The sequence below is a fragment of the Clostridium sardiniense genome (assembly GCF_019753795.1).
GTDB lineage: Bacteria > Bacillota > Clostridia > Clostridiales > Clostridiaceae > Clostridium > Clostridium sardiniense.
Genome location: NZ_JAIKTU010000003.1, coordinates 173015 through 288357, shown reverse-complemented (window position 1 = coordinate 288357; position 115343 = coordinate 173015). Strand labels below are relative to the sequence as shown.

121 protein-coding genes, 1 riboswitch and 1 other annotated feature (2 of these 123 running past the window's edge) are annotated in these 115343 nt (G+C 30.8%); of the genes, 114 read left to right on the top strand and 7 right to left on the bottom strand.

All coding sequences use genetic code 11. From position 1 onward, the window contains the following. From tuf (K5V21_RS04850) to K5V21_RS04575, 56 genes are all read left to right on the top strand, one after another. Window positions 1-960, top strand: the 3' portion of a protein-coding gene (gene tuf, locus K5V21_RS04850; protein ID WP_221859607.1) for an elongation factor Tu. Its footprint begins 234 nt before the window's first position; only the last 960 of its 1194 coding nucleotides appear in the window; its start codon lies off the left edge, out of view; it ends in the stop codon at window positions 958-960. A gap of 203 nt (window positions 961-1163) precedes the next feature. Next, complete coding sequence (gene rpmG, locus K5V21_RS04845; RefSeq protein WP_027099171.1) at window positions 1164-1313, top strand: 50S ribosomal protein L33; 150 nt, start codon at window positions 1164-1166, stop codon at window positions 1311-1313. 51 nt (window positions 1314-1364) lie between these two features. Continuing rightward, window positions 1365-1592, top strand: coding sequence for a preprotein translocase subunit SecE (gene secE, locus K5V21_RS04840; protein WP_204596783.1), 228 nt, complete (start codon window positions 1365-1367; stop codon window positions 1590-1592). A gap of 32 nt (window positions 1593-1624) precedes the next feature. Beyond that, window positions 1625-2146 carry a transcription termination/antitermination protein NusG gene (gene nusG, locus K5V21_RS04835; RefSeq protein WP_204596782.1) on the top strand — a complete coding sequence of 174 codons (522 nt, stop codon included), beginning with the start codon at window positions 1625-1627 and terminating at the stop codon, window positions 2144-2146. Window positions 2147-2227: 81 nt separating this feature from the next. Continuing rightward, on the top strand, window positions 2228-2653 hold the full coding sequence (gene rplK / locus K5V21_RS04830) for a 50S ribosomal protein L11 (protein WP_204596781.1): 426 nt from the start codon (window positions 2228-2230) through the stop codon (window positions 2651-2653). Window positions 2654-2707: 54 nt separating this feature from the next. Beyond that, window positions 2708-3397 carry a 50S ribosomal protein L1 gene (gene rplA, locus K5V21_RS04825; RefSeq protein WP_204596780.1) on the top strand — a complete coding sequence of 230 codons (690 nt, stop codon included), beginning with the start codon at window positions 2708-2710 and terminating at the stop codon, window positions 3395-3397. Window positions 3398-3439: 42 nt separating this feature from the next. Further along, window positions 3440-3575 (top strand) — a sequence feature (ribosomal protein L10 leader region). A gap of 33 nt (window positions 3576-3608) precedes the next feature. Then, the gene (rplJ, locus tag K5V21_RS04820; protein WP_204596779.1) at window positions 3609-4112 is read left to right on the top strand and encodes a 50S ribosomal protein L10; all 504 of its coding nucleotides are present in this window, start codon (window positions 3609-3611) and stop codon (window positions 4110-4112) included. Between the two features lie 51 nt (window positions 4113-4163). Next, window positions 4164-4526 (top strand): 50S ribosomal protein L7/L12, encoded by a 363-nt coding sequence (gene rplL / locus K5V21_RS04815; RefSeq protein WP_204596778.1) that lies wholly within the window; start codon window positions 4164-4166, stop codon window positions 4524-4526. A 367-nt stretch (window positions 4527-4893) separates the two neighbouring features. Then, the gene (rpoB, locus tag K5V21_RS04810; RefSeq protein WP_221859613.1) at window positions 4894-8607 is read left to right on the top strand and encodes a DNA-directed RNA polymerase subunit beta; all 3714 of its coding nucleotides are present in this window, start codon (window positions 4894-4896) and stop codon (window positions 8605-8607) included. A 20-nt stretch (window positions 8608-8627) separates the two neighbouring features. Further along, a complete protein-coding gene (gene rpoC / locus K5V21_RS04805) occupies window positions 8628-12164 on the top strand; it encodes a DNA-directed RNA polymerase subunit beta' (RefSeq protein WP_221859611.1) in 3537 nt (1178 codons plus the stop codon). Between the two features lie 220 nt (window positions 12165-12384). After that, window positions 12385-12759: a 30S ribosomal protein S12 gene (gene rpsL / locus K5V21_RS04800; RefSeq protein ID WP_204596775.1), complete on the top strand. Its 375-nt coding sequence runs from the start codon at window positions 12385-12387 to the stop codon at window positions 12757-12759. A 149-nt stretch (window positions 12760-12908) separates the two neighbouring features. Further along, a complete protein-coding gene (rpsG, locus tag K5V21_RS04795) occupies window positions 12909-13379 on the top strand; it encodes a 30S ribosomal protein S7 (protein WP_204596774.1) in 471 nt (156 codons plus the stop codon). A gap of 74 nt (window positions 13380-13453) precedes the next feature. Continuing rightward, a complete protein-coding gene (gene fusA / locus K5V21_RS04790) occupies window positions 13454-15526 on the top strand; it encodes an elongation factor G (RefSeq protein WP_221859609.1) in 2073 nt (690 codons plus the stop codon). A gap of 170 nt (window positions 15527-15696) precedes the next feature. Continuing rightward, the gene (tuf, locus tag K5V21_RS04785; RefSeq protein WP_221859607.1) at window positions 15697-16890 is read left to right on the top strand and encodes an elongation factor Tu; all 1194 of its coding nucleotides are present in this window, start codon (window positions 15697-15699) and stop codon (window positions 16888-16890) included. Window positions 16891-17379: 489 nt separating this feature from the next. Next, complete coding sequence (rpsJ, locus tag K5V21_RS04780; RefSeq protein ID WP_021876938.1) at window positions 17380-17688, top strand: 30S ribosomal protein S10; 309 nt, start codon at window positions 17380-17382, stop codon at window positions 17686-17688. A gap of 77 nt (window positions 17689-17765) precedes the next feature. After that, the gene (gene rplC / locus K5V21_RS04775) at window positions 17766-18395 is read left to right on the top strand and encodes a 50S ribosomal protein L3 (protein WP_221859605.1); all 630 of its coding nucleotides are present in this window, start codon (window positions 17766-17768) and stop codon (window positions 18393-18395) included. 25 nt (window positions 18396-18420) lie between these two features. Next, window positions 18421-19041: a 50S ribosomal protein L4 gene (gene rplD, locus K5V21_RS04770; RefSeq protein WP_221859603.1), complete on the top strand. Its 621-nt coding sequence runs from the start codon at window positions 18421-18423 to the stop codon at window positions 19039-19041. Beyond that, window positions 19041-19334, top strand: coding sequence for a 50S ribosomal protein L23 (rplW, locus tag K5V21_RS04765; protein WP_204596718.1), 294 nt, complete (start codon window positions 19041-19043; stop codon window positions 19332-19334). The genes rplD and rplW overlap by 1 nt, the downstream gene beginning before the upstream one ends. 64 nt (window positions 19335-19398) lie before the next feature. Continuing rightward, window positions 19399-20232 (top strand): 50S ribosomal protein L2, encoded by an 834-nt coding sequence (rplB, locus tag K5V21_RS04760; protein WP_221859601.1) that lies wholly within the window; start codon window positions 19399-19401, stop codon window positions 20230-20232. Between the two features lie 62 nt (window positions 20233-20294). Then, a complete protein-coding gene (rpsS, locus tag K5V21_RS04755; RefSeq protein WP_204596716.1) occupies window positions 20295-20570 on the top strand; it encodes a 30S ribosomal protein S19 in 276 nt (91 codons plus the stop codon). A 25-nt stretch (window positions 20571-20595) separates the two neighbouring features. After that, window positions 20596-20928, top strand: coding sequence for a 50S ribosomal protein L22 (gene rplV, locus K5V21_RS04750; RefSeq protein WP_221859599.1), 333 nt, complete (start codon window positions 20596-20598; stop codon window positions 20926-20928). Between the two features lie 19 nt (window positions 20929-20947). Then, on the top strand, window positions 20948-21613 hold the full coding sequence (rpsC, locus tag K5V21_RS04745; protein WP_221859597.1) for a 30S ribosomal protein S3: 666 nt from the start codon (window positions 20948-20950) through the stop codon (window positions 21611-21613). 23 nt (window positions 21614-21636) lie between these two features. Continuing rightward, on the top strand, window positions 21637-22071 hold the full coding sequence (gene rplP / locus K5V21_RS04740) for a 50S ribosomal protein L16 (protein ID WP_204596713.1): 435 nt from the start codon (window positions 21637-21639) through the stop codon (window positions 22069-22071). Then, a complete protein-coding gene (gene rpmC / locus K5V21_RS04735) occupies window positions 22071-22283 on the top strand; it encodes a 50S ribosomal protein L29 (protein WP_039312823.1) in 213 nt (70 codons plus the stop codon). Before rplP ends, rpmC begins: the two co-directional genes overlap by 1 nt. Window positions 22284-22304: 21 nt before the next feature. Beyond that, entirely contained in the window at window positions 22305-22559 is a 255-nt protein-coding gene (rpsQ, locus tag K5V21_RS04730; RefSeq protein ID WP_039312826.1) for a 30S ribosomal protein S17, read from the top strand. A 32-nt stretch (window positions 22560-22591) separates the two neighbouring features. Then, window positions 22592-22960, top strand: a complete 369-nt coding sequence (gene rplN / locus K5V21_RS04725; protein WP_204596712.1) for a 50S ribosomal protein L14 — start codon at window positions 22592-22594, stop codon at window positions 22958-22960. Between the two features lie 16 nt (window positions 22961-22976). After that, window positions 22977-23291 carry a 50S ribosomal protein L24 gene (gene rplX, locus K5V21_RS04720; RefSeq protein WP_204596711.1) on the top strand — a complete coding sequence of 105 codons (315 nt, stop codon included), beginning with the start codon at window positions 22977-22979 and terminating at the stop codon, window positions 23289-23291. 22 nt (window positions 23292-23313) lie between these two features. Further along, window positions 23314-23856 (top strand): 50S ribosomal protein L5, encoded by a 543-nt coding sequence (gene rplE / locus K5V21_RS04715; protein WP_204596710.1) that lies wholly within the window; start codon window positions 23314-23316, stop codon window positions 23854-23856. A gap of 12 nt (window positions 23857-23868) precedes the next feature. Then, a complete protein-coding gene (locus K5V21_RS04710) occupies window positions 23869-24054 on the top strand; it encodes a type Z 30S ribosomal protein S14 (protein WP_204596709.1) in 186 nt (61 codons plus the stop codon). Between the two features lie 32 nt (window positions 24055-24086). Next, the gene (gene rpsH, locus K5V21_RS04705) at window positions 24087-24485 is read left to right on the top strand and encodes a 30S ribosomal protein S8 (RefSeq protein ID WP_204596708.1); all 399 of its coding nucleotides are present in this window, start codon (window positions 24087-24089) and stop codon (window positions 24483-24485) included. A 59-nt stretch (window positions 24486-24544) separates the two neighbouring features. Next, entirely contained in the window at window positions 24545-25084 is a 540-nt protein-coding gene (gene rplF / locus K5V21_RS04700; protein ID WP_204596707.1) for a 50S ribosomal protein L6, read from the top strand. Window positions 25085-25107: 23 nt separating this feature from the next. After that, window positions 25108-25467, top strand: coding sequence for a 50S ribosomal protein L18 (rplR, locus tag K5V21_RS04695; protein WP_204596706.1), 360 nt, complete (start codon window positions 25108-25110; stop codon window positions 25465-25467). A 19-nt stretch (window positions 25468-25486) separates the two neighbouring features. Next, window positions 25487-25984: a 30S ribosomal protein S5 gene (rpsE, locus tag K5V21_RS04690; protein ID WP_221859595.1), complete on the top strand. Its 498-nt coding sequence runs from the start codon at window positions 25487-25489 to the stop codon at window positions 25982-25984. A 12-nt stretch (window positions 25985-25996) separates the two neighbouring features. Then, window positions 25997-26176, top strand: coding sequence for a 50S ribosomal protein L30 (rpmD, locus tag K5V21_RS04685; RefSeq protein WP_204596704.1), 180 nt, complete (start codon window positions 25997-25999; stop codon window positions 26174-26176). Window positions 26177-26196: 20 nt separating this feature from the next. Next, window positions 26197-26637 (top strand): 50S ribosomal protein L15, encoded by a 441-nt coding sequence (gene rplO, locus K5V21_RS04680; protein WP_204596703.1) that lies wholly within the window; start codon window positions 26197-26199, stop codon window positions 26635-26637. A 2-nt stretch (window positions 26638-26639) separates the two neighbouring features. After that, entirely contained in the window at window positions 26640-27917 is a 1278-nt protein-coding gene (secY, locus tag K5V21_RS04675; protein ID WP_221859593.1) for a preprotein translocase subunit SecY, read from the top strand. 24 nt (window positions 27918-27941) lie between these two features. After that, complete coding sequence (locus K5V21_RS04670; RefSeq protein WP_204596701.1) at window positions 27942-28592, top strand: adenylate kinase; 651 nt, start codon at window positions 27942-27944, stop codon at window positions 28590-28592. Beyond that, window positions 28592-29341, top strand: a complete 750-nt coding sequence (gene map, locus K5V21_RS04665; RefSeq protein WP_221859592.1) for a type I methionyl aminopeptidase — start codon at window positions 28592-28594, stop codon at window positions 29339-29341. Before K5V21_RS04670 ends, map begins: the two co-directional genes overlap by 1 nt. A gap of 79 nt (window positions 29342-29420) precedes the next feature. After that, window positions 29421-29702 carry a KOW domain-containing RNA-binding protein gene (locus K5V21_RS04660; RefSeq protein WP_221859590.1) on the top strand — a complete coding sequence of 94 codons (282 nt, stop codon included), beginning with the start codon at window positions 29421-29423 and terminating at the stop codon, window positions 29700-29702. Between the two features lie 7 nt (window positions 29703-29709). Then, window positions 29710-29928, top strand: coding sequence for a translation initiation factor IF-1 (infA, locus tag K5V21_RS04655; protein ID WP_204596698.1), 219 nt, complete (start codon window positions 29710-29712; stop codon window positions 29926-29928). Window positions 29929-29967: 39 nt separating this feature from the next. Continuing rightward, on the top strand, window positions 29968-30081 hold the full coding sequence (rpmJ, locus tag K5V21_RS04650; protein WP_039312872.1) for a 50S ribosomal protein L36: 114 nt from the start codon (window positions 29968-29970) through the stop codon (window positions 30079-30081). 236 nt (window positions 30082-30317) lie between these two features. After that, window positions 30318-30683: a 30S ribosomal protein S13 gene (rpsM, locus tag K5V21_RS04645; protein WP_204596697.1), complete on the top strand. Its 366-nt coding sequence runs from the start codon at window positions 30318-30320 to the stop codon at window positions 30681-30683. A gap of 15 nt (window positions 30684-30698) precedes the next feature. Beyond that, window positions 30699-31088 carry a 30S ribosomal protein S11 gene (gene rpsK / locus K5V21_RS04640; RefSeq protein ID WP_204596696.1) on the top strand — a complete coding sequence of 130 codons (390 nt, stop codon included), beginning with the start codon at window positions 30699-30701 and terminating at the stop codon, window positions 31086-31088. A gap of 28 nt (window positions 31089-31116) precedes the next feature. After that, window positions 31117-31737 carry a 30S ribosomal protein S4 gene (gene rpsD / locus K5V21_RS04635; RefSeq protein WP_204596695.1) on the top strand — a complete coding sequence of 207 codons (621 nt, stop codon included), beginning with the start codon at window positions 31117-31119 and terminating at the stop codon, window positions 31735-31737. A gap of 93 nt (window positions 31738-31830) precedes the next feature. Then, window positions 31831-32778, top strand: coding sequence for a DNA-directed RNA polymerase subunit alpha (locus K5V21_RS04630; RefSeq protein WP_204596694.1), 948 nt, complete (start codon window positions 31831-31833; stop codon window positions 32776-32778). Window positions 32779-32790: 12 nt separating this feature from the next. Then, window positions 32791-33132 carry a 50S ribosomal protein L17 gene (gene rplQ / locus K5V21_RS04625; RefSeq protein ID WP_221859588.1) on the top strand — a complete coding sequence of 114 codons (342 nt, stop codon included), beginning with the start codon at window positions 32791-32793 and terminating at the stop codon, window positions 33130-33132. Between the two features lie 222 nt (window positions 33133-33354). Then, complete coding sequence (locus tag K5V21_RS04620) at window positions 33355-34200, top strand: energy-coupling factor transporter ATPase (protein ID WP_221859586.1); 846 nt, start codon at window positions 33355-33357, stop codon at window positions 34198-34200. Next, entirely contained in the window at window positions 34185-35060 is an 876-nt protein-coding gene (locus K5V21_RS04615) for an energy-coupling factor transporter ATPase (RefSeq protein WP_221859583.1), read from the top strand. Before K5V21_RS04620 ends, K5V21_RS04615 begins: the two co-directional genes overlap by 16 nt. Then, window positions 35061-35861 (top strand): energy-coupling factor transporter transmembrane component T family protein, encoded by an 801-nt coding sequence (locus K5V21_RS04610; RefSeq protein ID WP_221859581.1) that lies wholly within the window; start codon window positions 35061-35063, stop codon window positions 35859-35861. Between the two features lie 15 nt (window positions 35862-35876). Further along, the gene (gene truA / locus K5V21_RS04605) at window positions 35877-36614 is read left to right on the top strand and encodes a tRNA pseudouridine(38-40) synthase TruA (protein WP_221859579.1); all 738 of its coding nucleotides are present in this window, start codon (window positions 35877-35879) and stop codon (window positions 36612-36614) included. Between the two features lie 162 nt (window positions 36615-36776). Next, window positions 36777-37211, top strand: coding sequence for a 50S ribosomal protein L13 (gene rplM, locus K5V21_RS04600; protein ID WP_204596688.1), 435 nt, complete (start codon window positions 36777-36779; stop codon window positions 37209-37211). A gap of 28 nt (window positions 37212-37239) precedes the next feature. Further along, entirely contained in the window at window positions 37240-37632 is a 393-nt protein-coding gene (rpsI, locus tag K5V21_RS04595; protein ID WP_204596687.1) for a 30S ribosomal protein S9, read from the top strand. 337 nt (window positions 37633-37969) lie between these two features. Next, window positions 37970-39574, top strand: a complete 1605-nt coding sequence (locus tag K5V21_RS04590; RefSeq protein WP_221859680.1) for a Na/Pi cotransporter family protein — start codon at window positions 37970-37972, stop codon at window positions 39572-39574. Between the two features lie 152 nt (window positions 39575-39726). After that, complete coding sequence (locus tag K5V21_RS04585; protein WP_221859577.1) at window positions 39727-40419, top strand: N-acetylmuramoyl-L-alanine amidase; 693 nt, start codon at window positions 39727-39729, stop codon at window positions 40417-40419. Window positions 40420-40565: 146 nt separating this feature from the next. Continuing rightward, window positions 40566-41408 carry a fumarate hydratase gene (locus K5V21_RS04580; RefSeq protein WP_221859575.1) on the top strand — a complete coding sequence of 281 codons (843 nt, stop codon included), beginning with the start codon at window positions 40566-40568 and terminating at the stop codon, window positions 41406-41408. Between the two features lie 18 nt (window positions 41409-41426). Continuing rightward, the gene (locus tag K5V21_RS04575; RefSeq protein WP_204596684.1) at window positions 41427-41984 is read left to right on the top strand and encodes a Fe-S-containing hydro-lyase; all 558 of its coding nucleotides are present in this window, start codon (window positions 41427-41429) and stop codon (window positions 41982-41984) included. 81 nt (window positions 41985-42065) lie between these two features. Here K5V21_RS04575 and K5V21_RS04570 read toward each other — a convergent pair whose 3' ends face one another. Beyond that, window positions 42066-42923: a YitT family protein gene (locus K5V21_RS04570; protein WP_221859573.1), complete on the bottom strand. Its 858-nt coding sequence runs from the start codon at window positions 42921-42923 to the stop codon at window positions 42066-42068. A 261-nt stretch (window positions 42924-43184) separates the two neighbouring features. Here K5V21_RS04570 and K5V21_RS04565 point away from each other — a divergent pair, with 261 nt between their 5' ends. Beyond that, on the top strand, window positions 43185-43352 hold the full coding sequence (locus tag K5V21_RS04565) for a hypothetical protein (protein WP_204595599.1): 168 nt from the start codon (window positions 43185-43187) through the stop codon (window positions 43350-43352). 88 nt (window positions 43353-43440) lie between these two features. Here the strand turns inward: K5V21_RS04565 and K5V21_RS04560 are convergent, their stop codons facing one another. Together K5V21_RS04560 and K5V21_RS04555 are read right to left on the bottom strand one after the other, a co-directional pair. After that, the gene (locus tag K5V21_RS04560) at window positions 43441-45015 is read right to left on the bottom strand and encodes a putative ABC exporter domain-containing protein (protein WP_204595598.1); all 1575 of its coding nucleotides are present in this window, start codon (window positions 45013-45015) and stop codon (window positions 43441-43443) included. Next, the gene (locus K5V21_RS04555; protein WP_221859571.1) at window positions 45015-45755 is read right to left on the bottom strand and encodes an ABC transporter ATP-binding protein; all 741 of its coding nucleotides are present in this window, start codon (window positions 45753-45755) and stop codon (window positions 45015-45017) included. Before K5V21_RS04555 ends, K5V21_RS04560 begins: the two co-directional genes overlap by 1 nt. A 182-nt stretch (window positions 45756-45937) precedes the next feature. On the opposite strand from K5V21_RS04555, the gene K5V21_RS04550 reads away from it, so the two are divergent. From K5V21_RS04550 to K5V21_RS04510, 9 genes are all read left to right on the top strand, one after another. Then, window positions 45938-46621, top strand: a complete 684-nt coding sequence (locus K5V21_RS04550; protein WP_221859568.1) for a response regulator transcription factor — start codon at window positions 45938-45940, stop codon at window positions 46619-46621. Continuing rightward, window positions 46599-48470 carry a sensor histidine kinase gene (locus tag K5V21_RS04545; RefSeq protein WP_221859566.1) on the top strand — a complete coding sequence of 624 codons (1872 nt, stop codon included), beginning with the start codon at window positions 46599-46601 and terminating at the stop codon, window positions 48468-48470. The genes K5V21_RS04550 and K5V21_RS04545 overlap by 23 nt, the downstream gene beginning before the upstream one ends. A gap of 48 nt (window positions 48471-48518) precedes the next feature. Beyond that, a complete protein-coding gene (locus K5V21_RS04540; protein WP_221859564.1) occupies window positions 48519-48875 on the top strand; it encodes a Spx/MgsR family RNA polymerase-binding regulatory protein in 357 nt (118 codons plus the stop codon). A gap of 142 nt (window positions 48876-49017) precedes the next feature. Next, window positions 49018-49182: a hypothetical protein gene (locus K5V21_RS04535; RefSeq protein ID WP_204595593.1), complete on the top strand. Its 165-nt coding sequence runs from the start codon at window positions 49018-49020 to the stop codon at window positions 49180-49182. A 261-nt stretch (window positions 49183-49443) separates the two neighbouring features. Continuing rightward, window positions 49444-51672, top strand: a complete 2229-nt coding sequence (locus K5V21_RS04530; RefSeq protein WP_221859562.1) for a ribonucleoside-diphosphate reductase subunit alpha — start codon at window positions 49444-49446, stop codon at window positions 51670-51672. 20 nt (window positions 51673-51692) lie between these two features. Further along, window positions 51693-52730 (top strand): ribonucleotide-diphosphate reductase subunit beta, encoded by a 1038-nt coding sequence (locus K5V21_RS04525; protein WP_204595591.1) that lies wholly within the window; start codon window positions 51693-51695, stop codon window positions 52728-52730. A 257-nt stretch (window positions 52731-52987) separates the two neighbouring features. Beyond that, entirely contained in the window at window positions 52988-55234 is a 2247-nt protein-coding gene (locus K5V21_RS04520; RefSeq protein ID WP_221859561.1) for a glycoside hydrolase family 31 protein, read from the top strand. Window positions 55235-55255: 21 nt separating this feature from the next. Beyond that, entirely contained in the window at window positions 55256-56041 is a 786-nt protein-coding gene (locus K5V21_RS04515; RefSeq protein ID WP_221859560.1) for an endonuclease/exonuclease/phosphatase family protein, read from the top strand. A gap of 182 nt (window positions 56042-56223) precedes the next feature. After that, window positions 56224-58662 carry a glycoside hydrolase family 38 N-terminal domain-containing protein gene (locus K5V21_RS04510; RefSeq protein ID WP_221859558.1) on the top strand — a complete coding sequence of 813 codons (2439 nt, stop codon included), beginning with the start codon at window positions 56224-56226 and terminating at the stop codon, window positions 58660-58662. Between the two features lie 52 nt (window positions 58663-58714). On the opposite strand, the gene K5V21_RS04505 is transcribed toward K5V21_RS04510, so the two are convergent. Together K5V21_RS04505 and K5V21_RS04500 are read right to left on the bottom strand one after the other, a co-directional pair. Then, window positions 58715-60019 (bottom strand): glycoside hydrolase family 125 protein, encoded by a 1305-nt coding sequence (locus K5V21_RS04505; RefSeq protein ID WP_221859556.1) that lies wholly within the window; start codon window positions 60017-60019, stop codon window positions 58715-58717. A 25-nt stretch (window positions 60020-60044) separates the two neighbouring features. Further along, window positions 60045-60725 (bottom strand): DUF624 domain-containing protein, encoded by a 681-nt coding sequence (locus tag K5V21_RS04500; RefSeq protein WP_221859554.1) that lies wholly within the window; start codon window positions 60723-60725, stop codon window positions 60045-60047. A gap of 206 nt (window positions 60726-60931) precedes the next feature. Here K5V21_RS04500 and K5V21_RS04495 point away from each other — a divergent pair, with 206 nt between their 5' ends. The 25 genes from K5V21_RS04495 to K5V21_RS04375 all read left to right on the top strand — a co-directional run bounded on the left by K5V21_RS04495 (window position 60932) and on the right by K5V21_RS04375 (window position 95992). Continuing rightward, window positions 60932-62674 carry a sensor histidine kinase gene (locus K5V21_RS04495; protein WP_221859552.1) on the top strand — a complete coding sequence of 581 codons (1743 nt, stop codon included), beginning with the start codon at window positions 60932-60934 and terminating at the stop codon, window positions 62672-62674. A 4-nt stretch (window positions 62675-62678) separates the two neighbouring features. After that, entirely contained in the window at window positions 62679-64199 is a 1521-nt protein-coding gene (locus tag K5V21_RS04490; protein WP_221859551.1) for a response regulator transcription factor, read from the top strand. A 205-nt stretch (window positions 64200-64404) separates the two neighbouring features. Beyond that, window positions 64405-65499 (top strand): ABC transporter permease, encoded by a 1095-nt coding sequence (locus K5V21_RS04485; protein WP_221859549.1) that lies wholly within the window; start codon window positions 64405-64407, stop codon window positions 65497-65499. Window positions 65500-65519: 20 nt separating this feature from the next. Then, window positions 65520-66473: a carbohydrate ABC transporter permease gene (locus tag K5V21_RS04480; RefSeq protein WP_204595582.1), complete on the top strand. Its 954-nt coding sequence runs from the start codon at window positions 65520-65522 to the stop codon at window positions 66471-66473. A 69-nt stretch (window positions 66474-66542) separates the two neighbouring features. Further along, window positions 66543-69674: an alpha-mannosidase gene (locus K5V21_RS04475; RefSeq protein ID WP_221859547.1), complete on the top strand. Its 3132-nt coding sequence runs from the start codon at window positions 66543-66545 to the stop codon at window positions 69672-69674. A gap of 127 nt (window positions 69675-69801) precedes the next feature. Next, window positions 69802-72219, top strand: a complete 2418-nt coding sequence (locus tag K5V21_RS04470) for an FN3 associated domain-containing protein (RefSeq protein ID WP_221859545.1) — start codon at window positions 69802-69804, stop codon at window positions 72217-72219. A gap of 29 nt (window positions 72220-72248) precedes the next feature. Beyond that, window positions 72249-75947, top strand: a complete 3699-nt coding sequence (locus K5V21_RS04465) for an endo-beta-N-acetylglucosaminidase (RefSeq protein ID WP_221859543.1) — start codon at window positions 72249-72251, stop codon at window positions 75945-75947. Between the two features lie 60 nt (window positions 75948-76007). Continuing rightward, window positions 76008-77843, top strand: a complete 1836-nt coding sequence (locus tag K5V21_RS04460; protein WP_221859541.1) for a beta-N-acetylhexosaminidase — start codon at window positions 76008-76010, stop codon at window positions 77841-77843. Between the two features lie 123 nt (window positions 77844-77966). Further along, complete coding sequence (locus K5V21_RS04455) at window positions 77967-79418, top strand: ABC transporter substrate-binding protein (RefSeq protein WP_221859678.1); 1452 nt, start codon at window positions 77967-77969, stop codon at window positions 79416-79418. A gap of 187 nt (window positions 79419-79605) precedes the next feature. Beyond that, window positions 79606-80490: an ROK family protein gene (locus K5V21_RS04450; RefSeq protein ID WP_204595577.1), complete on the top strand. Its 885-nt coding sequence runs from the start codon at window positions 79606-79608 to the stop codon at window positions 80488-80490. Between the two features lie 107 nt (window positions 80491-80597). Next, window positions 80598-81080 (top strand): hypothetical protein, encoded by a 483-nt coding sequence (locus K5V21_RS04445; RefSeq protein WP_221859539.1) that lies wholly within the window; start codon window positions 80598-80600, stop codon window positions 81078-81080. A gap of 18 nt (window positions 81081-81098) precedes the next feature. Then, on the top strand, window positions 81099-82208 hold the full coding sequence (locus tag K5V21_RS04440) for an ABC transporter ATP-binding protein (RefSeq protein ID WP_221859537.1): 1110 nt from the start codon (window positions 81099-81101) through the stop codon (window positions 82206-82208). Between the two features lie 59 nt (window positions 82209-82267). Beyond that, window positions 82268-83209, top strand: a complete 942-nt coding sequence (locus tag K5V21_RS04435) for an ROK family protein (RefSeq protein WP_204595574.1) — start codon at window positions 82268-82270, stop codon at window positions 83207-83209. Between the two features lie 452 nt (window positions 83210-83661). Next, window positions 83662-85281 carry a phosphoenolpyruvate--protein phosphotransferase gene (ptsP, locus tag K5V21_RS04430; RefSeq protein ID WP_221859535.1) on the top strand — a complete coding sequence of 540 codons (1620 nt, stop codon included), beginning with the start codon at window positions 83662-83664 and terminating at the stop codon, window positions 85279-85281. Between the two features lie 335 nt (window positions 85282-85616). Continuing rightward, window positions 85617-86153, top strand: coding sequence for a chromate transporter (locus K5V21_RS04425; RefSeq protein ID WP_221859533.1), 537 nt, complete (start codon window positions 85617-85619; stop codon window positions 86151-86153). After that, complete coding sequence (locus K5V21_RS04420; protein WP_221859531.1) at window positions 86154-86684, top strand: chromate transporter; 531 nt, start codon at window positions 86154-86156, stop codon at window positions 86682-86684. Between the two features lie 235 nt (window positions 86685-86919). Beyond that, on the top strand, window positions 86920-87576 hold the full coding sequence (locus K5V21_RS04415; RefSeq protein WP_245000641.1) for a biliverdin-producing heme oxygenase: 657 nt from the start codon (window positions 86920-86922) through the stop codon (window positions 87574-87576). A gap of 124 nt (window positions 87577-87700) precedes the next feature. Next, window positions 87701-88897 carry a beta-aspartyl-peptidase gene (iadA, locus tag K5V21_RS04410; RefSeq protein WP_221859529.1) on the top strand — a complete coding sequence of 399 codons (1197 nt, stop codon included), beginning with the start codon at window positions 87701-87703 and terminating at the stop codon, window positions 88895-88897. Window positions 88898-89124: 227 nt separating this feature from the next. Beyond that, window positions 89125-90006: an ABC transporter ATP-binding protein gene (locus K5V21_RS04405; protein ID WP_221859527.1), complete on the top strand. Its 882-nt coding sequence runs from the start codon at window positions 89125-89127 to the stop codon at window positions 90004-90006. A gap of 3 nt (window positions 90007-90009) precedes the next feature. Continuing rightward, complete coding sequence (locus tag K5V21_RS04400; protein ID WP_221859525.1) at window positions 90010-90825, top strand: ABC transporter permease subunit; 816 nt, start codon at window positions 90010-90012, stop codon at window positions 90823-90825. Between the two features lie 184 nt (window positions 90826-91009). Beyond that, complete coding sequence (locus K5V21_RS04395) at window positions 91010-91789, top strand: hypothetical protein (protein WP_221859523.1); 780 nt, start codon at window positions 91010-91012, stop codon at window positions 91787-91789. 101 nt (window positions 91790-91890) lie between these two features. Continuing rightward, a complete protein-coding gene (locus tag K5V21_RS04390) occupies window positions 91891-93453 on the top strand; it encodes a nitrite/sulfite reductase (protein WP_221859521.1) in 1563 nt (520 codons plus the stop codon). Between the two features lie 86 nt (window positions 93454-93539). Further along, window positions 93540-93842, top strand: a complete 303-nt coding sequence (locus tag K5V21_RS04385; protein ID WP_221859519.1) for a hypothetical protein — start codon at window positions 93540-93542, stop codon at window positions 93840-93842. A 222-nt stretch (window positions 93843-94064) separates the two neighbouring features. Continuing rightward, the gene (locus tag K5V21_RS04380) at window positions 94065-94508 is read left to right on the top strand and encodes a hypothetical protein (RefSeq protein ID WP_221859517.1); all 444 of its coding nucleotides are present in this window, start codon (window positions 94065-94067) and stop codon (window positions 94506-94508) included. 26 nt (window positions 94509-94534) lie between these two features. Further along, window positions 94535-95992, top strand: coding sequence for an NADP-dependent glyceraldehyde-3-phosphate dehydrogenase (locus K5V21_RS04375; RefSeq protein ID WP_221859515.1), 1458 nt, complete (start codon window positions 94535-94537; stop codon window positions 95990-95992). A 30-nt stretch (window positions 95993-96022) separates the two neighbouring features. On the opposite strand, the gene K5V21_RS04370 is transcribed toward K5V21_RS04375, so the two are convergent. Both K5V21_RS04370 and K5V21_RS04365 read right to left on the bottom strand, forming a co-directional pair. Next, on the bottom strand, window positions 96023-96637 hold the full coding sequence (locus K5V21_RS04370) for a cell wall hydrolase (protein ID WP_204595562.1): 615 nt from the start codon (window positions 96635-96637) through the stop codon (window positions 96023-96025). A 61-nt stretch (window positions 96638-96698) separates the two neighbouring features. Further along, window positions 96699-97703, bottom strand: a complete 1005-nt coding sequence (locus K5V21_RS04365; protein ID WP_221859513.1) for a hypothetical protein — start codon at window positions 97701-97703, stop codon at window positions 96699-96701. 163 nt (window positions 97704-97866) lie between these two features. On the opposite strand from K5V21_RS04365, the gene cdaA reads away from it, so the two are divergent. The 23 genes from cdaA to fliF form a co-directional block, all read left to right on the top strand. Continuing rightward, window positions 97867-98721, top strand: coding sequence for a diadenylate cyclase CdaA (gene cdaA / locus K5V21_RS04360; protein WP_221859511.1), 855 nt, complete (start codon window positions 97867-97869; stop codon window positions 98719-98721). Then, window positions 98691-99995 carry a CdaR family protein gene (locus K5V21_RS04355; protein WP_221859509.1) on the top strand — a complete coding sequence of 435 codons (1305 nt, stop codon included), beginning with the start codon at window positions 98691-98693 and terminating at the stop codon, window positions 99993-99995. Before cdaA ends, K5V21_RS04355 begins: the two co-directional genes overlap by 31 nt. Before the next feature lie 12 nt (window positions 99996-100007). Next, a complete protein-coding gene (locus tag K5V21_RS04350; protein ID WP_221859507.1) occupies window positions 100008-101606 on the top strand; it encodes an NAD(P)/FAD-dependent oxidoreductase in 1599 nt (532 codons plus the stop codon). A gap of 186 nt (window positions 101607-101792) precedes the next feature. After that, window positions 101793-102701 carry a phosphate butyryltransferase gene (gene ptb / locus K5V21_RS04345; RefSeq protein WP_221859505.1) on the top strand — a complete coding sequence of 303 codons (909 nt, stop codon included), beginning with the start codon at window positions 101793-101795 and terminating at the stop codon, window positions 102699-102701. Between the two features lie 26 nt (window positions 102702-102727). Further along, window positions 102728-103795 (top strand): butyrate kinase, encoded by a 1068-nt coding sequence (gene buk / locus K5V21_RS04340; RefSeq protein WP_204595556.1) that lies wholly within the window; start codon window positions 102728-102730, stop codon window positions 103793-103795. Between the two features lie 125 nt (window positions 103796-103920). After that, complete coding sequence (locus tag K5V21_RS04335; RefSeq protein ID WP_341534808.1) at window positions 103921-104601, top strand: lytic transglycosylase domain-containing protein; 681 nt, start codon at window positions 103921-103923, stop codon at window positions 104599-104601. Window position 104602: 1 nt separating this feature from the next. Beyond that, window positions 104603-105025 carry a YaaR family protein gene (locus K5V21_RS04330; RefSeq protein WP_204595555.1) on the top strand — a complete coding sequence of 141 codons (423 nt, stop codon included), beginning with the start codon at window positions 104603-104605 and terminating at the stop codon, window positions 105023-105025. A gap of 11 nt (window positions 105026-105036) precedes the next feature. Beyond that, window positions 105037-105345, top strand: coding sequence for a FliM/FliN family flagellar motor switch protein (locus tag K5V21_RS04325; protein ID WP_221859503.1), 309 nt, complete (start codon window positions 105037-105039; stop codon window positions 105343-105345). 135 nt (window positions 105346-105480) lie between these two features. Further along, a complete protein-coding gene (gene flgM, locus K5V21_RS04320) occupies window positions 105481-105750 on the top strand; it encodes a flagellar biosynthesis anti-sigma factor FlgM (protein ID WP_221859501.1) in 270 nt (89 codons plus the stop codon). Between the two features lie 5 nt (window positions 105751-105755). Beyond that, window positions 105756-106163, top strand: coding sequence for a flagellar protein FlgN (locus tag K5V21_RS04315; RefSeq protein ID WP_221859499.1), 408 nt, complete (start codon window positions 105756-105758; stop codon window positions 106161-106163). 9 nt (window positions 106164-106172) lie between these two features. Then, window positions 106173-107483, top strand: coding sequence for a flagellar hook-associated protein FlgK (gene flgK, locus K5V21_RS04310; RefSeq protein WP_221859497.1), 1311 nt, complete (start codon window positions 106173-106175; stop codon window positions 107481-107483). 13 nt (window positions 107484-107496) lie between these two features. Then, a complete protein-coding gene (locus tag K5V21_RS04305) occupies window positions 107497-108411 on the top strand; it encodes a flagellin N-terminal helical domain-containing protein (protein WP_221859496.1) in 915 nt (304 codons plus the stop codon). A 10-nt stretch (window positions 108412-108421) separates the two neighbouring features. After that, window positions 108422-108799 carry a flagellar assembly protein FliW gene (gene fliW, locus K5V21_RS04300; protein WP_204595549.1) on the top strand — a complete coding sequence of 126 codons (378 nt, stop codon included), beginning with the start codon at window positions 108422-108424 and terminating at the stop codon, window positions 108797-108799. Between the two features lies 1 nt (window position 108800). Continuing rightward, window positions 108801-109013, top strand: a complete 213-nt coding sequence (gene csrA, locus K5V21_RS04295; protein WP_204595548.1) for a carbon storage regulator CsrA — start codon at window positions 108801-108803, stop codon at window positions 109011-109013. Between the two features lie 10 nt (window positions 109014-109023). Beyond that, the gene (gene fliS / locus K5V21_RS04290; RefSeq protein WP_204595547.1) at window positions 109024-109410 is read left to right on the top strand and encodes a flagellar export chaperone FliS; all 387 of its coding nucleotides are present in this window, start codon (window positions 109024-109026) and stop codon (window positions 109408-109410) included. A 15-nt stretch (window positions 109411-109425) separates the two neighbouring features. Continuing rightward, the gene (gene fliD, locus K5V21_RS04285) at window positions 109426-110907 is read left to right on the top strand and encodes a flagellar filament capping protein FliD (protein ID WP_204595546.1); all 1482 of its coding nucleotides are present in this window, start codon (window positions 109426-109428) and stop codon (window positions 110905-110907) included. Between the two features lie 11 nt (window positions 110908-110918). After that, on the top strand, window positions 110919-111242 hold the full coding sequence (locus K5V21_RS04280; protein ID WP_221859494.1) for a hypothetical protein: 324 nt from the start codon (window positions 110919-110921) through the stop codon (window positions 111240-111242). A gap of 98 nt (window positions 111243-111340) precedes the next feature. Then, window positions 111341-112501: a flagellin N-terminal helical domain-containing protein gene (locus tag K5V21_RS19500; RefSeq protein WP_221859491.1), complete on the top strand. Its 1161-nt coding sequence runs from the start codon at window positions 111341-111343 to the stop codon at window positions 112499-112501. A gap of 86 nt (window positions 112502-112587) precedes the next feature. Further along, entirely contained in the window at window positions 112588-113736 is a 1149-nt protein-coding gene (flgL, locus tag K5V21_RS04270) for a flagellar hook-associated protein FlgL (protein ID WP_221859489.1), read from the top strand. Between the two features lie 279 nt (window positions 113737-114015). Next, a riboswitch (cyclic di-GMP riboswitch) is annotated at window positions 114016-114098 on the top strand. Between the two features lie 173 nt (window positions 114099-114271). Further along, window positions 114272-114595: a flagellar basal body protein gene (locus K5V21_RS04265; protein WP_221859487.1), complete on the top strand. Its 324-nt coding sequence runs from the start codon at window positions 114272-114274 to the stop codon at window positions 114593-114595. 5 nt (window positions 114596-114600) lie between these two features. Beyond that, on the top strand, window positions 114601-115005 hold the full coding sequence (gene flgC, locus K5V21_RS04260; RefSeq protein WP_221859485.1) for a flagellar basal body rod protein FlgC: 405 nt from the start codon (window positions 114601-114603) through the stop codon (window positions 115003-115005). A gap of 12 nt (window positions 115006-115017) precedes the next feature. Next, window positions 115018-115317: a flagellar hook-basal body complex protein FliE gene (fliE, locus tag K5V21_RS04255; RefSeq protein ID WP_221859482.1), complete on the top strand. Its 300-nt coding sequence runs from the start codon at window positions 115018-115020 to the stop codon at window positions 115315-115317. Between the two features lie 25 nt (window positions 115318-115342). Continuing rightward, window position 115343, top strand: partial view of a flagellar basal-body MS-ring/collar protein FliF gene (gene fliF, locus K5V21_RS04250; RefSeq protein WP_221859480.1) — a 1-nt sliver only. The gene runs 1538 nt beyond the window's last position; just 1 of its 1539 coding nucleotides falls inside the window; only part of the start codon is in view: it crosses the right edge, with 1 base visible at window position 115343; its stop codon lies off the right edge, out of view.

Genomic DNA, 115343 nt, shown 5'->3' with positions numbered 1-115343 from the left:
CACGTTGACTGTCCAGGACATGCTGACTACGTTAAGAACATGATCACAGGAGCAGCTCAAATGGATGGAGCTATCTTAGTTTGTTCAGCAGCAGATGGTCCAATGCCTCAAACAAGAGAGCATATCCTACTAGCTTCAAGAGTTGGTGTTGACCACATCGTAGTATTCTTAAACAAAGCAGATATGGTTGATGACGAAGAATTATTAGAATTAGTAGAAATGGAAATCAGAGAGTTATTAAGCGAATACAACTTCCCAGGAGATGATATTCCAGTAATAACAGGATCAGCTTTAAAAGCTTTAGAAAACCCAACAGATGCAGAAGCAACAGCTTGTATCGATGAATTAATGGCAGCTGTAGACAGCTACATCCCAACTCCAGAAAGAGCAACAGATAAGCCATTCTTAATGCCAGTAGAAGATGTATTCACAATCACTGGTAGAGGAACAGTTGCAACAGGAAGAGTTGAAAGAGGTATCTTACACGTTGGAGACGAAGTTGAAATCGTAGGTATCAAGGAAGAAACTAAGAAAGTTGTTGTTACAGGAATCGAAATGTTCAGAAAGTTATTAGACGACGCGCAAGCTGGAGATAATATCGGAGCATTATTAAGAGGTATCCAAAGAACAGAAATCGAAAGAGGTCAAGTATTAGCTAAACCAGGTTCAGTTAATCCTCACAAGAAGTTCGTAGGTCAAGTATACGTACTTAAAAAAGAAGAAGGTGGAAGACATACTCCATTCTTCGATGGATATAGACCACAATTCTACTTCAGAACAACTGACGTAACAGGTTCAATCAAATTACCAGAAGGAATGGAAATGGTAATGCCAGGAGACCACATCGACATGAACGTTGAATTAATCCATCCAGTAGCTATGGAAGAAGGATTAAGATTTGCCATCAGAGAAGGTGGAAGAACTGTAGGTTCAGGAGTTGTTACTAGCGTAATCGAATAGTCAACAAAAGAATAAAAAAGATTGAAATTGTCAAACGTACTTTAATAAGGACTGGGTAAATTACCTAGTCCTTTACAAAGGACATATTATTGACAGTTTAAATAAATTGTGATAATGTGAGAAAGTAACTCATAAAGTCACGAAATAGATACAGTAAGAGGTATGTCTCTTAGAATATATATTTAAAACTGGAGGTGCAGACCGTGAGAGTAAAGATAACTTTAGCATGCACAGAGTGTAAACAAAGAAACTATAACTCAATGAAGAACAAGAAAAACAACCCAGACAGAATGGAAATGCAAAAATATTGTAAATTCTGTAAGAAGCACACTCTTCATAGAGAAACAAAATAGTTAGCGATTAAGTAACGACACAGACTTACAAAAATATAAGGATGTGAAATTATGACTGGTAATAATGTAAAGACTAAAAAAGCTGCCTCTAAAGGCGGTGTGTTCAAATTCTTTAAGGATGTAAAAGCGGAATTCAAAAGAATAACGTGGCCATCTAAGAATGAGACAAAAAAAGCATTGATTGCAGTTCTTGGATTCGCTGTAGTATATATTGTACTTGTAGGCGGATTCGATTATATTTTTCAAAACCTCTTTGAAGTAGTTTTGAAACTTAAGTAAAAGGAGGTTTGGGTGTTTAATCACCGATTAATATGAGTGAAAGAGCAAGATGGTACGTAGTACATACGTATTCTGGATATGAAAACAAGGTCAAAGTTAACATAGAGAAAGTTGTTGAAAATAGACATCTTGAATCATTAATTCACGACATCCAAATACCAATGGAAGAAGTAATTGAAGAGAAAGATGGAAAACAAAAAGTTTCTCTTAAGAAAAAATTCCCAGGATATGTAATAGTAAAGATGCTAATGACAGACGAATCTTGGTATGTTGTTAGAAACACAAGAGGCGTAACTGGCTTTGTGGGACCTGGATCTAAACCAGTTCCTCTTACTGACTACGAGATCGAATCAATGGGAGTTGTAGAACTTCCAAAAGAAACAGATCTTGAAGTAGGTGAAAGTATAAGAGTTATCTCAGGACCACTTAGAGAATTCGTGGCAACAATTCAAGAGATAAATCTTGAAAAGCAAAAAATTAAAGCTTTAGTTGATATGTTCGGTAGAGAAACGTTAGCTGAGCTAGATTTTAATCAAGTAGAAAAATTAGTTTAATAAATTAACTAATCTTTTAATCAAGTGGGAGGACAAAAAAATTATTGTCCGTATATACCACAGTATAGGAGGAATAACAAAATGGCTAAGAAAGTAACTGGAATGATTAAACTTCAACTTCCTGCAGGAAAGGCAACTCCAGCACCACCAGTTGGTCCAGCATTAGGACAACATGGTGTAAACATAATGGGATTCTGTAAGGAGTTCAATGCAAAAACTGCTAATCAAGCTGGATTAATAATACCAGTAGTAATCACAGTTTACCAAGACAGATCTTTTAGTTTTATCTTAAAGACTCCTCCAGCTGCAGTTCTAATAAAGAAAGAATTAGGACTTGAAAGCGGATCAGGAGTTCCAAACAGAACAAAGGTTGGAAAGATAACTAGAGAACAATTAAAGAAAATCGCAGAAACAAAAATGCCTGACTTAAATGCTGCAAACATCGAGAGTGCAATGAGAATGATCGAAGGTACAGCTAAGAGTATGGGTGTAACTATTGAAGAGTAATTCACAAAAATAGTGGGAGGTAAGAACCGCTAATACCACAAAGGAGGCTTATTAATGGGAAAGAAATATGTTGAAAGTGCAAAGTTAATAGATAAAAGTGCTTTATATAATCCAGCAGAAGCTTTAGAGCTTGCTGTTAAAACTGCAAAAGCTAACTTCGATGAAACAATCGAATTACATGTTAGACTTGGGGTAGATCCAAGACATGCTGACCAACAAGTAAGAGGGGCAGTAGTATTACCAAACGGAACAGGTAAAACTGTAAGAGTTTTAGTTTTCGCAAAGGGAGATAAAGCTAAAGAAGCTCAAGAAGCGGGAGCAGATTTCGTTGGAGCTGAAGAATTAGTTCAAAAGATCCAATCAGAAAACTGGTTCGACTACGATGTAGTTGTAGCTACTCCAGATATGATGGGTGTAGTTGGTAGAATCGGTAGAGTCTTAGGACCTAAGGGATTAATGCCAAACCCTAAATCAGGAACAGTAACATTTGATGTTGCTAAAGCAATAGCTGAAATCAAAGCTGGTAAGGTTGAGTACAGAGTAGATAAAACTGCTATAGTACACTGCCCAATCGGAAAGAGATCATTCGGAGCTGAGAAGTTACACGAAAACTTCAAGACTTTAATGGAAGCTTTAGTTAAAGCTAAACCAGCTGCAGCTAAAGGACAATACATTAAGTCAGTTACTGTAACAAGCACAATGGGACCTGGAGCAAAGGTTAACCCAGTAAAAGTTACAGAATAATTGTTGACTTAACGTAAGTTCAGTGATATAATAAATTTTGTTGAAAAATGAAATATTGTTCCGTAGACAGTAGGTGCGGCTTGCCGCGTAACGTGTAACTACCTACCGAGGGGTTCTGTAAACATATGTTTATCATGGGTCTTCCTCTGTCTACGGGAAGACCTTTTATAATACGAAAAAGCAGTTAATACTGTGAGGAGGTGGACACACAGTGAACAAGAATAGACAATTAAAGGAAGCAAGAGTTGCTGAGATTAAGGAAAAGTTAGAAAAGGCGCAAAGCGTTGTTTTAACTAGCTACCAAGGTCTAACTGTTGAAGAAGACACAGAATTAAGAAAGAACTTAAGAGAAGCTGGAGTAGAATACAAAGTATACAAAAATAGTTTGGTTACTTTAGCTGCTAAGGAGTTAGGTTTAGACGGTATGGAAGTATACTTAGAAGGACCAGTTTCAATAGCATTCGGATACGAAGATGCTACAGCTCCAGCAAGAATCTTAAATGATTTCGCTAAGAATCACAAGAAGTTAGAACTAAAAGCAGGTGTAGTTGAAGGAGAAATCTACGATCAAGAAATGATCACAAAGATCGCTTCAATCCCATCAAAAGAAGTTCTTATTGCAAAACTTCTTGGAAGTATCAAGGCTCCATTATCAAACCTTGCATACTTATTAAATGCAATAAAAGAAAAAAAAGAAGCTGAATCAGCTGAATAATTAACTATACATAGTTAATTTTGTTTTAAAAAATTTGGAGGTGCAATTAAAATGACAAGAGAAGATATCATTCAAGCTATAAAAGAAATGAGCGTTTTAGAATTAAATGAATTAGTAACTGCTTGCGAAGAGGAATTTGGAGTAAGCGCTGCTGCGCCAGTAGCAGTAGCAGGAGCAGTAGCTGGAGCAGCTGCTGAAGAAAAGACTGAATTTGACGTAGTTTTAGCTAGCGCTGGAGCTAACAAAATCAAGGTTATCAAAGCTGTAAGAGAATTAACTGGATTAGGATTAAAGGAAGCTAAAGAAATAGTTGACGGAGCTCCTAAGACACTTAAGGAAGCTGTAGCTAAAGAAGAAGCTGAAGACATGAAAGCTAAATTAGCTGAAGTTGGAGCTGAAGTAGAATTAAAGTAATTTTACTTTAATTAAATTTCAAAATGTATATAAAAGGTGCTAGCATTAGCACCTTTTTATATTCTAAGGTTAAAATTGAAACTATATAAATTATCCTATTATAAAACTGGATATTTTATATAGTTTTATTTATAGAAATAGATATATTTGTATCTGTTATATAAGTAGAAAAAATATTGACATTGATAAAATGTTATGATACTATCATTTAATGTACTATTCATTATGGATAAGTATAATTTATTGGAAAAAACAGTATAACTGTGTTGAAATTGGTTATACTAAAAAGATGACGCTGTCCGAAAGCAAAAGTCCCTAGGGAAGTTATGCTTTTGGTTATTTTAGTTTATACAAGGGGTGAAAATTCATGGTACATCCTGTCCAATCTGGAAAAAGAACAAGAATGAGTTTTGGTAAAGTTAAAGATGTAACTGAAATGCCAAATCTTATAGAAGTACAATTAGATTCTTATGAATGGTTCCTAAAAGAGGGTCTACACGAAGTATTTGACGATATAAATCCTATAGGAAACTTCACTGGAAACTTAGTACTTGAGTTTGTAGATTACAAGCTTGATATGGATAATATTAAGTACACTGTGGAAGAGTGTAAGGAGAGAGATTCAACTTATGCTGCACCACTAAAAGTCTCAGTGAGACTAACAAATAATGAAACTGGTGAAATAAAAGAACAAGAAGTATTCATGGGAGACTTCCCATTAATGACTGAGCAAGGTACTTTTATTATTAATGGTGCTGAAAGAGTTATTGTCAGCCAATTAGTAAGATCACCAGGTGTATACTATAGCCAAAACAGAGATAAGAGTGGTAAGAAACTATTCTCAGCAACTGTTATCCCAAATAGAGGAGCTTGGCTTGAGTATGAAACAGATTCTAACGATATAATATCAGTTAGAATTGATAAAACAAGAAAACTTCCAATCACAATTTTAGCTAGAGCTATGGGATTTGGAAGTGATCAAGAGTTATTAGACTATTTTGGTGAAGAAGAAAGATTCAAAGCTACAATAGAAAAAGATAACACTAAGACTAAAGAAGAAGCTTTACTTGAAATCTACAAGAGATTAAGACCAGGTGAGCCGCCTACAGTTGATAGTGCTGTATCTCTAATAGACTCATTATTCTTTGATGCTAAAAGATATGATTTATCAAGAGTTGGTAGATATAAGTTCAATAAGAAGTTAGCTATTAACTTAAGACTTGCAAATCAAGTTGCTGCAGTTGATATAGTAAATCCATCAACTGGAGAAATAATGGTAGAGCAAGGACAAAAGATATCAAGAGAAATGGCAGAAAATATACAAAATGCTGGAATCAATTCAGTAGATATATTAATTGAAGACAAAGTTATTAGAGTAATAGGTAATCACTTTGTTGACTTATCAAAGCATGTTTCATTTGATATAAGCGAACTTAATATTAAAGAGTTAGTTCACTATCCAACATTAAAAGAAATACTTGATAACTTCAGTGATGAAGAAAGTATTAAAGAAGAAATTAAGAAGAATATTACAAGATTAGTTCCAAAACATATTGTAAGAGATGATATATTTGCAACAATTAGTTATGAAATAGGATTAGCTTACAACATTGGATATGTAGATGATATAGACCACTTAGGTAATAGAAGATTAAGATCAGTTGGAGAATTACTACAAAATCAATTTAGAATTGGTTTATCAAGAATGGAAAGAGTAGTTAAAGAAAGAATGACTATTCAAGACCAAGAGGCAATTACTCCTCAAATGTTAATCAATATTAGACCAGTTGCTGCAGCTATTAAAGAATTCTTTGGTAGTTCACAATTATCACAATTCATGGATCAAACAAATCCATTATCAGAATTAACTCATAAGAGAAGATTATCTGCATTAGGACCTGGAGGACTTTCAAGAGAAAGAGCCGGTTTCGAAGTTAGAGACGTTCACCACTCACATTATGGTAGAATGTGTCCTATCGAAACTCCAGAAGGACCTAATATAGGTCTTATCAACTCATTAGCTACATATGCTAAGGTTAATGAATATGGATTTATTGAAACACCTTATAGAGTTATTGATAAAGAAAATAAGAGAGCAACTGATGAAATAAGATACTTCACTGCAGATGAAGAAGACCAATATCTAGTAGCCCAAGCAAATGAGCCTTTAGATGAAAATGGTCACTTTGTACACGATAAAGTAACTGTTAGATACATGGAAGAAGTTATCGTAGTACCTGCTAATGAAGTTGACTTAATGGACGTTTCACCAAGACAAATCGTATCTGTTGCAACAGCTATGATTCCTTTCTTAGAAAATGATGATGCTTCAAGAGCTCTTATGGGATCTAACATGCAACGTCAAGCAGTTCCACTATTAAAGCCACAAGCTCCAATAGTTGGTACAGGAATAGAATTTAGAGCAGCAGCAGACTCAGGAGTACTACCAAAGGCTAAAAATGCAGGGGTGGTAAGCTACGTAAGTGCTAGTGAAATTAAAGTTAAGAGAGATGTTGATGGCGGTGTTGATACTTACAAGTTATTAAAGTTCAAGAGAAGTAACCAAGGTACTTGTATAAATCAAAGACCTTTAGTAAGTGCTGGAGAAATGGTATTTAAGAACCAAGTTCTAGCTGATGGTCCATCAACAGATTTAGGAGAAATAGCATTAGGTAAGAACATCAGAATGGGATTCATAACTTGGGAAGGTTATAACTACGAAGATGCTATGCTTATTTCAGAAGAATTAGTAAGAGAAGACGTATTTACGTCAATTCATATAGAAGAATACGAATGTGAAGCAAGAGACACTAAATTAGGACCTGAAGAAATAACTAGGGATATTCCTAATGTAAGTGAAGATGCTTTAAAAGACATCGATGAAAGAGGAATAATCAGAATTGGTGCTGAAGTAAGATCAGGAGATATCCTTGTTGGTAAAGTAACTCCAAAGGGTGAAACTGAATTAACAGCAGAAGAAAGATTATTAAGAGCTATCTTCGGTGAAAAAGCAAGAGAAGTTAGAGATACTTCATTAAGAGTTCCACATGGAGAAGCAGGTATAATAGTAGATATTAAAGTATTTACTAGAGAAAACGGTGATGAATTAAATCCAGGTGTTAATGAACTTGTAAGATGCTATATAGCTCAAAAGAGAAAAATATCAGTTGGAGATAAGATGGCTGGACGTCATGGTAATAAAGGGGTTATTTCAAGAGTACTTCCTGAAGAAGATATGCCGTTCTTACCAGATGGAAGACCACTTCAAATCTGCTTAAATCCATTAGGGGTTCCATCACGTATGAATATCGGTCAGGTACTAGAAGTTCACTTAGGATGGGCAGCTAGCGCACTAGGATGGCACATTGCTACTCCAGTATTCGATGGTGCAACTGAAGAAGATATAGAACAATGCTTAAGAGATGCAGGTTATAATGCAAACGGAAAAACTCCTCTATATGATGGTAGAACAGGAGAAGCATTTGATAATGAAGTTACAGTTGGTATAATGTACATCTTAAAACTTGCTCACTTAGTTGATGATAAGATCCATGCAAGATCAACTGGACCATACTCATTAGTTACTCAACAACCACTTGGAGGTAAAGCTCAATTTGGTGGTCAAAGATTCGGAGAAATGGAAGTTTGGGCACTAGAAGCATATGGTGCTGCTCATACATTACAAGAAATCTTAACTGTTAAGTCAGATGATGTTGTTGGTAGAGTTAAAACTTACGAAGCAATAGTTAAGGGTGAAAATATCCCAGAACCAGGAGTTCCAGAATCATTTAAGGTTCTTATAAAGGAATTACAGGCACTTTGCTTAGATGTTAGAGTTCTTAATGATGACAATGAGGAAGTAAGACTTAAAGAGTTTAGCGAAGAAGATGATTCAGCAAATTTAGAAGTAAACATTGAGGGAACAGAAGAGTTTGTTGAAAAACAACCAGTAATAGAAACTGAAGACAGCTACACTTCAGAAGTAGAAGCGGAAGCTGAAGAAGAAGAAGAGTATGAAGGTTTTCAGTTAGAAGAGTTTCAAGATAACTTAGAGCTTGATGATTTTAACGATGAACACTAATTTTGAAGGGAGGATTACCCTTGTTTGAATTAAATAATTTTGATGCCATACAAATAGGCTTAGCATCCCCTGAACAAATCAGAGAATGGTCAAGGGGAGAAGTTAAAAAACCAGAAACAATAAACTACAGAACTTTAAAGCCAGAGAGAGACGGTTTATTCTGTGAGAGAATATTCGGACCAATGAAAGATTGGGAATGTCACTGTGGAAAATATAAGAGAGTTAGATATAAAGGTATAGTTTGTGACAGATGTGGAGTAGAAGTTACTAAAGCTAAAGTAAGAAGAGAAAGAATGGGGCATATTGAACTTGCTGCCCCAGTTTCTCACATTTGGTACTTTAAAGGAATTCCATCAAGAATGGGATTAATACTTGACATGTCACCAAGATCATTAGAAAAGATCTTATACTTTGCTTCATATGTTGTAATTGATCCTAAGGAAACACCGTTATTAAAGAAACAACTTCTTAACGAAAAAGAGTATAGAGAAGCTGTAGATAAATATGGTGAAGAAAGCTTCGTAGCTGGAATGGGTGCTGAAGCAGTCCAAGATCTTTTAGGTGAAATTGACTTAGAAAATGGTTCAAAAGAACTAAAAGAAGAGTTAAAACATAGTACAGGTCAAAAGAAAGTAAGAATAATCAGAAGATTAGAAGTTGTAGAATCATTCAGAGCATCAGGAAATGATCCAAGATGGATGATCATAAATGTAATACCTGTAATCCCACCAGATTTAAGACCTATGGTTCAATTAGATGGTGGAAGATTTGCAACATCAGATTTAAATGACCTTTACAGAAGAGTTATAAACAGAAATAATAGATTGAAAAAATTATTAGATCTAGGAGCACCTGATATAATCGTTAGAAACGAAAAAAGAATGCTTCAAGAAGCTGTAGATGCTCTTATCGATAATGGTAGAAGAGGAAGAGCTGTTACTGGTCCTGGAAACAGACCATTAAAATCTCTTTCAGATATGCTTAAAGGTAAGCAAGGTAGATTTAGACAAAACTTACTTGGTAAGAGAGTTGACTATTCTGGTAGATCAGTTATCGTTGTTGGACCAGAATTACAAATGTACCAATGTGGTCTTCCAAAAGAAATGGCTCTTGAATTATTCAAGCCATTTGTAATGAAGAAGTTAGTTCAAGATGGAGTAGCACATAACATAAAGAGTGCTAAGAGAATGGTAGAAAGAGTTATGCCACAAGTATGGGATATCTTAGAGCAAGTAATTGCAGATCATCCAGTATTACTTAACCGTGCTCCTACTCTTCACAGACTTGGTATTCAAGCGTTCCAACCTGTACTAGTAGAAGGAAGAGCTATTAAGCTTCACCCATTAGTATGTACAGCTTACAACGCTGACTTCGATGGTGACCAAATGGCGGTTCACGTGCCATTATCAGTTGAAGCTCAAGCAGAAGCAAGATTCTTAATGCTTGCAGCTGGAAACATAATGAAACCATCAGATGGTAAGCCAGTTTGTGTACCTACTCAGGATATGGTTCTTGGTTCTTATTACATGACTATGGAAAAGGACGGGGCTTTAGGTAGTGGTAAGTACTTTATGTCAAAAGATGAAGCTATAATGGCTTATGAAGTTAAAGCTATAGAGATTCATGCAGACATATTTGTAAGAATGTTTAGAGAAATCGATGGAGAAATGAAATCAGGAATAATTAAGACTACTGTAGGTAAATTAATATTCAATGAATCAATTCCTCAAGATTTAGGATTTGTTGATAGAAGCAATCCAGAAGAAGCATTCAATTTAGAAGTTGATTTCTTAATCACTAAGAAATCATTAGGAAAAATAATAGATAAGTGTTATATGAAGCATGGTCCAACAGACACTTCAATAATGCTTGATAAGATAAAAGCTTTAGGATATCACTATTCATCAATTGGAGCGGTAACAGTTGCTGCATCTGATATGATAGTACCTCAAGAAAAGTATGATCTATTAAAAGAAACTGATGAAACAGTAGATAAAATAGAGAAGATGTATAAAAGAGGGTTTATATCAGAAGATGAAAGATATGAAAGAGTTATAGAAAAATGGACTAAGACAACAGAAGATGTTGCCAATGCACTAATGGATAGTTTGGATAAATGGAATCCAATATTCATGATGGCTGATTCTGGAGCCAGAGGTTCTAAGTCACAGATAAAACAATTAGCAGGTATGAGAGGTCTTATGGCTAGTCCATCAGGTAAAATCCTTGAATTACCAATCAGAGCATCATTCAGAGAAGGTCTTGATGTCCTTGAGTACTTCATCTCAACTCACGGAGCTAGAAAGGGTAATGCCGATACAGCTCTTAAGACTGCCGATTCAGGATACTTAACAAGAAGACTTGTTGACGTATCACAAGACGTTATAGTAAGAGAAGAAGATTGTGGAACTAACGAAGGAATAGTTGTTAGTGAAATAAAAGAAGGTAATGAAATTATCGAAGAATTAAAGGAAAGATTAACTGGAAGATATACAGCAGAAGATATTATGCATCCAGAAACTGGCGAAGTTTTAGCTTCAAAAGATGATTACATGGATGGAGAATTAGCTGAAAAGATCAGCAATGCTGGTGTTAAGAAAGTTAAGATCAGATCAGTATTTACATGTGGATGTAAAATTGGTGTTTGTGCTAAATGTTATGGTATGAACATGGCAACAGCTCAAAAGATTAATATCGGTGAAGCTGTTGGTATAATAGCAGCACAATCAATCGGAGAACCGGGTACACAGCTTACAATGAGAACATTCCATACAGGTGGGGTTGCATCAGCTGGAGATATCACACAAGGTCTTCCTAGAGTTGAAGAATTATTTGAAGCTAGAAAACCAAAAGGTCTTGCGATTGTTAGTGAAATAAATGGTACTGTAAGAGTTGAAGAAACTAAGAAAAAGAGAATGGTTCATGTAATGGGAGCAGATGGAGAAGAAATAAGTTATGATATTCCATTTGGTTCAAGAGTTAAGGTTTCAAATGATGATTACATCGAAGCTGGAGACGAAATTACAGAAGGTTCAGTAAATCCTCATGACATCATGGCTATTAAAGGCGTTGATGGAGCGAGAAGATATCTTTTATCAGAAGTTCAAAAAGTTTATAGATTACAAGGTGTTGATATCAATGATAAGCACTTAGAAGTAGTTGTTAAACAAATGACTAGAAAAGTAAAAGTAACTGAATCAGGAGATACAGATCTTTTACCAGGTACTACAATTGATATGTTTGATTTTGCAGAAGAAAATAATAGAGTAAGAGAGTTTGGCGGAGAAGAAGCTAAGGGAGACCAAGTTCTACTTGGAATAACTAAGGCTGCTCTTGCAACTGATAGTTTCTTATCAGCTGCATCATTCCAAGAAACTACAAGAGTTCTTACAGAAGCTGCAATTAAAGGAAAGATTGATCCACTTGTGGGATTAAAAGAAAATGTTATAATAGGTAAATTAATTCCTGCTGGTACTGGAATGATGAGATATAGATCAGCAAGATTAGACGTTGAAGATGATACAATTGAAGAAGATATCGTGGTAAATGTTGAATAGGAATTAATTTTGTTGACATGTGTATTCTTAAATGTTAAAATACGTGTTGTATGTTTAATAAAATATACAGCCAAATAATTGCCTACATTACTTCATTGAGGCAAAGTTAAACTTTGTCTCGTGAGGTTTTTTATAGTAAGACTGTAAAAATTGTAGACAACATAAATTCGTTTTATCTAATAATTTTTATATAGATAAATAAAATTCAGGAGGTGAAAGAATGCCAACTATAAGCCAATTAGTTAGAAAAGGAAGAAAAGTTGCTGCGAACCAATCAACAGCTCCAGCACTAAAAAACTGTCCACAAAAAAGAGGAGTATGTACAGTTGTTAAAACATCAACTCCTAAAAAGCCTAACTCAGCCCTAAGAAAGGTTGCTAGAGTAAGACTTACAAACGGATACGAAGTTACTGCATACATTGGTGGTGTAGGACACAACTTACAAGAGCATAGCGTTGTTCTTATAAGAGGTGGAAGAGTAAAAGACCTTCCTGGGGTTAGATACCATATCGTAAGAGGAGCACTTGACTGTGCTGGTGTAGCTAACAGAATGCAAGGAAGATCAAAGTACGGTGCTAAGAGACCTAAGAAATAGGTTTTCTTAAATTAATGTAGTGCTTATCTTTAGTGTTTACATAGATTTATGAATTAAGTTTATATAGATGATGAGAGAAGCACTTTGCGATATCGACCGATATCGAGTACCGATGAACTTAAATTTAAATTGTTAAGGAGGGAAGAAAAGTGCCAAGAAAAGGACATATAGCAAAAAGAGACGTTTTAGCTGATCCAGTGTACAACTCAAAGGTTGTTACAAAGTTAATCAACGGAATCATGCTTGACGGTAAAAAGGGAGTAGCGCAAAAAATATGCTACCAAGCGTTTGAAACTATGGCTGAGAAGACTGGTAAAGATGCTTTAGAAGTATTCGAAGAAGCTATGAACAACGTAATGCCATTATTAGAAGTAAAGGCAAGAAGAATAGGTGGGGCAACTTACCAAGTTCCAATAGAAGTTAGAGCAGAAAGAAGACAGACTTTAGGTATCAGATGGATGCTAGCTGCTGCTAGAAAAAGAGGCGAAAAGTTAATGTGCGAAAGATTAGCAGGAGAATTATTAGATGCTGCTAATAACACAGGAGCTGCTGTTAAAAAGAGAGAAGATACTCATAAAATGGCTGAAGCTAACAAAGCATTCGCTCACTACAGATACTAATTTCAAGACTGTTTTGGCCTCAGCCAAAACAGTTTTGTTGAATTTAAAATTACTCATTGAGAGGAGGAATTATTATGTCAAGAGAATTTCCTTTAGATAAGTTTCGTAATATAGGAATCATGGCTCATATAGATGCTGGTAAGACAACAACTACTGAGCGTATATTATTCTACACTGGTAGAACACATAAAATTGGAGAAACACATGATGGTGCTTCACAAATGGACTGGATGGCACAAGAGCAAGAAAGAGGTATAACAATTACTTCTGCTGCTACATTCTGTCAATGGAAGGGATATGCGATAAACATAATCGATACTCCTGGACACGTAGATTTCACTGTTGAAGTTGAAAGATCATTAAGATGTCTAGATAGTGCTATAACTGTTTTAGATGCAAAGAGTGGGGTTGAACCACAAACAGAAACAGTTTGGACACAAGCTGATAACTATGGAGTACCAAGAGCTATCTATGTAAATAAGATGGATGCTACTGGAGCTGATTTCTATGCTTGTATCAATTCAGTAAGAGATAGATTAAAAGCTAATGCTATAGCTATCCAAATTCCAATAGGTGCAGAAGAAAACTTCGCAGGTATGATCGACCTTATAGAAGATGTAGCACTTATACACAAAGATGACTTAGGAAAAGACATCGAAAGAGGAGAAATCCCAGCTGAATTAAAAGATAAAGCAGAAGAATACAGAAACATTATGATAGAAGCAATCGCTGAAACTGATGAAGAGTTAATGATGAAGTACCTAGATGGTGAAGAATTAACTAAAGAAGAGTTAAAGCTTGCTTTAAGAAAAGCTACTATCAATAATGAAATAGTTCCTGTAATCTGTGGTTCATCATACAAAAACAAAGGTGTTCAAGAAATGATTGACTTAGTAGTTGATTATTTACCATCACCTATAGATATACCAGCAGTAAAGGGTATATCAGTTGATGATCCAGATGTAGAATTAGAAAGAGAAGCTAGCGATGATGCTCCAATGTCAGCATTAGCATTTAAGATTGCTACTGACCCATTCGTAGGAAGACTTGCATTTACAAGAGTTTACTCAGGTATAATGGAAAGTGGTACTTACGTTCTTAACTCAAGCAAGGGTAAGAAAGAAAGAATCGGTAGATTAGTTAAAATGCACGCTAACTCAAGAGAAGAAATAAGCGAATTAAGAGCTGGAGATTTAGGAGCAGTAGTTGGATTAAAGAATACAACTACAGGAGATACTTTATGTGATGAAGCAAATCCAATTATCCTAGAAAGTATGGAATTCCCAGAACCAGTTATCTCAATTGCAATTGAACCAAAAACTAAGGCTGGTCAAGAAAAAATGGGTATTGCTTTAGCTAAGTTAGCTGAAGAAGATCCAACATTCAAGACTTGGACTAACCAAGAAACTGGTCAAACAATCATCGCTGGTATGGGTGAATTACACTTAGATATCATCGTTGATAGATTACAAAGAGAATTCAAAGTTGAATGTAACGTAGGGGCTCCACAAGTTGCTTACAAAGAAACTATCAAGAAAGCTGTTAAAGCTGAAGGTAAGTTCGTAAGACAATCTGGTGGTAGAGGACAATACGGACACTGCTGGATCGAAATGATTCCAACAGAAGGAGAATATGAATTCGAAAACGCTATCGTTGGGGGATCAATTCCAAGAGAATACGTTCCTGCAGTAGATAACGGTATTCAAGAAGCAGCTGAAAGTGGTGTTATAGCTGGATTCCCAACTATAAACTTCAAAGTAAAATGTTTCGACGGTTCATACCATGATGTCGATTCATCAGAAATGGCATTCAAGATTGCTGGATCAATGGCATTCAAGAACGCTATGAAAAAGGCAGATCCTACATTATTAGAACCTTCAATGAAGGTTGAAGTAATTGTACCAGAAGAGTACATGGGAGACGTTATCGGTGATATCAACTCAAGAAGAGGTAGAATGGAAGGTATGGAACAAAGAAATGGACGTCAAGTTATAAGAGCGTTCGTTCCATTATCAGAAATGTTTGGATATGCAACTACATTAAGATCTAAAACTCAAGGTAGAGGAACTTATGTAATGGTATTTGATCACTATGAAGAAGTACCTAAGAGCATTCAAGAAGAAGTAGCAGGAAAGAAAGCTAAGTAATTCTTGATAAAATTATAAATAAGAGAGAGCTACATTTATGTAGTATCTCTCACTTAAATAGATTGAAAATATTTATACTAAATGGTGTAAATATTTCATACCAAATATTTTTAAATATATAAAACGGTACAATAATGACGATATGTCATTGCAATGAAGGAGGAATAACAATGTCAAAAGCAAAATTCGAAAGAAGTAAACCACACGTTAACATTGGAACAATAGGTCACGTAGACCACGGTAAGACTACATTAACAGCAGCTATTACAACTGTATTAGCTAACAAGGGGTTCGCTGAATCATTCAAATATGATGAAATAGATAAGGCTCCAGAAGAAAAAGAAAGAGGAATCACAATCAACACAGCTCACGTTGAGTACGAAACAGAAAACAGACACTATGCTCACGTTGACTGTCCAGGACATGCTGACTACGTTAAGAACATGATCACAGGAGCAGCTCAAATGGATGGAGCTATCTTAGTTTGTTCAGCAGCAGATGGTCCAATGCCTCAAACAAGAGAGCATATCCTACTAGCTTCAAGAGTTGGTGTTGACCACATCGTAGTATTCTTAAACAAAGCAGATATGGTTGATGACGAAGAATTATTAGAATTAGTAGAAATGGAAATCAGAGAGTTATTAAGCGAATACAACTTCCCAGGAGATGATATTCCAGTAATAACAGGATCAGCTTTAAAAGCTTTAGAAAACCCAACAGATGCAGAAGCAACAGCTTGTATCGATGAATTAATGGCAGCTGTAGACAGCTACATCCCAACTCCAGAAAGAGCAACAGATAAGCCATTCTTAATGCCAGTAGAAGATGTATTCACAATCACTGGTAGAGGAACAGTTGCAACAGGAAGAGTTGAAAGAGGTATCTTACACGTTGGAGACGAAGTTGAAATCGTAGGTATCAAGGAAGAAACTAAGAAAGTTGTTGTTACAGGAATCGAAATGTTCAGAAAGTTATTAGACGACGCGCAAGCTGGAGATAATATCGGAGCATTATTAAGAGGTATCCAAAGAACAGAAATCGAAAGAGGTCAAGTATTAGCTAAACCAGGTTCAGTTAATCCTCACAAGAAGTTCGTAGGTCAAGTATACGTACTTAAAAAAGAAGAAGGTGGAAGACATACTCCATTCTTCGATGGATACAGACCACAATTCTACTTCAGAACAACTGACGTAACAGGTTCAATCAAATTACCAGAAGGAATGGAAATGGTAATGCCAGGAGACCACATCGACATGAACGTTGAATTAATCCATCCAGTAGCTATGGAAGAAGGATTAAGATTTGCCATCAGAGAAGGTGGAAGAACTGTAGGTTCAGGAGTTGTTACTAGCGTAATCGAATAGTAGTAATTACTTTATATATAAAAGTAGTAAGGGAGACGTCCTTTACTACTTTTTTATTTTTCTTTTTAGTTTTTGTATATATTGTATTATTTAATGAAATAATTAAAAAATATGAGTAAAAGTTTACAAGGGGGCATCTAAAAATTAACTTTATAAAATACTTGATATTTATATAAAATACTATTAAAATAAAAAAAGCGAATTAATTCTAACGGAAAAAATTTAAAAAATAATTTAAATTTTATAAGAAAAAATTACTTGAAAAACATAAAATTTAATAGTATAATATAGAAGTTGTATAGCATGCGGCGATGAATCAAGAGGTTGCCGGACTTCCGGGTAATTCTTGATGAGTATGTCAGGATCTAGAATCCGACGACAGGGACTCTATATTTCTTTCCAAAAGTTATGAAACACCAGGAACAGTTTATAGAAGAACCGCTGTTGTGCGTTAGAAGTAAAGCGTACATGAAAAGGAGGGAAACCAAGATGTCAAAACAAAAAATAAGAATCAGATTAAAAGCTTTTGATCACACAATATTAGATCAATCAGCAGAAAAAATCGTTGAAACTGCAAAGTCAACAGGAGCTAAGGTTGCAGGTCCAGTACCACTACCTACTGAAAAAGATGTTGTTACTATATTAAGAGCAGTTCACAAATATAAGGACTCAAGAGAGCAGTTCGAAATAAGAACTCACAAGAGACTTATAGATATCGTTAATCCATCACCTAAGACTGTTGATGCATTAATGAGATTAAATCTACCAGCAGGTGTAGATATCGAAATAAAGCTATAATAGCAAAATTATAATAAAGACATTGAACTATTATGATTGCCTAGCAATCCGCTAATAAGTTTTGGAGGTGTAAATACATGAAAAAAGCTATAATTGGTAAGAAGATAGGAATGACTCAAATTTTCGATGAAAATGGTAAAGTAATTCCAGTAACAGTTGTAGAAGCAGGTCCATGTGTTGTAACTCAAAAGAAAACTATCGAAAACGATGGTTATGATGCAATACAAGTTGGTTTTGGAGACGTAAGAGAAAAATTAGTTAACAAGCCAAAAAGAGGACACTTCACAAAAGCAGGAGTTTCATTAAGAAGAACTCTAAAAGAATTCAGATTAGAAAATGCTAGTGAATATGAAGTAGGCCAAGAAATAAAGGCTGACGTATTCGTAGTAGGAGATAAGGTTGACGTATCAGGAGTTTCTAAAGGTAAGGGATTCCAAGGCGTTATCAAAAGATGGAACCAACAAAGAGGACCTATGTCACACGGTTCTAAGTTCCATAGAGCACCAGGTTCAATGGGAGCAGCTTCTGATCCTTCAAGAACATTCAAGAATAAGAAGATGCCAGGACACATGGGTGCTGTAAATACTACAGTATTAAACTTAGAAGTAGTTAAAGTAATAGCTGAGAAAAACTTAATACTAATCAAGGGCGGAATTCCAGGTCCAAACAAGAGCAAAGTAGTAATAAGAAATACAGTTAAGGCTTAATTTCTTAAGGAAAGGAGGAAGCAGGATGCCTACAGTAGGATTATTCAATAAAGAAGGTAAAAAAGTTGGAGATTTCCAATTAAACGAAAATATATTCGGAACTGAAATAAACGAAAACGCTATGCACCAAGTAGTTGTTGCATTATTAGCTAACAAGAGACAAGGAACTCAATCAGCTAAAACAAGAGCTGAAGTTAGAGGAGGCGGAATCAAGCCTTGGAGACAAAAAGGAACTGGTAGAGCAAGACAAGGTTCAATCAGAGCTCCACAATGGATCAAGGGTGGTATTGTATTCGCACCAAAGCCAAGAGATTACAGAATGGCTATACCAAAGAGCATGAAGAGAGTTGCTATGATGTCAGCATTATCAACTAAAGTTCAAGACGGACAAATGGTTGTTGTTGAAGATTTAGCATTCGATTCAATCAAAACTAAGAATGTAGTTAACATGCTAAACACAATGGAAGCTAAGAAGACTTTAATCGTAACAGCTGAGTCAAACGAAGTTGTTTATAAGTCAGCTAGAAACATTGATGGAGTAGCGGTTATACCTGCAAACAACATCAACGTTTATGACTTACTTAAGTTTGAAAAAGTAGTTATGACTAAAGATGCTGTATCAAAGATTGAGGAGGTGTACGCATAATGAATTTAACAAGCCATGATATAATAAGAAAGCCTGTTATTACTGAAAAGAGTATGGCAGCAATGGCAGAAAATAAGTACACTTTCATAGTTCACATAAGTGCTAATAAATCTCAAATAAAGAGAGCAGTTGAAGAAGTTTTTAATGTTAAAGTTGCAGACGTAAAGACTAGCAGAACTATGGGAAAAACTAAGAGAATGGGCGTACATGTAGGAAAGAGAGCTGACTACAAGAAAGCTATCATTACATTAGCTGAAGGCAGCACTATTGAATTCTTCGAAGGAATGCAATAGACGTCAGTAAGGTGATTTATTGGTGATTATTCACCAGATAAGCTGAAAGAAGGAGGGAAATTAAATGGCAGTTAAAACATTTAGACCTATGACACCATCAAGAAGAAATATGACTATGCCAACATTTGAAGAAATAACTACAAATGAGCCAGAGAAGTCATTATTAGTTTCTTTAAAGAAAACTGGTGGTAGAAATGCACAAGGTAAAATAACTGTAAGACACCACGGTGGTGGCGCTAAGAGAAAATACAGAATAATTGATTTCAAGAGAAATAAGGACGGTATTCCAGCAAATGTTGCTACAATAGAATACGATCCAAATAGATCAGCATATATCGCATTAGTTGTATACGCAGATGGAGATAAGAGATACATAATCGCTCCAGCAGGATTAAAAGTTGGAGATAAGGTTGTATCAGGAGCAGACGCGGATATCAAACCAGGTAATGCATTACCATTATTAAATATCCCAGTAGGTACATTCATACACAATATCGAATTACAAGCTGGAAAAGGTGGCCAATTAGTAAGAGCTGCTGGTTTATCAGCACAATTAATGGCTAAAGAAGGTAAGTATGCTACATTAAGATTACCTTCAGGAGAAATGAGATATGTTAGAATAGAGTGTAGAGCTACAATTGGTTCAGTTTCAAACTCAACTAACGATATCGTTAAGATAGGTAAAGCTGGTAGAAAAAGACACATGGGAATCAGACCAACAGTTAGAGGTTCTGTAATGAACCCTTGCGATCACCCTCACGGTGGTGGAGAAGGTAAATCTCCAGTAGGTAGACCAAGTCCAATGACTCCATGGGGTAAACCAGCACTTGGATACAAGACTAGAAAGAACAAGAAGTACTCAGATAAGTTAATTATTAAGGGTAGAAATAAGAAATAGTTTGAAGAGAATATCCATTCTCTTCAAGGCTAGAGCCTAAGAAATGAAGGGAGGCAAATATAGTGAGTAGATCAATTAAAAAAGGACCTTTCGTCCATGCAGGACTTTTAAAGAAAGTAGAAGAAATGAATGCTAATGGTGAGCAAAAAGTTGTTAAAACTTGGTCAAGAAGTTCAACAATTTTCCCTCAAATGATAGGACACACAATAGCTGTTCATGATGGAAGAAAACATATCCCAGTTTACATTTCAGAGGATATGGTAGGACACAAATTAGGTGAATTTTCACTAACTAGAACATACAGAGGACACGATGATAAATCATCAAAAAGAAAGTAGTAGAGCCTGGAAAGGAGGATCATAAATGGAAGCTAGAGCTATAGCTAAATATGTAAGAATGTCTCCAATAAAGGTAGGAGCTGTTCTTGATTTAATAAGAGGAAAAGATGTAAGAGAAGCAAGTGCTATTTTACAATACACTCCAAGAGAAGCTGCAGTTGCTATCAACAAAGTGTTAAAGTCAGCTGTTGCAAATGCTGAAAACAATCATGGATTAGAAGCTGATAGATTATTTGTATCAGAGGCATACGTAGGTCACGGTCCAACATTAAAGAGATTTAGACCAATGGATCATGGTAAAGCATTCAGAATAAATAAGAGAACAAGTCATATAACACTAGTTGTTAAAGAAAGATAGAAGAAGGAGGGAAATCGAAGTGGGTCAAAAAGTACATCCTCACGGACTTAGAGTAGGTGTTATCAAGGGATGGGATGCAAAATGGTATGCAAACAAAAAAGATTTTGCTGACAATCTAATTGAAGATAACAAAATAAGAGAATTCGTTAAAAAAGAACTTTTCTCAGCTGGAATCTCAAAGATAGAAATCGAAAGAGCAGCTAAGAGAGTTAAGTTAAATATATACACTGCTAAACCAGGTGTTGTCATCGGAAAAGGCGGTTCAGGTATAGAAGCTTTAAAGAAAAAATTAACAAACTTTGTAGCAGGAAAGAATATTCTTATAAACATAGTTGAAGTTAAGAACGTTGAATCAAACGCTCAATTAATGGCTGAAAATATAGCAGCACAATTAGAAAAGAGAATATCATTCAGAAGAGCTATGAAGCAAGTTATCCAAAGAGGAATGAAGCAAGGAGTTAAAGGAGTTAAGACTGCTTGTTCAGGAAGATTAGGTGGAGCTGAAATAGCTAGAACTGAGCAATATCATGAAGGTACAATTCCACTACAAACTTTAAGAGCAGATATCGATTACGGATTTGCTGAAGCTGATACAACTTACGGTAAAATCGGAGTTAAAGTTTGGGTTTATAATGGAGAAGTTCTTCCAACTAAAAAAGTTGAAAAGGAAGAAGCTAACGCATAAGCATAAGAAAGGAGGAATAAATCATGTTAATGCCTAAAAGAGTAAAGCATCGTAAGGTACAACGTGGTAGAATGAAAGGTAAAGCAACAAGAGGAAATTTCCTAGCTTATGGAGATTTCGGTATTCAAGCTACTACTTGTGGATGGATCACAAGTAACCAAATAGAAGCTGCCAGAATTGCTATAAATAGATATATAAAAAGAGGAGGAAAACTTTGGATAAAGATTTTCCCAGATAAACCAGTTACTGAAAAGCCAGCTGAAACAAGAATGGGTTCAGGTAAAGGATCACCAGAGTACTGGGTTGCAGTAGTTAAACCAGGTAGAGTATTATTCGAATTATCTGGAGTTAATGAAGAAGTTGCAAGAGAAGCTATGAGACTTGCATCACACAAACTTCCTGTAAGAACTAAGTTTGTTACAAGAAGAGATTTTGAGGAAATGGGTGGTGAAGAATAATGAAGGCTAGAGAATTAAAAGAATTAAGAGCAAGTAATCCTCAAGATTTAAAAGCTAAATTAGGAGAACTTAAAGCTGAGTTATTCAACTTAAGATTCCAATTAGCTACAGGACAATTAGAAAATCCTATGAGAATAAGAGAAGTAAAGAAATCTATAGCCCAAATAAAAACCATCTTAAGACAAGAAGAGTTAAGGGTTGTTGAACAGTAATCTGGAAGGAGGTAAGCCTTAATGGAAAGAGGACTAAGAAAAAAGAAGATCGGTAGAGTTGTTTCTGATAAAATGGATAAAACTATCGTAGTTGCTATTGAAACTAAAGTAAGACATCCACTATACGGAAAAACTGTTAACAGAACTACTAAGTTCAAAGCTCATGATGAAAAGAATGAAGCTCAAGTTAATGATAGAGTATTAATAATGGAAACAAGACCTTTATCAAAGGATAAAAGATGGAGACTTGTTGAAATAGTTGAAAAAGCTAAATAATATGGCTTAAAGACCGAAAGGAGGGTAATCTAATGATACAACAACAAACTAGATTAAAAGTTGCTGACAACTCAGGAGCTAAGGAAATAATGTGCATCAGAGTATTAGGCGGATCTAAGAGAAAGTACGGTAACATTGGAGACATAATAGTTGCCAGCGTTAAAAGTGCAACACCAGGCGGAGTTGTTAAAAAAGGTGACGTTGTAAAAGCTGTTATTGTTAGATCAGTAAAAGGAATAAGAAGAGCAGACGGTTCATACGTGAGATTTGATGAAAACGCTGCTGTTATAATAAAAGACGATAAGCAACCAAGAGGAACACGTATCTTTGGACCTGTTGCTAGGGAGCTAAGAGATAAAGAATTTAATAAAATATTATCATTAGCACCAGAAGTTCTATAAAGAGGAGGTGGCTAACTTGAAAATACATGTAAGAAAGAACGACACAGTTGTAGTTATATCAGGAAAAGATAAAGGTAAAACAGGTGAAGTTTTAAAAGTATCCCCAAAAACTGGTAAAGTGCTAGTTCAAGGAGTTAACATAGTAAAGAAGCACCAAAAGGCAGGTAGAACTCAAGCTGAAAGTGCTATAATAGAAAAAGAAGCTGCAATAAACAGCTCAAAGGTAATGTTATATTGTACAAAGTGCAAAAAAGCTACTAGAATTAGCAACAGAATATTAGAAGACGGAGCTAAGGTTAGAGTGTGCAAGAAGTGCGGAGAAACATTCTAGAAATTGAAAGGAGGTTAACAATATGACAAGACTTCAAGACAGATATGAAAAAGAAATAATTCCGGCTATGATGGAAAAGTTCGGATATGAAAATATAATGCAAGTTCCAAGACTTGAAAAGATAGTAATCAACATGGGTGTTGGTGAAGCTAAAGATAATCAAAAAGTTTTAGAATCAGCTGTTAGCGATTTAACTATAATAACTGGTCAAAAGCCAATATTAACAAGAGCTAAGAAATCAGTTGCTAACTTCAAGATAAGAGAAAACATGGCATTAGGATGTAAAGTTACATTAAGAAAGGCAAAGATGTATGAATTTGCTGATAAGTTAATGTCAATTGCTTTACCAAGAGTTAGAGACTTTAGAGGGATTTCAGCTAAATCATTTGATGGTAGAGGAAATTACTCACTAGGAATTAAAGAGCAATTAATATTCCCAGAAATAGAGTACGATAAGATCGACAAAGTAAGAGGAATGGATATAATCTTCGTTACAACTGCAAACACTGACGAAGAAGCAAGAGAATTATTAAGATTCCTTGGCATGCCATTTGCTCAACAATAAGGAGGGGTATCTATGGCACGTAAAGCGATAATAGAAAAGTGGAGCAAAGAACCTAAGTATAAGACTAGAGCTTATACTAGATGTAGAATATGTGGAAGACCACATTCTGTATTAAAGAAATTCGGTATATGCCGTATCTGTTTCAGAGAACTTGCATACAAAGGCCAAATCCCTGGTTGTAGAAAAGCAAGCTGGTAATACTGAAGATATAGCGAAAGGAGGCACATTAAATGGTTATGACAGATCCTATAGCAGATTTGCTAACTCGTATAAGAAACGCAAATGCTGTTAAACATGAAGTAGTAGAGGTACCTTCTTCTAACGTAAAGAAGGCCGTTTCAAATATATTATTACAAGAAGGATACATCAAGGAAATTGATGAATACAATGATGGAGTAGTTCCAATGTTAAGAATAACTCTTAAATATGGAGCTAACAACGAAAGAGTAATAACTGGATTAAAGAGAATATCAAAGCCAGGATTAAGAGTATATTGTAAAAAAGACGAAACTCCTAGAGTTCTTAATGGTTTAGGAATCGCTGTTATTTCAACTTCAAAAGGAATAATGGTAGATAGAGAAGCTAGAAAGAACAACATAGGTGGAGAAGTTCTTTGCTACGTTTGGTAGAAATTAATAATAATTAATAGATGAATATATGCATGTAGAGAAAAACAGGAGGTGCAATTATGTCAAGAGTAGGTAGATTACCAATAGCTATACCTGCTGGCGTAACTGTTACAGTAACACCAGAGAACGTTGTTACTGTAAAAGGCCCAATGGGTGAGCTAGTAGAAGCTATGCACAAAGACATGAATATCGCAGTTGAAAACAACGAAGTAGTTGTAACTAGACCTAGCGACGTTAAGGAGCATAGAGCTCTTCACGGATTAACAAGAGCACTTATAAACAACATGGTTGAAGGAGTTACTAAAGGATTCCAAAAGACTTTAATCTTAAACGGTGTTGGTTACAGAGCTCAAAAGCAAGGAAAGAAACTTGTAATGAACCTTGGATATTCACATCCAGTTGAAATAGAAGCAGTTGAAGGTGTTGAATTTGAAACACCTGAAGCTACAAAGGTAGTTGTAAAAGGAATCAACAAGCAAAAAGTTGGAGAAGCAGCTGCTAAGATCAGATCATGGAGAAAGCCAGAACCATACAAGGGTAAAGGTATAAGATACGAAGGCGAAGTGATCAGACGTAAAGAAGGTAAAACTGGTAAGTAATAAAAGAAAGGAGTGAGCTTTATATGTTCAAGAAAGCAGACAGAAAAGCTAGCAGAAAGAGACGTCACCTTAGAGTACGTAAGAAAGTTTTCGGTACTCCTGAAAGACCAAGACTTTCAGTATACAGAAGTGAAAAAAATATTTACGCACAAATAATTGATGATATAAATGCTGTAACAATTGTTGCTGCTTCAAGCTTAGAAAAAGATTTCTCAGCTAAAGGTGGAAACAAAGAAGGCGCTAAATTAGTGGGCGAATTAGTTGGTAAGAAAGCTGCCGATAAGGGAATAACAGAAGTTGTTTTCGATAGAGGTGGATTCGTATATCACGGAAGAATTCAATCATTAGCTGAAGGTGCTAGAGAAGCAGGCTTAAAATTCTAAGAAACGAGGAGGGAAATAAATGAGAATCGATCCTAGTACACTAGACCTTAAAGAAAAGGTTGTTAACATAAATAGAGTTACTAAGGTTGTTAAGGGTGGTAGAAACTTCAGATTCGCAGCTCTAGTTGTTGTCGGAGACGAGAACGGACACGTTGGAGTTGGAATGGGAAAATCTATCGAAATACCTGAAGCAATTAAAAAAGGAATAGAAGATGCTAAGAAGAACTTAGTTTCAGTTTCAATGGTTGAAACTACTATTCCTCATGAAATCCACGGTAAATTTGGAACAGGAGATGTTCTTATAATGCCAGCTAAAGAAGGTACAGGAGTTATCGCTGGAGGTCCAGCTAGAATAGTACTTGAATTAGCTGGAATCAAGGATGTTAGAGCTAAGTCATTAGGTTCAAACAATCCTAATAACATGGTTAAAGCAACAATCAATGGATTAGCAAACTTAAGAACAGCTGAAGAAATAGCTAAATTAAGAGGAAAATCTGTTGAGGAAATATTAGGTTAGGAGGGAAATTGCATGGCTAAGTTAAGAATTACATTAGTAAAGAGCTTAATCGGTAGAAAGAAAGACCATATCGCTACTGCAAACGCCCTTGGACTTAAGAAAATAGGTAAAACAGTAGAGCATGAGGGAACTCCTCAAATAAACGGTATGGTTAAAAAGATAAGCTACATGTTAAATGTAGAAGAAGTATAAAAAGAGGAGGTGCACTGAGTATGAAACTTCATGAATTAAAGCCAGCAGCTGGAAGCAGAAAGGCTCCTAAGAGAGTCGGAAGAGGAACTGGTTCAGGTTTAGGAAGAAACGCTGGTAAAGGTGAAAAAGGACAAAACGCTAGATCAGGCGGTGGAGTTAGACCAGGATTCGAAGGGGGTCAAATGCCATTATACAGAAGACTTCCTAAGAGAGGATTCACTAATATCTTCGCTAAAAAGATCGTTAGCATAAACATAGATAGATTAAATATTTTTGAAAATGGAACAGAAGTTACTCCAGAATTATTATTAGAAACAAGAGTTATTTCAAAAGTAATGGACGGAGTTAAGATTCTTGGAAACGGAAACTTAGAAAAGAACTTAACTGTAAAAGGATGCAAGTTCTCAAAATCTGCTATCGAAAAGATCGAAGCAGCTGGAGGAAAAGTTGAGGTGAAATAAGAATGCTATCAACCCTACGTAACGCCTGGAAGGTACCTGAATTGAGAAAAAGATTTTACTGGACAATATTTTTAGTGGCAATCTTTAGGATGGGAAGTCATATTCCTGTTCCTGGGATTAGCGCTGATTATTTGAAAGGAATGACTCAATCAGGAAACTTAATGGGTTTCTATGATTTAATATCAGGTGGAGCCTTTAGTAGATTTAGTATTTTTGCTCTTGGTGTAATGCCATACATCAATGCATCAATTATAACTCAGTTATTAACAATAGCTATACCATCATTAGAACAACTTTCAAAAGAAGGTGAAGATGGTAGAAGAAAGATACAAAATGCCACTAGGTATTTATCGATTGTTATAGCAGTTATTCTTGCATTTGGTATGTATGCAACAATTTCCCAAATGGGAGCAACAATAGGTATGAAAACTGTACAAATGATAGTAGTCATACTAGCTTTAGTTGTCGGATCAACATTCTGTATGTGGTTAGGAGACCAAATCACTGTTAAAGGTTTCGGAAATGGTGTTTCAATCCTAATCTTTGTAAATATAGTTTCAAGATTACCAATGACAATTAGATCTATGTTGATGTTAGAAAACTCAGGAGATATAAGTATTGTTGAAATAGCATTATTCATAGTATTTGCTGTATTAGCGCTTGCTGGAGTAGTATATTTTTCACTTGCAGAAAGAAGAATCCCTGTTCAGTATGCAGGAAAAGCAGTTGGTAATAAGGTGATGAGAAGTCAATCAACTCACATTCCTTTAAGTATAGTTGGATCTGCTGTTATAGCGATTATATTCTCTATGTCAGTAATGCAATTCTTACCAACAATTGCAGGTTTCTTCCAAAGCCATGAATGGGCAAAATGGGTTACAAGTAGCCCAATGAGTATTTTTAATAGTAAGACTTGGATGTATCCAGTTGTTTATTCACTATTAACTATATTCTTTACTTGGTTCTACACTCAAGTAACATTTAAGCCAGATGAAATGTCAGAGAATCTGCATAAATCTGCTGGATTTATACCAGGTGTTAGACCAGGCGAGCCTACAACACAATACTTTGAAAGTATTCTTAATAGAATTTCTTTCATCGGAGGAATATTTGCAGCACTACTTGCTGTAACACCAATAGTTATAGATAACTATACTGCATTCAAAGGAATACAATTTGGGGGAACAGCACTTCTTATTGTAGTGAGTGTTGCTCTAGATTTCACAAGAAAGCTAGAATCACAAATGATAATGAGACACTACAAAGGATTTCTTAAATAAGATTAAATAATGGAGATGATGCCCGTGAAGATTATTTTACTAGGTCCTCCTGGAGCAGGAAAAGGAACACAGGCAAAATCAATTAGTAATAGATATTCAATTCCTCACATTTCAACAGGAGATATTTTCAGAAAGAATATTTCAGAAAATACTCCATTAGGAATTGAGGCAAAAAAATATATGGATAACGGACAATTAGTACCGGATTCAGTTACTATAGATATGGTTAAAGATAGACTTCAAGATGATGACTGTAAGAATGGATACCTACTTGATGGGTTTCCAAGAACAGTTGCTCAAGCTGAAGCCTTACAAGAATTCTTAGATAGTAGAAACGAGAAGTTAGATACAGCTTTATGTATCGAAGTTCCAAGTGAGTTTATACTTGAAAGAATGACTGGTAGAAGAGTTTGTCCATCATGTGGAGCAAGTTACCACATTAAATTTAACCCACCAGCGGTTGAAGGAAAATGTGATCTTTGCGGAAGTGATATAGTACAAAGAAAAGACGATACAGAAGAAACTGTAAAAGAAAGACTTGATGTGTACGAAAGACAAACACAACCACTAATTGATTTTTATAAGAATAAGAACTTACTTTCAACAGTTGATGGCACTCAAGCAATCAATGAAGTGTTTGAAAGTATCTGCAAGATTTTAGGGAGTGCTAAATAATGATCTTAATTAAAGATGATTTGGCCCTTGACCTGATGAGAAAAGCAGGAAAAATAGTAGGTGAGACATTACTACTATTAGAAAATGAAATTAAGCCAGGTATAAGTACTAAAGAATTGGATAGAATAGCAGAAGAATTCATAAGAGAGCAAGGAGCTATACCTTCATTCAAAGGTTTGTATGGATTTCCAGCTTCATTATGTATTTCTGTAAATAATCAAGTAGTTCATGGTATTCCCGGAGGCTACATCCTTAAAGATGGTGATATAGTCAGTATAGATTGTGGAGCTTATCTTGATGGATTCCATGGAGATGCAGCAAGAACTTTTCCAGTAGGAAATGCTTCAGAAGATGCAAAAAGACTTATACAGGTAACAAGAGATTGTTTCTTTGAGGGAATTAAGTTCGCTCAAATTGGTAATAGATTAACAGATATATCACATGCGATACAGAGCCACGTTGAAGCAAACGGATTTTCCGTTGTGAAAAGTTTTGTAGGACACGGGATAGGCAGAGATCTACATGAAGATCCTGAAGTACCAAACTTCGGTAGACCAGGTAGAGGTCCAATACTTACAAAGGGCATGGTTCTAGCTATAGAGCCAATGGTTAATGAAGGATCCTTTAGAGTAAGAACTTTAAAAGATAATTGGACGGTTGTAACAAGTGATGGAAGCCTATCAGCACATTACGAAAATACAGTTGCGATTTTACCAGATGGTCCCGAAATACTAACACTAATTAAATAAAAGTGTTGCTTAGTTATAAATTTGCAAAGTGATATTACGATGCTTATTTATTTCTAAGGTAATCATCGAGGTGAAAAATTTGCAAAACAATGACTTGATTGGGAAAGTTGTACTTTCTTTAGCTGGTAGAGATAAAGATCATTTATATATAGTAACAAATGTAATTGATGAAAATTATGTATTGCTTGCAAATGGTGATACTAAAAAGATCAGGGAACCTAAGAAGAAAAAGGTTAAGCATTTAGAGTTCTTAGAAAATATAGATGATGAGATAAGAGCAGCCATAATCAGTGAGAGAAAAGATACTGACTTAAAAATTAAGAGATTTTTAAAATTAAGAGGCATTGTTAAGGAGGGTTGATTACCTTATGTCAAAAGATGATGTTATAGAAATGCAAGGAGTCGTTGTAGAATCCTTACCAAACGCTAACTTCCAAGTTGAACTTGAAAGTGGGCACACAATTCTAGCACATATATCAGGAAAATTAAGAATGAACTTCATAAGAATTTTACCTGGAGATAAAGTTACAGTGGAGCTTTCTCCATATGACTTAACAAGAGGTAGAATTACTTGGAGAGCAAAATAAGATAGTAAGATCTATCAAATATTACAAGGAGGGTTAGCGATGAAAGTAAGACCATCAGTTAAGCCTATTTGCGAAAAGTGCAAAGTAATTAGAAGAAAAGGAAGAGTAATGGTAATCTGTGAAAATCCAAAGCACAAGCAAAAACAAGGCTAATATAAATAAATATTAGACAAAAAATACAAATTAGGTATTTAAAATTTATTGACTTTTTTGTCAAAGTCACATATCATTATATAGGCATTTAATTAAATAATTAGATTTTAGGAGCGGCTGATGATAGAGAACAAATTCTCTATTAACCTAAAATTTTATTATATATATATTATATTTTTGATAATCAAAAATAATAAACTTTTAGGCATTTCAATTACCAGGAGGTGTAAATTTTAATGGCAAGAATAGCAGGTGTTGACCTACCAAGAGAAAAAAGAGTTGAAATAGGTTTAACTTATATTTATGGAATAGGATTACCTACTTCACATAAGATATTAGAAGCTACAGGAATAAACCTTGACACAAGAGTTAAGGATTTAACTGAAGATGAAGTAAACGCGCTAAGAACTTATATTAAGGAACTTACAATTGAAGGTGACTTAAGAAGAGAAGTAGCATTAAACATCAAGAGATTAGTAGAAATCGGATGTTATAGAGGAATTAGACATAGAAAAGGTCTTCCAGTAAGAGGACAAAAAACTAAGACTAATGCGAGAACAAGAAAAGGTCCTAAGAAGACTATCGCAAATAAGAAGAAGTAGTTAGGAGGGAAAGCAATGGCAAAGGTTAAAAAGACTAGAAGAAAAAGAGACAGAAAAAACGTTGAGCATGGTGCTGCACACATCAAGTCAACTTTCAACAACTCAATAGTTACTTTAACAGACGCACAAGGAAATGCGTTATCATGGTCAAGTGCTGGAGCTCTAGGTTTCAGAGGATCAAGAAAAAGTACTCCATTCGCAGCTCAAATGGCAGCAGAAACTGCTAGTAAAGCAGCAATGGAACACGGTTTAAAGAGCATTGAAGTTTATGTAAAGGGACCAGGAGCTGGAAGAGAAGCAGCTATAAGATCTTTACAAGCAGCAGGATTAGAAGTAACTTTAATCAAAGATGTTACTCCAATCCCACACAATGGATGTAGACCACCAAAAAGAAGAAGAGTCTAGTATTTGATTCATACAGGAGGTGTAATTAATGGCAAGATATACTGGAGCTACATGTAGATTATGTAGAAGAGAAGGCATGAAGTTATTCCTTAAAGGGGATAGATGTTATACAGATAAATGTGCTTTCACAAGAAGAAGTTACGCACCAGGACAACACGGAGCAGCTAGAAAGAAATTATCTAACTACGGTGTACAACTTAGAGAAAAGCAAAAAGCTAGAAGAATATACGGAGTGTTAGAAGGTCAATTCAGATCATACTATGAAAAGGCTGAACACATGAAGGGTATCACTGGTGAAAATTTATTAATGTTATTAGAGTTAAGATTAGATAACGTTGTTTATAGATTAGGATATGGTGCTTCAAGAAACGAAGCAAGACAATTAGTTAACCACGGACATTTCTTAGTAAATGGTAAGAGAGTTGACATTCCTTCATTCAAAGTATCAGTTAACGATGTAATAACTGTTGCTGAAAAGAGCAGAGGAAGCGAAAAGTTCAAGACTTTCGTTGAAAATCCAAAGACTTTACCAAAATGGTTAGAAGCTAACGTTGAAAACTACGAAGGCAAAGTAGTTGCTGTACCAGTAAGAGAAGATATTGACGTACCAGTTAATGAAACTCTTATCGTTGAGTTATACAGCAAATAATTGTAATATTTGTTAGAGCAATAAACTTAAAGCAAATATAGAATCAGTTGCCCTCAGAATAAGGTTGCCAGTTTAAAAATAAGGAGGGTTCGTATGTTAGAAATCGAAAAGCCAATAATTGAATGTGTAGAAGCAAATGAAGACGGTACTTATGGTAAGTACGTTGTAGAGCCATTAGAAAGAGGATATGGTATAACTTTAGGGAATGCCCTAAGAAGAATATTATTATCATCATTACCTGGAGTTGCAACTACTTCAGTTAAAATTGATGGTGTGCTTCATGAGTTTTCTACTATACAAGGAGTTAAGGAAGATGTTACTGAAATTATTCTTAACATCAAAGCTTTAGCTTTAAGAATGAACGGTGAAGGTCCAAAGACTATATATATAGATGCAAAAGGACCTGGTGTTGTTACAGCAGCAGATATAAAGACTGATGGAGATGTTGAAGTTGTGAATAAAGACTTACATATCGCAACTTTAGACAATGATGGAAGACTTTATATGGAGCTAACTGTAAATAGAGGTAGAGGATATGTTACTCAAAATAAAAATAAGAGTGACGATCTACCAATATCAGCAATAGCTGTTGATTCAATATATACACCAGTTAAGAGAGTTAACTTTAAAGTAGAAAATACTAGAGTTGGTCAAATTACTGACTACGATAAGTTAACACTTGAAATTTGGACTAATGGAACTATTAAGATTGATGAGGCTATAAGTTTATCATCAAAAATCTTAATAGAGCATTTCAAATTATTCATGTCATTAACAGATGAAACTAATGATGTTGAAATAATGATTGAAAAAGAAGAAGATAAAAAGGAAAAAGTACTAGAAATGACTGTAGAAGAGCTAGATTTATCAGTTAGATCATATAACTGTTTAAAGAGAGCAGGTATAAATACAGTTCAAGAGCTTGCTAACAGATCAATGGATGATATGATGAAGGTAAGAAATCTAGGAAAGAAATCCTTAGAAGAAGTTGAAAAGAAGCTTAAAGAATTAGGCTTAAGCTTAAAGTTAAGCGACGAGTAAGGAGGTAAATCCATGGCAGTTAATCGTAAGTTAGGTCGTCCAGCGGACCAAAGAAGAGCTATGCTTAGAAACCTAGTAACTAGTTTCTTAAAGCATGGTAAGATTGAAACAACTGAAACTAGAGCTAAAGAAACTAGAAGTTTAGCTGAAAAGATGATCACTCTTGCTAAAAGAGGAGATCTTCATGCTAGAAGACAAGTTTTATCTTTCGTACAAGAAGAAGCTGTAGTTAAGCATTTATTTGATAATATAGCTCCACAATACACTGAAAGAAACGGTGGATATACAAGAATGTATAAAAAAGGCCCTAGAAGAGGGGACGGAGCTGAAATAGTTATACTTGAATTAGTTTAATTATTTGAGGGGGATTAAGAGCAATCTTAATCCCCGTTTTGTTATATTTAAAAGTATTTTATATAGAGAAGTAATGATTTAAATATTCTGAATAAGGTTGAAAGTTGAAATTAATGTTATATAATAATGTTAAGTGTATATACAGTAACCATTAAATTTGTATATAGAATATAATTTAGATAGCAATATAATAGTGAATGAGTTATTAATATGGAGGACCAAATGAGTCAAGAAATGATTAAATGTGAGAATTTAGTTTTTAAATACACATCACATGAAGATGGTATGGAAAGGTACGCTATTAATGGTGTAAATTTAACAGTTGAAAAGGGAGAGTTCTTAGTTGTATTAGGGCATAATGGATCAGGAAAGTCAACATTAGCTAAGCATATGAATGCACTACTTTTACCTACTGATGGTATTGTATATGTTGATGGACTTAATACTAAGGATGAAGATAATGTATGGGACGTTAGAGCAAAAGCTGGGATGGTATTTCAAAATCCTGACAACCAAATGGTTGCTACAATAGTAGAAGAAGATGTTGCTTTTGGACCAGAAAACCTAGGAGTTGATCCTAAGGAAATAAGAAAACGTGTAGATGAGAGCTTACAGAAGGTTGGAATGAGTGAATATAAAAGACACGCTCCGCACCTTTTATCAGGGGGACAAAAGCAAAGAGTTGCTATAGCAGGTATTCTTGCAATGCAACCTGAATGCATAATTTTTGATGAGCCAACTGCAATGCTAGATCCATCAGGAAGAAAAGAAGTATTAAATAATATTAAAGAGATTAATAAACAATATGGTATTACAATAATTCTTATAACTCATTACATGGATGAAGCTGCTGAAGCAGATAGAATTGTTGTTATGGATGATGGTAAATTAATAATGGGTGGCACTCCTAAGGAAGTATTTTCACAAGTAGAACTTATGAAAAAAATAGGATTAGATGTTCCACAAGTAACTGAACTTAGTTATGAGTTAAACAAAGAGGGAATAAAGTTAGATAATAAAATAATAAATGTAGATGAGATGGTGGAAGCGTTATGTCAATTAAAATAGAGAATTTAACACATATATATATGCCTAATGGTCCTTTTGAAAAAAAAGCATTGGATGATGTAAACATAGATATAAAAGATGGAGAATTTATTGCTTTAATAGGACATACAGGATCAGGTAAATCAACTTTAATACAACATATGAATGGATTATTAGAAGCTACATCAGGAAAGATAATTGTTGATGGAGAAGATATAACAGAAAAAGGGGTTAAGCTTTCTGATGTAAGAAAGAAAGTTGGATTAGTATTCCAATATCCCGAATATCAACTTTTTGAAGAGACAATCGAAAAAGATATATCTTATGGACCAACAAATCTTGGACTAGACGAAGATGAAATACATAGACGAGTAATGAAATCAATGGAGATGGTAGGTCTTGATTATGAAACTTATAAGGAGAAATCACCTTTTGATTTGAGTGGAGGACAAAAAAGAAGAGTTGCTATAGCGGGTGTTATTGCTATGGAACCAAAAACTCTTATACTGGATGAACCTACAGCTGGACTTGATCCTAAAGGAAGAGATGATATATTAGCTCAAATCAAACTTCTTCATACAAAATATAAAATGACGATAATACTAGTTAGCCATAGCATGGAAGATGTAGCTAAGCTTGCAGAAAGAGTTATTGTTATGAACAAAGGAACTGTGGCCTTACAAGGAACTCCTTCTGAAGTATTCAAGGAAGTCGATACTTTAGAAAAAATTGGACTTGGAGTACCACAAGTTACTTATCTTATGAGAGAACTTAGAAGAAGAGGTTTTAAGGTAAGTGATGAAGTGTATACTATAGAACAATGCAAAAAAGAATTAGTAAGATTATTTGGAAATAAGTCAAAAAGTCAGGGGGATGAATAGGTGATAAAGGATATAACTATAGGGCAATACATACCAGGGAGCTCATTTACTCACAAGCTAGATCCTAGAACGAAGATATTAATATCTCTGTTATTTATTGTTTCTCTATTTTTAATAGATAAATTTGTAGGATATATTTTAGTTGTTGCATTTATAGCTGCAGTAATAATTAATTCTAAAGTACCGCCAAGATTTATATTAAAAGGGCTAAAACCTATTATCTTCTTAGTAGCATTTACTTCAATATTGAATGTATTTATGATAAAGGGAAGTCCTGATACATTATTATTTCATTTTGGATTTTTAAATATATATGTTGAAGGTATTAGAACAGCATTATTTATGGCATTAAGATTAATATTCTTAGTAGTTGGTACATCATTATTAACTCTAACAACATCTCCTATAGAACTTACAGATGGCATAGAGATCCTTCTTAGACCTATAGGTAAGGAAATAGCACATGAACTTGCAATGATGATGACTATAGCATTAAGATTTATACCAACTCTTATGGATGAAACTGATAAGATTATGAAAGCACAAAAGGCAAGAGGTGCAGATTTTGAATCAGGTGGAATTATTCAAAAAGCAAAGAGTTTGGTACCACTTTTAGTACCACTATTTATAAGTTCATTTAGAAGAGCTGATGAACTTGCAATGGCAATGGAGGCTAGATGTTATAGAGGTGGTTCGGGAAGAACTAGAATGAAACAATTAAAGTTTTCTAAGGATGATGCAATAGCATGGGGGATATTTGGAATATTATTTATAGCTAGTATAGTAATTAGAATACTTTAAGTTTTAGGTGAGATTATGAAAAATATAAAATTAACAATTGAATATGATGGAACTAATTATCTAGGGTGGCAAAAGCAAAAAAGTAGTAAAAACACAATTCAAGAAACGATAGAAATAGCAATTTCCAAGATAGTTAAAAATGAAGTAGCTATTACAGGGAGCTCTAGAACTGATTCAGGGGTGCATGCTAAAGGTATGGTAGCAAACTTCTATACAGACAGCAATGTGCCGCCAGAGAAGTTTAGAGAAGCTATAAATACAAAATTACCAGATGATATTGCTATTGTAAAATCAGAAGAAGTTTCAGAAGAGTTTCATTCAAGATATGATAGTAAAGGAAAGACATATTGCTATACCCTAATAAATAGAGTAGAGAAGGTAGCACTATATAAAAACTTTTCTTATCATGTTAGAGAATCTCTAAATGTAGATGAGATGAGAAAAGCATGTAAATACTTTATAGGTAAACATGATTTTAAAGCTTTTAAGACAACAGGAAGTTCAGTAAAGACGTCTACTAGAACAATTAGTGACCTACACATAGAAAGAGAAGGAGACTTTATAAGAATTTTCATTACTGCTGATGGTTTTTTATATAATATGGTAAGAATAATAGTAGGAACTTTAATTGAAGTAGGACATGGAAAAATCAAGTCTGAGAGTATTGAAAAGATAATAGAAGAAGGTAAAAGAGAGGAAGCAGGCTTTTGTGTTCCGCCAAATGGCCTTGTTTTAGAAAAAGTTTATTATTAATACAAAAAAATACGGAAAATTTGTTGACACGCCCGTAAGCGTGTATTATAATAATACATGTTTGTTAGAATATTTATGTATATAAGATTTAGTGAGCTAACATCTTAACATAAATGCAATATGTAGATATTGCGAATCGTAAGTTCAAGGAGGGAAACAGAGATGAAATCATACATTGCAAAAGCACAAGAAGTTGAAAGAAAATGGTATGTTGTTGATGCTGCTGGTAAGCCACTAGGAAGAGTTGCTAGCCAAGTTGCTTCAATCTTAAGAGGAAAAAATAAGCCAACATTTACACCAAATGTTGACTGCGGAGATTTCGTTATAGTAATCAATGCTGAGAAAGTTGTTTTAACTGGTAAGAAGTTAGATCAAAAAATGATGAGAAAGCACAGCTTATACGTTGGTGGATTAAAGGAAATCCCATACAGAGAAGTTCTTGCTAAGAAGCCAGAATTCGCATTTGAAGAAGCAGTTAGAAGAATGCTTCCAAGTGGTGTTTTAGGTAGAAAAATGTTAAAGAAATTAAAAGTAAACAGAGGTTCAGAGCACGAACATCAAGCTCAAAACCCTGAAGTACTTGAATTAAAGTACTAATAACCGAAACTCGGGAGGAGGATTTAAAATGGCAAAAGTTCAATACATGGGAACTGGTAGAAGAAAAAAATCAGTTGCAAGAGTAAGACTAGTACCAGGAAATGGTAAAGTAGTTATAAATAAGAGAGAAATCGAAAACTATTTCGGTTTAGAAACTTTAAGAGTTATCGTTAACCAACCTTTAGTTTTAACAGGAACTAAAGATAAGTTTGACTTATTAGTTAACGTTCATGGTGGAGGATTCACAGGTCAAGCTGGAGCAATCAGACACGGTGTAGCAAGAGCATTAGTTAAATCAGACGAAGCTTTAAAGTCAGAATTAAAGAAAGCTGGATTCTTAACTAGAGACCCAAGAATGGTTGAAAGAAAGAAATACGGTCTTAAGAAAGCAAGAAGAGCTCCACAATTCTCAAAGAGATAATATTTGGAGTACGGAATATGGAAGAGAAGAGTTTTATACTCTTCTCTTTTTTTGTAGAATTTTATATTATTATGGAAGTTATGTTTTGTCCAAAATTTAATCTATATACATAAACTTAACAATAAATATATGAACTTTTAATAAAAAAGGATATTTATGAAAAATAAATGGCAATAAAAGTAAAGCTATATTAAATCTAGGTTAAAAAATAAGAATAAATATTAACAAATGTTAAGAAATAATGTACACTTAGATTGTAAAATTGAGAATATAAATAGTAATTTGATTAAATAAATTTCTTTTTGGGATGGAGGATAAAAATTTGAATTCTATAGTAATGACGATTATAAGCTTAATGGGTGGTCTAGGACTATTCCTTTACGGAATGAAATTAATGGGAGATGGACTAGAAAATGCAGCTGGAGAGGGATTAAAGAAGATCCTTGAGAAAGTTACATCAAACCCTATAATTGCAGTGCTAGTTGGGGCAGCAGTTACTGCTGTAATACAAAGTAGTAGTGCAACTACAGTAATGGTTGTTGGTTTCGTTAATGCAGGGCTTATGAACTTAGCACAAGCTGCTGGAGTAATAATGGGTGCTAATATAGGTACAACAATAACAGCTCAATTAGTTGCATTTAAGCTTGATCAAATAGCGCCATTATTCGTATTTGTTGGTGCAGCTATGGTTATGCTTGCAAAAGCTAAAAAGAGAAGAGATATTGGTAACATAATACTAGGATTCGGTATATTATTTACTGGTATGGGAATGATGAGTGGAGCTATGAAACCACTTGCATCATCACCTATGTTTGAGCAATTAGTACTTTCTATAAGTGATAATATGTTTATAGGTATAATAGCCGGGGCTGCACTAACAGCTATACTTCAAAGTTCATCAGCAACGACAGGTATACTTATTGCTCTTGCAACAGCAGGTGCAATTAATATCAATGCTGCTCTTCCAATATTATTTGGATGTAATATAGGTACATGTATAACAGCTATGATTGCAAGTGTTGGTACAAATAAAACAGCACATAAAGCAGCCTTTTTACATTTAATATTTAATGTAGGTGGTACAATATTATTCATACCATTTATGCACATGCTTGGTACATTAGTTACAACTATGAGTCCTGGAGATGTTGAAAGACAAATAGCAAATTCACATACAGTATTCAATATAGCAAATACAGCAGTAATGTTACCTCTTAGAAAGTATTTAATATTAGCTGTTAATAAGCTAGTTCCAGGAGATGATGAGATAGAGAAGGTTGGTCCTAAGTATATAGATGATAGGTTACTTGAAACTCCAGTTATTGCAGCTGGACAAGTTATAAAAGAAACTATAAGAATGGCTAACAAGGCAAAACAAAATCTTGAATTATCAATGGAAGCATTCATGAAAGAGGATGAAGAGCTTATAAAGAAGGTTTATGATAATGAAGAGATAATAAATGTATTAGAAGAATCTATAACGACTTATCTAGTTAAATTAGCGAAGTGTGAGCTATCAGATAAGGAAACTGGAATCGTTGCGTCAACATTCCACATAATAAATGATATAGAAAGAATAGGAGATCATGCTGAAAATGTAGCAGATCTTGCAGCACAAAGATCAAATAAGAAATTACAATACAGCGATGATGCTATAGATGAGTTATATGAAATATATAATTATACAACAACAGCGCTTCAACTTGCTATAGATAGCTATGAGAACAGAGATGTTAAGAAAGCTAACGGAATAAATAGTATTGAAGAAAGAATAAATTCATCTCAAAAAAGCTATAGAGATAAGCATATTAAGAGATTATATGATGGAAAATGCAATGCATATGCTGGAGCTATATTCCTAGATTTAATTTCAAATTTTGAAAGAATCGGAGATCATGCAAAAAACATTGCTGAAAGTGTAATAGAAAATAATGCAGTATAATTAAATTTTAAAAGAAGCTAGATATAAATCTAGCTTCTTTTTTATATAATATTTATCTATTTTTATTGGATATAATTTCAAAAAACTTATCTATCATAAAAAACATTTTTTATCACATAATAAAATTATAAGTTTTTAGGAGGATAAGCTATATGAAAATTTTAAAAAATATATGCATAGCCTTAATGCTATTATTAGTAGGCATAATACCAATAGAAACAAATGCAGTACAATTAGACTCAAAAGAATCAGTTAAGGACTGTAAAATATTAATTGATCCAGGACATGGAGATTGGGATGGAGGAGCAAAAACAAAAAATGGAACTATAGAAAAAGATATAAATCTTCAGATAAGTTTAAAGCTAAGAGATGCACTTAAGAAAGAGGGATATGATGTTTATATGACTAGAGAAGAGGATACATCTCTATCAAATAAAAAGAAAGACGATTTACAATTAAGATGTGATAAAAAGAAAGAAACAAAGTGCGATATGTTTATATCTATTCATCAAAATATGTTTACAAGTTCAAGCAGTAAGGGGACTCAAGTTTGGTACTCAAGTGATGAAAAGAGTAAAGGGCTTGCAGAGAGTATTCAAAGTGCAGTAAAGGAAACGCTTCAGCCATCTAACCATAGAGTTGCTAAGGATGCTAAAAAATCATATAAGATACTTAGAGATGGGTATGAAGGAGCAAATATTATAGTTGAATGTGGATTCTTATCAAATCATGATGATGAAAAAAACTTAAAGGATAATTCATATCAAGATAAGTTGGTTGATTCAATAATTAAAGGAATAAATAAATATATTGAAGAAAAACCAGAGAAGCCAATATTAGAATGACTTAACATATTTCCGAGGAAATTAGGGGCTAATAAAAAATATTAGTCCTTTTTGTAGTATTATAGAAAAAATTGTAATCTATAATCAAAACATCTTGTAAAAATAGTAAAAAATTAATAAACTAGGAAGGAGAGGAGATGGATTTTATGAGAGAGATTAGTGTAAACAAGATTAGAGATAGTGTAAGGGATTTATGCATTAGTTCTAATTATTACATAGGGAGTGACGTAAAGGATAGTTTGATTAATTATAGGGATAGAGAAAATTATCCTATTGCAAAAGAAGTGTTAGGAAAAATAGTTGAGAATGCAGATATATCCAAAAATGAGAATATGCCAATGTGTCAAGATACTGGAATGGCTTGCATATTCTTAGAAGTTGGACAAGATGTTCACTTTATTGATGGTGATATAGAGGAAGCTATCAATGAAGGTGTACGAAGAGGATATGAAGAAGGATATTTGAGAAAATCAGTAGTTAAAGATCCTATTGATAGGGTTAACACTAAGGATAATACTCCAGCAGTTATTTATTATAACTTAGTAAAAGGTGATAAAGTAAAAGTAACAGTAGCACCTAAAGGATTTGGGTCAGAAAATATGAGTAAAATTGCTATGCTTAAACCATCTGATGGATTAGAGGGTGTTAAGAAATTTATATTAAAAACTGTTGAGGAAGCTGGTCCTAATCCATGCCCACCTATGATTGTAGGAGTTGGTATTGGAGGAACATTTGATAAAGCTGCATATCTTTCAAAAAAGGCTTTATTAAGACCTATAAACGAAGAAAATAAAAATGAATTTTATGCACAGCTTGAGAAAGATTTGCTTAAAGATATCAACAGTTTAGGAATTGGTCCACAAGGATTTGGTGGATTAACAACAGCATTGGGGATAAATATTGAAGTTTATCCAACTCATATTGCAGGATTACCTGTTGCAGTAAATATTAGCTGCCATGCAACAAGGCATAAAGAAGCAGTAATATAAAAGGAGTGTTTTAGGTATATGGTTAAGAATATTAGGACACCTTTAACAGAGGAGAAGGTTAAAGATTTAAAATGTGGAGATTCAATACTTTTATCTGGTACGATATATACAGCGAGAGATGCAGCACATAAAAGATTAATTGAGCTTTTAGATAAAGGCGAAGAATTACCTATAAATATAAAAGATGAGATTATATATTACGTAGGACCAACTCCAGCGAAGGAAGGACAAGTTATAGGTTCAGCAGGACCAACAACAAGTTATAGAATGGATGCTTATTCACCAAAGCTTCTAGATTTAGGTCTAAAAGGAATGATAGGCAAGGGGCTAAGAAATGATGAAGTAGTAGAATCAATAAAGAAAAACAATGCAGTTTATTTTGGAGCAATTGGAGGGGCGGCAGCCCTTATAGGAAAGAGCATAGTATCTTCTGAGATAATTCTTTATGAGGATTTAGGCGCAGAGGCTATAAGAAGATTAGAGGTTAAAGATTTTCCTATAATTGTGGTTATAGATTCAGAAGGAAATAATCTTTATGTAGAGGGAAGAGAAGACTATAAAAGCACACTTAAATAAATATATATATAAGAGTAAATATAAATAGATAAAAATATAAGGTAGAAATTCATTAAGAATCTCTACCTTATTTAAATATGACTATACACTCTTAAAGCCTTTACCCTTAACTTCAGATGTATCCATTATTGTTATAAATGCCATAGGGTCTACTGCATAAATTTCATTCTTTAATGACAGCATTTCACGTGTTGTAACTATACAGTAAAGCATTTTAGCCTTTTTATGAGTATATTCACCTTCTATTGGAATTGATGTTACACCTCTATGCATATCTTTAATTACAAAATTAATGATAGCTTGACTTTCGTTTGTAATTATAAGCATAAGTTTTCTACTATTAAGACCTCTTAGAACTCTATCTAGTACTACACCTTGAACAAAGATAGATAATAGAGTATAAAGTGCTTTTGGTATACCAAAGATGATAGCACCAACTATAACTATTATACAATTTAATATAAATCCAAGTTTACCAATTTCAAAGCTTGAATATTTTTTTCTAATAAGCATAGTTATAATGTCCGTACCACCTGTTGAACCATTTCTTAAAAATACAAGTCCGTAACCAGCACCACAAAGTACACCACCATATATACAATAAAGTAATATGTCATCTACTTTAATTAATGCAGAAAGAGGTTTAGTTATAATAAGTGCAAGTGATAATGAAACCATACCTATTGCAGAATAAAGGGTAAATGATTTACTAAGCTGTTTGTAACTTATTAAGAATAAAGGTAAATTAATAATAAATACAACAATACCGGCTTGTACGCCAGTTAAATATTGAAATATAAGTGCTACCCCTGTTGCTCCACCACTTAATAACTTTGCATGAGTTAAAAATAGATTAACTCCAAGTGAAGCTATAATACAGCCAATAAAAATAAGAATTACATCCAGTATAAAGGTTTTACTTTTTAGTAGTTTAATCATGATCTTCTCCTAAGTACCTGTAAAAATTTATATAATACCTTTGTTTATTATATATAAAATATTAAATAAAGTTAATGCGTAAAAAATAGTGGTTTTAGCTAGATTCAAGTGAATTTCATGAATACAAGGAATAACATCATTAAATTTATTAATACCTTTAAATATATAGCAATAGCTATACTAAGTAATTATATTTTATAGACATTAGTATAAGTATGAAGGATAATTATAATATAAAATAGAAAAAGAGAGGATATAATTATGTTTAGAATGAATTTGCCAGGTAATTTAAAGACGAAAAAGATAATATTAGCTGTACTTATAGTAGTGTGTATAGGTATATTAATAAAGGTTTCAATAGATAATAAAGATAAAAGTAAAGATAGTAATATAAATACAAATGTAGAGACAAAGTTAGAAAGCAAATAATAAAAGTGTAACAAATCAAATTTTTAGGATTCATTACACTTTCATTAAAAAATTAAAATATAGTAAGGTTTTAAAATTAATACTTGTATTAAAGCTCTATAGTATCAAAGATACTTTTAGAAAGATTCATTAGTATAATAGAAGCTATTAAATTATATATAATAACACCAGCATATATTGCATAGTGACCTAAAAAGCTAAGTTTTATTCCTATAAAAGCACCTATTAATATTGCAGGAGCTATATATACAAATATACTAAAGAACATAACTAAAGATTTGGTAACTTGATTAGAAACCCTATCAAATATTTTATAGTTAAACACTCCACCATAAGTAGTTAAAAATCCAAAGGATATATAAGTTATTATACATAGAATTATTTCTATAGGGTTTGTTCTAAGAAGTGCACCAATCAACAGGAATACAATAACTCCATCTATAGATACTTTTATAATAGATGTTAGAGTTGAGTAAAATAACTTTCTTACACTACTATCAGGTATGAGAAAGATAGTGGGAGTATTGAATTCTAATGACCATTTAGAAGCAGAAACAGATAATACTAAGATATATACTATTATACAAAGAAAAATAAAGATATCACCTTTAACTACCTTTGCAAAGAATATTGCACCTAATATTAGAATTAAAGTCATTAAATTTAAAAAATAAAATCCAGTTTTCTTATATTCAAGCAATTGTCTTCTAAAGATAGCTTTAGAAAATTCAGATGAATAATTATCTGTTATATTTTTTCTAGTCCAGGGCTTATACTTAAATTTACTATAATCTAATTGTTTAACATCATATCCACTATTTTTATAGCTCATTGCAGCTTCTCGTGTTTCAGCTGAAGATAATACATCTTCATAGAAATCTAAGTTAAGTTTACACAATACAATTACAAAGAGAGAAGAAGAGGCAATCAATCCTATAATAGACAATAGCATTGAAATTGAGAACCCACTAAAAATAGATTCACCGATCATCTTGCAAAAGCCTACTAAGGGAACAAGGTTCCAAAAATTATCATTAGATAAATTTAAAATTGAATTAAATAAGTTTCCTCTTTGCTTATAAATAGTTAAAGCAAAATAAACAAAAACTAAAATTATGATAGATATAAATATATTTTTAGCTATTTGCTTTCCTTTGGGGAAGTGAGTGAATATTCCATAAATCATAAGTGACAGTGCACTAGTAGTAATGGATATTAATATAATCAGCATAAATAATATAAAGATTCCTTGCGCAGTAATTCCAAACTTATCAATTAACATAGGAATCTGAAAAATTAAGAAAAGTCCAAATATAAATACATATCCAATTTCTTTTAAAAAGCCATAAAGTAAAACTTTAGTTGGACTTATCTCAGAAGTAAAGATTAAATTAACATCAGCCATAGAATAAGAAAAGCTCTTTCTAGTTATACCAGAATATATGGAAATCAAAATCAGTAATAAAGAAACGATAGTAACTATTCCAGTAAATATTTTGGAGTCAGTAAAGGTAGTATTTTTTTCTCCTAAAAATACAGATGAGAAAGAAAACCCTAAAATAATTATAAAAAATATATAGGGTATCACTTTTGATGGCTTGGACTTAAAACTCTTAAAGTAGTTTATAAAGTTTCGTTTAGCTAAGTATAAAAATGGACTCATTAAATATCACCTTCTATACTAATATTTTCTTTTTTAGATTCAGTGTATTTAAAGAATATATCTTCTAAACTTTCACCACTTTCCATAAGCTCTTCTTCAAGCTCATTTTTAGTTTTATCTAAAACAATTTCTCCAAGCTTCATAAGAAGAACTCTATCCCATAACTCTTCAACTGATGAGAGAAGGTGGGTGCTTATTAAAATAGTAGTTCTGCTATCCTTTAGCTTTAATATAAGATTCTTAAGTTCTTTAATAGCTTTAGGATCAAGTCCTATCATAGGCTCATCAAGTAATATAAGTTTTGGATTAGTTATAAGTGCAATACAAAGACTAACTTTTTGTTGCATACCTTTTGATAATTCAGATCCTAATTTATCTAGTTTATCCTCAAGATCAAAAAGATCAAATAAATAATTGGCATAATTCTCATAATCCTTAATACCATAGGCTCTTGCGATAAAATGTATATGTTCTCTTATAGTTAGAAGAGGATATAATCCAGGAAGTTCCGGAACATATGAAAAGTACTTTTTACCTTTAGGACTTTTATTAAATTCACCATTTATAAGGATTTCACCATCATACCTTAAAAGCCCCGCAATAGATTTGATAGTAGTAGATTTACCTGCACCGTTTGGGCCTGCAAGTACGCATACTTCACCAGGTTTTATATTGAAGCTTATATCTTTTACTACAGGGATTTTTTTAAAGGATTTTGTTAGATTAGTAATTTTAAGCATTAAGATTAGTCCCCCTTTTTACAAAATTTATATAACTATATAATACATTATTCAATATTTCCTGTAAATTCATTAATAGTATAATTAAGTTAACATTAAGCTTAATAATTTCGTAACAAAGGTAGATGCTTTTTCTACTGATTTACGATAATATAATTATAAGGAAAGGAGTGTCTAGGATTATGTTTAATATTTTAGTCGTAGATGACGAAAAAGAAATAAGAGATGCGATAAATATTTACTTAAGAGGTGAGAACTTAAGAGTATTTAATGCGAGTAATGGAATAGAAGCTCTAGAGATATTAGAAGAAAAAAATATTCATCTTATAGTGCTTGATATAATGATGCCAAAGATGGATGGAATTAAAACATGTCTAAAGGTTAGGGAGAATAACAATATTCCTATAATAATGCTTTCAGCAAAAGGGGAAGATTCAGATAAAATTCTAGGATTAAATGTAGGAGCGGATGATTATATAACAAAACCATTCAATCATTTAGAACTTGTGGCAAGGGTTAAGTCACAGCTTAGAAGATATGAAAGTCCATTATCTATGGAAAATAAAGATTTTATAAAAGTAAAAGACTTAGAAATAGATACGGTTGCAAAAAGTGTTATAGTTAGGGATGAAGAAATAAAAGTTACAGCAACAGAATATAAGATACTTGTACTTTTAGCGTCAAACCTTGGAAGAGTATTTTCAATTAAAGAAATATACGAAAAGGTTTGGGAAGAGCCATTTTATAAAAGTGAAAATACAGTAACTGTCCACATAAGAAGAATAAGAGAAAAAATTGAGATTAATACTAAAGAGCCTGAGTATATAAAGGTGGTATGGGGAATTGGATATAAGATTGAAAAATAAGATGAAAAAATATTTCAATAATATATGGCTTATAGAGATAGTAATAGTCGTTATAATAACAATGATATGTATAGATATATCAGTAAAATATATAAATAGTCCGCAAGCTAAAGATGGAACGGGAGTAATGGAAGCTGTCTTTGATAAGGATGCATTTTATAAGAATTCATTAAAAAATGAAAGTAAATTATTAAGTGAAGATATCTATAAGAGAACCAATGGTTTAAATAAATTTTTATATTCAACAGAAAATGAAAAAGATGCACTTAGAAATAATATATATGATAATAGCTTTTATTCAAATAAAGGTGGATTACCTGAAAATATATATTTCGTAATAAGAAATAAATTTAATGATGATATATTTACTAATGATCCATTCTTTCAAGGTGTAAAGAAGATACAAGGTGAAAATCTTTATAAGGTAATTAATGAAAAATATAAAGGTGAGAATATTGTTACATATAGCTGTAATAATGTAAACATATATAATAAGGTTGTAGAGGACTCAAAATCAACCGATAATGATAATATAACATATTCAGAAAAAGTATTAAAAAACTTTGAGGAAATATATTATACACAACAAAATAATTATGCAGAGCTATTAAACGCCGATGTTAAAGAATTCTATCTTTTTATATCCATTCTTGTAATAGATATATTCTTAATATGTAAGATTATTTATATATTTTTAAGTAAAAAAGGAAGAGTTGAATTAAGAGGAAATGTAATAAAAGATATAATATATATATTTAGACATGTATTTAAGTATAAAGGTCCACGAAGAGCGATGTTAACAGCTATAGTAGTCAGTATTATATTCTATATAATATATTTGTATCTTTTAGCTTTAGGTGGAGATAAAAATAATATAATAGTAAATTTCTTTGGAGCATATCCATTTAAGGGGAGTTTACTTATAGTAGCATTACCTATGATAGGAGTAATGTATTCAATAAAAAGAAATATTGAAATTGGAATGGTTAAAGATGATGTAAAAATAATAAATGACGGTAACTTTGAACATTCAGTAAAAGAAATTGGTGGAATTGAAATCAGAGAGCTTATAGAAAATATAAACAGAATGAAAGAAGGATATAATGTTGCTGTAGATGAAGCACTTCAAAATGAAAAATTAAAAACAGAACTTATATCTAATGTATCACATGATTTAAAAACACCTCTTACATCAATAATTAATTATGTAAATATACTTCAGGATTCTAGGATATCAGAAGAAGAGAGAATGGATTATTTAAAGATATTAGAACAAAAATCGAATAAACTAAAAACTCTTATTGAAGATTTATTTGAAGTATCTAAAATAAACTCTGGAAGACTTCAACTTCATAAGGAAGAGATAGATATAGTATCTCTTATATATCAAGTAATAGGTGAGTATTCATCTCTTTATGAAGATAAAGGTATAGAATTTAAAGTAGAGTGTGATGAAGATGAGATTATAATGGACTTAGATGGAATAATGATATCTAGGGTTATAGAAAATATAGCAATAAATTCTCTAAAATATTCTTTAGAAGATACAAGAGTATATGCAAAAATAATAAAAGAGGATAATGGTGTATTAATCTCATTTAAGAATGTTGCAAATTATGAAATGGACTTTAATGAAACAGAAATGTTTGAAAGATTTGCAAGAGGAGATAAGTCAAGAACTTCATCGGTAGAAGGTTCTGGTCTTGGTCTTGCTATTACAAAGAGTATTGTTGAACTTCATGGTGGAACAACAAGGATAAAAAGAGAAGGAGATCTATTTAAAATTTATGTATTCCTTCCTTTTAACCCAAACATCATTAGTATAGATGAAAATATAAAAGAGGTATGATATAATTAATAGTAAATATTAGTTGATAATAATTAAAGGAGAGAGAATATGAGTTATTTATTTGTTGAATATCCAAAATGCACAACATGTAAGAAAGCAAAAAAGTGGTTAGAAGAAAATAACGTAAATTTTATAGATAGAGATATAAAGCTAGAAAATCCAACTAAAGAAGAATTAAAATCATGGCTTGATAAAAGTGGATTAGAAATAAAGAAATTCTTTAATACTAGTGGAGTTCTTTATAGAGAGCAAGGAATGAAAGATAAGGTGAAGGTTTTATCACAAGAAGATCTTCTAGAGATACTAGCTTCTGATGGAATGATGGTTAAAAGACCACTTATAATAGGTGAAGATAAAGTTCTTGTTGGCTTCAAAGAAGCAGAATGGCAAAGTAGTTTAAAATAAGGATATTAGAAGCCCGTTAATACGGGTTTCTTTTTTATTATAATAGAGAAATTTCAAGGTTATATTTGGGAGTTTGTATATAAAATACATGTTTTTACATATAATAAAGATAAGATTTAATGATTTTATAGGAGATGACTCTATGAATACAAGAACTGTAAAGATGATTATGAGTACTACAATTATAATTGTAGGGTTATTACTTTTAATAATTCATAATGAAAGAATAACATTTTTGTTTGCAGGAATGATAATAGCATTAGGAGCTGGATGCTTATATATAGAAAGTGAAGATTGGGAGGAGTAGACTATAAAATTTATAAAGTATAAACCAGATAATGTATAAATAATTAATGTCTTATAGTTTGAGTTGTCAAAGGATAAAAGTTATTAAAAAAGAGAGATATTTAAAGCTTATTAGATAAAATTACGCAATAAGATACAATAGCAAGCTTTATAAAATTTTACACATTACTTTATAAAAACTATAATATATTAAGTCAATATATTGTGTTGGTTCGGTAAAAACACAATATTAATATACTACATATTGTTGGAGGGGACTTTGGTGGATAGAATACAGGAGCTTTGTGCATTAGGGTTAGAATCAATTAATGATTCTGAAACGTACACTATAGATAGATTAAAAGAAAAGTTAGATTTAATAATAAGACCTGGAATGAGTCATTTAGAGATACGAGATTCATTAATTCAGGTTTCGTTAGAACTTACTACAGATATGGAGCCAGATTGGCAATATGTAGCTTCTAAGTTACATGTGTATAAACTTTATGATGAAGTAAGAAAAAATAGGGGTTTAGATAATGAAGAGAATCCATATAATGATTTATATGGATTTATAGAAAGCTTAACAGAACAAAAGTTATACGGAGAATATATATTAGAAAATTACTCAAAAGAGGATATATATGAGCTGGAAAGAGAATTAAAACCAGAAAGAGATTTTCTATTCACATATAGCGGAATAAAATTATTAAGTGGAAGATATCTAGTTGAAAATTTCAATAGAAAAGTCTTAGAGTTACCACAGCAAATGTTTATGGGAATAGCAATGCATTTAGCTATACCTGAAAAGCCAGAGAGAAGAATATACTGGGCAAAGAGATTTTATGATGTTTTAAGTTCACTTAAAGCAACAATGGCAACTCCTACAATGGCTAATGCAAGAAAGCCTTTCTATCAATTAAGCTCATGTTTTATAGATACAGTAAATGATAGTTTAAAGGGAATATATAAATCACTTGATAACTTTTCAGAGGTATCAAAATTTGGTGGCGGAATGGGTATTTATATAGGTAAGATAAGAGCACTTGGATCACCGATAAGAGGATTTAAGGGAGCATCAGGTGGAGTAATACCATGGGTTAAATTATTTAATGATACAGCTATAGCTGTTGATCAATTAGGTGTTAGAAATGGCTCAGTTGCTATATGGCTTGATGCATGGCACAAAGATATCCCAGAGTTCCTTCAAGTAAGGACAAACAATGGGGATGATAGAAAGAAGGCACATGATGTATTCCCAGGTTTATGTTATCCAAATCTTTTCTGGAAGATGGCAGAAGAAGATATAGATGGTAACTGGTATATGATGTGTCCACATGAGATAAGACAGGTTAAAGGATATTCACTAGAAGATTTTTATGGGGATGAATGGGAAAAAAGATATTATGATTGTGTAAATGATGAAAGAATTGATAAGCGTGTTATGAAAGTAAAAGATATAGTACGTCTTATAATTAAGAGTGCAGCAGAAACTGGAACACCATTTGCATTCTATAGAGATGCTGCAAATAAGATGAATCCTAATAAACATACTGGAACTATATATTCATCAAATCTTTGTACAGAAATAATGCAAAATATGAGTCCAATGGATATACAAAAGTCAGAGATAATAGATGAAGATGGCGAAAAAGTTGTTGTTGAAAAGACTAAGGCCGGAGATTTTGTTGTATGTAATCTTTCATCAGTTGTTCTTGGGAATGTTGATGTTACAAGAGAAGAAGAGATTGAATATGTAGTTGAAACTCAAATAAGAGCTATGGATAATGTTATTGATTTAAATTACTATTCAGTGCCATATGCAGAAGTAACTAACAAGAAATATAGAGGTGTAGGACTTGGAACATCTGGATATCATCATATGCTTGCTAATAATAGAGTACACTTTACAGCAGAAGAACATAAAGAATTTGCAGATAAAGTATATGAAAATATAAATTACTATGCAATAAAGGCAAGTATGAAGATTGCGAAAGAAAAGGGAAGTTATAGTGTATTTAAAGGATCAGATTGGGAAAATGGAGATTACTTTAAGATAAGAGAGTATAACTCAGATAGATGGAATGAACTTCAAGATGAAGTTAAAAAGTATGGAATGAGAAACGGATATCTTATGGCAATTGCACCAAATGGATCAACTGCAACGCTAGCTGGAACCTCAGAAGGGGTAGACCCTGTAATATCAAGATTCTGGCTTGAAGAAAAGAAAGGAAGCATAGTTCCAAAGACTGCGCCTAATCTTTCAGAAGAAACATATTGGTATTATAATTCTGCTTATAATATAGATCAAGAATGGTGTATAAAGATGAATGGAGTAAGACAGAGACATATTGACCAAGGTCAGTCATTTAATCTTTATATAACAACAAATTATACAATGAGAGCAATAATGAATCTTTATATAGAAGCATGCAAATCAGGTGTGAAATCAATATATTATGTTAGAAGTAAATCACTTGAAGTTGGTGATTGTGAGAGCTGTTCTGCTTAGAATTTAGGAGGTACTACTATATGTTTGATATAAATAAGAAGCCGCTTTTCAATGAATTTGGAGATACAGAGACTTCAAAAAAAAGAATGATAAATGGAAACACTACAAATCTTAATGATTTTAATAATATGAAATATACTTGGGTATCAGATTGGTACAGACAAGGTATGAATAATTTCTGGATACCAGAAGAAATAAATTTAGCACAGGACTTAAAGGATTATAAGAAATTAACAGAAGAAGAAAGAACAGCTTACGATAAGATTCTTTCATTCTTAATATTCTTAGATTCAATACAAACAGCTAATCTTGGGAACATAAATAATTATATAACAGCAAGTGAGGTTAATCTTTGCTTAACAATACAGGCATTCCAAGAAGCTGTTCACTCACAAAGTTATAGTTATATGCTAGATACAATATGTTCACCAGAGAAGAGAAATGAAATTCTTTACCAATGGAAAGATGATAAGATACTTCTTGAAAGAAATAAATTTATAGGCGATCAATATAATACATTTGTAAATGAGCCAACAAGACATAACTTAATGAAGACAATAATGGCTAATTATATACTAGAAGGAATCTACTTCTATTCAGGGTTTATGTTCTTCTATAACTTAGAGAGAAATGGTAAGATGCCAGGCTCAGCACAGGAAATAAGATATATAAATAGAGATGAAAATACTCATCTTTGGTTATTTAGAAGCATAATAAGAGAACTTCAAAAAGAGGAACCTGAAATGTTTACTGAAGAGCTAAAGGCTGAATTAATAGAAATGATGAAAACTGGAGTAGAAAACGAAATTGCATGGGGTCACTATGTAATAGGAGACAGTATACAAGGAATAAATAAAAAGCTTATTGAAGATTATATAAAGTATTTAGGTAATATGAGATTAAAAGCTATAGGATTAGATCCTTTATATGCTGGATATGATACAAATCCAGCTGAATGGGTTGATAGACAAGCGAATGCAAATTCTGTTAAGACAGACTTCTTTGAAGCCAAATCAACTGCATATGCAAAAGCAGCAACATTAATAGATGATTTATAAGAATTAAGAGAACCATCTTAAAATAGTTTCTTTATAGCAAAATAAATAAGAAAAATACACATAATAGTTAAGCCTATTATGTGTATTTTTTTATTAGATAAAATGCATATTTACTACAAGGATGTACTTATTATATATATTGTGTAAAAAGTATATGTAAATAAATACTCTTATTTCAAAACCGTGAAATTACAATTTTAAAATGATAAAATTATTAAAATGAAAAATATATCATTTATAAAAAGGAGTAAGAGAGTATGAGTCAATTAAATTATAGAGAGACTTTAAGCAAAGAATTTAAAAGTTATAAAGGTGGACTTAGGGCATATAGAGATTATATTGTAAGTGATAATAGTGTGGAAGTTTATTTCTCATCAGTTAAGCTAGACATAATCTATTTTAATGATTCTATAGTAAAGGTTTTCTTAGGGGAGAAAAATGAGAAATCAATAGAAACTAATGCAGTTATACTAGAATCAAATAATACTAGTATTAACTTAGATGTAGAAGAAGTAGGGACTAATATTGTAATAAAGGGTAGAAAGATAGTTACTATAATAAATAAATTAACTAGTGAAGTTAGATTTGAAGATATAGAAGGAAATGTTGTTTGTGAGGATTTTGAGCCCTCTTTTAAAGACAATGAAGGAACTATATATATATCAAAGATAAATGATTGTCATGCTTACTATGGCTTAGGAGAAAAAGGTGGAGATTTAAATAAGAAGGGAAGCTATACAGAAAATTATAATACAGATGATCCTGAAACTGATGATGATTCAACAATGTATTATAAGACAATACCTTTTTATGTTGGACTAAAGGAAGAGAGTTGTTATGGCTTATTCTTTGATAATAGCTTTAGAAGCTTCTTTGATATGGGAAAACAATATGGAGATAGAATATTCTTTGGAGCAAATGGTGGACAAATTCAATACTACTTTATATTAGGTGATGATATAAAGGAAGTTGTACAAGAGTATTCAAACTTGACAGGGAAAATGGAAATGCCACCACTATGGAGTCTTGGATATCAGCAAAATAGATTTAGTTATTTTACTCAAGAGGAAGTTGATGAATTAGTAAAGACTTTTGAAGAGAAAGAAATACCACTGGATGTAGTTTATTTAGATATAGATTACATGGATGGATTTAGAGTAATGACATTTAAAACACCACATTTTGATGATGCGGCTGGACTTATAAGTAGATTAAAAGAAAAGGGAATAAAGACTATAACAATATTAGATCCAGGAGTTAAGGTAGATGAAGATTACGAAGTATATAGAAGAGGAAAAGAACTAGGACACTTTACTAAAAAGTTAGATGGTGAGGTATTTGTTGGTGCAGTATGGCCAGGGGATAGTGCTTTTCCTGATTTCTCTAATGAAGAATGTAGAAAGTGGTGGAAATCAGAGTTAAAGTCATTTATATCTAAATATAATATAGATGGTATATGGAATGATATGAATGAGCCTTGTGTATTTAATAATGATCATAAGACTATGCTAGAGTCATGTATTCATAATAGTGACTATGGAACAATTGAACATAAAGGATTCCATAATAGATATGGACTTGAAATGAGTAGATGTTCTCATGAGGCACAGAAGGAATTAGATAAGAATAAAAGAGAATTCTCAATGACAAGAGCAACATATGCAGGTGGGCAAAGATATTCTTCAGTATGGACAGGAGACAATATGAGCCTTTGGGGTCAAATGAGGATGTCTATATCAATGAATGCTAATTTAGGTATAAGTGGATTCTCATTTGTAGGAAATGATGTAGGCGGATTTGGATTAGATGTAACAGAAGAGTTATTTATAAGATGGATGCAACTTGGAACATTTCTACCTATATTTAGAAATCACTCAAATATGTATACAAGAAGACAAGAACCTTGGGCCTTTGGAGAAAAAACAGAAGATATATCAAGGGATGCAATAAAGCTAAGATATGAGTTACTACCATATATATATGATTTATTCTATGAATCACATAATAGTGGATTACCAGTATTTAGACCACTAGTTATGGAATATCCAAAGGATAAAAATGTTCAAAATATGAAAGAAGAGTTTATGCTTGGGGATAAGATGTTGATTGCTCCAGTACTTTGTGAAGGTGAAAGAAGTAAGGTTGTATACTTACCTGAGGGAAATTGGTACAACTATCATACAAATAAAAAGTATGAAGGAAATAGAAGATATAAATTAGATTGTGAATTAGAAGATATATTAGTGTTTGTAAAAGAAGGAAGTATGATACCTGCTTATACAGAGAGCTACATGAATGTAGAGAATAGACCAGATAAGGTTACATTTAAAGTATATGGCGAAGAAGCTAGTACAGTGCATTACTTTGATGATGGAAACACTATGGAATATAAAGAAGGAAAATATAATTTATCTAAGGTAAAATGTAGCAAAGAAAATACAAGCATAGAGTATATACATCAAGGCATAGAAGAAGAGAAAGTGGGATTTATATTTATAAAATAATATAGAAAATAAGGAGAAACTATGAGAAATAATTTTATGACCTTTAACTTAAAGTATGATTTTATAGATGATGGAACAAATGATTGGGAGATTAGATTAAAAAGGATAGGTAAAATAATAAAAGATAATAATCCTATATGTATAGGAACTCAAGAAGGACTTATTTATATGCTTAATGATATGAGTAAGGAATTAGAAGAATATTCTTTTATTGGAGAAGGTCGTGATGGTTTTGATAAAGGAGAATATAGCGCAATATTTTATAAAAAAGATGAATTAGAATTAATTAAATGGAATCAATTTTGGTTATCGGAAACACCATTAGTAAAGGGAAGTAAAAGCTTTAATAGTGCATGCACAAGAATTTGTACATGGGCAAAATTTAAAGAAAAGAAATCGGGAAAAGAATTTATAATTTACAATACTCACCTAGATCATGAAAGTAAACTAGCTAGAGAAGAGGGAATAAAAATCATATTACATTTTGCTAGATTAGAATTTAAATCTAGTGAAATACCATTTATTATAATGGGAGATTTTAATTGTTATTTAGGTGATAAAGTTCTTGATATTATAAAGGAATTTAAGATAGGTGATTCTTACTTAAGAAATATCTATGATGAAGTAAGTCATAGTATAAAAGGTACTTTCCACGATTTTAAAGGAGGATATGATGGAGGAATAATAGACTTTATACTAATATCAAATGGTATCAGTTGCAATAAATTATATATAGATGATAGAACAATCTATGAGGGGTATCCATCAGATCATTATCCGGTAATTGCAGAGCTTGAGATAAATTAAAAGAATAGGATTATAAAATTTATAGATAGAAATATAATTTAGCTCATTATTAAGATAATAAATCTATGTAATTTAATTAAAGTAGTAAGTGTAATTTATGTAAAGTTTAATTTGAGTATGGAAAAGGCGAAATAAAATATAAAAAATTAAATTTATAAAATAATTTGAAGTGAGGAATATATATGAAGCCAGTAAACTTGAATAGAAAATGGGAAGTATTACTTATACATCATTCACATACGGATATAGGATACACACAAAGCCAAGAAACCATAGAGTTATATCATATAAATTTTATTAAACAAGCTATTGAAATAAGCGAAAAGCTGAGACAAGTAGGAAAAGAAGGAGAGTTCATTTGGACCTGCGAAAGCTTTTGGGGTGTTGAGAGCTTCTTAAAATATGTAGATAATGAATGGAAGAAGCGTTTTGAAACTTGTGTTAAAAACGTAGGAATAGAGATTACAGGTAACTATCTGAATTTTAATGAGCTTATAGATTATGATAATTTGAAAAATCAAATTTTAAAAGGGGTTAATTACTGTAAGAGTATAGGAATAGATATAAATAGTGCAATGACCGCTGATATTAATGGATATAGTTGGGGTTATTCAGATGCACTATATGATTGTGGAATAAGAAATTTATTTTCTTGTGTTCATACACATCATGGAATGTATCCACTATTTAAAAAACAAACTCCATTTTATTGGGAAACTCCAAAAGGAAATAAAATATTAGTATGGAATGGAGAGCATTATCATTTTGGAAATGAGTTTGGAATGGTAGGCACTGCTACAGGCTCGTATATAAATAGAGATGAATTAGAATCAACATTTACTAGAGATAAATTAAAAGAGTATGGAACAATTAGAATGTTTAGATATTTAAAGGGGCTTGAAAAACAAGATTATGAATACAACTTTGTTCCTATAACTATTCATGGGTTACCAACAGACAATGGTTCTCCTAATATAGAAGTATTAGACTTTATTAATTGGTGGAATAAAGAGTTTGGAGAAGAAGTAACTATAAAGATGACAACATTAGAGAATTTCTTTAAGAATTTAGAAAAAGCTAATGAACAAATACCTACTTATAGAGGAGATTGGCCTGATTGGTGGGCGTTTGGTGTTGGAAGTACTCCACATGTAAATAAAATATTCAAAGAAGCACAAAGAGTATTAAAAACCACTAAATTACTAGATGAAGATTTTAAATTAAGTGATAGAAATCTTATAAATAGATGTGAGGATATGCTAGCACTTTATGCAGAGCATACATGGGGACATTCTTCATCAATAACAAACCCATGGAATAGTTTTGTAAATCTTCTCGATTATAAAAATGCATCATATGCTATAAACGCTCATGAGGCTGCAATAAGAAATTATAACTTTATATTAGAGAAGAAAGGTATGAGTAGTTTAAAGCCTAACAGAAAACCAAAATTTAAAATAATTAATCCTCATAATATAAAAGTAACTGAATGTGTTAAGTTGTCATTAGATTATTGGGAGACATCAGATCTAGAAGAGGTTGTAGAGGATAATTTAGGGAATAGATACTTAACTCAAAGCGAAAATCATCCAAGAGGCAAATATATTAATTTCATAATTACTTTAAATCCTAAAGAAGAGCGAACTTTAATAATTAAAAGGCTAGAGAATGAAGTTCCATATGTAAAAATAAAAAATGAAAATATGTGTTGTCAAAGAATAGACGATATATATGTGTATGAAGAAGAGAATAATATTAAAAAGTATGATCAAATTTATGAAAATAATCACTTAAAAATAGAGTGGAATTACGATAGAGGGATAATAAGTTGGTTTGATAAGATAAACAATGTAGAATTGATAGATAATGATGCGAAAACAGGAGCATTCATGCCTATATATGAATTAACTAGGGGTGAAGGACAAACTGCTGAAGCTCAATATAAAGTTAGACAAGTATTAGGCCGCAATATGAGAGGAAAGAATGCAAAGGTGCATTATCCTACTATAGATTCAATAGAAGTAACGGAAGTTGGGAAAATATTTGGTAAAATACACTTAAAATTAAGCCTTAAAGGAACAAGCTTATTGGAAGTAATAATTAAAGTTTATAATGATAACAAGAGAGCAGATATAAATGTACTAGTTAATAAAGATAGTGTATGGGATCCAGAAAGTTTATACATTGCAATGCCTTTTGCATTTAATAATAAAAAGATGGATTTATATTGTGAGAAAACTGGATGCACAATCCAAGTAAAAAAAGATCAATTACCTGGAACTAATTGTGACTTTTTTTTAGTTCAAGATGGAATTGCTTTAATAGAAAATAACTATGGAGTTAGTATATCAATGCCAGATACATCATTAATATATACATCAAAGCTTCAATATGAGAACTCTAAAAAATTGTTTCATGAAAAATATACAAATCATAATGAGTATGAGTTATATTCATGGGTTATGAATAATATTTGGGAGACTAATTTTAAGGCATCTTTAGGAGGATTTATAGAATTTAATTACTCTATGAATTGGTCAGATAATGTTTCAAATGTTGAAAAATTAATAGAGAAAAATAGAAATATGAATATAGGGTTTATAAATTATAGAATTGATTAATTAAATAAAATAATGGCTATCTTAAAATGAATTTTAAGATAGCCATTTTTATTTAAAGGTGTATTTGATTTTTAACTATTGTTTCATAAATAAAATGTGCAAATAGAGAGTTTGACCAAGCAAACCAATCTCTAGTAAATTGATTTGAATCATTACAATAGAAGCCTTCATGCATAAAGCCTGTACCAGCATCAGTTGAAATTAAAGTTTTGATTAAGTCTTTAATCTCATCTGTATTATTAGTAGTAAGACCTTGCATTGAAAGTGCTATATGCCATATATACTCAGGTGGAGTATGAGGACTTCCTATACCACAAGCTTCAGTTCCTTCGTAGTAGAATGGATTATTTTTACTTAGTATAAATCTTCGTGTATTCTGATATATTTCATCGTCAATTCCTCTAAACTCAAGATAAGGTATTGATAGAAGACTAGGGACATTTGCATCATCCATAAAGTTATAATTTCCAAGGCCATCTACTTCATAAGCGTATATATCACCAAATTCTTCATCATGAACTATACCAAACTTTTCTATACCAGCTTCTATTTCACATCTTAGGCTTCTTGCTTTTTCTTTAAGCTCAGTATCTTTATATATAGTTTCAGCAATTTCTTCAATATAACCTAAAGCTACACTTGCAAACATATTAGCAGGAACTAAGTATCCATATTGGCAAGCATCATCACTAGGTCTAAATCCTGACCAAGTCATACCTGTGAATCCTACTGGATTTCCAAGCCCATTATTACATAGTGTATCTGTAGGTGAGCAGTTTAATCTTTGGAATGAGTAATCCGACTTCTCAAAGTGATATTGCTCAGTTTTCCATAAGTCAATTATTATATTAAACACAGTTCTTATTTCTTTATCAAAGAAAGATGTATCGTTAGTTTCTTTAAAATATTTATACATTAAACGTACAGGATAACAAAGAGAATCTATCTCATATTTTCTTTCCCATACCCAAGGACTATCTTTAGTTATGTCGTTGTCCCACTTTTGACCATTAGCTTCTTTATTAAAAGCATTAGCATAAGGATCTATTAAAATGCATTTCATTTGTCTTTTAATAAGACCAGTAAATATATCTTTTAAGCACTCATTCTCTTTAACAAATGGTAAGTAGTGCTCTATTTGTGATGTTGAATCTCTAAGCCACATAGCAGGAATATCTCCTGTTATTACAAAAGCATCATTTTCTGATACATCAACAGTTGTCTCTATTGTATTTATAAAACAGTTATAAAATAAAGTCTTTAATTTTTCATCAGATATTTTATTTGATAAGTCAGTTCCTATTTCTCGTACAGTATCTTTAATAATATCTAGTTTATTAATTGTAGTAGTGTTCATAAAATTTCCTCCAAAATATTTATAATTAAGAATTATTTTTTGATGCTTGTTCAAGTTCAAGTAATAGTGCTTTATTCGTAAATATAAGTGAAAAAGCAAGTATACTAGCTATAAATAGTGCCATTGTTCCAGGTGCTATTTCAAATAATACAAGTGAAACAATTAGAATTAATATATTAGTTATAGTTATTATTGGTCTTGTAAAAGTTAATATAAAAGAAGTCTTCAAAAGATCGAAGTTCTTCATTGAAAATCTACTCATTAGTATATATAAATGAGGTGTTACTGCAGCTGCAAGTATAAGCAGTGATGCAAATAAACAAGTAAGTAACATATTATGATTAACAGTAGAGAAGAACTTAACATTAGAGTATAAAGCTAATATTATAAGAAGCTCAGGAATCCACATTGATAAAGATTGAAGGAAGTTTAATTTAACTCCTTTAATGAAATCTTTAACTATATCTAAACTTTTAGTACGTATAAGCTTTCCCATGCAATATAAAAGTACAGTGAAAGCAGGTACTGTAGGAATTAAGCATACTAAGAATAGTGGAAAGTACGTAAAAACATTACTTATACCAACAAATAAGAAAAACAAAATAACCGGAATATTAAATATCATGAAGAAGATATTTAACAAAAAGAACCAAAAAATATAATTAAAAGTATCGAATATTTTGTCTAAATTAAAAATTTCTTGCATAATGAACTCTCCTTTTGAAAATGTTTACTTTAATAGCTATAGTATAATTTAATCAATGAGTATATTCAATTTATTATGTATTTTTTATACAAAAAACTAGAAAAAATACACTAAAAATATAATATATTACATAGAAAAATCTTTTAATGAAATAATTATTATGGTTAAATATATTTAGAGGTAAGTAAAATTTAGGGGTGTTAAATATGCGTGCCAGAAAATCAATGATATATAAAAGACTATTTATTGTTTATATATCTGTAATACTTCTTTTAATAACAGCATTAGATATTTACTTTATTAATAGGGTACATAAAGAGAATATTGATAATAATATGTATGTAAATGAGAAGGTTGCTTACGATGTAAACGATGTACTTAATGAAATGACTAATTCTAGCAACTCAATAGTTGAAACTATGTATAATGATTCTTATGTAGTAGATGATATAATACATTTTTTAAATACAGATAATGTTACATATTTAAAGAGTAAACTAAATAAATTCTCTCAAAGCAATGAGTATTTTTATAGGGGGGTAGAACATTTTACTAGAAACTCATTTATTTCAAATAGTAGCTTAATAGATATATCATTTATTGGTTATGATAGAATGGAAACCAGATCATTTAATAGAACTAATCAAATAGCAGTCGAAAAAATAAACAAGTCATATATATTTAACAATAAGAATTTTTCTAATGTTATATGTAAAAAAAATGCTGTAAGCTTTGTTAAGGAAATTAGAAATCCAACTAGTTTAAAAAGTGAAGGTCTTATAGTGCTTACGTATGATTTGAATAACATTTCAAATATTGTAAAAAAATATAATGATGAATATGAAGTTATGGTTTTAGATGAAAATGAATTCGTGGTTTATGATTCTAATAAAGACTTTGAGTACAAGTATTATGATGATTTTCCAAAGTTAGAAAATGGGCAGGATATAGTAAAATTAGATAATCAAGAGTATTATGTTTATAAAATAACTAGTAAATCTAATTTAACAACAGTAGCTAAATTTAATAGGAATAGTGTACGCAGTTTACCAAAAGGATTTTTAAATTCTTTGATAGCTGTAGATATAATATTATTTATAATAGCTTTAGGCGTTTTAATTATTAAACTTAAAAAATTTAGTGATAGAACAGATAATATATTAATTGCTATGGAAAAAGTTAGAAATGGTGACTTGAATGTTTCAATTCCTATAGATGAGAAAAAAGATGAGAATGATGAGATTAGATATATATCAGAAAACTTTAATGATATGTGTAGAGATTTAAATAAATATATTGAAAAGAGTTACTTAGCAGAATTAGATCAAAAGAAAGCAGAAATGATAGCACTTCAAAATCAGATTAATACACATTTTTTATATAACACATTAGAGTGTATAAGAATGACTGCTATTTGTAATGGGGACAAAGAAGTAGGTAAAATGTTATATACATTAGCATTTTTATTTAGAAAGCAAGTTAAGGATAAAGATGTAATAACTATAAGCGATGAGTTAGAATATTGCACTAAATATATAGAAATATTTAAATTCAGATATGATGAAAAGTTTAATTTTAAGATTAACTGTGATGAGAGTCTATTAGACAAAGAAATAATAAAATTCACATTACAACCTATAATTGAGAATTACTTTGTTCATGGTATAAGACTTGATGATTTTGATAATTACCTAGAGATAAACATAATAAAAGATGGCACAGATATAATAATAATGGTTAAAGATAATGGGAATGGGACAACTAAAGAAAGGATAAATAGTATAAATAATAGTCTGAAAAATAGAGATTATGAAGGGAAATCTATAGGCATTACTAATGCTCATGAGAGAATTGTAATTGCATATGGTGATGATTATGGTATTGGATTAGAACTAAATAATGGTAGAGGAGTAATGGTTGTTATAAAACTTCCATGTAGAGAGGGGTAATTTCATGTACAAGGTTATGTTGGTCGATGACGAAAAACTTATTACACAAGGATTATTAAATTTAATTGAATGGGAAAATTTAAATTTAGAAGTTGTAAACACAGCACAAAATGGGGAAGAGGCTCTTGAAAAGTTTAAAGAAAATCCTGTCAATATAGTTGTAACAGATATAAATATGCCCAAAATGAGTGGGCTTGATTTAATAAAAGAGATTAAAGCTATAGATGAAGGTGTTAATTTTATAATATTAAGTGGATATGATGAATTTTCATATGCAAAAAAAGCAATAGCATATGGAGTTGAAAGTTATATATTAAAACCTATTAATGAAGAAGAACTTGAAGAATCTTTAATAAGTATAGTAAAGTCTATTAAGTTAGCGAAGAAAAATAAAAATAATATATTAGATAAAAATAGAAAGCTAATTGAATTTATAAATGGGAAAATAAATAAAGAAGAGATATATAAAATAAAAGAAGATATAAATTTAGATTTTAATGAAAAATATTATACAGTAGCAACAATAACCATAAGTAAACGAAATGAAGATGGTAAGTATATAAATATAGATGAAATTATAGAAGAGAATACACTTGGAAACTATGAAATAATTCATAAGTTTGATGGTCAAACTATATTAGTTAATTCATGGAATGAAGGATGCAGTAGAGAAGAAATTATAGAATATTACAATCGTATAAAAGATAAATTAATAAATACTCTAAATGTAGATGTATTTATTGCAATAGGTGATACAGTAGATTCTATAGATAAGCTAAAAAATAGTTACAGAGTAGCATGTAGATTAAAAAAATACATGCTTACAGAAGGAACTAACATGTGCTTGTACAAAGAGAAAGTTTCTGATATAGAAGAATATAGAATGAATTTTTCATCAGAAATAGACAAGCTAAATAAGCTTATAATAGAAAAGAATATAAATAAAACTAAGGATTATTTAACAGAAATATTTGATAATAGTAAGTTAACTCCGAGAAATATATATGATTTATCAGTAAAAATAATAATACTTATTGATAATATTTCTGATGAGTTTAAGTTAGATAAAAAGTATGTACGAGATAGCTTAAGTTCAACTATAGTAGAATTATGTAATGAAAGTACAAGAGATAGTGTAAAAACATTTATAATTAGTGAAGTTGAGGAAGTTATAAATGCTATGTGCTCAAATACTATAAAGTATAGTCCTATAGTACAACAAATTATAAATAATATAAATGATAGATATTATGAAGAGTTAAGTTTAAAGACACTTGCTCAACAATATAATATAAATAGCTCATACCTTGGAAGAATATTCTCTAAGGAAGTTGGAATGTCATTTTCAGAGTATCTAAATAAGACAAAGAATATTAAAGCTAAAGATCTTATATTAGAGACTAATATGAAAATAAATGATATTGCTAAGGCTATAGGATATACGGATACTAGTTATTTTTATAGAAAGTTTAAAAAATATTATGGAGTTTGTCCATCAACATTGAGAGAAATGAAAAATTATTAATAGAGAAAATTAATCCTCTAATTGATTTAAATTATAAATTTATAGTCAATTAGGGGATCTTTTTATGCAATAAAATTAGTTGAAAATAGATACATCTAATTTCTACACTAAATCTAGATTATTTCAACTTTAAAGGTAAATATTAAATATGATATATTTTAAGTAACTTAGGGAACGTTTACAAGAACGGAAGGGAGAGGGGTAAATGTCTAAAGTAGGAAATCTAGAAAAAGTAGAAGAAAAACAAAAAGTAGACAAAGTAAATAAAGTAGAAAAGATACAGAAAGTAGACGAAGTAAAAAAAGTAGAAAAAGCAGAAAAAGTAAATAAAGTTGAAGAGGTAAAAAAGGTAGATAAGTTAGCTAAAAAGAAAAAAGAATCAAGGTTCAAAAGATTAAAGGCTAATAAAGAATTATTACTTTTAACTGTACCAGGAAGTATATGGTTTTTAATATTTGCATACTTACCTATGTTTGGAATTATAATAGCCTTTAAGGATTGGAAAATACATGGTGGATTCCTTGAAAGTTTATTTAAGAGTAAGTGGGTTGGACTTAAAAACTTTGAGTTCTTGTTCCAGAGTAGTGATGCTTGGTTAATAACAAGAAATACAGTTTTATATAATTTAGTATTTATAATACTTGGAATAGTTCTTCCAGTAACTTTTGCAATACTTTTAAAGGAACTTTTAAATAAGAAGTTATCAAAGTTCTACCAAAGTTCAATGTTTTTACCATACTTCTTATCATGGGTTATAGTAAGTTACTGTTTATTCGCATTCTTAAGCCCAGAGAAGGGATATGTAAATGGAATTTTAAATACGCTTGGAATGGATAGTGTATCTTGGTATACAGAACCTAGATATTGGACATTTATAATAATTTTCATGAGTCAATGGAAAGGTGTAGGTTATGGAACAGTTGTTTATCTAGCATCAATATGTGGAATAGATAAATCATACTTTGAAGCGGCAATGATAGATGGAGCTAGTAAGTGGCAACAAATAAAATATATTACACTTCCATTATTAAAACCAGTATTAATTATCATGTTCATAACAGCAGTAGGGGGAATGTTTAGAGCTGACTTTGGATTATTCTATCAATTACCAAAGAACTCAGGTGCATTATACTCAGTAACAAATGTTATAGATACTTATGTTTATAGAGGACTTACTAACCTTGGAAATATAGGAATGAGTTCAGCAGCAGCATTATATCAATCATTTGTAGGATTAATATTAATATTAGTTACAAATGGAATCGTTAGAAAAGTAGATAACGAAAATGCATTCTTCTAGGAGTAAAGGTGGTGTAGATTATGATAGATAAAATAAAAAATAAAATATTCAGTAAAGGTAAAGAAGAAGTGGATGGAGTAAATAAGTTTAACTCTATATCAAAACCTACAAATATTGCATTTAATATATTCTTTGGTATATTAGCGGCACTCTGTATAATACCATTTATATTCGTTATTATTATATCATTTACTAGTGAGCAAGCACTTCAAATGAACGGATATAGATTTTGGCCAGAGGAGTGGAGTTTAGAAGCATATAAATTCGTATTCTCAGGCGGAGAAATAATGAGATCATATGGAATAACTATATTTATAACTATAGCTGGTACATTATTAGGGCTTGTAATTATGACAACTTATGCATATGCACTATCAAGAAAGAACTTTGCATATAAAAAGTTCTTTACAAAACTAATATTTATACCAATGTTATTCTCAGGTGGTATGGTTGCATCATATATGGTTGTAACGAGTTTCTTAGGACTTAAGAATAACTTACTTGCATTGATACTTCCTATATGCGTAAGTTCATTCCATATTATAATACTTAGAACATTCTTTAAGACAACAGTACCAGATGCAGTTGTAGAATCAGCTAAGATAGATGGTGCATCAGAGTGGAAATTATTCTTAAAGATAGTTCTTCCAATATCACTTCCAGCAATAGCAACGATAGCATTATTCTTAACACTTGGATTCTGGAATGATTGGTTTAACGCAATGCTTTATATTGATAAAAATAGTTTAGTTCCATTACAGTACTTACTTATTAGATTGGAGACATCAATGGAATTCTTAGCAAATAACTCGGCTACCCTTGGAACAAATGCAGTAGAAGCTGCTGCAGCAATGCCAAAGGATACAGCTAAGATGGCAATAGTTGTTATAACTACAATTCCTATCATATTTGCATATCCATTCTTCCAAAAGTATTTCGTAAGTGGACTAACAGTTGGAGCAGTAAAAGAGTAAAAATTAAATTAATAAATATAAATTAATCATAAAAGACAATAGAGTATATAAGTTAGAGAGGGATATATTATGTATTATTTATTAGAAAGAATTGATAAAATTTGTGGAGAAATTTCAAAACACGTATATAGAGATCAAATTAATCTTGAGAACTATATGTATATAGATGGAAACTATCATAATATTGATTTAATAAAAGAAGCACCAGAAGATGGTTGGAGAGAATTTAAAACAGGAGATCTATGGGGAGGAAAAGACTGTCATGGATGGTTTAAGTGCTCAGTTGAAGTTCCAGAAAGTTTTGCTGGAGAAACTATAGCTTTAAACTTTCATACATTCGAAGAAGGATGGGATGCAACAAATCCTCAATTTATCCTATATGTTAATGGAGAACAAATTCAAGGTGTTGATATAAATCATAGAGAAGTCATATTAACTCATGATGCAGTTGCAGGTCAAAAGTATGAAATAGACTTACATGCGTATGCAGGAATGCTTGCTGATAAAAAAGCTACATTACATGGTAAGTTAGTAGTAATTGATATGGCTGCAAGAGAATTATACTGGAATTTAAAAGTACCAGTAGATGTTTGCAAAGAGCTAGATAAAGAAGATAAAAACAGAATAGATATGATAACTGTTTTAAATGATGCAGTTAACTTAATTGATTTAAGAAGACCAAAGACAGAATTATATGATGAGAGCGTAAAGAAGGCAAATGAGTTCTTAAATGATAAGTTCTATGGAGAATTATGTGGACATGAGGATGTAATTGCAACATGTGTTGGACATACTCATATAGACGTTGCATGGCTTTGGACAGTTGCTCAAACTAGAGAAAAAGTTGCAAGAAGTTTTTCAACAGTATTAAAGCTTATGGAAGAATATCCAGAATATATATTTATGTCAAGCCAACCTCAACTATATAAATTCTTAAAGGAAGATCATCCAGGAATTTATGCAAAAGTTAAGGAAAAGATTGAAGAAGGTGTTTGGGAACCAGAAGGAGCTATGTGGCTTGAAGCTGATTGTAATGTAACATCAGGAGAATCATTAGTAAGACAAATATTACATGGAAAGAGATTCTTTAAAGAAGAATTTAATGTTGATAACAAGATATTATGGCTTCCAGATGTATTTGGATACTCAGCAGCTATTCCTCAAATTTTAAAGAAATCAGATGTTGATTACTTTATGACAACTAAGATTGCATGGAATCAATTTAATAAAATTCCAAATGATACTTTCATGTGGCAAGGAATAGATGGATCAGAAGTATTAACACACTTTATAACAACAACTGGACCAGGACAAGAAAGAGAATCACACTTTACAACTTATAATGGACATATTCAACCAGATGCAATAATGGGTGCATGGAGAAGATACCAAAACAAGAATATAAATAATGATGTTCTAGTTTCCTTTGGATGGGGAGATGGTGGTGGTGGTGCCACTCTAGAAATGCTTGAAAATGGAAGAAGATTAGCTAAAGGGATACCAGGAGCTCCAAGAGTTAAGATGGGTACATCATTAGATTATTTCAAGAGACTTGAAGAACAAGTTTCAGGAAATAAGAAATTACCAAAGTGGGTTGGAGAATTATATCTTGAATACCATAGAGGAACATATACTTCAATGGCTAGAAATAAGAGAGATAACAGAATCTGCGAAAATATGTACACAGCAGCAGAGAAGTTAAACTCAATGTCAATGTTACTTGGAAATAACTATCCATACAGAAGTATAAATGATTCATGGGAAACAGTACTATTAAATCAATTCCATGATATTATACCAGGTTCATCAATAAAGGAAGTTTATGATGTAACAGATGTTGAATACAAGGCATTAATACAAAATGGTAAAGAGTTAATAGGAGAAGGTTTATCAAATATTACTTCAAACATTAACTTAAAGGATAGAAGTGTTGTTGTATCAAATACTCTAGGATTTGAAAGAAGTGATATAGCCACATTTGATATTCCAGAAGATATAACTAATCCTGCTGTTTTAGATAACAATGGTGAAGAACTAATATGCCAAAAGATAGATGGAAATAAAGCAATATTCTTTGCAGAAAATATTCCAGCTAATGGACATAAGGCATTTAAGATAGTAGAAGCAACTAAAGTATCTAATGATGTTGTAGAAGTTTCTGAAAATGGAGCAGAAAATAAATTCTTCAAGATTGAGCTTGATAATAAGGGACAAATTGTATCATTCATAAACAAAGCATCTAATAGAGAAATATTAAAAGATGGTGCTATAGGAAATGAAATACAAGCATTTGAAGATAAGCCAATGTGCTTTGATAACTGGGATATAGATATCTACTATAAAGAAAAAATGTGGAAGATAGATGATATTCAAAACATTGAAGTAATAGAAAGAGGTCCAGTAAGAAGTACATTAAAGATAGAAAGAAAATTCTTAGAATCAACAATAGTACAAAAGGTATATGTATACAATGACTTAGAAAGAGTTGATTTTGACACATATGTAGATTGGAAAGAAAGAGATGTAGTTGTTAAAGCAGCATTCCCAATTGATATAAATACTAAAGAAGCAACTTACGAAATTCAATATGGAAATGTTACAAGACCTACACATAATAATACTTCATGGGATGTTGCAAGCTTTGAAGTTTGTGGACATAAGTGGGCAGATTTATCAGAAGGAGACTTTGGGGTATCATTGCTTAATAACTCAAAGTATGGACATGACATCAAAGATGGAAATATGAGATTAACTCTATTAAAATCATCTTGTGATCCAAATCCAGATGCAGATAAGGAAGAACACTTCTTCACATATTCAATCTACAGTCATGAAGGAGATTGGAAGAAGGCAAAGACAGCTAATGAAGCTTATAAGTTAAATACTCCACTATATGCAAAAGTTGAAGAAGCACATACTGGAGAATTAGAAGATGAATTAAGCTTAGTTAAGGTAAATAAGGAAAACATCATGATTGAAGTTATTAAGAAGGCTGAAGATACAGATCACTTAATAGTAAGAATGTATGAGTTCCACAACAAGAGAACAAATGCTACTTTAGAGTTCTTTAAAGATATAGAAGAAATATGCGAATGTAACCTAATGGAAAGAGACTTAGAAGTACTTAATGCAGATGAAAATAAAGTTAACTTCACAATTAAACCATTTGAAATAAAGACATTCAAACTTAAATTAAAGTAGTAGATTAAGAAGGAATATAGAAGAAATCATAGAAGTATCTACGAATAAATAAATGAGTAGATACTTCTATTTATATATCTAAAAAGTTAATTAAGCTAGTATAGTGATACTAGCAGGAGGTAGAGTTATGAAGTCAAGAGATAGAGCTCCTACAATAGTAAATATTTATAATTTTATAAGAAAAACAGTTTATCCTAGTGGAGAGTTTGTAAAGGATGATTTTGATACAGTTTTATATCAAATGGAAACATTAAAACGGTATAATCTGCCGGCAACATATGCATTAAAATATGATGCACTTATGGATGAAAAATATTCTAATCTTATCAAAGAAAATATAGATGATTATGATGAAGTTGCAGTGTGGTGGGAAATTGATGAGACACTTGCAAAAAAGTCTAATGTAGAGTGGAAGGGAAAAACTCCAGTAGATGACCATGTAAATATAGGATATTCACTAGGATATAAACCAGAAGATAGAATGAAAATGGTTGATGTTTATATGGAGGATTTTAAAGAAATATTTGGATATTACCCAAAGACCGTCGGATCATGGGTAATAGATATAATTACACTTAATTACTTTAAAGAAAAATATGGAGTAGTAGCGGCGGCTTTATGTAGAGATCAAATTGGAACAGATGGGTTTACACTATGGGGAGGTTATTTTAACCAAGGATATTATCCAAGTAAATTTAATGAGTACATTCCAGCGCAAAGAACAGAAATGCAAATAGATATACCTATATTTAGAATGCTTGGACCAGATCCTATATATAGTTTTGAAGATGGCTTAAGAAAATCAGTTACTGGAGTACATACTTTAGAACCAGCTTCCGTAATTGGACAAACGGAAGAATGGGTAAAGTGGATACTTGATAGATTTACAAAGGAAGACGTCTTAGGATTTTCCTATGTTCAAGTAGGTCAAGAAAATACATTTTTATGGAATACAATGAGAAAGGGATATGAACTTCAAATTCCTTATATAGCAGAACTTGAAAGAATGGGAGCGGTAAGAGTTCAGACTTTAGAGGAAACAGGTAAGTGGTATAAGAAAAAATATAATTTAACTCCTCCAACAACTTTTGCTGCATCAGAGGATTGGAATAAAGATGAGAATTTGAGAACACTTTGGTACAATAGTAGGTTTTATAGAGTAAGTTTTCTTTGGGAAGATAATAAACTTTCTATAAGAGATTTACATTTGTTTAATGAAAATTATAAATCTAGATATTATGATGATACTTTAGATGATGATGAAAGTATATTTGATTCATTGCCTATATTAAATGCGCATAAGTGGAGTGATGATGAGTCTCGTGCATCAATAGATTTTATAACTTTAGATAGTGAAAATAAAATTCAAAGGTTAAAGGGGAAAGAACCTAAGTTTTCAACAAATGGGGAATCTATTTATAATATAGAATGGAAATGTGAAAATTATAATTTTGTCATAATAAACTGTAATGAAAGTAAGATAAATATATCTATGAAGAGCATTTCTAGCAATGATAAGAAATTAGCTATTCATATTAATAAGTTGCCAGTTTTGAAAGATTTAAACAGAAAGATGTTAATTTGTAATCATAATGGATTTGAATATAGAATTTCATTAGATGATGGTGATTTTAAATTGAAAAATGATGGAAGTATCCTAATAATTAGTGAAAAAAATGAGATTACTATAGTTCTTTCCAAAAATAATATACCTAATAAATCAGGGGAATTCCTAAATAAAGAGTTTGCCGAAAATATAGAATCCATAGATAAATATATTCCTATAAATAAAAGAATTACTAAAAACTCAAAGATGAAGCTTAGAGCTTTAAAGCCTAATATAATTCCAAATGTAATACTTAGCAAAAATGATGATATTCAAATATTTAAAATAGAAAACAATGAGGAGGATGGGGAGATTCATTATACAGTAGATGGAAGTACCCCAGATATAGAATCTCCTGTTTATGAAAACCCTATAATTTTAGGTAAAGAATCAACTATAAAAGCTATTGCTTTTAAAGATGGATTTAAAGAAAGTGAAGTCGTAGAGGGAAGACTTTATAAAACAATGTCTATAAAAGATATCATAGGTAATACCAAGCCAGTGGATATTGATAAATTTAATAAAAAAGGTGTATATGATCTTATAGATGGTAATAAGGGAACTTCAGATTATACAGATGGTAATTGGCTTGGATATTATGAAGATATGGATGTTACTGTTGATTTAGGTGAGATTAAAAAGATAAATAGTATAACAGTTGGTTTCTTACAAGACACCAGGGCTTGGATATACTATCCGAGGTATGTGGATTTTGAGGTGTCAGTTGATGGAAAAGCTTTTAAAAGAATAGATCGCATATATAATGAAAACTCTGTACCTAGAACAGAAGTTGGAGTTAAGAATATATCTACAGACAGCGTATGGAATATACGTTATATAAGAATATTTGCAAAGAGTGAAGGTCTATGTCCAGATTGGAGCATAATGGCAGGAGAAGGTCCAGCTTTTATGTTCGTAGATCAAGTGACAATATTATAAATTTTTTAAAGCAGAGGGGGAAAATAACAATGTCCATCAAACCAAACAAAAATAAAACTAGAGGTTTTAAAAGAAGCTTCGCATCTAAAAGACCATTAGCTTGTGCATTAGCACTTGCAATTACAGCATCAATGGCTCCAAGTCTTGATGCTGTTGCGAAAGAAACTACCAATTATGTGAAAGGAATGTATCAAAAATCAACTCAAGAAAAGGCAGGGAATACACTACAGCCTACAGGGAATGGATACAGTATAAAGACTTTACTTGAATGGAGTCCAGAAAGTGATGAGAATGCAAGATACAACAGAGGAAGTATAAAATTACAGGACAGATTTACAGGTCCTGTAGTGAATAAGAATGCTAACAAGGATGCAAAAATTATGAATTGTGCACTAACAAATCCGCAGTCAGATAATGCGCCATCTCAGGGGGGAGATACAGAAAATGCATATGCTTTTTCATATTGGCAATATGTTGATTCTTATGTGTATTGGGGAGGTACAAGTAAGGGAATATTCTTAGTGCCAACAGCTGATGTAATAGATTCTGGTCATAAAAATGGAGTGCCAGTACTTGGAACAGTAGGTTTTCCATGGGGGCCTGGGGAAGGTCATGTTGAACAAATAAGAGAATTTTTAGCTAAAGATAAAGATGGAAAATTTAAAGTAGCCGATAAAATGATAGAGATGGCAAGGTTTTATGGATTTGATGGATGGTTTATAAATCAAGAAAGTTATGGATGTAGTAAAGAAGATGCTGATCTTATGGTTGAGTTCTTTACTTATATGAAAGAAACTGCGCCGGATATAAGGATTGGATGGTATGATTCAATGACTACAGAAGGTCCTGTTAAATATCAAGATTCTTTGAATCCATTAAACGTAGGCTTTTTCCAAAATGAAGGTAAGAGAGTTACAGATGAGTTTTTCCTAAATTATAATTGGGATATGCCATCAACTAGTTTTCCAGAAAAAAGTAAAGTTGATATGAGTGTTGATACTGCAAAAAGTGTAGGCAGAAGCCAATATGATGTATATGCAGGTGTTGAAGTTCAACAGAATGCATATAATGATAAATTCCCCGTAGAACATCTTCTAGATGAAAATGGGAAATTAAAGACATCACTAGCAATGTATTGTCCAAATTCAACTTTTTCTATGGCAAAGGATGTTGACGATTTTTATAAACACGATCAGAAATTCTGGGTTGGACCTACAGGTGATCCAGCAAATACTGATACAAGCGAAAAATGGGTTGGACTTTCAAATTATGTAGCTGACAAATCAGCAATTAATAGCTTACCATTTGTTACTAACTTTAATTTAGGACATGGAAAAGATTATTATATAGATGGAAAATTATCAAGAGATAAAGAGTGGAATAATAGGGCAATACAAGATTATCTACCAACATGGAGATGGATGGTTGAGTCAAATGGATCAAAATTAAAGCCAGATTTTGATAGAAATGATGCTTATAATGGAGGAAGTTCATTAAAGATAGAAGGGAATTTAGAGAGTAAAAATCCAAATCATATAAAGCTGTATAGTACGAATTTAAATATAGTAGATTCATCAACAGAACTATCTCTTGTATATAAGACACCTTTAAAAGAAAATAATATGAAGATTGGTTTATGCTTTGGAGATAGTTATGATGATGAAAACTTTGTATTCTTTGATGTTAAAGATGGACAAGCAGGTCAATGGAATATTGCAAAAATTTCTTTAGCTAATTATGTGGGGAAAAGAGTATCTGCGATTTCTTTAAAATTTGATAGTTCAGAAGATATTAATAATTACAAAATAAATGTAGGAAACATATCTATAGAAGAAAAAAATAATGATAAGATCCTAGAAGCTACAAGTAAGATAACTTTAGATAAGTCACTTCTTCATAATTCAAAGAAGGCTGAAGCTAAAATTTATTGGAATGATGTAAAGGGTGCAGATTTTTATGAAATATATAGAATTAAGCCAAATGGAGAGAGGGAATATGTAGGATCAACATATAATGATTCTTATTATATAGCTCCATTTAATAGATATGATAATGAGAAATCATTTAATTTCGAAGTAGTTGCAGTTGATAAAAATTATAATAGAGGAAAAGCAAAACAATTAAAATTCAATTGGAATATTGGAGAAAATGATACAGAAGTACCGAATGAAGAAGTTCCTGTAAACGTTGCACTAAATAAAAAGGTCAGAGCAAGTTCTGAAAATGCAGGTGAGCCAGCATATAAAGCTGTAGATGGAACTGTTGATAATAATAGTAAATGGTGTACGACTACTGATATGTTCGGTGGATGGCTTGAAGTAGATCTAGGAGAAGAAAAGACAATTAAAAGATGGGTTACTATGCATGGGGAGGCTGGAGGAGAAGATAAGCTTACCAATACTAAAGACTTTAGACTTCAAGTTTCTAATGATGGTGGAAAAACTTATAAAGATGTGGACACTGTAGTGGATAATACAGAGGGAATTGTGGATAGAAATCTAAAAGAACCTGTAACGGGAAGGTATTTTAGAATAATGATAGATCATCCAGGACTATCACCTTGGAAGGCTATAAGACTGTATGAATTCCAACTATTTGAGGAAGCTCATAGTCCAAAAACTGAAAATATATTTTTAAATTCAGTAAGGGCATTTAACAATGTAGGAGCAAAGGATAGATTTGTTGCAAAAAATGTTCCAGTAGGTCAAGAAGTATCTTTATATAAAAATATTAATGATACAAAACCATTTGCAAGTAAGATTTCAGCAGAAGATGGAATAGTAATATTTGATGATTTAGATTTTGGATCAAAAGAAGGTAGAGTATTCTTTACAACCAAAGCTGAAGGAAAGGATACTAGTATAAAGCTTAGTACAGCTTATGAAAATGAAAATTGGGAGGTTACTCCTATACCAGATAAGTTTAAAATATATGAGTATCAAGTTGCGCCAAGGACATTAGATAATAAATATTATGGAACTATAGAAGCTGGAGATTTAAAACCTGGAGATATATTAAGTTACTATGAGAATGAGGATGATATATTCCCAACTAAAGTTAGCGTAGCTGCTGAGTTAGATACAACAATATTAGAAGGAATAAAGCTTAATAATGATGGAGGAGATTTGATTCTTGAAGTTAGTAGAAAAGGAATGAAGACAACTCCTAAATTTAAATTAGCATATACAAGTGATAAGAAAGCTTCAACTAAAGGGGAAGTTGAAATTAAAGTAGAAGATAGCAAAGGAAATTCTGTAATAAAAGATGCTGTATATGAAGTTTTAAAAGATAATAAAGTAGTAGGTAAAATAACTACAAATGATGATGGAGTTGGGACAACAAAATTAGATCCAGGAACTTATACCATTAAATATACAGGAAACTTAAAAGGATATGAGAAGGATGATAATAAATATGAAATCAAAATAGAGAAGGCATTTGATAAAGAGGTTAAAAAATTATCATTAAATAAGATAAAAGAAGATACAGAAAATAAACCTGATCAAGGGGAAGATAGGCCGGAACAAGGAGATGATAACAGTAAACCGAATGGAGATAAGGATGAAAACCAGGGTAATAATCAAGATGAAAAACCAAATAAGAATCCTGATAAAGATCAAGCCAATGAAACTTTACCTTCAACAGGGTTCACTATACCACTTAAGATTTTCACTATGTCTGGACTATTAACTTTAGTAGGATTAATCTTACTAAAAAAGAGAAGATAATATTAGTTAAATATAAGAGGGTCACAAAGTGACCCTCATAAATGACAAGGAGATGAAGAGATGTATTTAATACCAACGCCTAAAAGTTATAAAAAAACAACGAATAAATTTAACATAGAAAGAGGAACAGAAATTAGTATAGGTCATAATTGTGACTTTAATGAACTTGAAGCAGCTATTATATTACAAAAAGAAATAGAAGGTGTATTTGGTTTTAAAGTACCAATAAACAAATGCTTTGAAGAAAGTTATAAAAGAGGTACTATAAGATTCACTAGAAAAAATTCATTGAAAAATGAAGCATATGAGATTTTAGTAGAAAATGATTGTATTGAAATAAAAGGAGCACAAGGATCAGGAATATTCTATGGGGTACAAACATTAATACAATTAATAAGACAAGAGGGAGCTGTTATATCAGGAATACTTATAGAGGATGAACCCTATTTTAAAAATCGTGGATACTATCATGATGTTACAAGGGGGAAGGTTCCAACTTTAGATACATTAAAAGAATTAGTAGATAGGGCTTCTTTTTATAAAATAAATCAAATTCAATTATATATAGAGCATACTTTTGCATTTGAAGGAATGAGTGAAGTATGGATAGATAAAGATCCACTAACAGCAGAAGAGATATTATTATTAGATGAGTATTGTAGAAGACGACATGTTGAACTAATACCATCACTATCTACTTTTGGACATTTATATGAAGTACTTCGTACAGAATCATATGGAGATTTATGCGAATTGGAAAATAGTAAGGATATAGAGTACTCATTTATTGATAGAATGGCTCATCATACTTTAAATGTAAGTGATGAAAAGAGTTTTGAGTTAGTATCTGATATGATAAATCAATTTATTCCATTATTTAGTTCAAATAAGTTTAATATATGTTGTGATGAAACTTTTGATTTAGGCAAAGGAAAGAGTAGTGAGCTTCGAGAAGAACTTGGAGTCGGAAAACTTTATACTACATTTTTAAACAAAGTTATATCTTTAGTTAAGAAACATAATAAAAAGGTGTTTTTCTGGGGAGATGTAATCTTAAATCATCCAGAATTAATGAGTGATATACCAAAAGATGTTATATGCCTAAATTGGAACTATTGGTATAAAGTTAAGGACGATGATACGAAAAAAATATCAGAAAGTGGATTAGAGCAGTATGTATGTCCAGGAGTAGGTGGATGGAGTCATTTAATGAATCTTATAGAGAATGGATTTGAAAATATAAGTAGAATGGTATCTTATGGAGTGGAATATGGAGCTACAGGAGTATTAAACACTGATTGGGGAGATTATGGACATATTAATTTACTATCAAATTCAGTTCCAGGAATGGCTTATGGTGCTTCGTTATCATGGAATCCAAATATAGAAAAAGATTTTGAAAAAGCATATGAAGCAATATCTTTATTAGAGTACGGGGATGAGTCACTTAAGTTAATTTCATTATTAAAAGAGCTTGGGAATTGCCAAAAGGTAGGTTGGTCAGAACTTGTGAGATTTAAAGAACGTCCTAAAGAAAGAGAGGAGCTTTTAAAATTAGATATAGAAGAGATAAAAGGAAATTACGAAAAAGGAAAAGATATAGAGAAAACACTTACATTATTAGCTAAAAATATAGATAAGAAACATGATGTTCAAGAGTTTATAGTATCTGCAAGAGGAATAAATTTAATAAATGAATTTTTTATTATGCTGCTTTCTAAAAATCAAAATAGTAAAGATGAGATAAAGGGAAATAATGAAAAGAATTTAGCGGAAAAATTTGAACTTTGGCTTTATGACTACTCATTTATATGGAGAAAACGAAATAAAGAAAGTGAATTATATAGAATTAGAGATGTAATAAGATATATAGCAAATTATTTAAGATGTATTTAATATTTAAAGTGAGATTATTTTAAGTAAATGTTGAATATGTACACTATAAAACAATAAATGGATATATTATAATTTTAATTGTAAACGTTATTAAAGATGTTTAATAAGGGTAGGGGAGGAAAAATAATGAAACTTAAAAAGATTGTTGCACTAGCTGCATGTGCTGTGCTAACGACTACAACAATATTAACTGGTTGTGGAAAATCAACCGAAACTTCAGGAAAAAATGGTGATGTAACTACATTAACTTGGTATTCAATTGGGCAGGAGCCAAAGGATTTAAAATTGGTACTTGATGAAGCCAATAAGTACTTAGAAGAAAAAATCAATGTAAACTTAGATATGAAATTCGTAGATTTTGGTGATTATAACCAAAAGATGTCAGTTGTAATAAATTCAGGAGAAGATTATGATTTAGCATTTACTTGTTCATGGGCTGGTGACTATTTAGGAAATGCTAGAAAGGGAGCATTCTTAGAATTAGATCCTTACTTAGATAATCAAGGTAAAGATATGAAAGCAGAAATAGATCAAAGATTCTGGGATGGAGCAAAGATAGATGGAAAGACATATGCTATACCTAACCAAAAGGAATTAGGAGTAGCCCCAAGCTGGGTATTCACTAAAGAATATGTAGACAAGTATAACATACCATACAAAGATATTCATACTTTAGAAGATTTAGAGCCATGGTTAAAAGTTATAAAGGAAAAAGAGCCAAATGTGACACCTTTATATATAACTAAGGGATTCTCATTTACAACATTCTTTGATCAATTAGTTGATCCAGTTGGAATAGATCTTAACGATAAAGATTTAAAGATCAAGAATATGTTTGAAACTCCAGAAATGAAGAAAGCACTAGAAACATTAAGAAGATACTATAAAGCAGGATATATAAATACAGATTCAGCTACAGCTCAAGATGATAAAGCTAAGAAGAGATTTGTAACTAAAGCTGATGGACAACCTTATGCAGATGCAATCTGGTCAAAGGATTTAAAATATCCAGTTGTTTCTTCAACAATCACTGATACTTGGATTACTAATGGTTCAACAACAGGATCAATGATAGCAGTATCAAAGAACTCTAAGAATCCAGAAAAAGCTGTTGAATTCTTAAATCTTTTAAATACTGATGAGTATTTAAGAAACTTAATAAACTACGGTATTGAAGGTACTCATTACAAAAAGACTGGTGATAAGAAAATTGAATTAATAAATCCAGAAGAAAAGAAATACGATGTTCCATACTTTGCAATGGGAAATTTATTTAAGACTTATATTGTAGGTGATGAGCCTGAAACTAAGTGGAAAGAATTTGAAGCATTCAATGATGCTGCAAAAGTATCACCAATATTAGGATTTAAATTTGATCCATCAAAAGTAAGCACTGAAATTGCAGCTGTAAATAATGTTTTAGAAGAATTTAAAGCAACTATTTATAGTGGTTCAGTAGATGTTGATGAATATCTAGGAAAATTAAACGCTAAGCTAAAAGAACAAGGAATCGATAAAATAATAACAGAAATGCAAGCTCAAGTTGATGAGTGGAAAAAGACTAATAATAAATAAATTTATAGCTTAGGATAGTAATTAATTTAGAAGTGGGAGATATTTATTCATTTAACATGAAATAATATCTCCCTTTCTATAAAAATACTAGTAATTTCACTACATAAAAAGATTAGCAGTAAACAAAAAGTAATACTAATTGCAGATAGAATAGGAATTTTTAAAAGGTGTAAGGAGGATTTATAGCATGATAGCTTGTATAGATATTGGAGGAACTGCAATAAAGGTTGGAGTCTTAGATAAAGAAGGAAATATACATCATAGAAATTCATTAAAAGTAGGAGTAGATTTAGAACAGTTTACAGAGACACTATTAAATTGGATATATGAAGCAAAGAAGGAATTTGAAATTGAAGGTATAGCAATTAGTTCTCCAGGGGCAGTAGATACAAAAAGCGGAGTGATAGGTGGTGCAAGTGCAATACCTTATATACATGGCCCAAATTGGAAAGAAATATTAGGACAAGAATTTAATTTACCAGTAAGTATAGAAAATGATGCAAACTGTGCAGCACTTGCAGAAGCATTTAATGGATCTGGAGCAAATATTTCAGATATGTTATTCATAGTTTGCGGAACAGGAATAGGTGGAGCTATAGTCCACGATGGGAAAATACATCATGGCAAACATCTTCATGGTGGAGAGTTTGGATATATGATAATGGAAGATAAGGATGGAAAGTTTAGAAACTTTAGTGAAGTAGCATCAACAATGTCATTTGTAAGAAAAGTGAGAGAAGAGTATAAAGATGATTCATGGGATGGAGTTAAAGTATTTAATGAAGCAGAGAATGGCAATAAATTATGTATTGATGTGATAAATACATTTTATTTAAATTTAGCAAAGGGAATATTTAATCTTCAATATGTTTATGATCCCGAATTAATATTATTAGGTGGAGCTATATCAGAGCGAGAAGATTTTATAGAGAGAATAAATGAGAAGATAGATTTCTTAATGAAAGAGATAGAAATAGCAAAGGTTAGACCTACTATAGCAACATGTACCCATAAAAAAGATGCAAATCTTATAGGTGCATTAGCAAATTTTATTTATGAATATAATTATTAAAATTGAAAGAAATAATTGTTTGGATAGTTTACTAAAGGAGATAGAACTTCTATATGTAGCTAAAAAATAAGTTTAGATATAAATTTATATATAAAAGAGGGAGATAAATGGATAATTTTTATGAGCAATTCTTAACCAAAGATTATGGAAAGCTTCAAAAAAAATTTGAGACTACAAGAAATACATTAGTAGTACTTGCAATGATTGCAGCAGTAATAGTTGGGTTATTTGGAGTTATAGCTTTCATAGTTGGATATATAATATTAGGTCTTATAGCAAGAGCTATGTTCTTAGAATACGAATATGAATTAACAGAAAATGAGTTAGTAATAACTAAGATAATGAATAAGAAAAAGAGGAAAATTATAACAACTTTAGATATTAAAAATATAGTAAATGTAAAAGGTGTAGAAGAGGCAAATCAAAATGGAGCAAAGCTTGTTAAAGCATGCGTAGATGATAGTGGATTAAGAGAGCAAATAATATTTGTACAGAAGAATTCACAACTTATAGGTTTTAAAGTAGCTATGGATAAGAAATTAATATCAATGTGTAAGAGAATAAATCCATTGAATTTTAGTGGAATATAGATTAGGGAGGCAATTAAAATGGCAGGATTAGTATTAAAAAATATTGAAAAAAGATATGAAAACGGATTTAAGGCGGTAAATAATTTTAATTTAGAAATAAAGGATAGAGAGTTTATAGTATTTGTTGGACCATCAGGATGTGGTAAATCAACAACTCTTAGAATGATAGCAGGACTTGAGGAAATTTCAGATGGAGAATTATACATTGGGGATAAGCTAATGAATGATGTAGCACCTAAGGAAAGAGATATAGCGATGGTATTCCAAAACTATGCGTTATATCCTCATATGACTGTATATGATAATATGGCTTTTGCGTTAAAACTTAGAAAAACTTCAAAAGAGGAAATAGAAAAGAAGGTAAGAGAAGCTGCAAGGATTCTTGATATAGAACATTTATTAGATAGAAAACCAAAGGCTCTATCAGGGGGACAAAGACAAAGAGTTGCTATGGGAAGAGCTATTGTTAGACATCCAAAGGTATTCTTAATGGACGAGCCGCTTTCAAACTTAGATGCTAAATTAAGAGTTCAAATGAGAACAGAAATAGCAAAATTATATAAGCAATTAAAAACTACATTCATATATGTAACACATGACCAAACAGAAGCTATGACACTTGGAACAAGAATAGTAGTAATGAAAGATGGGGTTATTCAACAAGTTGCATCACCTAAAGAAATATATGATCATCCAGCTAATATGTTTGTTGCAAGCTTTATTGGAAGTCCTCAAATGAATACCTTCTATGGAACAACTTATGAAAAGAATGGAAAAGTATTTATTAAGATGTTAGATAATGAAGTTGAGCTTCCAGCAGATAAAGCTAAGATAGTTAGAGAAACAAATCATGCAAATTCAGATGTTATTGTAGGAGTAAGACCAGAGAATATAAGTTGTAAGAGAGAAGATGTAGAAAAAGAAGGTGCCGTAGTATTTAAATCTGAAATAGATGTATCAGAAAACTTAGGAGCTGAAACATTCTTATACCTTAAGAGTGAAGGAAGAACAATGATAATAAAAACAGCAACAGCTGATAATGTAAATACAAAAGGAACTGTTGAATATGTTATGGATTTAGATAAGCTTCATATTTTTGATAAAGAGGAACAATACACAGTATTCTAAAAAGTATAAATTTACTTTAACTAATAAAAAATAGATGAGGTTAAGGGAGGAGTCACTTTATGGGGAAGTTATTTGTAGGGGTTGATTTGGGTGGTACTAAGATATATACAGCATTAGCAGATGAGACTGGGACTATTTTAAAGGAAATAATAGTTGGAACAGAAGCTAACAAAGGACCTGAGCAAATTGTAGAAAAGATAAAAAGTAGTATAAGAAATGTATTAGAAGATATAAATATAGATGATATAAAAGCTATAGGCATAGGTTCACCAGGACCACTTGATATAAAAAATGGATTAATTGCAGAGCCTGCAAATTTACCGTTTAAAAATTATAATATAGTAAAAGAAATTAAAGATGAGTTTAATGTACCAGTATATTTAGATAATGATGCAAATGTGGCTACACTTGCAGAGTTTAAGTTTGGAGCTGGAGTTAATACAGAGAATATGATATATGTTACAGCCAGTACTGGAGTAGGCGGTGGGGCCATATTAAATGGTAAAATATATAGAGGAAGTACAGCAAATGCTTTAGAAGTAGGACATACAACTATAAGTACAACTGGAAGAAGATGTGGATGTGGAAATAGAGGGTGTGTTGAAGCTATGACTTCAGGAACTGCAATTAAAAAAGCTGCTATAGAAGCATTAGAAAGCCGAGTTGAAACATCATTAAGAGAGTATGAAAATATTTCAGCAAAAGAAGTATTTATAGAAGCAGAAAAGGGAGATAAAGTAGCAAATGAAATTTTATCAGAAGCATTATCTTATCTAGGTGCTGCAATATCTAATTACGCAAATATATTTGATCCAGATATGATAGTAATTGGTGGTGGAATTACAGGTGGAGGAAAAATAGTGTTTGACAAAATAAATGATGAGATGAAAAAGAGATGTCTAGGCACTATATTAAATAATTGCAAGATAGAGAAAGCAAAATTAGAAGGTCAAGCTGGGGTTCTAGGTGCAATTGCTCTTGCTATGATGGAAACAAAATAATAAATTAATAATTAAAGTTAAAAACCCTTAAATTATATATAGATTATTGTTTGAAAAATAAGCTGGATTTTAAATCTAGCTTATTTTTATTTTTTAAGAGCACATTAAATTAAGTGAATTTGTAGAAAATAAATATATAAATATAAAATATTAAAAAACTTTTAAAAACAAATATTCTTTAAATTTCAATATATGATAGTATATGTAAAATTTTGTGGATAAATGTTAATTTAGAGAATAAATATGTAAAAAATTCAAAAATATATATAAATAATCCATTATTTTTGGACAAAAAATATCTTATAAGGTATTAACAAGGAAAAAAATTATGTTATAATTGATAAGGGTTGTACTTAATATGTAAAAGTTATCATAAGACTTGTTAAATTGTAACAGTTTTATTTATGTACTTAATTTTTTTAATAGGTAACATAATTAAGGAGGATTTTATTATGAAAAAAGGTATTGCTGCTTCAAAAGGATACGCTATAGGAAAAGTATTCTTACAAGAGCATGAGGAAATAATTATAACTGATGAAAAGGTTACAGATGTAACTTTAGAAAAGGAAAAATTACAAAAAGCGTTAGATGCGTCAAGAGACCAATTAGAGAAAATAAAAGCTAAGGCTGCTGTAGAAATGGGAGAAGAAAAGGCTGCTGTGTTTGAAGCACACATAACTTTACTTGATGACCCAGAATTCACAGGAACTATGGCTATGGAAATAGAAAATAATCAATTAAACGCTATGAAAGCTGTTGAAAATGTAACAAACACTTTCGTTATGATTTTCGAATCAATGGAAGATGCTTACATGAGAGAAAGAGCAGCTGACATAAAGGACGTTTCAAAGAGAATAATAGCAAATTTATCAGGTAGAGGCGGAGATGCTTTCGCAATAACAGAAGGAAATACTATAGTTGTTGCTGAAGATTTAACTCCATCAGATACTGCACAATTAGATAGAAGCAAAGTTGTAGCATTCTTAACTAACATTGGAGGAAGAACTTCACACTCAGCTATAATGGCTAGAACATTAGAAATTCCTGCAATAGTTGGTCTTGGAGATATCACAACTTCAGTTAAAACTGGAGACAAAGTAATAGTTGACGGTATTGAAGGTATAGCTATAATCAATCCAGATGAAGCTACAATTAAAGAATATGAAGCTAAGAGAGAAACTTTCTTAGCTGAACAAGAAGAACTTAAGAAGCTTATCGAAGTTAAGACTGTAACTAAGTCAGGTAAGAGAATTGAAGTTTGCGGAAATATCGGAAAGGCAGAAGATGTTGACGGTGTTATAGCTAACGGAGGAGATGGAGTTGGACTATTCAGAACTGAGTTCTTATATATGGATAGAGACAATGCTCCAACTGAAGATGAGCAATTTGAAGCATATAAATATGTTTTAGAAAATATGAATGGAAACCAAGTTGTTATAAGAACACTTGATATTGGTGGAGATAAGACATTACCATACTTACCATTACCAGAAGAAATGAATCCATTCTTAGGATATAGAGCAATCAGACTTTGTTTAGATAGAAAAGAAATATTTAAGGTTCAATTAAGAGCATTACTTAGAGCTTCAGTATATGGAAATCTTGCTGTAATGTTCCCAATGATTTCAGGAATACAAGAATTTAGATCTGCTAAAGAAGTAGTTGAAGAATGTAAAGCTGAACTTAGAGCTGAAGGAAAAGAATACTCAGATACAACTCAATGGGGTATCATGGTTGAAATTCCAGCAGCAGCTGTAATGGCTGATGAGTTAGCTAAAGAAGTTGACTTCTTCTCAATTGGAACTAATGATTTAATTCAATATACATTAGCAGCAGACAGAATGAGTGAAAAGGTATCATATCTTTATAATCCAATGCACCCAGCTGTACTTAGATTAATAAAGATGACTATAGATGGAGCCCATAAGCATGGCAAGTGGGTAGGAATGTGTGGAGAAATGGCAGGAGACGAAGCTGCTATACCAACATTAGTTGAATACGGACTAGATGAATTCTCAATGAGTGCTTCATCAATTTTAACTGCTAAAAAAATCATTTTAGAACAAGAATAGATTTTTTTATAAATAACACAAACCCAAAATCTCAGCGTGGACTTAAGTCCACGCTTTTTTTGATTCTATATGTTGTTAAGGTATAAGGAAGATATAGATAAGTATATGGATAGTGTATTTAAAATATTATGAATGAATTTAAATTATATAATATAGATTATAAATGAAATAAAATTTAATTTATTAGTATTCAATAAGTTTACTGATTATAAAAAGTTAATAGGTATATATAGTAACAATACGTTAAAAAGTAATATAGAAAAGTATTTATAAAATTAAATATGCGGGTTTGTGATAAAATATGTGTATATAAAAGTAAAGATGGAGGAAATATTGTGGATAAAGTTTTAAAGATGTTTATTTCATTTTTTAAGATAGGTGCATTTACATTTGGTGGTGGTTATGCCATGATTCCAATTATTGAAGAAGAAGTTGTAAATAAGCAAGGTTGGGTAACTAAAGAAGAATTTATGGATATGCTTGTAGTATCCCAAAGCTTTCCTGGTGCTATGGCCGTAAATTGTTCTCTTTTTATTGGCTATAAAATAGCAGGCGTAATCGGTGGGGTTATTGCACTTCTTGGAGTTGCATTACCATCATTTTTAATAATCCTTATAATTGCTGCATTCTTTATGCAATTTAGAGATAATTATTATGTAAACCTTGTATTTAAGGGAATATCAGCAGCTGTACCAATACTAGTTTTAACTGGAGTTATAAGCTTAGCAAAAGGTGTTGATAAGAATATTAGAAATGGAGTAATTCTAGTAATAGCATTAATAGCATTAATAATTTTTAAAATAAATCCTATTATAGTAATAGTAGTAGCAGCCTTATATGGAGCAGTATTTTTAAGGAAGAAGGTGGAGTAGATGAGTATATTAATACAATTATTCTTTACTTTCTTAAAGATAGGAACATTTAGTTTTGGTGGAGGATATGCAATGATTCCTTTTATCCAAAGAGAAATAATAGAGAATCATCAATGGATAAATAATAATGTATTTATGGACATAATAGGTATATCACAGATGACACCTGGGCCTGTGGCAATAAATTCAGCAACTTTTGTTGGATATAAAGTTTCAGGAGTATTTGGGAGCATAGCTGCAACTTTAGGGGTGGTAACTATGTCTTTTATTTTAGTATCTATTGCATCAAAAGCCATGGAAAAATTTAAAGAATCAAAGGTATTAAGAGGTGCATTACTTGGAATGAGGCCTGTACTAATAGCTTTGATAATACAAGCATTTTTTGATTTAGCAAAGGATGCTTATATTGATATTAAATCTGTAATAATAACACTTATAATAGGCGCATTGTTACTATCTAAGAAAGTTCATCCTATAATAGCGATAATTATATCCGGAATACTCGGAAGCATATTCTATGGAGTTTTTTAACATAAAAACATCTTATTAAACATAGTGTAAAGGAATAATTAATAGACAATCATTATGGAGAGAATGTGAGAAATATAACTAAATACTATTTATAAAGGCCTTTTTTGGGTTCCTGCAACTAAAATTAAGTAAATAAGGTGTTTGAATGTTTTTTTCTAAAAGACTATTATTTAGCCATAAACAGGGTTGTGCCGTGTTAAAAATTTTAGAATAAAATATTTAAGAAGGTGTTTTTATGAGTTCTAATATGGATTCTTTAATGATGGAGATTAAAAAAAATAGTAATGCGTTACATGATGTGGCTGAGAATACGGGTATTTTAAAGAAGTTAAAGGAAGGTACTGTTTCAGTAGAAAGTTATTCAGAGTATCTATTTAACTTATATGAAATTTATAAAACCTTAGAATTTAATTTGCAAAAGCATGATAAAAATCGTATAGTTAAAGAGTTTACAACAATGGAAGTTTATCGTTCAGAGGCAATATATAAGGATTTGAGAGTTTTATTTGGTAGTAGACTTAGCTCAATGAAACTTTTAGCATCAACAAAAGCTTATATTCAAAGACTTAATGAGTTAAGCGAAAGAGAGCCTGAATTATTAGTAGCACATGCTTATACTAGATTTTTAGCAGATCTTTTTGGAGGAAGAACTATATACAATGTTCTCAAAGAGTCATGTGGTATGAAGGATGAAGCATTAAATTACTATAAATATGAAGCATTAGATGATGCTGAAGGAATGAAATCATTCATTATGGATTATCATGAAAAGCTAAATTTATTAGATATTAAAAAGAACTTTGAAGAAAAGTTTATTAATGAAGTTTCTAATGCTTATGTATACAATATAGCTATCTCAAATGAATTAGAAGTATCAAAATTTAATAAATAAATATATTTAAAAAAGGTTGCATTCTAAATTAGAATGCAATCTTTTTTTATTTTAGGTATATAAATAATATTGAGTTAATTTGGGGGAAAATAAAAGTATCATAATTTTAGGAGTGAGTTTTTAGATGATTAAAGTTATTAAGAACATAAAGATATATTCTCCAAAATACCTAGGAGAAAAGGATATAGTTATAGTAAATGACAAGATTGAGGGAATATATGAGAGTATAAAAATTCCAGAAGATTTTATTAACATTGAAGTTATTGATGGAAAAGGAAAGTATGCTTTTCCAGGATTTATTGATGCACACGTTCATTTAATAGGTGGCGGAGGTGAAGGTGGATTTAAGACAAGGACACCAGAACTGCAATTAAGTAATATAACAAGAGCAGGAATTACAACTGTCAATGGATGTATAGGAACAGATGGAGTATGCAGAAATATGAGAGCATTAATTGCAAAGGTGAAAGCACTCAAGGAAGAAGGGATAACAGCTACCTGCTATTCAGGGTCTTATGAAGTTCCAGTAAAAACTATGACTGATAGTATTAAAGGAGACCTAATGCTTGTAGATGAAATAATTGGAGTTGGAGAGATTGCACTTTCGGATAATAGAAGTTCACAACCAAGATTAGATGAATTTATAAATTTAGTTGCTCAGTCTAGAGTTGGTGGACTTTTATCAAATAAATCAGGAGTTGTGAATGTTCATCTAGGTGGTGGGGCTAGAAGATTGGATTTTTTATTTAAGATGTTAGATGAATCTGAAATACCGGCAACTCAAGTTATACCCACACATATGAGTAGAACAAAAGAACTTTTAGATGCAGGAGTAGATTGGGTAAAAAGAGGTGGATATATGGATTTAACAACTAGTTCAGATCCAGACAATTTAGAAAAAGGAGAAATGATAGCATCTAAGGCATTAAAGTATCTATTAGATAAGGAATTACCAATAGAGAAAATAACTTTTACATCAGATGGAAATGGAAGTATGCCAATTTTTGATGAATATGGCAAGTTAAAAGGGCTTGGAATATGTAGTGTTGAGAGTCTTTATGGAGAAGTAAAAAAGGCTATATTAACTGAAAAAATAGATATTGAGAAAGCTTTAAAGGTAATAACATCCAATGTTTCTGATGCACTTAAGTTAACAAGTAAGGGAAGGATAGAGCCAAAAAAAGATGCAGATATAGTAATAGTTAATGAGTCAGACTTAGCAATTGATAAAGTAATTGCACTGGGAAGATTAATGGTAGATAAGGGGGAGCCTATAGTAACTGGAACTTTTGAAAAGGCAATAAAAGAGTCTTTTGATTAAAAGGAAGATATTGTATAATTAGATGTGATAGGTCATTAGATAGTAGGAAATCTATTTAATGACCATATTATTTATAAAGTGTAGGTAATACATAATCTAAAAGATATGTATAATTAAAATTATTAAAAAAATATCAACAGTATAATAGCCTTATAGTGGATTATTTTATTGTTTTTGTGGATAGTTTAATACCAGATGTTAATAATTCAATAGAGGAGAGAATATTTATGAAAGCTATACAAGTTTCATCATTAACTAAAAATTATAATGGAAAAAGAGCTATAGAAAATATAAATTTTGATGTTGATAAAGGTGAAATAGTTGGATTTATAGGTCCAAATGGAGCAGGTAAATCAACAACTATTAAAGCAATGCTAAATTTTATATATCCTACTAGTGGAAGCTGCAAAATTTTTGGATTAGATTGTGAAAAAGAATCTAAAAAGGTTAAAGAATTAGTTGGATATGTACCTAGTGAAGTTAGATTTTATAATGACATGAAGGTAAAGGATATATTAAATTATGCAGAAAGTTTTTACGACGATATTGATAAGAATAAGGTAAAAGATTTGTGCAGAAGATTTGAGATAGAGGAAAATAAAAAAATGGGGGAACTATCTCTTGGAAACAAAAAGAAGGTTGCTATAGTACAAGCTCTTATAAACTCTCCTAAATTAATAATTTTAGATGAACCAACTAATGGGTTAGACCCTTTAGTTCAGAATGTGTTGTTTGAAGTTCTATTAGAAGAAAAAAAGAATGGTACAACAATATTTTTATCAAGCCATAATCTTACTGAGGTTCAAAACTATTGTAATAGAGCAGTAATAATTAGAGATGGAAATATTGTAGATATAAAAGATATGTCCACAATAAAGGCTTTTAGTAATAAAAAAGTAACGATATTAACTAATGAAAATATAGAAAGAGATATTAGGATACTTGGGGGAGAAAAAGTAAAAAGGATAAAAAATTCAATTAATTTTTCTTATAATGGGAATATAAATACATTAATAAAATTATTAGCTTCATATGAAATTGATGATATAAATATTGGCGAAGAAGAATTAGTAGATACTTTCATGAATTACTATAAAGGGGAGGAATAAGTAGTGAATATTATAAAAGTAGAATTAAAAAGAAGTATTAAATCGCTATTAACCTGGAGCATTGTAACCTCTCTTATATTAATTTTATTTATGTCTCTTTACCCATCTTTTAAAGATAGTGGGATGGTGGATATAATAAATGCAGAAATAGATGCTCTTCCAAAGGCAATGCTTGAAATGTTCAATATTAAAGATACACCGAATTTTTCTAATATAATAGAATATTTTGCTTATTCATTTCAATATATATTGATGGTATCAGGAATATATGGTGGTATACTTGGTGTTAATTCATTAATAAGTGAAGAAAGTGATGGAACTATAGAATTTCTTTATTCAAAGCCAATATCAAGAGAAAAGATAGCAGGAATGAAGATAATATCAAATTTATTAATATTTTTAATATTTTCTATAATTATAAGTATAGTATCCATAATACTTATGATGGTTCTAGCACCTGATGGAGCAGACTTATTAACGGTATTAGTAGATACTAGAAATATATGTATAGGATTTACTGTAGTTGGATTAGTATTTTTAAGCGTAGGATTCTTAATTTCAACTATAATAAAAAGTTCAAAGAGTGCTATAGCACTATCTCTTGGAGTATTTTTCGCAACATATTTCATTGGCGTAATCTCTAAGATAAAAGAAAATGTAAACTGGTTAAGAATAATTTCTCCTTATGAAAATTTTATTCCAGGTGAAATAGTAAAAGATGGACTAAATGTTCCATATATTATAGGAAGTCTTTGTATTATACTAATATGTATCATATATAGTGTGATTATATATAAAAGGAAAGACTTTAGAATTTAAAACTAAAAGTGCAGACTCTCTAGATATTAGGGAGTCTGCACTTTTATATATGAGAAGCTATTTATAGAAGTAATAAATTTTAATTCATTTATTATTTATTTAGATTTAAAATATTATCTATTAATTAATAGTATAATACAAAGAAAAATGGAGAATATGATTAGATGGATAGGAGATGATAGGTATGAAGGCTATAAGAGAAGAGATAAACAAAGATATAAAGTTTGTAGTCATGTTTAGTATCTTTACTTCAATTATTATTATATTATTTTTATCAGTATATCCGCTAATTGAAATCAATATAAAAAAAAATATAGATTCAAATATTCTTAATATAAATAAATTTAGTGAAATGAGACCGGTAGTTAACTATGATAGTATAGTTAATTATATTGCATATATGTTTGATTACATCTATATAATTGCAGGTATTTATGGAGGAGCTCTTGGAGCATGCACATTTTTAGATAAAAAAGAGAGTAATATGAGTACTAATGATTATTTAGTTTCTAAGATATTAGGAAATATAGAAAAATTTTTAGCATATACACTGTTGATAGGAATGGTAACCTTTGTAATGATTGTGCTTGTTACTCCTATGGATGGAAAGATAGAGTATGTCTTATTAGAGGAAGTGAATCTACTAATAGGGCTATTTATAATAGGTATATTTTTTATGAGCATAGGATTTATTATATCAGTAGTATCTAAAAATAAAGTTATGAGTATAGTAATTTCTTTCGTAGTAGTGGTTTATACATATATTTTAGGAGTAGTCTCAAGGTTTTCATATAAATTAGAAATTTTAAAGATATTTTCTCCTTTTGAAAATATTAAACCTATAGATATAATCAATTATGGATATTATGGATTAGTTGTATTTAGTATTATAATTACATCCATATGCTTTATATTACTAACAATTCTTGCATATAAAGAGATTGATGAGAGAAAAAATATTTAAAAGCTTTTAAATCATAGGTATTTACCTATGATTATCATAATAAAATCTTCGTTTACGATGTACATTTCAAAGGATAAAATAAATAGAAGAGGTGATTGTTAATGAATAAATTAAATAAGGAACTAAATAAAATATTAAAGGAAGAAATTATTACGTTTAGGGAAAATGGACATAAGTTTTTAAACAAAGAGATCAATGTAGCACAATTTAAAGGAATGTCTGGAGGAATGGGTGTTTACGCACATAGGGGCGGACAAGAGTTCATGATAAGATTAAAAACTCCTTCAGGAAGAGCAACTAAAGAAGAGCTTGCTAAGATATATGAATGGGCAAGTAGATATAACTTAGAATGGATTCATCCAACAACAAGAGAAGCAATACAATTACATGGATTAGGAATAGATGATGTATGTGATTTAATGGAAGAAGCAATGGATTATGGAATATATACAAGAGGATCAGGTGGGAACTTCCCAAGAAATGTTGCAATATCACCTCTTTCAGGTGTAGAAAAAGGAGAAGCTTTTGATGTGACTCCATATGCAGAAGCTGTAAATGAGTATATTATGCAAAGAGTATATACTTATAAGTTACCTAGAAAAATAAAGATAGCAATGGCTAATAATTTAGCCGATGCACCACACTGTACAGCAACAGATTTAGGATTCTTAGCAGTAAAAGAAAATGGAGAAAATATGTTTAAAGTTTATCTAGGTGGTGGACTTGGAAGAAATCCAAGATTATCAGTTGAATATGATGAACTTATAAAACCAGAAGATGTAATATATCATGTTCAAGCTATGGTAGATTTATTTATGGCAGAAGGTGATTATTCAAATAAAAATAAGGCTCGTATAAGATATATTGTTGAAAGAATGGGAGAAGAAGAGTTTGTAAAATGTTATAAGAAACATTTAGCAGAACAATTTGAAAATAAAGATTTAAAAATAGATGTTAAAGAATATGAAATTACTAAAAAAGGATGTAAATCCGATGCAAAACATTCAAGATTAGTAGAGCAAAAACAAGATGGACTGTATAGCGTTTATTTCCATCCATTTGGTGGGAAATTAAATATGTCAGATCTTAAAGATATTATTGATGTGACAAAAGATATGGAAGCAGTAGATTTCAGATTTACTATGGAAGAGGGCATGTATATAAGAAATCTTAATGGTAAAGAAGCTGAAAAGATGCTAGAGTTAACTCAAGGTCGTGGTGGAGAAATAAAGGTAATGCAATCTGTATCATGTATTGGAGTACCAATATGCCAAATGGGGCTAGCTAACAGCCAAGGATTATTAAAGAGTATTTTAGATAAACTTTCAAATGAAAATGTAGAGAAGGACCTATTACCTGTAATACATATATCAGGATGCTCAAATTCATGTGGTGTACATGAGATTGGTGAACTTGGATTTACAGGAAAATCAAAGAGAGTAGATGATGCACCAAGAAAATGCTTTGAACTTCATGTAGGTGGAAATTTTGCAATTAGAGAAGCAAAGCTTGGGGAAGTATATGGTGATATACTAGATGAAGAAGTTCCTAATTTTGTATATGATTTATATACTGCACTTGAAAAAGATAATGCTAAATTCAATGATTGGTATATAGAAAATAAAGAAGAATTTAGAAATATAGTAAACAAATATTTAGTTTAATATAATAAAAAAGTGGCTCAGCCACTTTTTTTTTATAAAATTTTGTTTTAAAATACAGATAATATAAAAATATAAGGAGAATAAAGATGGCAAAGAAAACAAGTAAGAATAATGATTTATTATATACAGCAAGAGAAAATACCTCACCAAAGGTTTATGATATAATACTAGACTTAGTTAATAAGGATAAAGAAAATATTGCAAAAGATGTAATGAAAGTAGATTATCTTTTAGAATATACTAGTACTTGCATAAAACAAAAAGATTTTAGAGAGGCTAGAGAGACTATAGATAGAGTTTCTGAAAGAATAAAAATATTAAAAGAAAATGGAGCAAATACAGAATATTTAGAATATCTTAGAGATGGGATAAAAAATAAGATAAAGTAATTAACTATAGGGATTAATAAAATATTTTATTAATTTCTAAATTTTTATATGTTAATTGATAATTATTATTTGTTAACAAAAGATTAAATTTAATAAAAGTTATTTTTAAAAGACGTATTTAGTGTTATTATTAAATAAATGATAAGTAAACTCAATTAGAATATTTATTGATTACTTACAAAAAAAAGAATCCATAAAGACGATTATTAGGAGATGACGTTTATGGAAGATAATTTAAATAGAATATTATGCAAAACAACAAAAGAATATACAGTTAGAAGAATGAAAGCGCTATTACAAAAGGCAAAAATGCAGTATAAAGATTATACAAACACATTAATAGATGCTGAAAAAGAAGATTATGAGAATGAACTTATAAACGAGGTTGAAGAAGCTAATGTGGATAATCCTCTACATGATAAATTAGATGATTTAGAGGATATATTAAAAAGTTTAGTTAATGACTGTAAAGAAGAGAATATAGAGATAAATTTACAGCGTGCTTATAAAGAATTCTCAAATGGATTTTGTAATAAATGTGTTGATTATTTAAATAGAGAGAAACTAAAAGAAGAATTAATTGAATCTATTTTAGGATTTGAATGCCAAGATAAGGACATGATGAATAAAATAGTGGAAGAATGGATAAATAATTTAATGAAATGAAGCAAGATAAGGAGGGCTCATATTATATGTTTAAAGAAGAAAAAAATGGAGTTTCTATATATGGAAACTTATTAAATGGTAATTGGGTAGTAAAAGATAGTACTAAATTAATAGAAATAAAATCACCTGCAAATGAACAAATAGTAGGATTTGTAGAAGCTATGAGTAAAGAAGCTGTAGATGAAGCTATTAGCGTAGCTAAAGATGCTCAAAAGAAATGGAAAGAAGTTCCGACTAATCAAAAATCAAGATTATTACACAATGTAGCCGATTTATTAGAAGAAAGAATAGAAGAAATGGCTGATATTATGGTTCTTGAAATATCTAAGGATAGAAAGAGTTGTATGTCAGAAATAAAAAGAACTGCTGATTTAATAAGATTTACAGCAGATACTGCAGAAAATATAAAAGGTGAATCAATACCGGGAGATTCTTTCCCTGGATTTAAAAATGATAAGATATCAATAGTTACAAGAGAACCACTTGGAGTTGTACTTGCAATTTCACCATTTAATTATCCAGTGAATTTAGCGGGATCTAAAATAGCACCTGCATTAATGGCTGGTAATACTGTTGTATTTAAACCTGCAACTCAAGGTAGTATATGTGGATTATATCTAGCAAAAGCATTTAACGAAGCTGGAATACCAAGTGGTGTTTTAAATACAATCACTGGTAAAGGAAGCGAAATTGGAGATTATGTTGTAACACATAAAGATATAGATTTTGTTAACTTTACTGGAAGTAGTGAAGTTGGAAGAAGAATATCTAAGATTACTGAAATGAAGCCACTTTTAATGGAACTTGGTGGTAAAGATGCAGCTATAGTTTTAGAAGATGCTGATTTAGATTTAGCAGCTAAAAATATAGTGGCTGGTGCATTCTCATATTCAGGACAAAGATGTACAGCTGTTAAGAGAGTACTTGTTATGGAATCTGTTGCAGATGAATTAAGTAGCAAAGTATTAAAGGAAATGGATAAGGTAACAGTTGGAAATCCATTAGATGGAGACTTTACAGTTGGACCTCTAATAAGTAGTAAGGCATGTGACTTTGTTCAAGGTATAATAAATGATGCAGAGAAAAAAGGTGCTAAACTTTTATTAGGTGGAACAAGAGAAGGAAATATAATAATGCCAACATTATTTGATAATGTAACAGTTGACATGAGAATAGCATGGGAAGAGCCATTTGGACCAGTTCTTCCAATAATAAGAGTTAAAACAATTGATGAAGCAATAAAAATTGCCAATGAATCAGAATATGGACTTCAGTCATCAGTATTTACTAGAGACATAAATGAAGCATTCTATGTAGCTAATAGATTAGAAGTTGGAACAGTTCAAGTAAATAATAAGACTGAAAGAGGACCAGATCACTTCCCATTCTTAGGAGTAAAATCATCAGGTATGGGAACACAAGGTGTTGCTTACTCAATAGAAGCAATGTCAAGACCAAAGGCTACAGTTATAAATTTAAAATAATAAAAAGAGGCTCCAAAAATTGGAGCCTTTTTATTGTTTAAAAAATGTGTGATTTCCTATTTTTTTAGAATCTTTTTTTGCTGTTTCCTTCATCCAAGAGCAAGTTGCTATTGTAGGATTATAGAAAAATAAAGCTTCATTAGTTGGATCTTTTCCTCTAATGGCTTCATATACTGCGTCATAGCAAGATTCATTTGGCTGGGCAACTATCTTTCCATCAAACACACATGAGAATGCATTTTTCTGGAAGATTACATCAGATATAGTATTTGGGAACTTAGGGCTCATAACTCTGTTTAAAACTACAGATGCAACAGCAACCTTACCTTCAAAAGGTTCACCTCTGCTTTCACAATAAACAAGTTTAGCCATAAGATCAATATCAGCCTTTGTTATTTTAAGCTGAGATCCATTTTGATTAAAAACTTCTATATCATTTTTAGAAACTTCATTTTTAGTGGCTGATGTTGCTTTTACAGCTGTCTCCTTTTTAAGAGCAACTTTATTTTCTTCCTTCTTCTCATTAGTATCTAATTTGTCTTCACTTAAAGAAACATAATCAAATAAACTAAGCATAGAAGCATTTGCCTCTACAGATGACATTAACATAATAGAAAGTAAAAAAAGACTTACAAACTTTTTCATAAAAAACCTCCTTTTTACAACCCAGTCAAAGAATATTATTGCCAAAAGGAGAAATTATATACTATTTTTCTTTAAAAGATTCAAAATCCTTACATGATTTATTTAATGAATCTATAAACTCTGTATATTTTGAAAAGGAATCTTCATACTCATCTAATTTTTTTGGACTATCTTTAGAATCAATATCAGAATCTACTGTATCATCAATTAAATTTATATAAGATTCATAAGTGTTTATAGATTGTAGTAAACTTGAATGAAGTTCTGTAGCTTCTTCAGGGACACTTAGCGTATAAAAATCATTTTTAATATTCTCAAAAATAGATTTTTTATTCGTAATATCTGTAAGAAGTACGTTTAAATCTCTCTTATTTTCCTTAATATCCTCTAAAGCTGGTTTTAAATCATCATCAATTTCTTTAAATTTAGATATTAATTTATCAGCTGATAACATGTAAGATGAATTTTTTTCTTTAGTTATATCTTTCATGATATTAATTTGAATTAATGTATCAAAATACTTATAAGTTTTATCAAAAAATTCTAAGCTATCTTCTGACATAAGGCTTTCTATTCTAAGTTTAGTTAAAGAATTATTACTTTCTTTAAAGCTATCTAAAGCGCCTTTATAATCTTTGAGTTTATTATCAAGGCTAGGGCTTGATTGACTCATATACATAGATAGAACTTGTTCACAAAATGCTATGTTATAGTCTAGGGTTTCATTAAATTTTGTCTTTGTCTCAGTAACAGTTTCTGATACTTCAAGAGCATCTAGTGAGCCTTTTACTTTATTTAAATTAATAATAGCAATTGAGAGATCATTTTTTGCAGTTTCAGAATTTAAATTATCAGAGTCATTTGAATTTTCTAAAGTTGCATTTATAGATGAGACCTCCTTAGCTAATCTATTGATTTCTCTAATATTTCTACTAGATGGAGTCATTTTGGTTATAATAAGTAGTATTAATGGAATTGAAATAATTATTAAAGCAATAGAGAACAACACCTTTTTTGTTTTGATATAATCAATAAATTTATTTAGCTTTTCTTTACATATCTCCATAATATTCCTCCTTTTCATAAGATAAATAAAGTAATCTTATAAATTATATTATTTAAGGTTTTAAAATATTATTAAAAATAATAAAAAGTAAAACTCTGTTATACTAAGGTTAGAGTATTTGGTGTATAATTTAGAAAAGATACAATAATAAGGGGTGAAACTGATGCAGGATTTTTTTATTGGAGCAATAAATTCAATTAAACATATATCTATTTTTTCAATAGTAGATATTTTAGTTGTTTCATATATTTTTTATAAAGGATATATGCTTATGAGGGAAACAAGAGCGGAACAGCTTTTAAAAGGAATTCTGTTTATTCTTGCATTAATTCCAATAAGTTATGTTTTGAGACTAAATATGTTATATTTCATATTAAGTAAGACATTAACAATAGGAGTTCTTTCTTTTGTAATTATATTCCAACCGGAAATTAGACGTGCACTTGAACATCTAGGTAGAAGTGCTTTTGATGAAACTCATAATATTAGAGATGTAAAAGAGAGAGAAGCAGTAGTAGATCAAATAGTAACAGCAGTAGAAGATTTAGCAGGAACAAAAACAGGAGCATTAATTGCAATAGAACAGGGAACAGGACTCGGAGAAGTTACTGGATCAGGTACTATAATAGATGCCGAGGTTAGCTCAGCGCTTTTAGAAAATATTTTTGTTGTAAATACACCTCTTCACGATGGGGCAACAATTATAAGGCAAGATAGAATTTATGCTTCAGGTTGTGTATTACCATTAACAAATAATACTGGAATAAATAAAAAATTAGGTACTAGACATAGGGCTGGTATTGGTCTTTCAGAGAACTCAGATGCATTAGTTATAATTGTTTCAGAGGAAACAGGAGTAATTTCCCTTGCTATAGGTGGAAGACTAACTAGAAATTATGATAAAGAAAAATTAAAAAGAACTTTATTAAGCATTATGCATGATAAAGAAAATAAAAAAGTAAAATCAGCTGGTGAGAGGGTGAAATCATGGATAAAAGGAATACAAAACAAACGTTAGTTATAAAATTGGTATGCGTACTTCTATCCTTTGGTCTATGGCTTTATATAACGAATATTCAAAGTCCAACTAGAACTTATACTTTAAAAGATGTTCCAGTTAAGTTATTAAATACTCAATCATTAAAGCAGTTTGGATTGGCAATATCTCCAAAACAAACTTTTACCGTAGATTTAAGCCTTGAAGGAGATGCAAAGGATATTTATTCAGTAACTAAAGATCAGTTTTCTTTGACAGCTGACCTTGGAGAATATGCTTTAAAAACTGGAATAAATAATATACCAGTTCAAGTAGTTAATTATCCAGAGGAATTAAATATAAAAAATAATGGTAATTTAGTAATTAAGGTTAAATTGGAAAAATTAATAACTAAAGATTTTAATACGGTATCGAAAGTTAAAGTAAATTATGCACAAGGCGTATATAAGCAAAAAGAGCAGTTTACTTCAGAAAAGGTTGAGGTATCAGGGCCACAAAGTTCTGTAGATAAAGTTGCAAATGTAGCTTTAGTTGGTGACCTTAATAACGTCAGTGGAAGTGTAACTAAAGAATTTCCTCTTAAAGCATTAGATGCAGATGGAGATATAGTTGAAGGGGTTACTTTAAGCAAAGAAACAGGAACGATTGCTATTGACGTCAATAATGGTAAGAGTGTTGATTTAAAAACTGAATATACAGGTCAAGTACCAAAGGGATATAAGTTAGTTAGTACAACACCTTCAAGAACTTCAGTTCAAATTGTAGGAAACGAAAATATTATAGCGTCTATAAATTCTGTGCAAACTGAAAAAGTAGATTTATCAGATATAAGAAGTAACACAGAGAAAAAAGTTAAAATAATATTACCTCAAGGGGTTAGTCTAGTTAGTGGGGATAATTATATAACTGTAAATATTGTTGTTGAAAGTGAAAATAGTAATAATCAGACACCATCTAATAAAATAACTAAGGTATTCGATGTGTCAGTAAATTATACTGGAATTAATAGTGAATTTGAGATGTCTAATGAAACTAAGACAATTAAGGTAACTGTACAAGGAGATGAGGCAGACATAAATAATATGAAAGCATCAGATTTTGTGTGCAATTTTGATTTAAGTAAATTTAAAAATGAGGGATCATTTGAAGAAGATGCAAATGTTACTATGGCAAATAGTAATCCAAATGTAACTATATCAAATGCTGATAAAGTTAAATTTACATTAAAGAAGAAACCAGCTTCAACTACAACGGATCAAAACAAAGATAAAGAGAATGGTAAGAAAACAGTATAGGAGAAATACGGTATGGCGATAAGAATAAATAATATTATTCTAAGTATAGAAGAAGATACTGCACTTCTTAAGAAGAAGGCAGCAAAAAAAATAAGGATAAAAGAACAAGATATAGAATCATTTAAGATTATAAAAGAAAGTATAGATGCACGAAAAAAGGATGCAATTAAGTTCAATTATTGTGTTGATATAAAATGTAAAAATGAAAAGAATATAGTAAATAGACTTAACGATAATAATATAAAATTTGAAGAAGATGAAATTGCAGAAGAGTTTATTTACGGAGATGAAAAATTAAATTCTAGACCAGTTGTAATTGGATTTGGTCCGGCTGGGATATTTGCAAGTTTAACTCTGGCAAAACATGGATATAAACCGATAGTTTTTGAAAGAGGAGAAGATGTAGATAATAGAACAAAAACTGTAGAGGAGTTTTGGAAAAGTGGAAAACTTAATTTAAACTCTAATGTTCAGTTTGGTGAAGGTGGAGCTGGAGCGTTCTCGGATGGAAAACTTACAACTAGAATAAAAGATAAAAGATGTTCATTCGTGTTAGAGGAACTCGTTAAAAATGGAGCACCAGAAGAAATAATGTATGTTGGTAAACCTCATGTAGGTACGGATATATTAAAAGGTGTTGTTAAAAATATAAGAGAAGAAATAAAAAGTTTAGGTGGAGAAGTACATTTTAACTCAAAGCTTGAAGGAATAAATAAAGAAAATGGAAAACTAAAAAGCATAGTAGTAAATGGCAAAGAAATACCTTGCGAGTCTTTAATAGTTGCCATTGGACATAGCTCAAGAGATACTTATGAAATGATATATGATTCAGGAGTATTAATGGAGCAAAAAGCCTTTGCTATAGGAGTTAGAATAGAGCACCCACAAGAGATCATAAATGAAAGTCAGTATGGTAAGTATGCAAATCATCCAAAGCTTAAAGCTGCTGATTATAGATTAGTTTATCAAAGTAAAAAGTATAATAGAGGGGTATATTCATTCTGTATGTGCCCAGGAGGTGTTGTAGTTGGTGCTGCCTCAGAAGAGGGAAGACTTGTTTCTAATGGAATGAGTTATCATGCAAGAGATCTAGATAATGCAAATTCAGCTCTAGTAGTAACAGTTGGGCCTGAAGACTTTAAAGGAGATCATCCACTTGCTGGTATGGAATTCCAAAGACATTATGAAAGTATTGCATTTAAATTAGGTGGTGGAAACTATAAAGCGCCAATTCAACTTATAGGTGATTTCTTAAATGATAGGAAATCAACGAAGCTTGGAAGAGTGAAGCCTACATATGAGCCAGGATATGCTTTTAGAGAATTAAAGGAATGTCTACCAGAAGTTGTAGTAGATACTATAAAAGAGGGTATACAGGTGTTTGGTAAGAGAATAAAAGGTTATGATATGGAGGATGGAGTTTTAACTGGTATAGAAACTAGAACATCAGCACCAGTTAGAATTCCAAGAAACGAGAGTTTTGAAAGTTTAAACTTAGAGGGATTCTATCCAACAGGAGAAGGTGCAGGTTTTGCTGGTGGGATAATTTCAGCAGCTGTAGATGGAATAAAGGTAGCAGAAGTAATAATGAAAAAATATAAAATAGACTAATTTTAAAAGTGGATTTATGCCACTTTTTTTTTGCTAAATTTTCTGACAATTCGTATTTTATATAAATTATCTGATACAATATAAATATTAATATTGTTATAAAATTAACGATAAAAAATTACATTTATGATTAAAGTATACAAAAAGATATTAATTTAAAATATAAAAGTAAGAGGTGCGTTGAAAATGAGTAGAAATTTTGATGATTTATTATCAAAGGTTAAAGAAATTGAACCAAAAAAAGTAGCAGTAGCAGTAGCTCAAGATGAGCCAGTACTAGAAGCAGTTAAATCAGCAAAAGAGCAAGGAATTGCAGATGCTATACTAGTTGGAGATAAACATGAAATTAAAAAGGTAGCTGATAAAATAGGAATGGATTTATCAGAATACGAAGTAATGCACGAAAAAGATACTAAAAAGGCAGCACTTTTTGCAGTTCAACTTGTTTCAAGTGGAAAAGCAGACATGGTTATGAAAGGATTAGTTGATACTGCAACTTTCTTAAGAAGTGTATTAAATAAAGAAGTTGGATTAAGAACAGGAAAACTTATGTCACATGTTTCTGTTTTTGAAATAGAAGGAATAGAAAGATTAATATACTTAACAGATGCAGCATTTAACACATATCCAGATTTAAAGGCTAAAAAACAAATAATAGAAAATTCAGTAGCAGTAGCACATGCTTGTGGACTAAAAATACCAAAGGTAGCTCCAGTTTGCGCTGTTGAAGTTGTAAATCCAGATATGCCAGCTACTTTAGATGCTTCATTATTATCAAAGATGAATGATAGAGGACAAATAAAAGGATGTATCGTTGATGGACCTTTAGCACTTGATAATGCATTATCAGAAGAAGCAGCACATCATAAGGGAATAACAGGACCAGTTGCAGGAAAAGCAGATATAATAATGCTTCCAAATATAGAGACTGCAAATGTTATGTACAAATGTTTAACTTATACATCAAGATCAAAAAATGGTGGATTATTAGTTGGAACATCAGCACCAGTAATATTAACTTCAAGAGCAGACTCATTTGAAACAAAAGTAAATTCAATTGCATTAGCAGCTTTAGTTGCTGAATCATTAAAATAACATATTATTAGGAGGAAGTTAAAACTATGTCATATAAATTATTAATTATAAATCCAGGTTCAACTTCAACTAAAATTGGAGTTTATGAAGGTGAAAAAGAAATATTAGAAGAAACGTTAAGACATTCATCTGATGAAATAGGAAGATATGCTACAATATTTGACCAATTGAACTTTAGAAAAGATCTTATATTAAGTATATTAAAAGAAAAGAATTTTGATATAAATACATTAGATGCTGTTGTAGGTAGAGGCGGAATGCTTAAACCAATTCCAGGTGGTACTTACAAAGTAACAGATGAATTAGTTGAAGATTTAAAAATTGGAGTTCAAGGACCACATGCTTCAAATCTAGGCGGAATATTAGCAAGAGAAATTGGAGGAGAACTAAATGTACCATCATTTATAGTTGATCCAGTTGTTGTTGATGAATTAGATGATGTGGCAAGAATTTCAGGTGTTCCAGAATTACCAAGAAGAAGCAAATTCCATGCATTAAATCAAAAAGCAGTAGCTAAGAGATTTGGAAAAGAAAGTGGACTAGGATACGAAAATTTAAATCTTATCGTTACTCATATGGGTGGTGGTGTTTCAGTGGGAGCACATAAAAAGGGTAAGGTTATTGATGTAAATAATGCACTAGATGGAGATGGTCCATTCTCACCTGAAAGAGCAGGTGGAGTTCCAGCTGGAGACCTTATAAAGATGTGCTTTAGTGGAAAATATTCAGAATCTGAAATTTTTAGTAAGATTGTAGGTAAAGGTGGATGTGTTGCATACCTTAATACAAATGACTTTAGAGATGTTATAAAGATGTCTGAAGAAGGAAATGAAGAGGCACAATTAATATATGATGCATTCATATACCAAGTTTCAAAAGAAATAGGTGCTATGTCAGCTGTTCTAGAAGGAAAAGTAGATAAAATAATATTAACTGGTGGATTAGCTTACTCAGAGAAAGTTGTTAATGATATAAAGAAAAGAGTAGGATGGATTTCAGAAGTAAAAGCTTACCCAGGAGAAGATGAATTACTTGCATTAGCACAAGGTGCAATCAGGGTATTAAGCGGAGAAGAAGAAGCTAAGATTTACTAATATAAATATCTTTAGAGAAAGTGTTTTATTTACACTTTCTTTTTTTATGTAATTTAATTGTGAAAGTATTAAGTTATCTTAAAAAATTCCGTATAATAAAGTTATAAAAGCTTTGAGGTGATATAGTGATAAATAGAATTAATAGTATGGACTTAAGTGCTATAAATAATTTAACTGGATTGGGAAATTTAAATGAAGGATCAAAAAGTAATATTTTTCAAACTGTATTGATAAGTTTACTAAGTGCAATAAGTGAGAAGAATAAAACTGTTACCAATCCAAATGATAGGGTTTCTATAGATAATATAATTGGATGCTTAAACAGTGTTAAGTTAAGTGATATAGGATCTAATGGCAGAAATTTTGTTAATAAAATAAATTTAGATAATACTAATGACTTAAGTAAAAAAGATAGAATTGAAAAGGCTATAAACACTTACAGTGAAAAATATGGAGTAGATAAAAATTTAATTGAGGCAATAATTAAAGTAGAATCTGATTTTAATCCAAATACTGTTTCATGGGCAGGGGCAAAGGGTCTTATGCAACTTATGCCTGAAAATTGCAAAAGTTTAGGTATAGTGGATCCCTTTAATATTGAACAAAATATAGATGGTGGAGCAAGACATATTAAAGAATATATAAATATGTATAAGGGAGATATTAAAATGGCATTAATGGCTTATAATGGAGGCCCTACTAGAATGTTTAATAGAGGAGTTAGGTCTATAGATGATATATATAAAATGCCAAAAGAAACTCAAAATTATGTTACAAAAGTAATGAATTATTATAAAGGATTGTAAGATGAAAATCGATGGAATAAATAATAGAAAAACCATAAATATTAAAGAAAAGCCTAGTACAGTGAAAAATGATTTTTCAGACAATTTTATGAAATCATATAAGTCTACAAGTAAAGAAGAACTTGAGAATTATATAAAAGAAATTAGAAAAAAGGGTACTAGATTAGTGGTAAGTAAAAATTATGCTGATGTAAAAAGCTATAAAAATACAATTAAAAAATATTTAGAAACTATTGTTGAATATACATATACCCTTAATAAAAATATTGGATTTTGGGAAGATAAATATTACTCAACAGTTGATACCATAAATAAACAATTAGAATCTTTAACTGCAAAGGTTTTAAAAGAAGAGAAGGAAAATTTAGATGTAAGTTCCACAATAGATAATATACAAGGTCTTTTAGTAGATTTGTATAGATAAAGGAGAAAACTATGAGTGAAAATAAAATGAAAGATTTATATGAGGTTGGATTTGAACCTTTACAAAAAAAAGAAGTAGAAAATTTTGAAGATAAAACAAGGTTATTAAATTCTAAATTAGATATAACTGTAACAATAGGTAGTTGTCAAAAAAGTATAAAAGAAATATTATCCTTTGAAGAAGGAGATATATTAGAATTAGAAAAGATTATTGATGAAGATTTGGATATTAATATTAATGATAGAATGATAGCTAGTGGAGAGAGTATTAAGATAGGAAATAAAATTAGTGTAAGATTAAACTCATTTAAAAATAATTAGATTAAAGTATAGGTGTAGAAAAGTATAATCTACACCTATTATTTTTTGTTAAATATAAAAAAGAACTAAATTATTTTTGAAATTAACCGATAGTTATTAATATAGGAATAAAGAATAAATAAAAGGAGGCAGAATATGAAGATAGATTCTATTAGAACTAATAATATGATAAATGTATATAAACAACAAAAGTTTTATGAAAAGACAAGCGCAGCAAAGAATGAGATAAAAGATAAAGTAGAAATATCAGATACTGCTAAATATTTAAATAAAATAGTAAGTGATAATGAAAATATTGATATAGATAAAATTAATGAGATAAGAAATAGAATAAACCAAGGAACTTATAGTGTAGATAGTAAGGATTTAGCTAAAAAAATGATTGAAGTTATAAAAGGAGAATAATTTAAATGTATTCAGATTTAAAACTAACAATTTTCGAAGAAAAAAGAATTTTACAAGAGTTAATGGAATTATTAGACGAGCAGTATAATGTAATTTTATCTAATGAAGTATTAGCATTAGAAAAAGTAAATGAGAATATAGAATTAATAGGTAAAAAATTAGCAGCTATTGAAATTAATAGAAGAGATATAATTAAAGATAAAAATTTTAAAGGAATAGTTGAAAATAGTAATGATGAACATCTTAAGGATGTTTATAAAGAAGTTAGAGGTCTACTTAAGGATATAGAGTTACAAAAAGATACTAATGATACTCTTATAAAACAAAGATTATTTTTTACAAATAAAATGATAAATATTATAAGACCTTCAAAAAATATAGGTACATATAATTCATATGGAAATGTAAGATAGGAGATTAATATGCCAGGCTTATTAGGAACTTTACAAACAGCAAAATCAGGAATGGCTGTAAGTCAAGCAGCGATACAAACAACATCACATAATATAAGTAATTTGAATACACCAGGATACTCAAGACAAAGAGTGGAACAGACACCGGGTAGACCTTATACTTCAATTAGTTATAATAGTTATCATGGACCAGGTCAGCTTGGAACAGGTGCTAATATTAATGATATAACAAGAATAAGAAATACTTTTTACGATTTTCAATTCAGAAGCGAAAGTCATGAATATGGAGAGGAAAGTGTAAAAGCTGATTACTATAGAAGTATGGAGAATATTTTTGATGAGCCATCAAAGAATTCAATATCAGCATCTATTAATGATTTTTTTAATTCATTAAATGAATTATCCAAAAATCCAAATAGCATTGGAGCAAAAAATGTAGTAATAGAAAAAGGAAAGTTTTTAGCTAACAACATTAATAGTGCTAATTCTAAACTAGAATCATTGCAGGAACAATTAAGTTTTCAATCAGATAATATTGTATCAGATATAAACGATAAAATCTTAGCAATAAAAGAATTAGATAAGAATATAAAGTTAATTCAAGGAGCTGGGAAATCGCCTAATGATTTATTAGACCAAAGAGATAATCTTATGGATGATTTAAGCTTTAAGATAGATGTTAATGATGAATTAGTAAAGGCTGTATTTGATGTTGAAGGAAAGGATTCTAAAACTCAAGAGGCTGATTTGAAGGCTTTAAAAGCTAAAATAGACGGAAAAAGTTTAAGTGGTGAATTAAGTGGAGTTAAAATTATTAATGATGAAATAGAGAAATATAAAGATAGATTAAGTACATTAGCTAGTGCTATAACTACAAATATAAATGATGTATATAAGGGTGGAGATAAAACAAAACCAGATATATTTGTAGCAGGAAGTAAGGGCAAGCTTATTGATATAAATCCTGATATTGTAGAAGATGTAACAAAATTAGAAATGACATCTGATAAATCTTTAGAACTATATGATTTAAGAACTAAAAAGGTAAGTATAGATGGAAAAGATATTACTATAAGCAGTTATTACAATGATACAATTCAGGAATTAGGACAATCTTCACAGACAGCCATAAGGCAAGAGGCTAATAATGGTAAGCTTTTATCTAGTATAGATAAATCTAGAATGAGTGTCTCAGGTGTTTCTATGGATGAAGAAATAGTAAGCTTAGTTCAGCTACAACATGCCTATAATGCAAGTGCAAAGGTAATTTCAACTATAGACTCATTATTAGATGTAGTAATAAACGGATTAATTAGGTAGGGGGATAAGAAATATGAGAGTAACAAATAATGGTATTATGAGCAGTTATTTAAGAGACATTCAAACTAATCTTCAAAATATGGATAAATTGAATGAACAATTAAATACAGAAAAGCAGGTTAATAGAATATCTGATGACCCATTAAAAACAGTAAAAATACTTAACATACAAAATGAAATAGAAAATACTGAAAAATATAATTATAATTGTGATGAAATTACAGGGTGGCTTGATATTACTGATGAATCTTTAGATAGAATAGCTAATTTAAGTAGTGATATTAAGACTAAATTAACATCTATAAGTGGAGCTTTTGGAAAAGATGAAATAGCTGCAACTAGATCTGAGGTTAATGAGAAAATTAAACAAATAGGAGAAATTTTAAATACAACTTATGCTGGTAAATATATTTTTGGTGGACAACTTACAGATATTCCACCTGTAAATACAAATGTAGATAAAAATGGTATTGTTTCATTATCAATAAAAAATAAAGATAATGATAATCTAAATAAAAAATTAAATAGTGCAATTTCTAGTGGACTTAACATAAATTATAATCTTACTGTTAAAGATGTAACTGGTGGAGATAAAGGATTAAAATTATTTAATGATTTAAGTGTAGCTTTAAGTGGAGATGTTGTAGATACTGATGAAATAGGAAAATTATCTACTAAAATAGATAATTATATGAATGATATATTAAACAATAGATCTATTGTTGGATCAAGAACTAATACAATAGATAAAGTAAAGGAAACTAATGAGCAGAATATTTTATCTATGAAAGGAGCACTTTCTAGTATTCAAGATGTAGATATGACAAAGCAATTTATGCATTTAAAAGAAGCTCAAATGGTATATGCATCAAGTTTACAAGTTGGAGCTAAATTAATTCAAGGTACTTTATTGGATTATTTAAGATAGGAGATATGGTATGGAAGTAATATTTAAAAAGGGAATACCAGGATTTGAAAATATTGATAAATTTAAAATTAAAGATTTAGAAAATAATAATAAATTTAAAATAATGGAATCTTTAGATAGCACAGTAAGTTTTGCAACAGCTAATCCATTTGAATTTTATAACGAGTATGAAATTGACTTAAATGATGAAACTATTAAAGAGTTACAAATAGAAAATCCTAAGGATGTTATGATCTTAACTATTATAACTTTAGGTAAAACTTTAGATAGTAGTACTATTAATTTAAAGGCACCTTTAGTTATTAATGTTAGAAATAAATTTGGTAAGCAATTTATAATACAAGGTGATAAATATGATACTAGACATCCTTTAGTTAGGAGAAATTAATATGTTAGTAGTTACAAGAAAAAAAGATGAATCTATATTAATTGGTGATGATATAGAAATTAAAATAACAAAGATAGAAGATGGAAGTGTAAAGATAGCTATTGAGGCCCCTAAAGAGATTACTATTTTAAGAAAAGAAGTATATGAAAGAGTAAAGGAAGAAAATAAGAAGGCTGTTAGTAGCGATTTAAATTTATTAAAAGAATTTAAATAGGAGGGCAAAAATGTATAACAGTAGTAATAATCCATATAATGCATATAAAAATAATACTGTGAATATGGCTTCCAAAGAGCAACTTCTTTTAATGTTAGTTGATGGAGCAGTCAAGTATACAAAGATAGCAAGACTTGCTATTGAAAAGAAAGATATTCAAAAAGCACATGAAGAATTAGTTAGAGTGCAAAATATATTTACAGAACTTATGTCAACCTTGGATAGAAGTTTGGGAGAAGATTTTGAAAGTCTTTTTAAATTATATGGTTTTATAAAAGATAGATTAGTACAAGCTAATATAAAAAAAGATATACAAATAATAGATGAAGTATTACCTCTTATTGAAAGTGTTAGAGATACTTGGTATGAAGTAATCAAAAAGGCAAAAGGATTATAAAAAGGAGGGAAATATATGTCTTCAATAAGTTCAACTACCAATACAAATAGGATAACTGGTATGGCAACAGGCATGGATATTGATGAAATGGTTAAGGGAATGGTTGCACGGGAACAGTCTAAAGTAGATAGTGAAGAACAAAAACAACAAATAAATGAATGGAAGCAAGAAGAATATAGAGATGTTATTAAAAATGTTAAAGGATTATATGACAAATATTTTTCAGTAGGTTCTAAAGATTCAATAATGATTAGTAAAGTATATAGCACAAAGACTATAAATAGTTCAGATAGTTCTATAATAAGTGCTACTGCTGGTTTAGGAGCAACTAGTATTAACTATAATATTAAAGTAGATAAATTGGCTAAACCAGCAGAACTACAAAGTTCTAAGGTTAACTTAACTAAAGATACGAAAATATCTGATTTAGGACTTACTAATAGAATGATAAAAATAAATGATGTAGAAATTGATTTAAAAGATGCAAAAAATATTAATGATGTAATAAACACTATTAATAGTAGTTTCCCTAAAAATGATGTACAAGCTTCTTTTAGTGAAATGAGTGGAAAATTTACTATAAAAACTAATAATACTGGAATATCTTCTAAGTTTACATTTGAAGGAGAATTATTTGAAAAATTAGAGTTAAAAGATGGAGATAAGTTAGTTGGAACTAGTGGAACTGTAAATGGAAGTAATAATTCTATAAAAGTTTTTGATGTAGAAGGAAAAGAAATAAGAACTATAAATAATGAAAGTAATACTTTTACTATAGACAATATTACATATAATGTAAATGCTGTAAGTTCAGAGCCTATCTCTATGATTTCTGTAACTGATACTTCAAGTGCAGTAAAAAAAATGAAAGAATTTATTGATGAATATAACAAAGTTATTGATAATGTGTATGATTTAGTAACAGAAAAAGGAGATAGAAATTATAAACCTCTTACCCAAGCACAAAGAGATGATATGAGTGAAGATGAAATCAAAAAATGGGAGAGTAAAGCTAAAAAAGGTATTCTAAGAAATGATAAAGAAATGAGACAATTTATGAATAGTATTAAGTCTTCGATATCAGGAGTTATAGAAAGTACTGGGTTTACATTAAGTGATATTGGAATAAAATCAAATGCTGACTATAATAAACAAGGACAACTAACTCTTGATGAGGATAAATTTAAAGAAGCTTTAGAGAAGAATGGAGAAAATGTATTTAAAACTGCAACAGAAGCGTTCTCTAATATTAAGGATATTACTTATAATTATGCAGGAAATTCTTCTGGAATATTTTCAAAGAAGGCTGGAATGAATAATTCCTCTACAGAAGTAAATAATCTTTATTCTAAACAAATAAGAAAACAGGAAATTTATATAAAAGAATTAAAGACTAAGATGCAAGAAAAAGAGGAAAAACTCTATAAAAAATTTGCAGTTTTAGAATCAAATATGAGTAAAATTAATGCACAGATAAGTTATCTTATGAATTCATAGGAGTTTTTAATATGATAAATTTATATAAAAATATTTCATTAAATATAATAAAAATTTTAAATGAAGATGACATAGATGATGGTAAGCTAGAGCATAACATAGAAAAAAGACAAGAGGTTATTAATAGCTTAGATGAGCGGGAGTTAGAAGATTTTAAGAAGCATTATAAGGATTCTCAATTGATACAATTAGATAATAAAATAAAAATTTTATTAGAAAAGAAGATTATAGAAGTTAGGAAAGAATTGAATTCATATAAAACTAAAAGAAGTATAAATACTATCTATGTAAATATGAATAAAAATAATTTAAATATTTTTTCAAGAAAAGTATAAAGTAATAAATTTATTTTCCGATATATATAAGGTAAGGCCAATAGGCTTATATAAAAAGACAAGGATGTCAAAATAAGATACTAAGGAGAGTGCAAAAAATGAGAATTAATACAAATATGAATGCTATGACAGCATTAAACTCAATGAACAAAAACACAAACTTAGCTGGAGCAGCTATGGGAAAAATATCTTCAGGATTAAGAATAAACAAAGCTGGAGATGACGCAGCAGGACTAGCAATATCTGAAAAGATGAGAAGCCAAATTAGAGGATTAGATCAAGCATCTAGAAATACTCAAGATGGTGTATCTTTAATTCAAACAGCAGAAGGTGCAACAGAAGAAATCGGAAATATCACTCAAAGAATGAGAGAACTTTCAGTTCAAGCATCTAATGAAACAAACTCAGGTTCAGATAGATCAAAGATTGTTGAAGAATTAAATCAATTACATAGTGAAATAGACAGAATTGCAGATTCAACTCAATTTAATGGTAAGAACTTATTAAATGGAACAACAAAGATTGGTACTGTTGGAACATTTACTACAGATGCTGGTTATACTATAGAAGGATTAGACGGAATTTCTACTAAAGATGATATTAAATTAACTTTAACAAACGGAGCAGGTGCTAATCAAACTAACGTTACTATAAAAGTAGATGGAAAAACTTTCACAGCAACAGATGTTACTATGACAGGGGCAAAAGGAACACTTGATGCTAATAAAGTTATAACATTAAAGAACGGAAGTAGCAGTATTACATTTAAAGTAGACAAAGCAATAACAACTGCTACTACAGATTCTAAAATCGGAGAAACAAAAGTAAGTGATGTTCTTGGAGGAAAAGTTGACTTACAAGTTGGAGCTAATGAAGGACAACAATTATTAGTTCAAATTAATAACTTAGGAACAGAATCATTAGGAATAGCAAAAGCAGATATAGATGCAATAGAAGCAGATAATGAATCAGGATGTAAAGCAGCACAAAAAATGATAACTACTTTAGATAAGGCTTTAGAAAAAGTAAATACTTCAAGAGCTAATTTTGGAGCAATGCAAAATAGATTAGAAAGTGCTCAATCAAACTTAAGTACTTCAAGTGAAAACTTAACTGCAGCTGAATCAAGAATAAGAGACGTTGATGTTGCAAAAGAAATGATGACTTTATCTAAATTCAACCTACTAACACAAGCTTCACAAGCTATGGCAGCTCAAGCTAAGAGCCAACCAGAAGGAATAATGCAATTATTAAGATAATAAATCAATAGAAACTATAGATTTATATTTTAAAATTATAAATGACAAGGATGTCAAAAAATAAATTACTAAGGAGAGTGCAAAATATGAGAATCAACACAAATATGAATGCTATGACAGCATTAAACTCAATGAACAAAAACACAAACTTAGCTGGAGCAGCTATGGGAAAAATATCTTCAGGATTAAGAATAAACAAAGCTGGAGATGACGCAGCAGGACTAGCAATATCTGAAAAGATGAGAAGCCAAATTAGAGGATTAGATCAAGCATCTAGAAATACTCAAGATGGTGTATCTTTAATTCAAACAGCAGAAGGTGCAACAGAAGAAATCGGAAACATCACTCAAAGAATGAGAGAACTTTCAGTTCAAGCATCTAATGAAACAAATTCAGGTTCAGATAGAGAAAAGATTGTTGAAGAATTAAATCAACTACATAGTGAAATAGATAGAATTGCAGATTCAACTCAATTTAATGGTAAGAACTTATTAAATGGATCAACAAAAATTGGTGATAATAAGACATTTACTACAAAGGCAGGCTATACTATAGAAGGCTTAGATGTAAGTGGAATTACAGCTAAAGGGGATATTAAATTAACAACTAAAGCTAATGGTGCTGATACAGATATTACTGTTAAAACAGATGCTGGAAATTATACATTTAAAGCTACAGGTGGTGCAGGTAAATTAAAAGCTGGAGAATATACTTTAACTAGCGCTGGTAAAACAATCACTTTTAAATTAGATACAGATGCAACAGCTGTTTTAACTGATGAAAATATTGGAGAAACAACAATAAGTGATATTATTGGAGGAAAAGTTAACCTACAAGTTGGAGCTAACGAAGGACAACAATTATTAGTTCAAATTAATAACTTAGGAACAGAATCATTAGGAATAGCAAAAGCAGATATAGATGCAATAAAAGCAGATAATGAATCAGGATGTAAAGCAGCACAAAAAATGATAACTACTTTAGATAAGGCTTTAGAAAAAGTAAATACTTCAAGAGCTAATTTTGGAGCAATGCAAAATAGATTAGAAAGTGCTCAATCAAACTTAAGTACTTCAAGTGAAAACTTAACTGCAGCTGAATCAAGAATAAGAGACGTTGACGTTGCAAAAGAAATGATGACTTTATCTAAATTCAACCTATTAACACAAGCTTCACAAGCTATGGCAGCTCAAGCTAAGAGTCAACCAGAAGGTGTAATGCAACTATTAAGATAAGATAATCTAAATATTTAAAAGGATAAGGCCTTTACGCTTTATCCTTTATTTCAGTGTGAGGTTAATAAAAATATTAGAGTATAAGAATAATAGAGTTACATAATGTGTTTATATATTTATGAAAATTATAAATTAAAAAAAGACATATAAGTAAAAATAAGGAAAAATAATGAATAGAAAAATAATGAAATATAAGAAATATAAAGAAAATATGTATAAAATTTAAATAATAAGTAGAAAAATACATAAAAGTAGTATATAATAGAATACATATCACAATTTAATAATTAGCAAAATTAGGGAAACTTAATGACGCAAAGCTATAGGGGCTAAGATCAATATTATGCCAGCCAGTTGCACTAATAAAATAAGAATATTTATCTTATTTTTTTTCTTGTTTTTTGATTTTAGGCTACTCGCGCTTTGTGAGTGGTTTTTTTTTTGCTGTTAAAAATAGTAAGAATATAAACTTTGCAATTATTAGGAAAATATATCCTAATAGTTGTGTTATTCTGAACAATAAGAGGAGGAATGTATGGAAATTTATAAACTAATTAAGACAAGCTTAGACATAGCTAAGCTAAGAGGAGAGACAATATCAAATAATATTGCTAATGTTAATACTCCAAAGTATAAAAGAAAATATGTCACATTTGAAGAAAGTCTAAATGATAAGAGTAACGAAAATAAAATTAAAATTAAGGAAGATAAATCAACAAGTATGAGATTTGATGGAAATAATGTGGATTTAGAAAGTGAAAAAGTGGATCAAGCAGCAAATACGCTTATGTATAATAGTTTAATAAGTATTACAAATATTAAATTAGCTATGGCTAAGAGTGTAATAAGTGGAAGGTAGTAAAAATGAGTATATTTAGTGGAATGAGAATAAGTGCTAGTGGATTAAGTTCTGAAAAATTAAGACTTGATGTAATATCATCAAATATTGCAAATTCGAGGGCAACTAGAACTAAAAAAGGTGGAGCATATGTAAGAAAAGTTGCTGTCTTTTCTGAAAATTATGATAATAAATTAGGTATGTTAGGTGTGAAGGCAGTTAAAATTGAAAATGATAAATCTCCACTTAAAAAAGAGTATAAGCCTAATCATCCAGATGCTGATAAAGATGGATATGTAGAGTATCCTAATGTTGATTTATTAGTTGAGATGTCTGATTTAATAACTGCATCTAGATCATATGAATCTAATGTAGACTCTTTAAATGCGCAAAAAAATATGATTTCTAAAGCTTTAGAAATAGGAAGATAGTAGGAGGATAAAATGAATATAAAACCAATAGAGGTAAATTCATTAGTAAGTGGCATTGATGTACAAAAAATAGGACATGCTAAAGAAAGTAATGGAGATTTTTCAAAAGTATTAGGTAATGCAATAAATAAAGTAAATGATCTTCAAGTAACTGCAGACAATAAGGTTGAAAGTCTAATCAAAGGTGACAATGTTAATATGCATGATGTTATGTTATCAATGCAAGAAGCACAAATATCAATGCAACTACTTATAGAAGCTAGAAATAAAGTCGTTGAAGCTTATCAAGAAGTCAATAGGATGCAATTATAAAAGTCTTTAATAAAAGGAAGATAGTA

What these genes read in the sequence shown, in the direction of transcription:
- secE (WP_204596783.1), top strand. Translation starts at nt 1,365, where the DNA reads ATGACTGGTAATAATGTAAAGACTAAAAAAGCTGCCTCTAAAGGCGGT.
- nusG (WP_204596782.1), top strand. Translation starts at nt 1,625, where the DNA reads ATGAGTGAAAGAGCAAGATGGTACGTAGTACATACGTATTCTGGATAT.
- rplK (WP_204596781.1), top strand. Translation starts at nt 2,228, where the DNA reads ATGGCTAAGAAAGTAACTGGAATGATTAAACTTCAACTTCCTGCAGGA.
- rplA (WP_204596780.1), top strand. Translation starts at nt 2,708, where the DNA reads ATGGGAAAGAAATATGTTGAAAGTGCAAAGTTAATAGATAAAAGTGCT.
- rplL (WP_204596778.1), top strand. Translation starts at nt 4,164, where the DNA reads ATGACAAGAGAAGATATCATTCAAGCTATAAAAGAAATGAGCGTTTTA.
- rpoB (WP_221859613.1), top strand. Translation starts at nt 4,894, where the DNA reads ATGGTACATCCTGTCCAATCTGGAAAAAGAACAAGAATGAGTTTTGGT.
- rpsL (WP_204596775.1), top strand. Translation starts at nt 12,385, where the DNA reads ATGCCAACTATAAGCCAATTAGTTAGAAAAGGAAGAAAAGTTGCTGCG.
- fusA (WP_221859609.1), top strand. Translation starts at nt 13,454, where the DNA reads ATGTCAAGAGAATTTCCTTTAGATAAGTTTCGTAATATAGGAATCATG.
- tuf (WP_221859607.1), top strand. Translation starts at nt 15,697, where the DNA reads ATGTCAAAAGCAAAATTCGAAAGAAGTAAACCACACGTTAACATTGGA.
- rpsJ (WP_021876938.1), top strand. Translation starts at nt 17,380, where the DNA reads ATGTCAAAACAAAAAATAAGAATCAGATTAAAAGCTTTTGATCACACA.
- rplC (WP_221859605.1), top strand. Translation starts at nt 17,766, where the DNA reads ATGAAAAAAGCTATAATTGGTAAGAAGATAGGAATGACTCAAATTTTC.
- rplD (WP_221859603.1), top strand. Translation starts at nt 18,421, where the DNA reads ATGCCTACAGTAGGATTATTCAATAAAGAAGGTAAAAAAGTTGGAGAT.
- rplW (WP_204596718.1), top strand. Translation starts at nt 19,041, where the DNA reads ATGAATTTAACAAGCCATGATATAATAAGAAAGCCTGTTATTACTGAA.
- rplB (WP_221859601.1), top strand. Translation starts at nt 19,399, where the DNA reads ATGGCAGTTAAAACATTTAGACCTATGACACCATCAAGAAGAAATATG.
- rplV (WP_221859599.1), top strand. Translation starts at nt 20,596, where the DNA reads ATGGAAGCTAGAGCTATAGCTAAATATGTAAGAATGTCTCCAATAAAG.
- rplP (WP_204596713.1), top strand. Translation starts at nt 21,637, where the DNA reads ATGTTAATGCCTAAAAGAGTAAAGCATCGTAAGGTACAACGTGGTAGA.
- rpmC (WP_039312823.1), top strand. Translation starts at nt 22,071, where the DNA reads ATGAAGGCTAGAGAATTAAAAGAATTAAGAGCAAGTAATCCTCAAGAT.
- rpsQ (WP_039312826.1), top strand. Translation starts at nt 22,305, where the DNA reads ATGGAAAGAGGACTAAGAAAAAAGAAGATCGGTAGAGTTGTTTCTGAT.
- rplN (WP_204596712.1), top strand. Translation starts at nt 22,592, where the DNA reads ATGATACAACAACAAACTAGATTAAAAGTTGCTGACAACTCAGGAGCT.
- rplE (WP_204596710.1), top strand. Translation starts at nt 23,314, where the DNA reads ATGACAAGACTTCAAGACAGATATGAAAAAGAAATAATTCCGGCTATG.
- K5V21_RS04710 (WP_204596709.1), top strand. Translation starts at nt 23,869, where the DNA reads ATGGCACGTAAAGCGATAATAGAAAAGTGGAGCAAAGAACCTAAGTAT.
- rpsH (WP_204596708.1), top strand. Translation starts at nt 24,087, where the DNA reads ATGGTTATGACAGATCCTATAGCAGATTTGCTAACTCGTATAAGAAAC.
- rplF (WP_204596707.1), top strand. Translation starts at nt 24,545, where the DNA reads ATGTCAAGAGTAGGTAGATTACCAATAGCTATACCTGCTGGCGTAACT.
- rplR (WP_204596706.1), top strand. Translation starts at nt 25,108, where the DNA reads ATGTTCAAGAAAGCAGACAGAAAAGCTAGCAGAAAGAGACGTCACCTT.
- rpsE (WP_221859595.1), top strand. Translation starts at nt 25,487, where the DNA reads ATGAGAATCGATCCTAGTACACTAGACCTTAAAGAAAAGGTTGTTAAC.
- rpmD (WP_204596704.1), top strand. Translation starts at nt 25,997, where the DNA reads ATGGCTAAGTTAAGAATTACATTAGTAAAGAGCTTAATCGGTAGAAAG.
- rplO (WP_204596703.1), top strand. Translation starts at nt 26,197, where the DNA reads ATGAAACTTCATGAATTAAAGCCAGCAGCTGGAAGCAGAAAGGCTCCT.
- secY (WP_221859593.1), top strand. Translation starts at nt 26,640, where the DNA reads ATGCTATCAACCCTACGTAACGCCTGGAAGGTACCTGAATTGAGAAAA.
- map (WP_221859592.1), top strand. Translation starts at nt 28,592, where the DNA reads ATGATCTTAATTAAAGATGATTTGGCCCTTGACCTGATGAGAAAAGCA.
- infA (WP_204596698.1), top strand. Translation starts at nt 29,710, where the DNA reads ATGTCAAAAGATGATGTTATAGAAATGCAAGGAGTCGTTGTAGAATCC.
- rpmJ (WP_039312872.1), top strand. Translation starts at nt 29,968, where the DNA reads ATGAAAGTAAGACCATCAGTTAAGCCTATTTGCGAAAAGTGCAAAGTA.
- rpsM (WP_204596697.1), top strand. Translation starts at nt 30,318, where the DNA reads ATGGCAAGAATAGCAGGTGTTGACCTACCAAGAGAAAAAAGAGTTGAA.
- rpsK (WP_204596696.1), top strand. Translation starts at nt 30,699, where the DNA reads ATGGCAAAGGTTAAAAAGACTAGAAGAAAAAGAGACAGAAAAAACGTT.
- rpsD (WP_204596695.1), top strand. Translation starts at nt 31,117, where the DNA reads ATGGCAAGATATACTGGAGCTACATGTAGATTATGTAGAAGAGAAGGC.
- K5V21_RS04630 (WP_204596694.1), top strand. Translation starts at nt 31,831, where the DNA reads ATGTTAGAAATCGAAAAGCCAATAATTGAATGTGTAGAAGCAAATGAA.
- rplQ (WP_221859588.1), top strand. Translation starts at nt 32,791, where the DNA reads ATGGCAGTTAATCGTAAGTTAGGTCGTCCAGCGGACCAAAGAAGAGCT.
- K5V21_RS04620 (WP_221859586.1), top strand. Translation starts at nt 33,355, where the DNA reads ATGAGTCAAGAAATGATTAAATGTGAGAATTTAGTTTTTAAATACACA.
- K5V21_RS04615 (WP_221859583.1), top strand. Translation starts at nt 34,185, where the DNA reads ATGTCAATTAAAATAGAGAATTTAACACATATATATATGCCTAATGGT.
- truA (WP_221859579.1), top strand. Translation starts at nt 35,877, where the DNA reads ATGAAAAATATAAAATTAACAATTGAATATGATGGAACTAATTATCTA.
- rplM (WP_204596688.1), top strand. Translation starts at nt 36,777, where the DNA reads ATGAAATCATACATTGCAAAAGCACAAGAAGTTGAAAGAAAATGGTAT.
- rpsI (WP_204596687.1), top strand. Translation starts at nt 37,240, where the DNA reads ATGGCAAAAGTTCAATACATGGGAACTGGTAGAAGAAAAAAATCAGTT.
- K5V21_RS04590 (WP_221859680.1), top strand. Translation starts at nt 37,970, where the DNA reads ATGACGATTATAAGCTTAATGGGTGGTCTAGGACTATTCCTTTACGGA.
- K5V21_RS04585 (WP_221859577.1), top strand. Translation starts at nt 39,727, where the DNA reads ATGAAAATTTTAAAAAATATATGCATAGCCTTAATGCTATTATTAGTA.
- K5V21_RS04580 (WP_221859575.1), top strand. Translation starts at nt 40,566, where the DNA reads ATGAGAGAGATTAGTGTAAACAAGATTAGAGATAGTGTAAGGGATTTA.
- K5V21_RS04575 (WP_204596684.1), top strand. Translation starts at nt 41,427, where the DNA reads ATGGTTAAGAATATTAGGACACCTTTAACAGAGGAGAAGGTTAAAGAT.
- K5V21_RS04570 (WP_221859573.1), bottom strand. Translation starts at nt 42,923, where the DNA reads ATGATTAAACTACTAAAAAGTAAAACCTTTATACTGGATGTAATTCTT.
- K5V21_RS04565 (WP_204595599.1), top strand. Translation starts at nt 43,185, where the DNA reads ATGTTTAGAATGAATTTGCCAGGTAATTTAAAGACGAAAAAGATAATA.
- K5V21_RS04560 (WP_204595598.1), bottom strand. Translation starts at nt 45,015, where the DNA reads ATGAGTCCATTTTTATACTTAGCTAAACGAAACTTTATAAACTACTTT.
- K5V21_RS04555 (WP_221859571.1), bottom strand. Translation starts at nt 45,755, where the DNA reads ATGCTTAAAATTACTAATCTAACAAAATCCTTTAAAAAAATCCCTGTA.
- K5V21_RS04550 (WP_221859568.1), top strand. Translation starts at nt 45,938, where the DNA reads ATGTTTAATATTTTAGTCGTAGATGACGAAAAAGAAATAAGAGATGCG.
- K5V21_RS04540 (WP_221859564.1), top strand. Translation starts at nt 48,519, where the DNA reads ATGAGTTATTTATTTGTTGAATATCCAAAATGCACAACATGTAAGAAA.
- K5V21_RS04535 (WP_204595593.1), top strand. Translation starts at nt 49,018, where the DNA reads ATGAATACAAGAACTGTAAAGATGATTATGAGTACTACAATTATAATT.
- K5V21_RS04525 (WP_204595591.1), top strand. Translation starts at nt 51,693, where the DNA reads ATGTTTGATATAAATAAGAAGCCGCTTTTCAATGAATTTGGAGATACA.
- K5V21_RS04520 (WP_221859561.1), top strand. Translation starts at nt 52,988, where the DNA reads ATGAGTCAATTAAATTATAGAGAGACTTTAAGCAAAGAATTTAAAAGT.
- K5V21_RS04515 (WP_221859560.1), top strand. Translation starts at nt 55,256, where the DNA reads ATGAGAAATAATTTTATGACCTTTAACTTAAAGTATGATTTTATAGAT.
- K5V21_RS04510 (WP_221859558.1), top strand. Translation starts at nt 56,224, where the DNA reads ATGAAGCCAGTAAACTTGAATAGAAAATGGGAAGTATTACTTATACAT.
- K5V21_RS04505 (WP_221859556.1), bottom strand. Translation starts at nt 60,019, where the DNA reads ATGAACACTACTACAATTAATAAACTAGATATTATTAAAGATACTGTA.
- K5V21_RS04500 (WP_221859554.1), bottom strand. Translation starts at nt 60,725, where the DNA reads ATGCAAGAAATTTTTAATTTAGACAAAATATTCGATACTTTTAATTAT.
- K5V21_RS04495 (WP_221859552.1), top strand. Translation starts at nt 60,932, where the DNA reads ATGCGTGCCAGAAAATCAATGATATATAAAAGACTATTTATTGTTTAT.
- K5V21_RS04490 (WP_221859551.1), top strand. Translation starts at nt 62,679, where the DNA reads ATGTACAAGGTTATGTTGGTCGATGACGAAAAACTTATTACACAAGGA.
- K5V21_RS04485 (WP_221859549.1), top strand. Translation starts at nt 64,405, where the DNA reads ATGTCTAAAGTAGGAAATCTAGAAAAAGTAGAAGAAAAACAAAAAGTA.
- K5V21_RS04480 (WP_204595582.1), top strand. Translation starts at nt 65,520, where the DNA reads ATGATAGATAAAATAAAAAATAAAATATTCAGTAAAGGTAAAGAAGAA.
- K5V21_RS04475 (WP_221859547.1), top strand. Translation starts at nt 66,543, where the DNA reads ATGTATTATTTATTAGAAAGAATTGATAAAATTTGTGGAGAAATTTCA.
- K5V21_RS04470 (WP_221859545.1), top strand. Translation starts at nt 69,802, where the DNA reads ATGAAGTCAAGAGATAGAGCTCCTACAATAGTAAATATTTATAATTTT.
- K5V21_RS04465 (WP_221859543.1), top strand. Translation starts at nt 72,249, where the DNA reads ATGTCCATCAAACCAAACAAAAATAAAACTAGAGGTTTTAAAAGAAGC.
- K5V21_RS04460 (WP_221859541.1), top strand. Translation starts at nt 76,008, where the DNA reads ATGTATTTAATACCAACGCCTAAAAGTTATAAAAAAACAACGAATAAA.
- K5V21_RS04450 (WP_204595577.1), top strand. Translation starts at nt 79,606, where the DNA reads ATGATAGCTTGTATAGATATTGGAGGAACTGCAATAAAGGTTGGAGTC.
- K5V21_RS04445 (WP_221859539.1), top strand. Translation starts at nt 80,598, where the DNA reads ATGGATAATTTTTATGAGCAATTCTTAACCAAAGATTATGGAAAGCTT.
- K5V21_RS04440 (WP_221859537.1), top strand. Translation starts at nt 81,099, where the DNA reads ATGGCAGGATTAGTATTAAAAAATATTGAAAAAAGATATGAAAACGGA.
- K5V21_RS04435 (WP_204595574.1), top strand. Translation starts at nt 82,268, where the DNA reads ATGGGGAAGTTATTTGTAGGGGTTGATTTGGGTGGTACTAAGATATAT.
- ptsP (WP_221859535.1), top strand. Translation starts at nt 83,662, where the DNA reads ATGAAAAAAGGTATTGCTGCTTCAAAAGGATACGCTATAGGAAAAGTA.
- K5V21_RS04420 (WP_221859531.1), top strand. Translation starts at nt 86,154, where the DNA reads ATGAGTATATTAATACAATTATTCTTTACTTTCTTAAAGATAGGAACA.
- K5V21_RS04415 (WP_245000641.1), top strand. Translation starts at nt 86,920, where the DNA reads ATGAGTTCTAATATGGATTCTTTAATGATGGAGATTAAAAAAAATAGT.
- iadA (WP_221859529.1), top strand. Translation starts at nt 87,701, where the DNA reads ATGATTAAAGTTATTAAGAACATAAAGATATATTCTCCAAAATACCTA.
- K5V21_RS04405 (WP_221859527.1), top strand. Translation starts at nt 89,125, where the DNA reads ATGAAAGCTATACAAGTTTCATCATTAACTAAAAATTATAATGGAAAA.
- K5V21_RS04395 (WP_221859523.1), top strand. Translation starts at nt 91,010, where the DNA reads ATGAAGGCTATAAGAGAAGAGATAAACAAAGATATAAAGTTTGTAGTC.
- K5V21_RS04390 (WP_221859521.1), top strand. Translation starts at nt 91,891, where the DNA reads ATGAATAAATTAAATAAGGAACTAAATAAAATATTAAAGGAAGAAATT.
- K5V21_RS04385 (WP_221859519.1), top strand. Translation starts at nt 93,540, where the DNA reads ATGGCAAAGAAAACAAGTAAGAATAATGATTTATTATATACAGCAAGA.
- K5V21_RS04380 (WP_221859517.1), top strand. Translation starts at nt 94,065, where the DNA reads ATGGAAGATAATTTAAATAGAATATTATGCAAAACAACAAAAGAATAT.
- K5V21_RS04375 (WP_221859515.1), top strand. Translation starts at nt 94,535, where the DNA reads ATGTTTAAAGAAGAAAAAAATGGAGTTTCTATATATGGAAACTTATTA.
- K5V21_RS04370 (WP_204595562.1), bottom strand. Translation starts at nt 96,637, where the DNA reads ATGAAAAAGTTTGTAAGTCTTTTTTTACTTTCTATTATGTTAATGTCA.
- K5V21_RS04365 (WP_221859513.1), bottom strand. Translation starts at nt 97,703, where the DNA reads ATGGAGATATGTAAAGAAAAGCTAAATAAATTTATTGATTATATCAAA.
- cdaA (WP_221859511.1), top strand. Translation starts at nt 97,867, where the DNA reads ATGCAGGATTTTTTTATTGGAGCAATAAATTCAATTAAACATATATCT.
- K5V21_RS04355 (WP_221859509.1), top strand. Translation starts at nt 98,691, where the DNA reads ATGGATAAAAGGAATACAAAACAAACGTTAGTTATAAAATTGGTATGC.
- K5V21_RS04350 (WP_221859507.1), top strand. Translation starts at nt 100,008, where the DNA reads ATGGCGATAAGAATAAATAATATTATTCTAAGTATAGAAGAAGATACT.
- ptb (WP_221859505.1), top strand. Translation starts at nt 101,793, where the DNA reads ATGAGTAGAAATTTTGATGATTTATTATCAAAGGTTAAAGAAATTGAA.
- buk (WP_204595556.1), top strand. Translation starts at nt 102,728, where the DNA reads ATGTCATATAAATTATTAATTATAAATCCAGGTTCAACTTCAACTAAA.
- K5V21_RS04330 (WP_204595555.1), top strand. Translation starts at nt 104,603, where the DNA reads ATGAAAATCGATGGAATAAATAATAGAAAAACCATAAATATTAAAGAA.
- K5V21_RS04325 (WP_221859503.1), top strand. Translation starts at nt 105,037, where the DNA reads ATGAGTGAAAATAAAATGAAAGATTTATATGAGGTTGGATTTGAACCT.
- flgM (WP_221859501.1), top strand. Translation starts at nt 105,481, where the DNA reads ATGAAGATAGATTCTATTAGAACTAATAATATGATAAATGTATATAAA.
- K5V21_RS04315 (WP_221859499.1), top strand. Translation starts at nt 105,756, where the DNA reads ATGTATTCAGATTTAAAACTAACAATTTTCGAAGAAAAAAGAATTTTA.
- flgK (WP_221859497.1), top strand. Translation starts at nt 106,173, where the DNA reads ATGCCAGGCTTATTAGGAACTTTACAAACAGCAAAATCAGGAATGGCT.
- K5V21_RS04305 (WP_221859496.1), top strand. Translation starts at nt 107,497, where the DNA reads ATGAGAGTAACAAATAATGGTATTATGAGCAGTTATTTAAGAGACATT.
- fliW (WP_204595549.1), top strand. Translation starts at nt 108,422, where the DNA reads ATGGAAGTAATATTTAAAAAGGGAATACCAGGATTTGAAAATATTGAT.
- csrA (WP_204595548.1), top strand. Translation starts at nt 108,801, where the DNA reads ATGTTAGTAGTTACAAGAAAAAAAGATGAATCTATATTAATTGGTGAT.
- fliS (WP_204595547.1), top strand. Translation starts at nt 109,024, where the DNA reads ATGTATAACAGTAGTAATAATCCATATAATGCATATAAAAATAATACT.
- fliD (WP_204595546.1), top strand. Translation starts at nt 109,426, where the DNA reads ATGTCTTCAATAAGTTCAACTACCAATACAAATAGGATAACTGGTATG.
- K5V21_RS04280 (WP_221859494.1), top strand. Translation starts at nt 110,919, where the DNA reads ATGATAAATTTATATAAAAATATTTCATTAAATATAATAAAAATTTTA.
- K5V21_RS19500 (WP_221859491.1), top strand. Translation starts at nt 111,341, where the DNA reads ATGAGAATTAATACAAATATGAATGCTATGACAGCATTAAACTCAATG.
- flgL (WP_221859489.1), top strand. Translation starts at nt 112,588, where the DNA reads ATGAGAATCAACACAAATATGAATGCTATGACAGCATTAAACTCAATG.
- K5V21_RS04265 (WP_221859487.1), top strand. Translation starts at nt 114,272, where the DNA reads ATGGAAATTTATAAACTAATTAAGACAAGCTTAGACATAGCTAAGCTA.
- flgC (WP_221859485.1), top strand. Translation starts at nt 114,601, where the DNA reads ATGAGTATATTTAGTGGAATGAGAATAAGTGCTAGTGGATTAAGTTCT.
- fliE (WP_221859482.1), top strand. Translation starts at nt 115,018, where the DNA reads ATGAATATAAAACCAATAGAGGTAAATTCATTAGTAAGTGGCATTGAT.